Origin of the sequence: Sphingomonas turrisvirgatae, assembly GCF_001721295.1 — a bacterium.
GTDB classification, from domain to species: Bacteria; Pseudomonadota; Alphaproteobacteria; order Sphingomonadales; family Sphingomonadaceae; genus Sphingomonas; species Sphingomonas turrisvirgatae.
The window spans coordinates 55236-168890 of record NZ_MDDS01000024.1 but is presented as its reverse complement, the minus strand read 5'-3'; the positions used below and the strand labels follow the sequence as shown (position 1 = coordinate 168890).

Genomic DNA, 113655 nt, shown 5'->3' with positions numbered 1-113655 from the left:
GCGTCGGTCGCGGCGAGCGTGCGCGCGCGTTCGCCTTCCGCCAGCACGACGATGCGCACCTTGTCGCCGCCGCTTTTGGCCATGGTCGCCGCGCCCATGCCGCCGACCGTGCCGAACGCCAGCATCATCAGCGGCGCCAGCAGGAACAGGAGAAAGGTTGGGGTGAACACCGTCGCCACGAAATCGCGGCGTGCAATGGTAAAGGTCTGGCGGGTCAGCCGCGCAAGGTTGCTCATGCCGCCGTCTCCGTCCGCTCGCCTTGTTCCAGCGCGTCGCGCCCCACGATCCTGACGAACACATCGTGCAGGCTCGGCCGCTCGATCGACAGGCCCGAAATGCCGTATCCTGCCTCGATCAGCTTGATCAGCAACGCCTCGATCCCCTCGTCCGGCAGCGTGAAGCGCCACCCGTCGCCCTCTCGCAGCGCATCGGCTGGCAGCAGGGCGGGAAGGCCGTCATTGGGGAAATGCGGCACATAATGCGCCTTGAACGGCAGCGTCGCGCGCGCGTCGGCAACCGTCCCCTCGAACCGCACCTTGCCGCCGGCGATGATCGTCAGCCGGTCGCACAGCCGCTCGGCATGCGCCATGACGTGCGTCGAGAACAGGATCGTCGCGCCGCGGTCGCGCTCGGCCAGGATCAGCTTCTCCAGCCGCTCCTGGTTGACGGGGTCCAGGCCCGAAAACGGCTCGTCCAGCACCAGCAGGTCGGGCTGATGCACCACCGATCCCAGCAGCTGAACCAGCTGCGCCATGCCCTTGGACAGCTTGCGGATCTTCTGGTCGGTCGCATGGCCCAGGCCGGCAGCTTCCATCAGCTCGACCGCGCGCTTGCGCCCGGTCTTCCAGTCGAGGCCGCGCAGCGCGCCCATGAAGGCGATCGCCTGCACCGTCTTCATGCCGGGATACAGGCCGCGTTCCTCGGGCAGATAGCCGACCTGATCGCTGACTTCCCGCGGGCGTGGATTGCCGAGCACGCTGCGCTCGCCGCCATCGGGTTCGATGATGCCGAGGACGATGCGCAGGCTGGTCGTCTTGCCTGCGCCATTGGGGCCCAGCACGCCATAGATCATGCCCTTGGGCACCGCGATGTCCACGCCGTCGACCACGCGCCGATCGCCGAAGCGCTTGACCAGGCCCTTGGCGGTGACCGCCATTTCACTCTGCAACAGACATTCCCCTTGGCTCGGTAGCCGTGGTAGCGGGCGGTGATGCACTCCGGCAAGCCACTCGAAGCGCAAATCCGTGAAAAGGCGGCCGAACTCGGCTTCGTCGCTTGCGGCATCGCGCGCGCCGACGCCGCGCCGCTGGCGGGCGAGCGGCTGCGGCAGTGGTTGGCGCAGGGGCGGCATGGCGACATGATCTGGATGGAGGAGCGCGCGCATCACCGCGAAGCGCCCGCAGGCCTGTGGCCCGACGTGCGCAGCGTCATCGCGCTCGGCATGAGCTATGCGCCGGCAAGCGATCCGCTGGCGCTGGCTGATGCAGGCGAGCATGGCCGCATCTCGGTCTATGCGCAGGGCGGCGACTATCACGACGTGGTGAAAAAGGCGCTGAAGGCGCTCGGCCGCTGGCTGGCGCAGGCGGCAGGCTGCGATCTAAAGGTATTCGTCGACACCGCGCCGGTCATGGAAAAGCCGCTGGCGGAAGCGGCGGGGCTGGGGTGGCAGGGCAAGCACACCAATCTGGTCAGCCGCGAACATGGCAGCTGGCTGTTCCTCGGCGCCATCTACACGACGCTGGACCTGGTCCCCGACCGGCCGGGCCGCGACCTGTGCGGATCGTGCGACGCCTGCCAGCGCGCCTGTCCGACCGACGCCTTTCCCGCGCCCTATCGGCTCGATGCGCGGCGTTGCATCTCGTATCTGACCATCGAGCATTCAGGCCCCATCCCGCACGAATTTCGCGAAGGGATCGGCAACCGCATCTATGGCTGCGACGATTGCCTCGCGGTCTGCCCGTGGAACAAGTTCGCACAGGCCGCCGCCGCGAACCTCGCCTTCGCCCCACGTGCCGAACTGACCGCGCCCGAACTCACCGATCTGCTCGCCCTCGACGATGCCGGGTTCCGGCAGGTCTTCTCCGGCTCGCCGATCAAGCGGATCGGGCGCAACCGGATTGTGCGCAACTGCCTGATCGCGGCGGGCAACAGCGGGTCCCCGGCGCTGCTCGGCCCGGTCCGCGCGCTGCTCGCCGACCCTGACCCTGTCGTCGCCGAGGCAGCAGCTTGGGCGCTGGCCAAGCTCAGCGCCGCGAACGCCCGGCCTTGAGCGCGGCGGCACAGCTCGCCTGGTCGATCGGCCTGCCGTCGCGCTGCCGCGTCTCGGCAAAGGTCACGACCGGGTCGCCGCGTCCCGACTTTGGCGGATAAAGATAGGCGTCGAGCACACAGATCGGCCCGCCGAACTGCAGCTTGCGCGCACTCCCTTCGCTGATGTCGAGCAGCGGCTTGCCGAATTGCGCGGTTAGCCCGGCGGCGCTCTGTCCCAGGACGCCGGTCAGCGCCGACATGCCGGGCTGCGGCACCGGCAGCGGCGCGGCGCGTTCGACCGGCGGTCCATTGCCGCCGACGCAGGCGGACAGGAACAAGATGGCCGTTACGCTGGCAATCACTCTCACTTGACGGTCCTCCGGTGGAACAGATGAGTCGCCATCGCCGCGCCGAGCACGGGGGCGAGGAAATTGGCAAGCGGTACGAAGAACAGCGCGGTTCCGGCCGCGCCCAGCGCCAAGCGGGAAAGCCGGGTCGCCATGCGCCAGTCCTTGAGATCCCCTGACGGCACGTGCCGCACCGCGATCATGTCGCCCAGATCCCGGCCGAGCAGCCAGCTGTTGACGAGGAAGAAGGCGACTGCCGTACCCACGCCGGTGACCAGCAGGATCAGATAGATCGGCGCGAAAGCGAGGTTCACCAGCAGCGCGCGACCCGCCGAGCGCAGCCCCATCGCGGCAGAGCGGGCGAACGACAGGTCGCGCGCGCCCGCCAGCCGATCGGGATAATGTTTCGCCTCCACTGCCTGAACCACCTCGTCAGCGAACAGGCCGACCACCGCGATGGCAATGGCGCGGAACAGCAGCCAGGCGGACAGGATGGCGAGCAGCAGCGCGGCAAGTCCGGCAAGGTCGGCAACCCCGTCACTCGCAGAAAACCAGCCAGCTGCAAGGCGCCGCGCGCCCCATACCAGTGCCGCGCCCAGCGCCGCGAAGATCGCGAGCGTGAGCGCCAGCGACTTGGCGAGCACCGCAAGGATGCGCCGGTCGCCGAGCTGGCCGATCGAAAGGGACAGCGCGTTCAGCATCGCCGGCAGGGATGGGGAGCGCCGCCCGCCAAGTCAACGCGGTTGCGTCGCGCTGGCGCGTCCCCTAGGCGCGCGGACGATCATATCACCGGAGACCCTAGTGACCGCACCCACCCATGACGTCGTCGCCATCGGCAACGCGATCGTCGACATCCTGGCGCAGGCCGAAGACAGCTTCATCGAGGAGATTGGCGTCGCCAAGGGCTCGATGCAGCTGATGTTCTCGCCCGAAGAGGCCGACGCGCTGTACGCCAAGATGGGGCCGGGGCGCGAGGTATCGGGCGGCTCGGCCGCGAATACCGTCGCTGGCATGGCCGCGCTCGGCAGCCGGACCGCGTTCATCGGCCAAGTTGCCGACGATCAGCTCGGCCAGGTGTTCGGCCACGATCTGCGCGCTGCTGGCGTCGAGTTCGGCACCGAAGTTCGCGAAGGGCAGCCGACGACGGCGCGCTGCCTCATCTTCGTGACGCCGGATGGTCAGCGCACGATGAACACCTTTCTCGGCGCATCGCAGTTCCTGCCCCAGGCGGCGCTCGACCGCGATCTGATCGCGGGCGGCGCGATCCTTTATCTCGAAGGCTATCTGTGGGACCCGGAAGAACCGCGCCAGGCGATGCGCGCTGCGATCGAGGTCGCTCGCGCCGCGGGTCGCAAGGTCGCCTTCACCCTGTCCGACGTGTTCTGCATCAGCCGCCACGGCGACGATTTCCGCAAGCTGATCGAGGGCGGGCTGGTCGACATCCTGTTCGCCAATGAAGGCGAGCTGCTGGCGCTCGCGCAAAACGACGAGTTCGACACGGCAGTCGCGCAGGTGGCGGCGCAGGTTCCGCTGCTGGTGGTGACGCGCAGCGAAAAGGGCGCCATCGCGGTGGCCAACGGCGAGCGCGTGTCGGTCGCTGCCGAGCCGATCGAGAAGGTGGTCGACACGACTGGTGCGGGCGACTTGTTCGCGGCGGGCTTCCTGCACGGCCAGGCACAGGGCTGGAGCGTCGAGAAGTCGCTGAAGCTCGGAGCGGCATGCGCGGCCGAGATCATCAGCCATTATGGCGCCCGGCCGGAAGCGGACCTCAAGGCCGTGGCGGCAAAGCTCGGCTGATCGGCCGCCGCACTGGCATCGTCCCGGCCGCGCGCTAGAATGGCGGCATCAACCACCGGGGAGATCCCATGAAGCGTGCCGTCTTGCTTGCCCTGTCGTCCTGTCTGCTGCTCGCCGCATCGCGCGGATCGACCCTGCCCCTGCCCAACGCGATCAGCTTTCCCGAAGGCATCGCGATCACGCGGGACGGCCGCGCGGCATTCGTCGCCGGATCGAGCGACGGCACGATCGCGCGGATCGACCTGGCGACCGGTCGTGGCACCGTGTTGCCCGAGGCGTTGCGCGGCCAGGTGAGCATCGGCGGCGCGTTCGGCATGAAGGTGGACGATCAGGACCGGCTGTGGATCGCGGGCGGGCGAAGCCGCAATATCTACGTCGTCGATCCTCAGCATGACCGGCGCATCGCCACCATCGCGACCGATCCCGAAATCGGCCTCATCAACGATGCCGCGATCGCCGGCGGCCGCATCTGGTTCACCGATTCGCGCGCGCCGGTGCTGTGGTCGGTGGACTTGTCCAAGCCGCTGCCCGACACCGCGACACGCTGGATGCGCTATGACGGCACGCCGCTGCAATATGGCGAAGGTGGTAATCTAAACGGCATCGCCGCCGCCGGCCCGGACACGCTGATCGTGGTGCAAGCCAACAAGGGCTTGCTGTTCCGCATCGACACGCGCGCGCGCCGCGTCGAGCAGATCGACCTGGGTGGCGAGACCTTGCCGGGTTCGGACGGCCTCGTGCTGGATCGCGGCATGCTGTACGTCGTTCGCACCGAAGCGTCGGAAATCGTCTCGGTGCAGCTCGACCGGGCGTATCGGACGGGCAAGGTCGTCTCGCGCTTCAAGGCGCCGGAAGTCCGCTTGCCGGCAACTGCGGCCAAGGTCGGGGACGAGCTGATCGTGGTCAATGCCCAGCTCGCGCACCGCGCCGACAATGATCCGGTCCGGCCGTTCACGCTGGCCCGCGTCCCGCTGAAGCTGCTGAGCGGCAAGGCGGCTGGCCAACGGTGATGAAAGGGGAGGGCATTCCTCCCCTTTTCGCCATGGCTCAGCCGCCGACCGATTGACCCTCGAGCGAATGCTTGAGGTCGCGTACGCGGTCATGGCCCTGCCGCACTGACGCATAGGCGCGCTCGATCGGGGCGCGGGTCGCTGGATCGAGCGAGTCGGCGTTCAACGCGGTCTCGAACTTGTCCTTCAGATAATCCTCGCCGCGCTCGACCTCGTCGATGATCGCCTTGTCGTCGCGGCCGGTGACGCTGGCCTTGAAGTCGAGCCAGCGCTGGTGAAGGTAGCCAAGCGTCGAGCCGTCGCTGTCGACGCTGCCGCCAAGCCGCGCGACTTCGGCCTTGAGGTCGCTCAGCGCCTGATTGCGGTCGTCGCCAAGCTGCGTGAAGAGCTGGCGGAACTCGGCCGCCTCGACATGCTGCGCTGCATCGCGATAGCCGTTCACGCTGTCGGCCAGCGTGTCGGTCAGCGTCTTGAGCACGGTCAGGCTGCCATTTTCGTTCTCGAACATGCGATCGGTTCTCCAAAACGGGGGGATGGCGCCTCAACGCCGACCGCCGGAAAACGATGCAGCCGCCGCACAACGAAAAAGGGGAGGCCGAAGCCTCCCCTTTCCATTTACGGGTCCGTCGGATCAGTGCGTGCCCGGCGTATGCGGCTCGATCTCGGTCACCGCCTCGACCTCATGGCTTTCCACGATGCCGCGGCCCAGATGGCTTCGGCTGCGGCTGTACGCATAATAAACCGCCAGGCCGATCGCACCCCACAGCGGCAGGACGAGCATCGCATCGATCGGCAGGTTGATGTAGAGGAAGATCGTGCCCGCGATGGTCAGCGGCCCGATCAGCCACAGCGCCGGCGTACGGAACTTGCGTGGCTGGTTCGGGGCGGTCTTGCGAAGCATCATGACCGCTATGGCGACCATCATGAACGCATAGAGCGTACCGGCATTGGCGATATCCGCCAGCTTGCCGACCGGCAGGAACGCTGCGCCGAATGCGACGACCGAACCCGTGATCGCGGTGATGACGTGCGGGGTCTTCCATTTGGGATGCACCTTGCTCCACGATTCGGGGAGCAGGCCGTCGCGGCTCATCACGAACGCGACGCGGGTCTGGCCGAACAGCAGGATCAGGATGACCGAAGGCAGCGCGACGAACGCCGCGATGCCCAGCGCGTTGCCGACGCCCGACCAGCCGATCTGACGCAGCACATGCGCCAGCGCTTCGTTGGAGCAGACCAGCGGCAGGTCGTTCGCGGCGTAAGTGGCGCACTGGCGCGCCAGCTCTTCCGACCCGGCGGGGAAGGGGACGCCGTTCGGGCCCATGATCGGCTGGCCGCCGATCGTGCCGATCGCCCCGGCAGCGACCAGGATGTAGAAGACGGTGCAGAACAGCAGCGAGCCGATCAGGCCGATCGGTACGTTGCGCTGCGGGTTCTTGGTTTCCTCGGCCGCAGTCGAAACCGCGTCGAAGCCGACATAGGCGAAGAAGATCGTCGCCGCTGCGCCGACCGCGCCGACGCCGGTGCCAAGGCCGCCGAACACGCCGGCCGGCAGGAACGGGTTGAACTTGTCGGTCGAGAAATAGTCGCTCGGCAGGGTCAGTGCAACGAACGCGGTCAGCGCCGCCACCTTGATCGCGACGAGGATCGCGTTGACGCGGGCGCTTTCGGTGGTGCCGATCATCAGCAGCCCGGTGATCAGCAGCGCGATGAACACTGCCGGCAAGTTGATGAAGCCACCCTCGACCCCGCCCAGCGCCAGCGGCGCGCCGGAGAGGAAGGCAGGCAATTGTATCCCGAGGAACTCATTGAGGATCGTGCCCGTGAAATAGCCTGACCAGCCGACCGACACCGCCGACGCGGCGACGGCATATTCAAGGACTAGTGCCCAGCCGACCGTCCAGGCGAGGACTTCGCCCATCGTGGCATAGGTATAGGTGTAGGCGGACCCGGCCACCGGGACCATGGCAGCGATTTCGGCATAGCACAGCGCGGCGACGATGCAGATCGCGCCGGCGATGGCAAAGGCGAGCATGAGGCCCGGGCCGGCCTTTTGCGCGCCGGCGGAGGTCAGCACGAAGATGCCGGTACCGATGACGCAGCCGATGCCGAAGAGCGTCAGCTGGAACCAGCCCAGCGAGCGATGAAGCGATTTCTTTTCTGCTGTCGCCAAAATGGCGTCGAGCGGTTTGACTCGGCCGAATTGCATGCAAGCTTCCCCTAAGCCGGCGCGGCTGTTGCCCTGTCGCCGGAAAATGATGGCGGGGAGCCTAACCGCAAATCGGGGCCGCGCAATCCCTTACATGTTCAGGTCAACGCGCGAGCATCGGCCCGAGCGGCTGGCCTGCAAAGACATGAACGTGAAGGTGCGGGACCTCCTGTCCGCCATGGCGCCCGACATTGGCGAGCAGGCGATAGCCCGGCTCGACCGCCCCAGCCTCGCGCGCGACGATGCCGACGGCGCGGACGAAGCCGGCGATCTCGGCATCCGACGCCTTGGCCGAGAAATCGTCCCACGAGACATAGGGGCCAGTCGGAATGACCAGGATGTGGGTCGGCGCGGCCGGCGCGATATCGTGGAATGCGATGGCGTATTCGTCTTCATAGACACGGCTGGACGGGATCTCGCCGCGCAGGATCTTTGCGAAGACGTTGTTCGGGTCATAGGGCTGGGTGGCGTCGATCGGCATGGTGAGACTCCAGGGATCAAGTCGGCCGGCTGGCCTTTTCGTCGATGCCCGACACGCCTTCGCGGCGGGCGAGTTCGGCGCGGACGTCGTCCAGCGTCAGCCCCATGTCGGCGAGCAGGACGAGCAGGTGGAAGATCAGGTCGGCGGCCTCGCCGGTCAGGCCCGCGCGATCGTCCTGCACTGCGGCGATCGCGGCCTCGACCGCTTCCTCGCCCAGCTTCTGCGCGATCTTGGCGCGGCCCTTGTGCGTCAGCTTGGCGACATAGGAGGTGGACGGGTCGGCGCTGCGGCGCGCGCGGATCGTCGCTTCGAGCGTGTCGAGGATGTCGGTCGCCATGGTTCGGGCAGTCGATCAGCGCGGCGCGGCTGTCAATCCTGCTCTTGGCGATCGCGCGCGCGACGCCGCATCGCGCGCTGCGCCAGCCACACGCCCAGCGCCGCCATGGCGGCCAGTGCCAGGTCGGACAGTTCCGGCATCGTGCGGCGCGTCACCTCGCCATTGTGCGCGGCAAGGGTCGGCACCGCGCAGAAGACCAGGAAGAAGATGAGCGCGCGCAGCATGGCAGCGGTGTAGCCGCCGCGCGGTTGCCAAAATGTTAGTGGCTGCGCACCGGGATGCCCGCGGCGGCGAGTGCCGCATGGGCGTCCGCAATCGTCGCTTCGCCAAAGTGGAAGATCGAGGCGGCGAGGACGGCGCTGGCGTGCCCGTCGCGAATGCCGGCGACGAGATGGTCGAGATTGCCGACCCCGCCGCTCGCCACCACCGGCACCGTCACCGCATCGGCGACGGTGCGGATGAAATCCAGGTCATAGCCGTCCCGCGTGCCGTCGCGGTCCATCGACGTCAGCAGCAATTCGCCCGCGCCCAGCTTTGCCAGCTTCAGCGCGTGTTCGACCGCGTCGATCCCGGTTGGCTTGCGGCCGCCATGGGTGAACACCTCCCACCGGCCGGGTTCGACCTGCCGCGCATCGACCGAGGCCACCACGCACTGGCTGCCGAACCGGTCGGCGATCTCGCTGACCACTTCGGGTCGGCTCACCGCCGCTGAATTGACCGCGACCTTGTCCGCGCCGGCGAGCAGCAGCGCGCGCGCATCCTCGGCACTGCGCACGCCGCCGCCGACCGTCAGCGGCATGAAGCAGACCTCAGCGCTGCGGCGTACGACATCGATGATCGTTCCGCGCGCTTCATGGCTCGCGGTGATGTCGAGGAAGCACAATTCGTCCGCGCCGGCCGCGTCATAGGCGCGCGCCTGCTCGACCGGATCGCCCGCATCGCGCAGATTGACGAAGTTCACGCCCTTGACCACGCGCCCGTTGGCGACGTCGAGACATGGGATGACGCGCGCGCGAACGGTCATGCGGCGACCCGGATCGCCTCGGCCAGGTCCAGGCGGCCGTCATACAGCGCGCGGCCGGTGATCACGCCCTCGATCCCGGGCTGGCCGGTCAGCGCGTGTATGTCCTCGATCCCTGCAACACCGCCGCTGGCAATGACGGGGATCGCCACCTCACGCGCAAGCGCGGTCGTCGCCGCGACGTTGCACCCCTTGAGCAGGCCGTCACGCCCGACATCGGTGAAGAGGAGGGCGGCGACGCCGGCATCCTCGAACCGCTTGCCCAGGTCGGCGACCGGCACCGTCGAGACATCGGCCCAGCCCTTGATCGCGACGAAGCCATCGCGCGCGTCCACCGCCACGACGATCCGCTCCGGATGCGCGGCAGCGGCGTCGCGCACGAAATCAGGGTCCTCCAGCGCGGCGGTGCCGATGACGACGCGCTCGACGCCGAGTCCCAGCCAGCGCTCGACTGCGGCGCGATTGCGGATGCCGCCGCCCAGCTGAACCTTGCCCGGAAAGGCCGCGACGATCCCGGCGACCGCATCGCCATTGACCGATGCGCCTGCGAAGGCGCCGTCCAGATCGACGACATGCAGATGCGTCGCCCCGGCATCGGCGAACAGCTTCGCCTGCGCCGCAGGATTGTCGCCATAAACGGTGGCGCGATCCATGTCGCCTTCCGCAAGGCGGACGACCTGGCCGGCCTTCAAGTCGATGGCTGGGAAAACGATCATGCCGGAAAAACCTTCAAGGGCGCCAGTTGAGGAAGCGTTGCAGGAGCGCGAGGCCATAGGCCTGGCTCTTTTCGGGGTGGAACTGCACGCCGGCGATGTTGTCGCGGCCGATCGCGGCGGTGACCGGGCCGCCATGAAGGGTCGTGGCGAGGATGCCGTCACCTGCATAGGCGAAGCTGTGCAGGAAATAGGCCTCGCCCGGTTCGATCAACGGGTGATCGGCAGCGGGAACGACGTCGTTCCAGCCCATGTGCGGCACCCGGACTTCACTGGCATCCAACTGGCGCACGGTCCCGTCGAGCCAGCCGAGGCCCTGATGGACGCCGAGTTCCTCGCCGGTCCTCGCCAGCAATTGCATGCCGACGCACACGCCCAGGAACGGCGCGCCTTCGTCCAGCACGCGCTGCTCCATCGCCTCGACCATCCCGGCAATGGCGCGCAGACCGGCCGCGCACGCGCCGAACGCGCCCACGCCGGGCAGGACGATCCGGTCAGACCTGGCGACGACATCGGGATCGGCCGTGACCGCAATGTCGCTCGCCCCGGCGGCCTTCAGCGCATTGTGGACGGAGTGGAGATTGCCCGCGCCATAGTCGATCAGCGCGATACTCACTGGCCGAGCGCCTCCAGCCCGGGGGCCAGGATGGTCGGCGTGATCTCGACGAACTGATAATCGGCAAGTCCCTCACGCGCGAACGGATCGTGGGCCGCCCACGCCTCGACCTGCGCAAGCGTGCCGCGCGCGATGAACATGCCGCCATCCGCGCTCGGCTTCCGCCCGGCCAGCAGGACGCGGCCATCCGCGACGCCGTGGTTCAGCCACTCGACATGCGCCGCGCGGTGCGCCGCGACCGCATCGGGCGCGACCTTGTAGGTCAGCAGCACGACGATCACTTACAGCGTCCCCTTGGTCGAGGGGATCGCGTCGGCCTTGCGAAGATCGATCTCGACCGCCTCGCGCAATGCGCGGGCAAGGCCCTTGAACGCCGCTTCGGCGATATGGTGGTTGTTGGTGCCGTAAAGCGTCTCGACATGCAGCGTGACGCCGGCGGTCTGTGCAAAGCTGTGGAACCAGTGTTCGAACATCTCGGTGTCCATCTCGCCCAGCCGCTTCTGGCTGAACTGCGTCTTCCACACCAGGAACGGCCGGCCCGAAATGTCGATCGCGACCCGCGTCAGCGTCTCGTCCATCGGCGAGAGCGCGTCGGCATAGCGGCGGATGCCGCGCTTGTCGCCCAGCGCCTTGGCCACCGCCTCACCGATCGCAAGGCCGGTGTCCTCGACCGTGTGATGCTGATCGATGTGCAGGTCGCCGACCGTCTTGACGGTCAGGTCGATCAGCGAATGGCGCGAGAGCTGTTCCAGCATATGGTCGAAAAAGCCGATGCCGGTCGAAACGGCATAGGCGCCGGTGCCGTCCAGGTTGACCGTGACGTCGACCGACGTCTCGCTGGTCTTGCGGCTGATCGTCGCGGTTCGCATGGCGGCTCCATAGCGGCTGCGCGGGCTGGTGCAATCAATCGCGACTATCGCTTGCCCGACTTCATCTTGACCGCAGGGATCGGCGCGTTAGGTCAGGGGCATGAATGGTAGCGTGCCCGACAGCCTGATTCCCTATGACGAGATCGTGCAGGAGGCACTGCGCGCGGTCGTCGGCCGCGTGCTGGACCAGGTGGCGGCCACCGGCGCGCTACCCGGAACCCATCACTTCTACATCACCTTCAAGACGCGCGCGCCGGGCGTCGACATCCCCGACCGGCTGATCGAACGGTTTCCGGACGAAATGACGATCGTCCTTCAGCATCGTTTCTGGGACCTGAAGGTCGATGCCGAGCGGTTTTCGGTCGGTCTTTCCTTCAACCAGATCCCGTCGATCCTGACGATACCGTTCGCCGCGATCACCGGCTTCCACGACCCCGCCGTCAATTTCGAGCTGCGCTTCCAGGCGGCCGAAGAGCCCGATGGGCCCGAGCCGCATGACGAGGCTGAGAATGACGGCCCGACGATCGCGCCGGTCGAGGATGGCTCGAACGTCGTCGCCGTGGACTTCAAGCGCAAGAAATAGGGGTTGCGCGCAGCGTCCCGCTTCCCAGCTTGGGAGCGTCAGGAGGCTGTATGACCAACACCCGCACCGAAACCGATTCGATCGGCGCGATCGAAGTACCCGCCGACGCCTATTGGGGCGCGCAAACTCAGCGCAGCATCGAGAACTTTCCGTTCGGCCCGACCGAACGCATGCCGATCGGCATTGTCCGCGCGCAGGCGATCGTGAAGCAGGCCGCGGCGCGGGTGAATGCCAGGCATGGCCTGTCGCAGGACATCGTCGCGGCGATCGAGGAAGCGGCGCAGGCCATCGTTTCGGGCAAGCTGGACGATCAGTTTCCGCTGGTGATCTGGCAGACGGGCAGCGGCACGCAGACCAACATGAACGTGAACGAGGTCATCGCGGGCTATGCCAATGAGCGGCTGGCCGGCACGCGGGGCGGCAAGTCACCGGTCCACCCCAACGATCATGTCAACATGAGCCAGTCGTCCAACGACAGCTTCCCCACGGCGCTGCACGTCGCGACGGTGCTGGCGACGCACGATGCGCTGTTGCCCGCACTCGACGCGCTGACTCAGGCCCTGGCCGAAAAGGCGCGCCGATGGGACGGCATCGTCAAGATCGGCCGTACCCATACTCAGGATGCCACCCCGCTGACGCTGGGGCAGGAGTTTTCCGGCTATGCCGCCCAGCTTGTCAGTTGCCGTGCGCGGATCGAAGGCGCGCTCGACGGCGATTTGCGCAAGCTCGCGATCGGCGGCACGGCGGTCGGTACCGTCCTCAACGCGCCTGAGGGTTGGGCCACGGACATGGTCGCCGCGATCGGCGCGATCACCGGCGAGCGGTTCGAGGAAGCGCCCAACAAGTTCGAGGCGCTGGCCGCCAAGGACGGGCTCGTCTTCTTCTCCGGCGCGCTCAGCACGCTGGCGGTCGCGCTCAACAAGATTGCAAACGATATCCGCCTGCTGGGCTCCGGGCCGCGATCGGGACTTGGCGAGCTGTCGCTCCCCGCCAACGAACCGGGCAGCTCGATCATGCCGGGTAAGGTCAATCCGACGCAGGTCGAGTCGCTGACGATGGTCGCGGCGCAAGTGATCGGCAACCATCAGGCGGTCACGGTCGGCGGGATGCAGGGCCAGTTCGAGCTCAACGTGTTCATGCCATTGATCGGCGCGAACGTGCTTCGTTCGATCCATTTGCTCAGCGTCGGCATGACCAGCTTTGCCGAACGCTGTGTCGAAGGGATTGAGGCGAATGAGGGCCGCATCGCCGAACTGGTGGATCGCTCGCTGATGCTCGTCACCGCGCTCGCGCCCGAAATCGGTTACGACCATGCGGCAAAGATCGCCAAGACCGCGCTGGCCGAAGGGACGACGCTGCGCGAGGCGGGGTTGAAGCTGGGACTGGTCGACGAAGCGACCTTCGACCGGCTGGTTCGCCCCGAGGCGATGGTGTGAAACTGGAACAAGCGGGGGCTTCGCGCTTTATCTGGATCAAGCGAGGAGACTGACGTGATCGGTGAAGCGATTGCCGGCTATATCGGGCATCGGATCGATGCGAGCGACGGTGAAGGCGGCGCACTTGGCGCTGCCGTCGGCGTGGTGACGTGGAAGGTGGCGACAACCGTCGTGCCGGCGGCAATCGTGCTGGGCGCGGCGGCGTTCGGCTATTCCTATCTCAAGCGCCGACTGCAGGAGACGAAGGCATGATCGGCAGAATTATCGGCGCGCTTGTCGGGCGTGAGATGGACCGGCGCGACGGCAGCGGCGGCGCGAAGGGCGCGGCGCTCGGCTGGATCGCCGGCAGCGCGATGCGGCGCATGGGGCCGCTCGGCCTGGCACTGGGCGGTGCCTATGTCGCAAAGAAGGCGCTCGATCGGCGCCGCGGGCGCACGCGCGGCTGACGAATCCTTGACGTGAACGCCATCGCCGCGCCAAAGGCGCGCATGGCGCAGCGCGATTCCAAATTCGAATTCGACCGCAGGGGCGTGCTGTTCGTCCTGTCCTCGCCCTCTGGCGCAGGCAAGTCCACCATCGCGCGCAAGCTGCTGGCGGCAGAACCGGGCATGAGCGTGTCGGTGTCCGCCACCACGCGCCCGATGCGTGAGGGCGAGCAGGACGGGCGCGAATATCATTTCCTGTCGACCGAGGAATTCAAGGCGCGCGTGGCGCGGCACGAATTCCTCGAATGGGCACATGTCTTCAACTATCGCTACGGCACCCCGCGCGGCCCGGTTAAGCAGATGCTGACCGAGGGGAAGGACGTGCTGTTCGACGTCGACTGGCAGGGTGCGCAACAGCTGTTTCAGCTGGAAGGCGGCGACGTCGTTCGCGTCTTCATCGTGCCACCATCGCTGCGCGAGCTCGAAAAGCGGCTGCGCGATCGCGCGACCGACAGCGAGGACGTGATCCAGTACCGCATGAAGCGGGCCGAGCGGGAACTGTCGCACTGGGACGGCTATGACTATGTCGTGGTCAACGACGACCTGGACCGGTGCTTCGAAAAGGTCCGCAACATCCTGCGCGCGGAACGTGAAAAGCGCTCGCGCAAACCGGGCCTGATCGGCTTCATCCGCGAACGGCAGGAAGAGGCGATCGAAATGGGGCTCGCCACGCGTTAGCGGCTCGCCCGTGGCGGCGTTCCCGCCTCAACGTCCCTCCCGCCCCACTTCGCGCCAGCCGATGTCGCGGCGGCAGAAGCCGGCCGGAAAATCGATGCGATCCACTGCGCGATAGGCGGTGGCTTGCGCCTCCGTCACGGTCGCACCCGTCGCGGTAACCGTCAGCACGCGCCCGCCCGCCGCGACCAGGCGGTCGCCATCGAGCCGCGTTCCCGCCTGGAACACCTGTGCCCCGGTTCCCTCCGCCGCCTCGATCCCGCCGATCGCACCGCCCGTCTGCGGCGTGTCGGGATAGCCGTTCGCGGCCATGACCACGGTCAGCGCGGTCTGCGTGCCGAAGCGCGGGGCAGGCCGTCCCGTCAGCTCACCGGCTTCCGTCGCCAGCATCAACTCGAGCAGATCCTCGTCCAGCCGCAGCATCAGCACCTGGCATTCGGGATCGCCAAAGCGGGCATTGTATTCGATCAGCTTCGGACCCGTGCGAGTCAGCATCAGCCCGGCATAGAGCACGCCGGAATAAGGCATCCCCTCCCGCGCCATCCCCTCGATCGTCGGGCGGATGATCGTCTCGATCGCTTCGGCCTCCAGCGCCGGGGTCAACACTCGCGCAGGGCTATAGGCGCCCATGCCTCCAGTATTGGGTCCGGTGTCGCCATCGCCGACACGCTTGTGATCCTGCGCCGATCCCAGCGTCACGAACGCCTTGCCGTCAGTCAGGACGAACAGGCTGGCTTCCTCGCCCTCCAGAAATTCCTCGATCACCGCCTCGCCGCCCGGCTTCTCGAAGATTGCGGCGATGGCGGCCTGCGCCTCGTCCTCGGTCATCGCCACCGTCACGCCTTTGCCGGCGGCGAGGCCATCGGCCTTGATCACCACCGGGCGGCCGAAATCGCGCGCCAGCGCGGCTCGGGCGCTTTCAAGATCGCGCACGCGGACATAGCCCGCCGTCGGGATATTCTCGCGCGCGCACAGGTCCTTGGTGAAGCCCTTCGATCCCTCGAGCTGCGCGGCGGCCTGCGAAGGACCGAATACCGGCACGCTCGCGGCACGCAGCGCGTCCGACAGGCCGTCGACCAGCGGCGCTTCGGGACCTACGACGACAAAACCGATGTCCTGCGCGCGGCAGAAGTCGATGATCGCCGCATGATCGGTCAGCGGCACGTCGTGCAACGTTGCATGCTGGCCGATTCCGGGGTTGCCGGGGATGGCATGAAGGCTAGTGAGGCGCGGCGATTGCGCCAGCTTCCACGCCAGCGCATGTTCGCGGCCACCCGAACCCAGCAGCAGGACGTTCATGTCTGATCCCTTCGACGATATCCATTCGGGCCGGCTGGTAGCCGAGGCGCGGGAAGGGGACAACGCCGCAGCCCTGTCGGTCGGCGAATTGTCGCAAAAGCTGAAGCGGATGGTCGAGGGCGAGTTCGGCCATGTTCGCCTGCGCGGCGAGATTTCGGGGTACAAGCGCGCCGCCTCCGGCCATGCCTATCTGTGCCTCAAGGATGCCGACGCTGTGATCGATGCGGTGATGTGGCGCGGGGCGGCTGGCCTCGTGCCATTCGTGCCGCAGGACGGGATCGAGGTGATCGCGACGGGCAAGCTCACCACCTATCCCGGTCGGTCGAAATATCAGATCGTCATCGAACGGATGGAACTGGCCGGCGAAGGCGCACTGATGGCGCTGTTCGAACGGCTGAAGGCGCAGTTGAAGGGCGAGGGGCTGTTCGACCGGCCCGAGCCGGCCTGGCCATTCGCCCCCCGGACGATCGGCGTCGTGACGTCGCCAACCGGCGCGGTGATCCGCGACATTCTCCACCGCCTCGCCGACCGCTTCCCCAGCCACGTCCTCGTCTGGCCGGTAAAGGTCCAGGGCCAGGGTGCAGCACAGGAAGTTGCGGCGGCTGTGCGCGGCTTCGATGCCATGCCGGCCGACGGGCCCGTGCGCCGCCCCGATCTCGTCATCGTGGCACGCGGTGGCGGGTCGATCGAGGATTTGTGGGCGTTCAACGAGGAAGCGGTGGTGCGCGCCGTCGCCGATTGCTCGATCCCCATCATCTCGGCGGTGGGCCACGAGACCGATACGACGTTGTGCGACTTCGCGGCCGATCGCCGCGCGCCCACGCCGACCGCGGCGGCCGAGATGGCGGTGCCGGTCCGTGCGGACCTCGCGCACCACGTCGCGACCCTCTCGCTGCGCACCGAGCGTTGCGCACGGCGCTATCACGAGCGCGGCGGTGAGCGGCTGACCGCATTGGTGCGCGTGCTGCCCAAGCGCGATCAGCTGCTCGGACCACAGCGCCAGCGCGCCGACGATGCCGCCGCACGGCTCGATCGCGCGATGGAGCGACGGGTGGCGACTGCGCGCGGCGTGCTCGATCGCGCAGGCGGCGCGTTACGGCCGGCGGTGCTTGAACAGCGGCTCGCGCGGGCGAGCGATCGGCTGGCCGGGCTCGACCGACTGCTCCAGTCCGTCCATCCCGAAAAGCCGCTTGCCCGCGGCTATGCCTGGATCGAGGGGCGGGTGAGCGGCAAGGTCGTGGGCAGCGCAGCCGGCGCGCGGGCGGCCGGCTCGCTCAAGCTGCACTTCGCCGACGGGACCGTGGATGCGCGGGTTGAGCGCGCGGGCGGCAAATCCTATGCTGGCGACCCGCCCGAACAGCCCGATCTATTTTGAGTGAGCGTGCCATGCTGATGTCCTCCAACACCGCCCGTCCGGCCAAGCTGCACTATATGGCGAACGGCTTTCGCATGCTCGCGACCGGCGACCATGTCGTCTGCGCGGTGAGCGGCGAGAAAATCCCGCTCGATGCGCTGCGCTATTGGAGCGTCGTGAAGCAGGAACCCTATGCCAGCGCCGAACTGGCGACCAAGGCGGCGCTGACCGCTTGACCATGCGAATGGCGGCGGCCGTGCTGGCGATCGGCTTGACGGGCACGGCACAGGCACAGCCCGCGCACCCGGCAGTTCAGGCGCGAGCGGATTTTTCCTTCGACGGGCCGATGATCCAGGGCGGAACGGTGCTCGGCACCGCGCCATCCCGGGCTGTCCGCCTCACCTTCAACGGCTCGGACGTGCCGATGGCGCCGGACGGCCGCTTCCTGATCGCCTTCGACCGCGACGCGGGGCCAACCGCGGAAATCGTCGCCACGCGCCCCGATGGCAGCATCGTGCGCCGCACGCTTCAGGTCCAGCCGCGCGCCTGGCGGATCGAACGGCTCAACACCCTGCCGCGCGTGTCGCAGCCCAGCGCCGAGTTCGCGCGCCGCCGCCCCGCCGAATTGGCGCAGATCGCCGCTGCGCGCGCCGTCAATGCCGCGTCGCAAGGCTGGCGGCAGCGCTTCATTTGGCCGGCCACGGGGCGAATCTCCGGCCTGTTCGGTGCTCAGCGCATCTACAAGGGGGAGCCTGGCGCCTATCATGGCGGCGTCGATGTCGCGCGGCCCACCGGCACACCCGTTCTCGCCCCGGCGGACGGCGTGGTCATCCTCGCCGCCGCATCGCCCTTCACGTTGGAGGGGCGGCTGCTGATGATCGATCATGGCATGGGGCTGAACAGCGCGTTCCTGCATCTCTCGCGCATCGACGTGCAGGCGGGCGACATCGTGCGCCAGGGGCAGCCGATCGGCGCGATCGGCATGACCGGCCGCGCGACTGGGCCTCATCTCCATTGGGGCATGCGATGGCGCGATGCAAAGATCGACCCGTTGCTGCTCGCCGGGCCGATGACGCCTGCCGCAAGCTGAACGCGGGGGGCGGTACGCAGTGTTGCTAAAGTGTGGCGAAATTGCCACGCAGCCGTAACAAATGAAAGCGAAGCTAACGCCCGCTTGTGCGAAGAAACTCCTGCAATCTATGTTTGCCCGATTACGCGCCCGTAAACCGTGCGCGTGACGAAAACGGGATGGCGCCGGCCACCTGATAAAAAAGGGGTGCAGCAATATGGTATCGAATGTGCGGAAGCGGTTGCTGACGTCGACGCTGCTGATCAGCGGAACGATGTTTGCCTTGCCAGCTGTTGCGCAGGACGCGGTGGCGGACGATCAGGAATCGATCGTCGTCACGGGTTCGCGCATCGCTCGTCCCAATCTTGAATCGAACAGCCCGATCGCGGTCGTCACCGGCGACCAGGCGACGGAAAATGCCGACATCACGCTCGACACGTTCCTGAACACGCTGCCGCAGGTCAATCCGGCCGGCACCTCGACCTCGAACAATCCGGGCAATGGCGGTCAGTCGAACGTCAACCTGCGCGGCCTGGGTTCGAACCGTAACCTCGTCCTGCTCGACGGCCGTCGCCCGATGGTGTCGGCTGCCGACCAGACGGTCGATTTGAACACCATTCCCCAGGGCTTGATCGAGCGGATCGAAGTCGTCACCGGCGGCGCCGGCGCGACCTATGGTGCCGACGCGATCGCGGGCGTGGTCAACATCCGCCTCAAGGAGAATTTCGAGGGCGTCGATCTTCGCGCGACCTACGCCAACTCGATCCCCGAAACCGACGCGCGCGAATATCAGATCTCGGGCGTGATCGGCGGCAACTTCGCCGACAACAAGGGCAACATCGCCGTCGCGTTCGAATATGCCGAGCGTGAAGGCCTGATCAAGGCGCAGCGTCCGTTCGCGGCGCAGGCGACCTCGACCACCGGCACGCCGCCGACCGGCCGCTTCGTGGAAGTCGCGGGGAACGCCGTCTCGCAAGCGGCGATCAACGCCATCTTCGCGGGTTATGGCGTCGCGGCTGCACAGGCGCCCGTGGCCAACTCGAGCCAGATTCATTTCAATCAGGACGGCTCGCTGTTTGGCGCCGGCATCTTCAACTCGCCGCTCAACGTCTCCAACTATCGCTACGCGGCTGACGGGTCGGACGCGGCTGGTGCGAACCAGAACTTCTTCCCGGATTTCTATTCGTACAACTTCGACGCGATCAACCTGCTGGTGCTCCCGTTCGAGCGCAAGTCGGCGTTCGCCAAGGGTAATTACGAACTGAACGAGTCGTTCGACGTCTTCTTCCAAGGGTCGTATACCGAAACCAAGTCGGCAACCGCGCTGGCGCCGACCCCGATCGGCACGCGCATCTATCGCACCGGCACCTCGCCGAGCACGTCCTTCGCGACGTCGAACCTGGTCCAGACCGGGTTCATCACGAACAGCATCGTGCCGGTTACCAACCCGTTCATCCCGGCCGATCTGCGTGCGCTGCTTGCAACGCGTACGGGCGACGACCCTGCGCTGGTCGGCTCGGGGGCGACCGAACCGATCCGTATGTCGATCCGCTCGCTCAACACCGGCCTGCGTGAGAGCGAGAACACCAACACGGTCATCCAGCTGATGGGCGGCCTGCGCGGCGAAATCGCGCCGGGCTGGCGTTACGAGGCCTATTATTCGTGGGGTCGCACCACGATCGACGTCGCGGCGTCGGGCAACGTCAACGTGCAGAACCTCCAGGCGCTGCTCGAGGCACCCGATGGCGGCAACAGCATCTGCGCAGGCGGTTACAATCCGTTCGGCATTCAGCCGCTCTCGGCAGCTTGCGTCGAATATCTGAACGAGACCGGCTTCACCCGTACCGAGTTCACGCAGCGCATCGCCCAGGGCTATGTGCAGGGTGACCTCGCCACGCTGCCGGCCGGCACGCTCGCGGCGGTCCTCGGCGTCGAAAGCCGCCAGTTCCGTTACGAGTTCGATCCGGGCGCGCTGTCCGGCCCGATCGCCGGCTTCAACACGGCGACGCCCGACCTTGGCACCAACAGCTTCCTCGATATCTTCGGCGAACTCTACGTGCCGATCGCCAAGGGTTCGTCCTGGGCTGACACGCTCGACCTGACGCTCGGCTATCGTGCGTCGCGCAGCGACTTCAACGATATTCAGAACGGCATCGACGGCGATCCGGTCTGGTCCAGCGCCTACAAGGCCGAACTGTCGTGGGCGCCGATCCCGGAAGTCCGCTTCCGCGGCACCTACCAGCGCTCGGTCCGCGCGCCGAACTTTGGTGAGCTGTTCTCGGGCGGCGCATCGTTCGTGCAGGCGTTCGATCCCTGCTCGATCGGCACCAATTTCCGTACGAGCGGCGGTGCCGCCGCCACGGCCCTCTGCCAGGCGACCGGCGTTGGCGCACCGGCATCGTTCGTCGCGACACCGGGTCTGCAGGTCAATCTCGGCATTGCCGGCAACCCGAACCTGAAGCCGGAAAAGGCGGACACGTTCACCGGCGGTATCGCGTTCGACGTCGCCGGGTTCACGGGGTCGATCGACTATTACAACATCAACATCAGCGACCCGGTGTTCGGTCCCGACACCAACCTGTTCATCGCAGCTTGCTACGGTTATCAGGGCGGTCTCAACAGCGGTCTGAGCGCGACGAACCCCTATTGCTCGAGCGTGGTTCGTTCGGGAAGCAACTTCAGCTTCATCGCGGTGGACTCGGCGCTGGGCGGTGACGCCAACTCCAACTTCACCGCGATCAACCAGGGCAAGATCAAGACCTCGGGTATCGACTTCCAGCTCGGCTACAAGCTGCCGACCGCGTTTGTCGGCGAAAGCTCGGCGCTCAACTTCGGTCTGTGGGTCAACTATCTGATCGACTACAAGGTCAACGAACTGCCGGGCGTGACGCTGGACTATGCCGGCTCGGCGTCGGTGTTCGGCGCCGGCCTCGGCACCAGCTTCCCGCGTTGGCGCGGTACCGGCAACGTGGCCTGGAACTTCGATCCGATCACGCTGTCGACCCGCGTCCGCTACATCGACAAGATGGTGAACCGCGCGTCGATCCAGTTCCCGGGCGAAGAGTTCACGGGGCCGGGTTCGGTCTGGTACTTCGACTTCGCGGTCGAAGCCAAGGTCGAAGCGCTGACGCTGCGTCTGGGCGTGAACAACGCGTTCGATCGCCAGCCGCCGCAGTACACGCCGAACGTTCAGTCGGGCACCGATCCGTCGCTGTACGACGTCATCGGTCGCCGTGCCTACGTGCAGGCGCGTCTGAAGTTCTGATCTTCGGACGAGGGGAATATGGGGCGGGAGCGCGGCTGCGTTTCCGCCCCTTTTCTTTTGCCTGGCGCAGCGAACATGATAGCGTCGCCAGCCTGACGAGTTCGATTGGAACAAGCGATGATCCTGTTGACGATCACGGCGTTCGCCGCGGCCGCGCAGCCCGCCCCCGAAGCGAAGAAGGCGGAGGACGCGGTCGTCTGCAAGAACCGCATCCCCAGCGGCACGCGGTTTGCCAAGCGCGTCTGCCGCAAACAGTCCGAAATCGATGCGCAGGCCGAGCGCGACCGCCGGCTGATGGACGAGCTGCAAGGCGGCCCGAAGATGAACCCGGACGAAGGCCCGCCCAGGCCGCAATGATCGGGCGGAACCGTCAATGACTCGCATGGCCGATGTCGTCGCGCTGGCGCAACGCGGCGATCTGATCGCCGCGCGCAAGCTGGGGGAGAGCCTGCTTGCCGCGCGTCCCAAGGACCCCGGTCTGCTGCACCTGGTCGGTGTCGTCACCTGCCAGGCCGGGGACGCAGCACGCGGCACGCCGCTGCTGCGGCGCGCCTTCGCCCTCACACCCCGGGACATGGCGCTGCGCGTCAATTTCGCTCGCGCGCTGCTCGACGTCGGCGCTTATCGCGAGGCGGCGAGCGTGGCGGATGTGCCCGACGCCCCGCCGGAACTGGTCCGGTTACGCGGCGACATCCTGAAGCTGGCCGGCGATCCCGCGCAGGCAATGGCGGCCTATCGCGCCGCCGTGGCTGCACAGCCGGGCGACCATGCGGCGTGGAACAATCTCGGCAATGCGGCGCTCGACGCGGGCGATGGCGACGCGGCGGTGATGGCGTTCGAGCGCGCGTTGGCGCTCTCACCCGGCTCCGCGCTGATCCAGCGCAATCTGGGCAAGGCGCTGGGCGCGGCGGGCCGCTATGCGCAAAGCGTGGAGCGGCTCGAACAGGCGGCGGCGGCCGATCCTTCCGATGCGCTGACGCTGCTCGAACTGGGTCGAGCGCTGAACCGCGTCGGCGCGCATGGCGATGCGCTCGCGCGACTGGGCGACGCTGCGCGGATCGACCGTACCAGCGCCGAGATCTTCGTGGCGATCGGCCTGACCTTCGCCGAGCTCGGCGAGTTCGATCGCGCCGAGCAGGGCTATCGCTTCGCGCTTCAGGCCGAGCCCGGCGACGCGCAAGCCTATCTCAACCTCGGCATCCTGCTCGAACAGGCCAACCGCCTCGACGATCTGGCTGCCTTGCTCGCCGAGGCGACCGCGCGGCTCCCCGAAGGCGATGTGCTGGCGTTCCTCAAGGCGGTCGCGGCGCGGCGCCGGGGGGACGAACGCGGCGCGCTCGCCTTGGCGCAGCAAGTTCAGGGCGACGCCGTCGATACGGTCATCCTCAACCAGCTGATCGGCCAGCTTGCCGACCGGCTGGGCAACACCGACACCGCCTTTGCTGCCTTCCGGCGCATGAACGAGGCGATGGCGCGCGAGCCGATCGCGGCGCGCTTCGACGGAACCGAGCATCGCCGCTACGTCGAGTCACTGGCGCAGCTTACGACGCCCGAATGGGTGGCAAGCTGGCGGCCCGTCACGGTTGCCGCCACGCCGCCCGCGCCGGTCTTCCTCGTCGGCTTCCCGCGTTCGGGCACGACGTTGCTCGACACCGTGCTGATGGGCCATCCGGCCACGCATGTGCTTGAAGAAGAACCCCTGATGGCACGGGTTCGCCAGGGCTTTGACGACATGGCGCAAATCGCCGATCTCGATGAGGCGGCGGTAAACGAACTGCGGGCACGCTATTTCCGCGCGCTGGCCGAAGTCGCGCCGGCCAACCCGGGCAAGCTGGTGATCGACAAGCTGCCGCTCAACCTGCTGCGCGGGCCGCTGATCCACCGCATCTTCCCTGACGCGCGGTTCATCTTCGCGCTGCGTCACCCGTGCGACGCGGTGCTGAGCTGCTTCATGCAGAACTTCAAGGTGAACCAGGCGATGGCGAGCTTACTCGACCTCACCAACGCCGCGCGCTTCTATGATGCCGCAATGGGCTATTGGCAGCAGAGCCGCGCCGTCATGCCGCTCGATGTGCACGAATTGCGCTATGAAGGGCTTGTCGCCGATCTCGCGGGCGAGTTGCGCCCGCTGATCGACTTTCTCGGCCTCGAATGGGACGATCGCCTGCTCGATCACCAGCGCACGGCAAGCGATCGCGGCATCATCCGCACGCCAAGCTACAACCAGGTGACCGAGAAGATCTATGCCCGCGCCAAGGGGCGGTGGACGCGCTATCGCGCTCACATGGCGCCGGTCCTGCCGATCCTCGCGCCCTGGGCCGAGCGCTTCGGCTATGGCCCGCTGGATGCGAACGGTCCGCTGGACGGGGCGAGCGGCGCGGTCGAGTGATCGTCGATCCACGCAACGGCGCGGCTGCGGTCGATCTGGGGCTCGCGGCCCTCGACAATGGCACGGAAGCGTCCGCCATCCCCATGCTGCAAGCGGCAGTCGCGGCCACGCCGCGTCATGCGCCGCTGTGGCAAGTGCTGGGCCTGCTCCACCGCGCCGCTGAAGACCTGGCGCCGGCCGTCGCGGCCTTCGAGCGCGCCGCCGCACTCGCCCCCAGCGACGCTCGGATCGCGCAGGGCCTCGCCCATGCGCGACTTGAAGCAGGGCTGCCCGCGGTTCCAGATTTCGAGCGAGCCAAGCGGCTGGCCCCCGGCGATCTTGGCGTCGAACAGGGGCTGGCCGCCGCCCGGCTGGCCGAACTCGGCGCGGCGGCGGCGGCGGAAGGATTGGCGCCGATCTTGGGGCAGCGACCCGACTGGCTGCAGGGGCACGGCCTGGCCGCACGGCTGCGCTGGCTCGCCGGGCAGCGCGATCGGCTCACCGAGACGATCGACCAGGCAATTGCCGCTGCACCGCGTGACCCGCTGCGCTGGCGGCAGCGGGTGTTCATCCTCAAACAGGGCGAATTGCTGGACCAGGCGCTCGCCACGGTGGGGCGTGCCCGCACGATCGTCGGCAACGATCTGGGCCTGGCGTTCGACGAAGCAACGTTGCTGACCGAAAGCGGGCAGCTGGATGCGGCGGATCGCGCCTTCGCTGCCCTGCCGGCGATCGAAGACCCCTCGGTCGCGGTGCATCGCGCCCGCCATGCGCTGCGGCGTGGACAGGCCGACCGGATTGAGGCGATCGTGCGAACCACGCTGAACGGACCGGGTGCGCCACTGGTCACGCCGTACCTTTCGATCGCCTGGCGGCTGCTGGGCGATCCGCGGTGGAACGCGCTGGAAGGCGACGCCGCGCTGATCCGCGTGGTCGATCTTCCCGGCGACTTCGCGCCGCTGGCCGCGCGGCTGCGCCAGCTTCACGCGCGCAGCGGACAGCCGCTCGAACAATCGGTGCGCGGCGGCACGCAGACCGACGGGCCGCTGCTCTCGCACATCGACCCGGCGATCGCCGCACTGCGTGCGCAACTCGTCGCGGCGGTGCAGCAGCATATCGCGCAACTGCCTGCGCCGCGCGCGGGCCATCCGCAGCTTGGCGCGCGCCGCGATCGACCGGTGCGCTTTGCCGGTTCATGGTCGATCCGGCTGATCGGCCAGGGCTTCCACACCGCGCATGTCCATCCCGATGGCTGGTTCAGTTCGGCCTTCTATGTCGACGTGCCGCCGGTTGCGGCGATGGGCGAGCCGCCAAATGGCTGGCTTCAGCTCGGCCAGCCGCCCGCTGACCTGGCCGGCGGGCTGGAGCCGTTCAGGCTGGTGGAGCCGCGGCCGGGCCGCCTCGTGCTGTTCCCCTCGACCATGTGGCATGGCACGCGGCCGATCGACGGCGGCGAGCGGCTGACCGTGGCGTTCGACGTCGCCCGCCGCTGAGGCGCCGGAACCCGCAGGAGCGCCGCGCCGTTGAAGCGCTAAAGCAGCGCAGGAGGCGGACGTGCCGAAAGGTGACAAGAGCGCTTACACCGACAAGCAGAAGCGCAAGGCCGAGCATATCGAGCAGGGCTATGAGGATCGCGGCGTTCCCGAAAAGGAAGCCGAGCGCCGGGCCTGGGCCACCGTGAACAAGGAATCGGGCGGCGGCAACAAATCGGGTTCGGGCCGCGGCAAGCCCGATACGCATGCCAGCAGCCGCAAGGGCGGGCGCAAGTCGCAGGCCGGCCGGTCCGCCGCGGATCGTTCCGCCGCCGCCAAAAAGGGGTGGGAGACCCGGCGCAAGCGCGGAACGGCCTGAGCCGATCGAGCGCTTGCGGGATGTTCACGCAACCGCATCGCCGCCGCGCTGCGGGCCATGCCCTTGCAGCCTCTCTGACTGGAGATGAAATCGATGACTGACATTGCCGACGCCCATACCGCGCAACCAAGCCTCGCCGGCCGGCGCGCGATCGTGACTGGCGGAACGACCGGCATCGGCCGCGCGATCGCCGTGCTGCTCGCCGCCGAAGGCGCAAAGGTCTTCGTCTGCGGGCGCACGCCCGAGCATCTCGACGACGCGCTCGCGCGCATCAACGAGGTGGGCGAGGGTGGCGGCATCAACGTCGATCTGGGCAAGCGGGATGATGTCCGCCGCTTCTTCGAGGCGGCCGACGACTATCTCGGCGGGCTGGACATCGCGGTCATCAACGCGGCGGTGCCGGCCGAAGGGCTGGTCGACACGTCGGAAGCGGATCTGGACTATCAGATCGCGGTGGACTTCACGGCTTACCTGACCTCGACCAAGGCGGCGCTGGAGCGAATGGCGGCGGGCAGTGATGTCGTGCTGATCGGATCGATGTCCGCGGTCAGCCAGTCGCCGGGTTCATCCATCTATGTCGCGGCCAAGACCGGCATTCAGGGCTTTGCCCATGCGCTGCGGCAGGAAGTCGCCGAACGCGACATCAAGGTCGGACTGATCGAACCAGGCTTCACCGGCGCCGACTTCCAATATCCCGATTTTCCGCCCGAAAAGCAGCGGGAACTGATCAACCAGGCGCATATGCTTCGCGCCGAGGATCTGGCGGCGGCGACTCACTTCATGCTGACTCAGCCGCGCCGCACGGCGGTGTCGCTGATGCGGGTGGAAACGCGGCGCGACCATCCCTGACCCCGATCGCTCAATGGTTTAGCTGACTTTGCCCGCCGCCCCGACGGCGAGCTAGGTCAGCCTAAAGATTCCCTTTGTCGAATATTCCTACTATCCCGATGGATATAAGGGGAATAGATCAAGGGGATGACAATGCGATATTCGTTCATGGCCGTGCTGCTCGGGACCGCTGCGATCTCGCCGGTCGCGCACGCCATGCCCGCCGACGAGCCGGCCGCGCCGGTTGCCGATCCTGCGGTCGAGGCAGAGGACGCTCAGTCGGGCGGCATCGTCGTGACCGCGCGCCGCCGCGCCGAAAATGTTCAGGATGTGCCGGTCGCCATCTCGGTCGTCGATTCCGCGACGCTCGACGCCCAAGGCACCTACAATATCAGCAACCTGACCAAGCTTCAGCCGACGCTGCAATTCTATTCGCAAAATCCGCGCAACACCTTCATCAACATCCGCGGTATCGGCGCGCCGTTCGGCCTGACCAATGACGGGTTCGAACAAGGCGTCGGCATCTACATCGACGATGTCTATTACAACCGCATCGCATCGGCGACGCTGGACTTCGTCGATGTCGATCAGATCGTCACGCTGCGCGGCCCGCAGGGTACGCTCTATGGCAAGAACACGACCGCCGGCGCGATCAACATCACGACGCGCGCGCCCTCGTTCGAACTCGAGGGCAAGGCCGAGGTGTCGCTCGGCAACTTGAACTTCAAACAGGGCAAGGCGTCGATCTCCGGTCCGCTCACCGACAACCTCGCCGCCCGGGTCAGCGTCACCTCGACCGACCGCCGCGGCACGATCTACAACACGCAGACCGGCCAATACATCCAGTCGCAGGACAGCATCGGCCTGCGGTCCTCGCTGCTCTACAAGCCGAGCGACAGCTTCGCGCTCACGCTTTCGGGCGACTGGAACCTTCAGGACCCGATCTGCTGCGCCTTCCAGTTCGGCGGCTATGGGCCGACCCAGCGTGCGGCAAACCGGCAATATCCCGCGCTGGTCGCGGCTCAGCAGGCGCAGTTCCCGGGCCTCCTGCCGGCCAATGCCGATCCCTATGACCGCACCACCGATGTCGACGCGCAGCTTCGCGCCCGCAACGAGCATGGCGGCCTGTCGGCCCGCGCCGTGTGGAACCTGGACGATCGCAACACGGTGACCTCGATCACCGCCTGGCGCTATTGGGATTGGAAGCCGGCGAACGACCGCGATTACACCATCTATCCGGTGTATACGAAGGTCGAAAACCCGACGCGGCAGAACCAGTATACGCAGGAGTTCCGCTTCAACCATGAAGGGGAGGGGTTCAATCTGGCCGTCGGCCTGTTCGGTTTCCACCAGAAGATCCGCACCAGCGGCAATCAGTCGACGGGTCTTGCCGCCAGCAAGTGGCTGCTCAATCCGACCAATGCCTTGTCGAACAATCCGGCAGTGCTGAACAATGTCGTCGCGATCAACGACATCCGGCTCGACAACACCAGCGTCGCCGCCTTCGCCAAGCTCAACTGGAACCTGACTGACCGTTTCGTCGTGTCGCCCGGCATCCGCCTGAACTACGACAAGAAGGACGGCCTCTATGACTCGGTGGTGACCGGCACGGCGTCGAACGGCACGCGGCAGGTCGTTTCGGCCGACCCGACGTCCGCCTCGTATAACGATCCGTGGACTGCGGCGCAGCGCGGCGTGCAGGCGTCGCAGAACTATGCGCCCCAGGTCAGCGCCTGGAACCTCTCCTACGACCTCAATCTGCGCTATGAAGTAACGAACGACATCAACGCCTATGCGACCTATGCGCGCTCGTTCAAGACGGCCGGCCTGAACCTCAACGGCGTGCCGGCGGACAGCAGCGGCGCGGCGATCCCGCTCTATTTCCAGATCAAGCCGGAAAAGGTCGATCACTTCGAGATCGGCATCAAGACGCAGTTCTGGGACCGTCGCGCGACGTTCAACCTCACCGGCTTCTATACCAGGATCAAGGACTTCCAGGCCAGCGTCAGCAACGGCCAGGGCACCACGGTGCGCGGCTATCTCGCCAATGCCGATCGGGTGAGCAGCAAGGGGATCGAGGCCGATTTCTCGATCCGCCCGAGCGACCGCTTCAGCGCCTATGTCAGCGGCGCCTATACCGATGCGAAGTTCGACCGCTTCTGCGACGCGCCGCCGCCACCGGAACTGGCGGGCGGCACGGCGCTGCCGGGGGTCGCGGGTGACAAATGCGCCTATGTCGGCACGCCGAGCGCGCCGGGCACGCCGGGCGGCGCCAGCCCGCCGGTTTACGACGCCTCGGGCGCGCCCCTGCCGGGCGTGTCTAAATGGGCATTCAGCTGGGGTGGCGAGGTCAATCAGCCGAGCACCCTGTTCGGCGAGGATGGCCAGTTCTACCTCGGCTATGACGCCAGCTATCGCTCGCGCTGGTCGTCCAACCCCTCGCCGTCCATCTACACCTGGGTCGACGGCTATTCGCTGCACAACTTCCGCGCGGGATTCCGCACGGGCAAGTTCGACGTGTTCGGCTGGGTCCGCAACGCGTTCGATCAGAACTATATCGACCTGTATCTCGCCGGGACCGGCGGCAACACCGGGCTGATTGCCGCGCAGGTCGGCGACCCGCGCACTTATGGCGGCACGATCAAGTTCAACTTCTAGTCGGAACGCCTCTGCCCCCGCGCAGAAGCCAGGGGGAGATCGCAATCAGGCTCCTGCGATCTCCCCCGTCCTCACCGGTTCAGCGCTGGCGCACGCCGGAGCAGCGTCTGCAGGCCTGACGGGCTCGACCGCCGGCGCCGCTGCGCTGGCGACACCCCCCACATCGCTGACGCAGGCCAGCCCCATCTCGCCCTCGATCGCCACGGACGCAGCGTAAATTCACGCACGCGCCCCGTCCTTATCCCCCGTCAGGGGGATGAGCGCACGCGCCATCGCCGATAGGCAAGGCACTTAACAGATCGATTCGGCGCTGTCTGATCCTGTTCGGCGATCCACGCTGAGCCGATGGCGGAGGAAGGCGGCCGAAGGATCGTGCGGCTTCTGGAGGCCGCGCCTCAGGCGCAGGCCGCGCGAAGCCATGACGTGGAGGGACTACAAGTGCTGGACCGTTTACGCCGCCGACCCGATTCCATGAGCACCGACCCCGACATGGCGGCCCGCGTCTATCCGATGGCGGGCGGCGAGGATCGGCGGATTCACGCGCTGATGTCGCGCAACGGCGACTACGTATCGATGCCCGCGGCCGGCCAGACGCCGGTCGCCCGCGCTGCCGCGCCGCGCGGCGGCAAACCCACGATGCAGGACAATGATTGGACTTGCGCGCCGCTCGAAATCGATGCCGCCACCCGGGAGGTCCGCTGCAACGGGCGGCTGCTCGACCTTACCGGTCGCGAAGCGCACATCGTCGTCGAACTTTACAAGGCACGCGGCACCCCGCTCAGCCAGGCGCTGCTGTGGGAACGCTGCTGGATGGGCAGGGGGTGGAGCCATTTTCCCGAGGAGTTCGCCAACACGGTGGACCAGGCGATCAAGCGGCTACGCAAGTCGCTGAAGCGGCAATGCCAGGACATTCCGGACGAATATCATCCGTTGGTCGTCAACATCTGGGCACAGGGCTTTGCGCTGCGCAATCTTGCCGCGCTCTCAGCCACGCGCTGAACCGGGCCGACTTTCGCTGCGCACCATGCGACGCGCAGGCGCACGTGGGTGTGATCGCTCAGGCGGCGGCGAATTCCTCCGTGTCGATTTCAGCCTGGGTCGCCGATGCGTAACGCGCGCCGGCAACGTTCCCGGGCGCGAAAATGGCGTCCAGCCTGGCCGCGTCCGCTGGATCGAGTGGGATCGTCGGTGCCGCGAGATTCTCCGTCAGGTGATCCAGCGCCGTCGTCCCGGGGATCGCAACCACATGCGTCCCGCGCGAATACAGCCATTGCAGGCACAGTTGTGCCGGGGTGACGCCCAGCCGGTCGGCCTCTGCGCGAAGCTGGCCGAACAGTGCCAGATTATGCGCCAGATTGTCCGGCTGAAAGCGCGGCATGCTGCGGCGGATGTCGCCTTGCACGAGCGTTTCGAACGACGCCACACCGCCGGCCAGAAGGCCGCGGGCCACCGGTGAAAAGGCGACCAGGGCGACTCCAAGCTCTGCCGTTGCGTCCAGCACGCCCAGTTCGACATTGCGCGACCACAGCGAATATTCGTTCTGCACCGCCGCGATCGGGTGAACGGCATGGGCCTTGCGCAGCGTCGCTGCCGATACTTCGCTAAGGCCGATGCCCAGTACCTTGCCCGCTTCGACCATCCGGCCAAGCTCGCCGACCGATTCCTCGATCGGCACCGATTTGTCCCACCGGTGCAGGTAATAGAGATCAATACGATCGGTCTTCAGTCGCGTCAGGCTCGCATCGACCTGCGCGCGCAGCGTTTCGGGCCGCCCGTCGATCACGCGCTTGCCCTCGACCATGCCCATGCCGCATTTCGAAGCCAGGAGATATTCGTCGCGGCGATGCCCGATCGCCTCGCCGATCAGCGTCTCGTTCCGCCCCCCGCCATACAGCGTGGCGGTGTCGAAATGGTCATAGCCCAGGTCCAGCGCCGCGTTCAGCACCCGCGCGCCCTGTTCGGCCGAGGGCGGTACCCCATAGGCGTGGCTCAGCACCATGCAGCCCAGGCCCGTGGGCTGAACCTCGCAATGTCCCAGGCGACGTGTCATGCGGCAACTTCCTCCGGCCAATACAGCCGCATCGGATTGGCGACGAGCAGCTTGTGCTGCAAGCTTTCCGTGACCGCGATCTGCGGGATCACATCGACCAGCCCGCCGTCGTCGGGGATACGCGTCTCCATGTTGGGATGCGGCCAGTCGGTGCCCCACAGCACCCGGTCGGGATAGGCTTCGACCAGCGGGCGCACGGCGCGCACGAAATCGGCATAGGGTTCGCCCGCCGGATCCAGCCGGTCGGGGCAGGTGACCTTGGTCCAGATGTCGTCCCGGCCGTCGAGCAGCGCGCGAAACGCGCTCATGTCCGCGCCGTCCGGCCCCTGCGTCACGTCCGGCCGCCCCATATGATCGATCACGATCGGCACCGGGATGGCGGCAAGGAACGGCTTCATTTCCTCCAGGATATCGGCTTCGAAATAGACGACGACGTGCCAGCCGAGCCGCGCGATGCGATGCGCAACGTCGAGGAACTTGTCCTTGGGCGCGTCGTCCACCAGCCGCTTCAGGAAGTTGAAGCGCACCCCCCGGATGCCGCCATCGTGAAGGGTGTCGAGTTCCGCGTCGGTTATCGCCGGATCGACCACCGCCACGCCGCGACACGTGCCGTTCGATCGGGCGATGCCGTTCAACGTCGCGCGATTGTCCGTGCCGTGGCAGCTTGCCTGGACAATCACGTTGCGTGCGAAGCCGAGCTTTTCGCGCAGCGCGAACAGCGCCTCGGGACCCGCGTCCTGCGGCAGATATTTGGCCCTGGGGCTGAACGGGAAGTCCGCCATCGGACCGAACACATGGCAATGGGCATCCACCGCGCCGGGCGGCGGGGTGTAACGTGGCGTCGAGGGCGCGAGCGTCCAGCTGCGTATGCGCCCGTTTTCGTCAGTGCTCATATCGTCTCGCTTCCATCGATCTCCCTCTCCCACCGGGAGAGGGAAGGGGCCCGCTCGCGCAGCGAGTGGGAAGGGTGAGGGTGACCAGCTTTCCGTTCAGGCAAAAACCTTGCCGTCCATCAATTTGCGCGCGGTGCGCAGCATCCCGGCCTCGACCGGTGCGCCCTTGTCGTCCAGCGTCACCACGCATTCGGTGACACCGGTGGGGTGTTCGACACCCAGCGTCAGTTGCCTGCCGTCCTGTACCACGCCGACCGCTGCTGCCGGCGATCCCTCGATCAGGCAAGCGGTCGCCACGCTGACCGCGCCCAGCACACCGATCGATGCATGGACGCGGTGCGGGATCAGCGATCGTACTGCGATCGCGCCGCCTTCCCTGGGCGCGGCGACCAGCATCATCTTGGGCACGGATTTGTCGGTCACGTCGCCCAGGTTCATCAGCGGCCCGGCCTTCAGCCGGACGGCCTCGACCTTGGCCTTCATCGCGTCGTTCGCGTCGAGCGTGTCGCGGTCCTCATAGCCCGTGATCCCGACATCGCCCGCCGCGATCACCACGCACGGCATGCCGTTGTCGATCATCGTCACGGCAATGCCGTCGATCTCGTCCACGCCATTGCCGGTCGGCAACAGCGCGCCGCACGATGATCCGGCGGTATCGCGGAAGGCGAGCGGGATGGGTGCGGCGGTGCCGGGCACGCCGCTGATCGCCGCGTCGCCGGCATAGCTAACCTTGCCGCCCGGCGTCTGCACCGTGGCCACGGCGACTTGTCCGGTATTCTCCATGAAGATCGCGACGCGGGTCTCGTCGCCGGTGGCCGCGACCAGCCCGCGCTCGATCGCGAACGGTCCGATGCCGGCAAGGATGTTGCCGCAATTCTGCGCGTCGGTGACGATCGCCTGATCGACGAACACCTGCAGGAACAGGTAATCGACATCGACGCCATCGCGCGTCGATTTGCTCACCACGGCGACCTTGCTGGTCAGCGGATCGGCGCCGCCTATGCCGTCGATCTGGCGGGGGTCGGGCGAACCCATCACGCGCAGCAGGAAGGCGTCACGCGCGGCGGTGTCGGCGGGCAGCTCGTCCTTGAGGAAATAGCCGCCTTTCGACGATCCGCCCCGCATCCACATGCACCGGACGCCGTCAGACATATTTCAGCCCCATCGCCTCGAGCCGGGGCCGCATGTCATAGATGTCCAGCCCCAGCTCGCCCGCCGCGAGCCGCTTGCGCTTGGCTTCCTCGGCTGCTTCACGGGCCTGCGCCTTCTCCAGCACCGATGCGGCATCGGCGCGTTTCACCACGCACACCCCGTCGTCGTCGGCGAGGATCACGTCGCCGGCCTCGATGGCTGCACCGGCGCAGACGATTGGCACGTTGACCGACCCCAGCGTATTCTTGACCGTTCCTTGCGCGGACACGGCCTTCGACCACACCGGAAAGCCCATCTGCGTCAGGTCGCGCACGTCGCGTACGCCGGCGTCGATCACCAGGCCACGGCACCCTCGCGCCATCGCGCTGGTTGCCAGCAGATCGCCGAAATAGCCGTCAAAGCAGGGCGAGGTCGGCGCAAGGACGAGGATGTCGCCTTCCTGCAGTTGCTCGATCGCGACATGCACCATCCAGTTGTCGCCGGGCGGCGATGAGATGGTGACCGCGCTGCCGGCAATGCGCGCGCCGGGATAGATCGGGCGCATATAGTGGCCCAGCAGGCCGATCCGCCCCTGTGCCTCATGCACGGTGGCGACGCCGGCGGCGGCAAGGCCGTCGATCACCGAAAGGGGTGCGCGTTCGATCTCGCGTACGACGATGCCTGTCATTCCATGTTCCCTCGGTGAAAGTCGAATGCTGGATATGATGCGTGGATCGATGTTGGTCGGCTTGGTCCACTTTGATTTTTGAACCGGCCATAAGATTTTGCTATTTGTAGGCGCTGATGCAACCCTTCGATCTCAACCTGCGGCACTTGCGCGCGCTCTCGGCGATCATAGCGCGTGGCAGCATCAGCATGGCGGCCGAGACCGCCGGCCTTTCGCAGCCTGCCTTGACGCAGGGGATTGCCAAGCTGGAACGGCAGCTCGATGTGCGGCTGTTCGACCGGCAGGTCGATGGGATGGCCGCGACGGCGGCCGGCATCACGCTCGCCGCACGGGCGGAGGCGGCGCTCGAGCATCTCTCGACCGCGGTGCGCAGCGGCATCCGGGGGTTTTCGCGGCCCGAGCGGTTGATGACCGGCACGCAGCTACGCGCCTTTCTCGCGCTCGCCGATGCCGGCGGCTTCGCGCGCGCCGCGACAATGACGGGCTTGTCCCAGCCCGCCCTGCACCGCGCCGTGCGTGAGATCGAACAGATTTGCGGCGTGCCGCTGGTCGAGCGGCGCGGGCGCGGCGTGGCGCTGACGCCGCGCGGTCACCGCCTCGCGCGTGGTGTTCGCCTGGCGCGCGCGGAGCTTGCCGCCGGCATCGTCGAATTGCGCGATCAGCCTGGGCAGGGCGGCAGCTTGACGGTGGGCGCCATGCCGCTGTCGCGCGCCGTGGTGCTGCCGCGCGCGGTGGCGCGCTTTGTCGCGCGCTATCCGCAGGCGCGCATCGACGTGGTGGAGGGATCGTGGCGCGAGCTGATCGATCCGCTGCTCGACGGCGTGCTCGACCTGACCGTCGGCGCGCTGCGCGACCAGCCGATCGCCGGCGCAGTGCAAGTGCCGCTGTTGGTCGATCGGCTGGCGGTCATCGCGCGCGCCGGGCACCCGCTTGCCGGCGCCGGCCTGCCCCCGCACGCGGCGCTGGCGGCCTACCCGTGGATCGTCGGCCAGACCGGCACGCCGCTGCGCGCGCAATGGGAGGCGCTGTTCGAAGGCGCCCCGCTACCGCATGCGCCGATCGAATGCGGATCGGTGATGGTGGTTCGAGAGATCCTGCGCGACAGCGACTTCCTGACGCTGCTCTCGCCCGATCAGGTGGCGCTCGAGATCGATGCCGGCGTGCTGGTCTCGCTCGGCTCGCTGCCGCTGAGCACGCGGACCATCGGCATCACCACGCGGGAAAGTTGGCGTCCCACGACGGCGCAGCGCCACTTCCTTGATCTGCTCCGCGATGTCGCAACACTTCAGGAAAACGAATAGCCCGATGGCAATTCGGATTGGTGAAGTCTGCCCCCCAGCAGCTACGCCCCAACCATGCCCCCGCAATGCGAACAACGCTCTTCCCGTAACACGCCCATAAAGCGCGCTGCGGTTGCGCATGGTGACCGTCACGACCGAACTGGCCGGAAACTGGCATGAGCACTGCCGTCGCCTTTATCGGGTTCGGTGAGGCAGGGCAGGCATTCGCGCGGCCAGATGCGCGCGCGTTCGATTGCAAGACGGACGATCCAGCGGAGCGCCAGGCGAAGCTGGGCGATTACGAGGCGGCACAAGTTCTTGGGTACGAATCTGCTGGCGAGGCGCTGGCGGACGCGGATGCGGTCTTTTCGTTGGTCACGGCGGATCAGGCTGTGCCGGCGGCGCAAGCCTGTGCGACGCTACTCCATGCGCGAGCGCTGTGGCTGGACATGAACAGCGTCGCGCCTGGCACGAAGCGCGCGGCGGCGGCAGCGATCGAGGCAGCCGGCGGCCGCTATGTCGATGTGGCGGTGATGGCTCCGGTGCGTCCGGCCAAGCTGAACGTGCCGCTGCTGGTTGCCGGTCCGCATGCCGATGAAGCGGCGGCGATGTTGCGTGATTATGGGTTTGCCGGGGTGGAAGTGGCCGGTCCGAACGTCGGCGACGCGTCGGCGATCAAGATGATCCGGTCGGTGATGGTCAAGGGGATCGAGGCGCTGACCGCCGAATGCGTCATTGCCGCAGAGCGGGCCGGGGTGCGTGAAGCGGTGCTCGCCTCGCTCGACGCGAGCTGGAAGGAACAGCGCTGGGCCGAGCGCGCCGACTATAATCTCGACCGAATGCTGGCGCATGGCGTGCGGCGCGCGGCGGAGATGGAGGAAGTGGCGCGGACGCTCGACGAGCTGGGCGTCGAGCCGGCGATGACGCGCGGGACGATCGCGCGGCAGCGGGCGATCGGAGCGTTAGGCGTGGCACCGCCTGACGGATTGGACGCAAAGCTATCGGCAATCGAAGGGTCGTCGCTTGCGGCGCCGCCCCACCGCAATCCCTCCCCTAAACGGGAGAGGCTTGTGAATGGACGAGAGGACAAGGCCGCGTGATCATCGACTGTCATGGCCATTACACCGTGCTGCCCAAGGGGCATGACGCATGGCGCGAGGAACAGAAGGCGGCGTTCAAGGCCGGGACCACGCCGCCGCCCTATCCCGACATTTCCGACGACGAAATTCGCGAGACGATCGAGGCGAACCAGCTGCGCCTCATCAAGGAGCGCGGCGCCGACCTGACGATCTTTTCCCCGCGCGCTTCCGCTATGGCGCCGCATGTCGGCGACGAAGCTGTCGCGAAGGAATGGGCATTCCGCTGCAACAATCTCATCGCGCGAGTGGTCGACCTCTTCCCCGAGACCTTCGTCGGCGTGTGTATGCTGCCGCAATCGCCCAAGGCGGACATGACGAACAGCATCGCCGAGCTGGAGCGCTGCGTGAACGAGCTTGGCTTCATCGGCTGCAACCTGAACCCCGATCCGGGCGGCGGACACTTCACGCATCCGCCGCTGACCGACCGCTATTGGTATCCGTTCTACGAGAAGATGGTCGAGCTGGATGTGCCGGCGATGATCCACGTCTCGGGCAGCTGCAATCCGGCGATGCATGCGACCGGCGGCTATTACATTGCGGCGGACACGGTGGCGTTCATGCAGTTGCTGGAGGGCGATCTGTTCGCCGATTTCCCGACGCTGCGCTTCATCATCCCGCATGGCGGCGGCGCGGTGCCCTATCATTGGGGACGCTATCGTGGGCTGGCCGACATGCTCAAAAAGCCCGCCCTCGACAAGCATCTGATGAACAACATCTTTTTCGACACCTGCGTCTATCATCAGCCGGGCATCGATTTGCTGGCCGATGTGATCGAGAACAAGAATATCCTGTTCGGGTCGGAGATGGTCGGCGCGGTGCGCGGAATCGACCCGACCACGGGCCATTATTTCGACGACACCAAGCGCTATGTCGACGCGCTGGATATTTCCGATGTTGAGCGGGCGGCGATTTTCGAGGGTAACGCGCGGCGGGTGTTTCCGCGACTGGACGCCAGGCTGAAGGCTAGTGGGCTATGAGGGGGTTGGCTGTTCAGTTCCCCTGCGAAAGCAGGGGCCCAGAGCCAAGAGTGGTGGCCTTTATGGCCCTGGGTCCCTGCTTTCGCAGGGAAACAGCGGGGGAGTGCGAACGATGAGCGGGCCGAAGGACATTCATTCCTACCTCGCGGAATTCGAGGATATTCCCGGTACGCGCGTGTTTACGGCGGCGCGGGCGCGGCAGGGCTATCACCTCAACCAGTTCGCGATGAGCCTGATGAAGGCGGAAAATCGCGCGCGGTGGAAAGCCGATGAAGCGGCGTATCTGGAAGGCTGGCAGCTGACGCCGGAGCAGAAGGCTGCGGTGCTGGCGCGCGACTATAACGCACTGCTCGACCTGGGCGGGAACATCTATTTCCTCGCCAAGGTGTTCTCGACTGACGGGCAGAGCTTTCTGCAGGCGGTGAGCACGATGAGCGGCCTGTCGACCGAGGAATATTCGGCGATGATGAACGCTGGCGGCCGGTCGCCTGACGGGGTTCGCTCGAGAAAGGAGGGCAAGTAGATGGCCCGGATTACCGCCGGTGTAGCGTCCAGCCATGTGCCGCTGCTCGGCGTCGCGCACGACCAAGGCAAGGACAAGGACGATTATTTCGGGCCGATCTTTGCCGGCTATGATTGGACGCGTGAATGGGAGAAGGCGGAGAAGCCCGATGTCGTGATCCTGGTCTATAACGACCATGCCAGCGCCTTCGACATGAAGATCATCCCGACCTTCGCGATTGGCTGTGGCGAGCGCTACAAGCCCGCCGACGAAGGCTGGGGGCCGCGCGCGGTGCCCGACGTGATCGGCCACCCAGACCTTGCCTGGCACATCGCGCAAAGCCTGATCCTGGACGAATTCGACATGACGATCATCAACGAGATGGACGTCGACCACGGCCTGACCGTGCCGCTCAGCATGATGTTCGGCGACGTGCCGGAATGGCCGTGCAAGGTCATCCCGCTTGCCGTCAATGTCGTCACCTATCCGCCGCCCTCGGGCAATCGCTGCTGGGCGCTGGGCGAGGCGATCGCCCGCGCCGTTGCCAGCTTCCCCGAGGACCTCAATGTCCAGGTGTGGGGCACCGGGGGCATGAGCCACCAGTTGCAGGGACCGCGTGCGGGGCTGATCAACCGCGAATGGGACAATGATTTCCTGGACGGCATGATCGGCGATAGCGACCGGCTGCGGCACATCCCGCACATCGAATATCTGCGCGAGACGGGCAGCGAAGGCATCGAGATGGTCATGTGGCTGATCATGCGCGGCGCGCTGGGCAAGCGCGCCGCCGCGCTGCACCGCCATTATCACGTGCCGTGCAGTAATACCGCGATCGGGCATCTGGTGCTGCGACCGGACGATGGCGGTGGGGTGGATTGATCGTCATCCCGGCGAAAGCCGGGCTCTCAGGCGGCAGGCGCGGAACTCACGAGATCCCGGCTTTCGCCGGGATGACGGATTTAGTTTTGGACTGGAGCACACATGAAGATCGCACTCGCGGGCGCCGGCGCATTCGGCGAAAAGCATCTCGATGGCCTCAAGAATATCGACGGGGTCGAAGTGGTGTCGCTCGTCGGCCGCAGGATCGAGCCGACGCGGGCGGTTGCCGACAAATACGGCATCGGCCACGCCACCACCGACCTTGCCGAGGCGCTGGAACAGCCCGGCCTTGATGCCGTGATCCTGTGCACCCCGACCCAGATGCACGCCGCGCAGGCGATCCAGTGCATGGACGCTGGCAAGCATGTGCAGGTCGAGATCCCGCTCGCCGATAGCCTGGCCGATGCCGAGGCGGTGCTGGCCAAGCAGCAGGAGACCGGCCTGGTCGCGATGGTCGGCCACACGCGCCGCTTCAATCCATCGCACCAGTTCGTTCACGACAAGATCGTGCGCGGCGAGTTGAACCTCCAGCAGATGGACGTGCAGACCTATTTCTTCCGCCGCCAGAACATGAATGCCAAGGGCGAGCCGCGCTCGTGGACTGACCATTTGCTGTGGCACCATGCCGCGCACACCGTCGATCTGTTCGCCTATCAGGCCGGCCCGATCGTTCAGGCCAATGCGATCGAGGGGCCGCATCACCCCGAACTCGGCATCGCGATGGACATGTCGATCCAGCTGAAGGCGCAAAGCGGCGCGATCTGCACCCTGTCTTTGAGCTTCAACAATGACGGGCCGCTCGGCACCTTCTTCCGCTATATCGGCGACACGGGCACCTACATCGCGCGCTACGACGATCTGGTGACCGGCAAGGAAGCGCCGATCGACCTGTCGGGCGTGGCGGTGTCGAGCAACGGGATTGAGCTGCAAGACTGCGAGTTCATCGCCGCGATCCGCGAGGGGCGCGAGCCGAACTCGAGCGTCGCGCAGGTGCTGCCCTGCTATCGCGTGCTCGACGCGCTGGAGAAGCAGCTGGAAGCGACGCGGTGAAGACAAAGGTCGCGATCATCGGCGCGGGGCCGTCGGGGCTGCTGCTTGGGCATCTGTTCAAGGCAGCCGGGGTCGATTGCGTCGTGGTCGAGCGGCAGTCGCGCGACTATGTGCTGGGCCGCATCCGCGCCGGGGTGCTGGAAACGGTGACGACCGGGCTGATGGAGAAGCTCGGCCTCGACGCGCGGCTGAAGGCCGAGGGGTTGATCGAGGAGGGGTTCAACCTCGCTACCGACGACCGGCTGATCCGCATCGATATCAAGGCGCTGACCGGCAAGCATGTTACCGTCTATGGCCAGACCGAGGTAACACGCGATCTGATGGACGCGGCGCCGGAGCGCGGGCTGAGAATCATGTTCGAGGCCAAGGAGGTTGCGATCCATGGCGTGGGGGGCGACGCGCCCTATCTGACCTTCGCCAAGGACGGAGTCGAGCATCGGCTGGATTGCGCGTTCGTCGCGGGGTGCGACGGGTTTCACGGACCGTCGCGCAAGGCGATCCCGGCAAGCGCGGCGCGCGAATATGAACGCGAATATCCGTTCGGCTGGCTCGGCATCCTCGCCGACGTCCCGCCGTGCCATGACGAACTGATCTATGCCAATACCGCACGCGGCTTCGCGCTGGCCTCGATGCGGTCGAAGACGCGCAGCCGCTATTACATCCAGGTGCCGCTGACCGACCGGGTCGAGGATTGGAGCGAGGATCGGCTGTGGGATGAGCTGGCCGCGCGGTTCGATCCCATCAGCACGCATGGCGTGACGCGGGGCAAGGCGCTGGAGATGTCGATCGCGCCCCTGCGCAGCTACGTGTTCGAGACGATGCGCCACGGTCGCCTCTTCCTGGCCGGCGACGCCGCGCACATCGTGCCGCCGACGGGGGCCAAGGGGCTGAACCTCGCCGCCTCCGACGTTCATTATCTGGCGGAAGCGCTGATCGCCTTCTTCAACGGCGGGGACGAGGCAGGGCTGACTGGATACGAGGCAAAGGCGCTGGCGCGGATATGGAAGGCCGAACGGTTCAGCTGGCAGCTGACCAAGCTGATGCACCGCTTTCCCGAGGATGGTGCGTTCGAGCATCGCATGCAGACCGCCGAACTGGATTACGTCGCGACATCCACCGCGATGCAGACCGCGATTGCGGAGAACTATGTGGGATTGCCGCTTTAGGGGCGGCGCTGGCGATACTCGCTGACCGGCCCTTCCAGAAACGCGACGATCTGCGCGTCGATCGCGGCGTCGTCGACGCCTTCCTGGTTGTAGTTGTCGAGGTCGAGGCTGAGGACCGGCACGCCTGCGCGGCGCAGCGCGCGCAGCACGAAGGGGTCGGCGTCGGTCAGCGCGACTGCGCCATCGACGGCGTGGCTCGCCGCTTCCTTGACGTGCCATTCGCCCGCCCAGGTCGGCATGCGCAGTTCATCGCCCATCGTCACGAAACGGGCGGCAAGCGCGCGCAGCGGGTCCTGCCCCGGCGCGGTGCGGCGGATATAGCCGTCGGCGGCGAGCGCGAGGTACATCGACCACACGAACACCGCGCCATGGCTTCCTTCCCAGCGCTGCGTAAAGCCCATGTCGCTCCACAGCCCGCGACCGACCCACATCAGGCGCAGCCGCTCGTTCGGGCAGGCGGCGTCGCCGGCCTCGTGCCGCGCCTTTACTTCCTCATAGAAGTCACGCGCGGCGTCGCGCGCCCATGTCGTGCCGCGATGCCATTGCGGCACCATGGTGGCGGGCATGGTATCGGTGATCGAAACCGGCGCGGGATGCGCGGCGGCGATCAGGTCGCGCGTCTTGCGGTAATAATCCTCCTGCTCGTTCACCAAGTCCATGATCCGCGCGAACTTGTCGGCGTCGAAACGGCGGTCGGTCGTGGCCTCGATGCGGTCGATCACGGCGCGCAGTTCCGCCTGCATCAGGTCGAGTCGCTCCGGCTGCAGCAGTTCGTCCCAACGATCCAGCATCGAATCCCACCAGTCGATCGGCAGGTCGAGCCGGGTGTCGGCGGTGCGTTCGAACAGGAACAGGTCGGCACCGCTCTCGCGCGCCCAATGTTCGAAGATGCGCGGTGTGGCGTCGGTGCCGAGCGGCGCCTGGAGCAGGGCGGGGCGCGGGAGGCCGCCCCAGGGTGCGTGGTCGGCATCGGTGTCGAACGCGGCCGCCAACCCTTGCGAGCTGTATGCCTCGGCATCGGCGGGATAGCCATGGTCGCGCAGCAGCTGGAAATAGCGCGGGCTTTGCTGCTTGGCGGCGACGATCGACGCCCACCATTGGTTGACGACGAACGGCACGTCCATCGCGCGCAGCATTTCCTGCGGCGAGTTGGCGTTGACGACCGCGAGCGGTGCGCCCGCTGCAACCGCATCGCGCAGCGCCTTGAACCAGTCGCGTTGATAGGCGCCGAAGCTGGCGATGGACGTGAGCGACTTGCGACTGCGCGGGGGCGGGGCGCGGCGCGATCGGGCGGAGGCGGCGGGCGGCGCAGGCGGCGCGGCGGCGATCCGCTCGACCATGAAGCCGCGCGCCGACAGCTGCGTCTCGAACCAGCCCGCGTCCCATTCGGCCGCCTCGTCGCCCTGCGACACGACGAAGATCGCTTTGCGAGCGCCCAATTGGTCCATGCGGCTTGCCGCTCGCTCGATCCGCTCCGCAGTCGGAACGAGCATGCGCGGGGCAAGGCGGGCGGGGTCGGCAAGGCCTTCGCCTGTCGTCGGGCTGGTTGCCCAGCCTTTGACCAGCGGATCGCCCCAGTCCTGATCGTCGCCGACCAGGGTGAGAACGCGTGCTTCCAGCTCGGCCGACCGCGCGGATGAGAAATGCGGCGACCCGAGGAGGAATACGGCTTCCCCAGTGGCGACGGGATCCAGCGCGGCCACCGCCTCACGCCATTCGTCCGGCGGGAGCGCATGCGCGGCGGCGATCGCGGCGATCCGCAAGCGGCCGGTCAAGGGCGCGACGAGGGCGGGGCGCTCGCGTTCTTCACCGGCGGCGGCGGCCAGCGCAGCGTCATTGACCCCGCCCAGCCAGTCGATCAAGTCAGCCAGCTGATGTGCATTGTACGTCCGGCTCGATGCGCGCGGCAGGTGCATGAGGTCGAACATGTGAACCGGCCGCGGCGCGATGTCCCCGGTGCGCAGCAGTTCACGTACGGTCGCGAACAGCTGCGGCAACTCGCTGTTCGCGTGCGTGAACAGGATCGGCGTGCCGCTCGTATCAGCGACGATTTGCTGCAGCAGAGAGCGGCCGCGCTGCGAGAGCGTCCCGTCGCCGGCGAGCGTGTCGGCGTCCGGCGTTGGGCCGGGACGCGGCACCATGCGCACCGGCGCGCGCCCGGCTGCACGCAGCAAGGCATAGGGCGCGTCCTGGCCCAGTATGCGCACGACGCGGGCACCCTCGCCGCGCAGTCGATCGGCGACGGCCCCTGCGTCATCACAAGCCGCGATCAGCCGTTCCGCCGGGCTCATCAGATCACGCCCTTGGCACGAAGCGCTGCGATGCGTTCGGGCGAGTAGCCAAGGGTGCTGGTCAGCACGCGATCATTATGCTCGCCGACCGCGATCGGCATGACGTCGTCAAAGCCGGTCTCGGCACCGGAGAAGACGATCGGGATGCCGGCGGTGCGCAGGTCGATCTCCGACGTATAGTTCGGATGCGCCACGGGCACGGCCTCGTGCCGCGCGACCACGCGGCTGTCGAGCAGGGCGTCCTCGGGATGGCGCACCGGGGCGACCGGCACGCCTTGCGCTTCGAGCTCGGCAACGGCGGCGGCGACCGACTGCGTGCGCGACCAGCCATTGATCGTTTCCTCCAGCACGGCAGCGTTCGCAACGCGACTGTCGCGATTGGCGAACCGGGGGTCGTTGCTGAGTTCCGGCTGGCCCATCGCGCGGAACAGACCCTGCGCCAGCTTTTCATGCACGGCGACCAGCGCGATATAACCGTCGGCGCATTCGAACACGCCGAACGGGGACAGCCGCTGGACGGTAAGACCGGTGCGCGCCTGCATCCCTGCCGCCGCCATGGCCGACCAGTTCTCGATCGCGACGAAGCTGGTCAGCGCGCCCAGCATCGACACGTCGATATGCTGGCCGATTCCGGTGCGATGGCGCTGTTCGAGCGCGGAGAGGATGCCGATGACCGAGAAGACCGGCGCCAGCATGTCGGCGATCGGGATGCCGATGCGCACCGGCGGTTCGCCGGGACCGCCGCTGGCGTACATTGCCCCCGACAGCGCCTGGATGACGATGTCCATCGCCTTGCCGCCTTCGGGCGCGGTGGCGCCGAACCCGGAGAGTGAGCAATAGATGACGCGTGGGTTGGCAGCCTTTGCGGCTTCATAGCCGACCCCTAGGCGGTCGGCCGTGCCGGCGGTGAAATTCTCGACCACGATATCGGCGGTACGGACGAGGTCGAGGAACACTTCTCGCGCTTCCGGCTGCTTCAGGTCGAGCGACACGCCCAATTTCCCCCGGGCGCGCGTGAGATGGCTGATCGAGACATCGTCGTCATGCTTGCGCTCGACTGTCACCCCGTCCCGGCCGACATAGGGGCTGTTCTCGCGCGCCAGGTCGCCGCCGCGCGGATCCTCGATCTTGATGACTTCGGCGCCGAGGCCGGCGAGCAGCAGGGTTGCATAGGGGCCGGCCAGCGCGCGGGTGAGATCGATGACCCGCAGGCCTTCAAGCGGACGTTCACGGTCGGTCATAGCGTTCCTTCGAGCGCATCGATCTGCGCAGGTGAGTAGCCGAGCCCCTCCAGCACGCGTCGCGTGTCAGCCCCGGCGGGGCGGGCGACTTGCGGCGTGGCGGCGGGGGTGGCGGAAAGGTGGATGGGCGTGCCGGTATGGCGAACGGTGCCGCCGCCCGGCGCGGGAAGATCGAGCACCATCTTGCGAGCGCGGTTGTGCGGGTCGTCCAACGCCTGCGCGATGGTCAGCACCGGCGCGAACTGGGTGCCGGCGGCCTCGAGGATCGCAAGCCATTCGTCGAGGGTCTTCGTCGCCATCACGGCGGCGATGCGGTCCTTCATCGCCGGCCAGCTGTCGCGGTCCATCTGCCGGTCGGCGAGGTCGGGCAGGCCGATCGTTTCGACGAAGATCCGCCAATAGCGCGGTTCCATGTCGGTGGTGACGAGCCATTCGCCATCGGCGCAGCGCCAGATGCCGCTGTCGGCGCGATGCATCCCCTTGGGCGGCGCCTTGGCGAGGTCGGGATTGCGCGACAGCACGTTGCCGATCAGCGCGAGCGAACTGTCGGACATGGCGACGTCGACCTGTTGTCCGGCGCCAGTAGTGGAGCGCGCAATCACCGCGGCGAGGATGCCGATGACCGCGTTCGATCCGCTGAGCAGATCCGCGACGGGCACGCCGGGGAATGCGGGACGGTCGGGGTCTTCGCCGATCCGCCCGAGCGCGCCGGCGATCGCAAGCGCGATCGGATCATGGCCGGGCTTTCGCGCATAGGGGCCAGTCTGCCCGCACAAGGTGACCGAGCAATAGATGAGCCGCGGGTTGAGCGCGGCCATCTCGGGCCAACCATAGCCCATGCCGGCCATCACGCCCGGGCGGTAATCCTCGACCAGAATGTCGGCCTGCGCGATCAGTTGGTGGATCGCCTCGCGCCCCGCCTCGCTGCCGGGGTCGATCAGCACGCTCTGCTTGTTGCGGGCAAGGATGTCGTGCGCGCGCAGCCGGGCATTTTTCTCATCGCTCAGCTTGTCCCAGCCGAAGACCTTGCGTTGCTTGGCGAGTTCGCGCGGGTTTTCGATGCGGATCACCTCCGCGCCCAGATCGGCGAGCAGCCAGGTGCAATAGGGACCGGGCAGGAATTTGCTGAAGTCCACGACTTTCAGGCCGGTGAGCGCGGTCATGCCTGCTCCTCCAGCGACGATACCCACAGCTTGCCGGGCAATTGAATGCCATCCACCTCGGTCCACAGCCCCCTTGCGCGAAGGTGGTCGCTGGCGAGCGCGTCGGCAGGACTGTCGATCCAAGACAGGCCAAGTCCGCCGCGCGTGGACAAGGTGCCGAGTTCGGCGCGCGTATGTCGGGCGAAGAACGCCTCGACCGCATGTTCCCATTCAAGCAGCTGCTCGCGCGGCGTGTCGGCGACCAGGATCGAGTCCCAGTCGACTCCAGCCAGCGGCCCGGCGGCGTCGCCCATCGCCTTGACCATCGCGCGCATCATCGGCGGGTTGTCGACCAGCGCCCAGGTGACGAAGCCGTCGGCACACGGCCATATCTGCCGCACGCCGGACTTGCCGCGGATCAGGAGATTGCCGGTGCGGTTGCCGATGCGGCCGGTCCAGCCCCAGGTCAGCGGCTCGCGATAATTGGCGAGGACAGCGGATTGATAGGCGGAAACCTCGACCAGCTGACCCTTGCCGGTGGCGGCGCGGGCGTGGAGCGCGGTGAGCGCGGCCGTAACGCCCTGGATCCCGGCGAGCGCATAGGCCTGCTCGCCCGGCATGGTCATCGGCGCGCGGTCGGGATCGCCCAAAATGGTCATCAGGCCGGAGCGTGCCATCAGCGTGAGGTCGGTTTCCGGTCGTCCGTCATTGGGGCCGTCGGGCAGGAACGGGGCAATGACGACGTCGATCAGCTTTGGGTTCACAGCGATCAACGCGGCATGGCCGCGGCCGGGGTTGCGGAAGACGATATCGGCGGTGGCGAGCAGGGCTTCGGTATCGCCGGTCGCCTTGCCGTGGTTCCAGGCCGGGTGGCTACCGGCATCGGGGCGGGTGACATTCGCGCCGAGTTGCGCCAGCATGCGGCCGGCGATTTCGCCGAGGCCATCGGTCAGGTCAACGATGGTGAGGTGGGCGAGCATCAGGCGAGTGCTCCGGCCTGGGTGAGGGCATCGACCTCGGCTTCGCTCAGCCCAAGCAGATCGACGAAGATGTCGTGATTGTGCTGACCGAGATTGGGCGGCGGGCCGACGCGGATCGCGCTGTCGGAAAAGCGTAGCGGCGGGGCGGGCATGTCGCAGGTGCCGAGCTTGTCGTGCGTGATCTCGCGGAAATGGCCACGCTCGGTGAGCTCAGGGTCGCGCCAGACGTCGCGGCCGTCATTGACCGGTTCGGCCGGAATGCCGAGCGCAGCGAGCTTGTCCGCCAGCGTGCGCTTGTCGTGGCGACGGGTGAAGGTGGCGAGCGTGGCTTCCAGGTCGTCCTCGTGCCGCTTGCGGCCTGCGACGGTCGTGAAACGCGTGCCGGCGATGCCGGCGACGTCGGCGAGCTTCGCCCATTCCGCATCATCTCGCACCGCAATCGCGATCCACTGATCGACGCCGCGCGCCGGGAACGCGCCGTGCGGGACGTAATGGGGCGAGCGGTTGCCGGGCTTTTCCTGCGCATGCAGTTGATCGGCGATGACATGGACGAGCGGCTCGACCTGGCTGATATCGATATGCTGCCCCTCGCCCGTCACGCGGCGATAATCGAGCGCGGCGAGCATGGCGACGGTGGCGAACATCGGCGCCACGACATCGCCATAAGCGAAGGGCGGCATGTGCGGGTCGCGGTCGGGCCAGCCGGACAGATGTGCCAGGCCCGAGAGCGCCGCCGCGCTGTTGCCATAGCCGCGCATGGGTCCGAGCGGCCCCTTGCGCCCCGCGACGCTGACGCTGACGAAGATGATGTCGGGCTTGATCGCCTTGAGCACGTCATAGCCAAGGCCGATCCGGTCCATATAGCCGAAGCTGAAATTCTCGACCACGATATCGGCCCAGGCGACGAGCTTCTTCGCCACCTCGACCCCGCGCGGGTCGGTGAGGTTGATCGTCACCCCGCGCTTGCTGGTGTTGGTGATGGCGAAGAAGGTCGAGGCGTCGGGATCGCGCGTGCCGCCGGCAAAGGGCGGCGACAGGCGGCCGAGGTCGAGCCGCTTGCGCGATTCGATCTTGATCACGTCCGCGCCCAGGTCGGCCATGTCCTTGGTCGCGCGCGGGCCGGCGCCGACCCACGAGAAATCGGCGATCTTCACGCCGGCGAGGGGGAGGGTCGTCATTTGGCCTCGCATCGAATGTCGCCCGCAGCGATCAGCCGCTGGGCTTCGCGATAGATGGGGACGGCGTCGATGCCGACATTCGCCAGCCGCCTCGCCTGGATCAGCGCGTCCTTGTTGTAGAGCGCGTCGAACGCCTGTTGTTCGGCCGGGGAGATCGGGCTGAAGCTGATGCCGTTGGACTTGCCATAGGCGATGCCGGCTTCCTCGGCCTTCAGCAGCTGGCGGTTGAGCGCGGCTTCCCAGACGCGCCGACCTTCGTCCATGATCGCTTGCAGCTCGGGCGGCAGACGGCGCCATGCGCGGTCCGACATGGCACGCGCGGGATAGGCGCCGCGGCTGACGCGGATTGTCGTGAAATGCCTGGCCACCTCGGCGAAGTGCAGGCTGCGGATCGTGTCGGCCGGCGCGACGACGCCGTCGATCACGCCCTTGGCCAGCGCCGAATAGACTTCGCCCATCGGCATGTTGACCGGGTCTGCGCCCAGTTGTTTCAGAATGTCGACCGCATCGGTCTGTGCGCGCAGGCGCAGCCCCTTGAAGTCGGCAAGCGTCCGGATCGGTCGGTCGCGCGTCAGCACGCCCGGAAAGTTGCCGCCCTGCACCGCCAGGACATGCAGCCCGTGCAGCTCCTTGCCGAACTGGGGGAAACGCGCGGCCAGGCAATCATAGACTTCCACCTGATCGGTGATGTCGCGAATCCCGCCATAGAAGGCGGATTGCGAGCGCAACAGATGCGCGCCGCCCTTGGAATAGATTGGAGTGATGAGGCCGATATCGGCGACCCCATGGCGGATTTCCTCCATGCTCATCTCGGACGACAGCAACGCGCCCGACCAATAGGGTTTGAACGCGATGCGCCCGCCGCTCTTCGTTGCGATCCACTTCATCCACTCCTGATCGGCAAGCCCGAACGGATGGCTGGGCGGGTAAGGGCTGGCATAGGTCAGCACATGCTCGGCGCGCGGCTGAGGCGCGGCGGAACAGCCGGCGAGTGCGCCAAGGAACAGCATAGGGGCGAGGATGAGGGGCAGGATACGCATCAGCCGGCCGTCACGCTGGGTAGCCACAGCGTCACCATCGGGAAGGCGATGATCATGGCGAGGTGGAGGAAGTCGGCGATCAGGAACGGCACGATGCCCCTGAAAATCTTGCCGAGCGGAATGTCCTTGCCGATCGACTGAATGACATAGACGTTGAGGCCGAGCGGCGGGTGGACGAAGCCGATCTCCATCGTGCGCACCAGGAAGATGCCGAACCAAATCGGGCTGTAGCCAAGCTCGATCGCGATCGGCAGGAAGATCGGCGTGGTCAGCAGCATCAGCGCGAGGCCATCGAGGAACGAGCCGAGGACGAGCAGCAACAGCGTCATCACCATGATCGCCACCACTGGCCCACCGTCGATCGCCATCACCGCGCGGCTCATCAGGTCGGCCAGGCCGGTCACGCTGATAAAGGTCGCGAACAGGATCGCGCCCATGATGATGAGGTAGAGCATACCCGTGGTCGTGAGCGTCTTGGCAAAGCTGTCGGCGATGTTGGCGCGGTTGAAGCCGCCGCGCAGGCCAAGCAGGATGAAGGCGCAGATCACGCCGACCGAAGCCGCTTCGGTCGGGGTGAACCAGCCGATCATCAGCCCGCCGATCACGAACACGACCAGGACGATGATGTCGATGATGCCGAGCAAGCCGCGCATCCGCTCGCGCCAGCCAACCCGCGCAGAGGGCGGGCCGAGTTCAGGCCTGAACCAGCACAGCACGCCGATCGCGATCATGTAGAACAGCGCCTGGCTGAAGCCCGGAATGATCGCGGCGGTGAACAGCTTGCCGATCGACACCTCGGCGATGATGCCGAACACGATCAGCGCACCCGATGGCGGGATCAGCGCGCCCAAAGTACCGCCCGCCGCCAATGCGCCGGCGGCAAAGCCTGGATTATAGCCTGCGCGCCGCATCTCGGGCAGCGCGGCCGATCCGACCGTGGCGACGGTGGCGAGGCTGGACCCGCTGATCGATCCGAAGCCCGCACAACCGGCGATGGCCGCTAGGCCAAGGCCGCCGCGGCGATGCCCGATGAACCGTGCGGCAACGTCGAAGAAGTCGCGGCTTGCGCCCGCCGCGAAACACAGGTGCGCCATCAGCAGGAACAGCGGCAGTACGCCCAGCTCGTATTTCTGCGCCACTTCGAACACCACCACGCCGGCCTTCGCTAGCGCAGCTTCGGGCGAGAGCATGACCATGAGGCCGAGCACACCGGTCAGCGCCAGGCTCACGCCGATCGGCACGCCCACGGTCAGCAGGAACAACAGGACCAGGATGCCGGCAAAGCCGATCAGTTCAGGCGTCATCGCGGCGCCCCCTGGCAAGGGCGTCACGCAGGAACAGCAGCGCGACGAACAGCAGCGCCACGATCATCAGCAGGCGGAACCAGCGCAGCGGGATATGCAACAGCTCGGACCGTTCGAACCCGTTCCACAGATCGACCAACAGGATCAGCGATCCCCCGGCCAGCAGCAGCACCGCGATCGCGCCGAGCAGGTTGGCGATGCGAGCGAGCGTGGCGCGCCGCGCAGGCGTAAGACGGTCGGTCAGGATGTGGACGGCGGCATGACCGCGCACCAGCGTCACGCTAACCATCGACGATGCGGCGATCAGCACGATCGCGGCCTGCACGATCTCGATCGCGCCGTGCAGCGCGAAGCCGCTATGACGCCCCAGCACTGCGATCGAGTCCGCTGCAGTGGCCAGCAGCAGGCCGGCCGAACCGATCAGGAACGTCGCGCGCCCGGCGAGGCCGGTCGGCGCAGCGGCAGTCGGCGTTTCGTCATGCAGCGCCGGATCGGAAACGGGGTCGGACAGCCTGCCTCTCCTGATTGACAGCCTCTCGGGCCGCGCGTCTAATGGGGTCAATAACAAAACCGTATATAAATTCAACTATCCCATCTCAAACTTATTCAAGATGGGCGAAGGGAAACAGCGTGGCGAAGGGTGCGGCGAAATCGGTCGAGGCGGTGGGCGAGCGGCGGATGCAGCTTGGCCGGCTGGGCGACTATGTCGGGTTTCGGATGCGGCGCGTTCAGAACCAGCTGTCGGCGGACTTTGCAGCGGCGACCGCGCATCTTGGCATCCGATCCGGCCTGTTCTCGTCGCTTGCACTGATTGAGGCCAATCCCGGCCTGTCGCAGCAGGAGCTGTCCGGCACGGTCGGGCTGGACAAGTCGATCACGGTGCAGATTGTCGACGAGCTCGAAAAGCGCGGCTGGGCGCAACGTGAACGGTCGAAGGTGGATCGTCGTCGTCATGCGCTGACCATCCTGCCCGCCGGCAGCAAGATGCTGGACGAGCTGTTCGCGATCATGAAGGGGATCGAGGCGGAGGTGCTGGCGACGCTCAGCGCCGAGGACCGGCCGATCTTCGATGCTGCGCTCGATCGCATGTACGACGTCTTCCATCGGTAAATCCCTCTCCCGTGGGGAGAGGAGGGAGCCGCGAAGCGGCGGAAGGGTGAGGGCGATGCCGTCACATTCCCTGGCGCATCGCTTGCCCCCTCACGCTTTCGCGCCCAGCTGGAGCGCAGCTTACAGCTTCACCCTGAGTGATGCCGCCATCAGTCGGCCGATCGGATTGGCTGCCGATGGATCATAGCCGCCGCCGCCGTTCAGGCTGGGCGCGACGTTTACATAAGGCGGCGCGACATCGAACAGGTTGCGCACCTCCAGCCCCAGGGTCACGCCGCCAAGGAACGATGGCGCGCCCATTTCGCCCAGGTCCCAGGTCACGGCCAGGTCGATCGGGGTGTAGCTGTCGACCGTCTGATTGGGCGTGATCGCGGTGTTGCGATAGCTGCCGACATGCGTTGCGGTGGCCTGGACGCGGATCGCGTCATAGTCCCAGGTGACGCTACCGCGCGCCTTGAACTTGAGCGGATTGTAGATGGTGTTCAGTCGATCGATCGGCGTTCCCGCGGGCGAGGCCGCGGTCTGGTATTTGAAGAGATAGGTGCCCGAAGCGTTGAACGCGAACGAGCCGGCATTGTCGGTCGTCAGCGAATAATTGGCGACGAAATCGATGCCGCGTGTCTTGGACTGGCCAAGGTTGTTGTTGCGACCGTCGATGAACAGGTCGACATTGTTGGGGTTGCCGCCGGGGAATGTGCCGCGTGCCAGCGTGACGCCCTGGCTCAGCAGCTGGAGCACGCGGTCGCGTGCGGCCGTGCCGCGCAGGATGATGCCAGTGCCGGCGAACTGCGCCTCGCGTGTCAGGATGGCGAGGTCGGACAGATAGCTGTCGACCTGGTTGATGTAGCTGACGTCCCAGTAGGTGAGGCTGAGGCGGAAGTTGCGAGCTACGTCCCAATCCGCGCCGACCGACCAGGTGGTAGCTTCTTCGGGGTCGAGGTTGGTGTTCGGCCCGGAATAGGCAAAGCCGGTGAGCGGCGCGCCGCCGGCCGGGTTCTGATAGGTCTGGCCGAACAGATTGTTTGAATTGCCATAGATTTGCGAGATCAGCGGCGCGCGGAACGACGTGCCATAGCTGCCGCGAAGGACGAGGCCCGGAAGCGGCGACCAATTGACGCCGAACTTGGGATTGGTGGTTTCCCCGACATCGGAATATTTGTCGTAGCGAACGGCCGCATTGACCTCGAGCCGCTCGAAGCCCGGGGTCGCATTGCCCGGGCCGAATAGCGGGATCAGCAACTCGGCATAGGCTGAATCGACGCGTCGCAGGAAGTTGCGGAACACGATCGGCGTACCCGCGGCGCCACGCGCCGAGCCGAGGAAGGTCTCGATCTCCTGTCCCTCATAGCCCGCGGCAAGCTTCACCTGGCCGCCCGGCAGCGTGAACAACGGCCCGTTCAATCGCGCTTCATAGCCATTGAAATGATTGAGCGTGGGCGAGAGCGTCACGAAGTTGCTGATCGCCAGCAGCGTCGCCGCGCTGGTGCGGCCCAGGCCATAGGGATCGAAGGCGGTCGCCGGGTTGCTGCTCGCCAACGCGGCATTCAACGCCGTCGCATTGAGCCCGCGCACCTGGTCTGACTGGTCATCACCGCGCCCATAAGTAAACAGTGCCTCGAACTGCCAGTCGCTCGGCAACTTGACGCGCACGCCCGGCGTGATCTGCCAGTTGGTTGCCGACCCCTTCGACACGTCGCGCGGCAGGTCGTTGATGAAATTATAGTCGATCGTATAGCTGGTGCCGGCAAAGCCCGCCGGGCGGACGAAGAAGGCGTTGGTCTGCGGCACGGTCAGCGTCGAGCTGAAATAGGCGGGCAGGCGCTCATATTCGCGCTTGCTGTAGAAGCCGTCGGCAAAGACCGTCAGCCAGTCGGTCACGTCGAACGATGCGGTGCCGTTGACCGAATTATACTTTTGCTGCGGAAACAGATCCTGGCCGATCAGGTCGTTGCAACTGTTGGTCGTGCCGGCGGTCAGCGGCTGGCCGGTATATTGCGCGGGCAGCGCATAGGCGACGCCGCCTGCGCGCAGCGTTCCCGGCGCGCAGCGGGTTACGCGGTAGTCATTGCCGCCAAACGGTCGCTGGTCTGAGCGGAAGAAGTCGCGATCGTCGCCGCTGAGGTTCGATCGGTAGCTGCGCTCATAGGCGAGCATGATCTGCCCGCGATCGAACACCTTCCCGACCGCGATACCCAGCGTGGATTCGCGGAAGTCTGCGCCCCAACCGCCGCGCGCTACGGCCTCGATCCCGTCCAGCGTGCGGCGCGGGATCAGGTTGACCACGCCCGCGATCGCGTCGGAGCCATAGATGGCCGACGCGCCGTCGGCGACGACTTCGACCCGCTCAAGGCCCAGCGTCGGGATCACCGACGGTTCGAACGCGCGGCTGTTGTTCACCGCGCGATGGCCGTCAACCAGGATCAGCGTGGCATAGGGCCCGATGCCGCGCAGGTTGATCGTGTTGCCATAGGCGATGTTGCCGCTGCCGCCGCCTTGCCCGCGGGAGTTTTCGCTGACGCCGAGGTCGAGGACTTGCGGGATCTGCTGGATCAGGCGATCGGTGCTCACCGCGCCGCTATCGACAATCGCCTCGCGATCAACGGCGATGACGGTTGAGCCGACCGGGGCGGCGCCGCGCAGGCGGCTGCCGGTGACCACGATGCCGTCCTGTTGCGCTTGATCTGTGGTAACGGTTTCGGGACCGGCGTTGGGCACAGGCTCCTGCGCCAGCGCGGCGTTGCCGCCGAGCGCGATCGCCAGCGCGCTGCACGCGCCGATGAGCCGAGGATAAGCCTGTCGCATCCGTCCCTCCCAATTTCGAGCGGCCGCTTGGCGCGGCTCACGAATCGATATGAACACAAACAGTTTGGATCGTCAACATTATCTGATCGGTCGGAAGCGACAATTGACGCCGCCCGGCAAACATGTCTTTTCAATCGTCATGTCGCGAGAACAGAACGAAATCGGCGCCCTCGGCCCTGTCGTGGGCTATCATCTGCGCCGCGCCTCGGGCGCATTTGCTGCCGATTTCGCCACGGCGATGGAAGGCACCGGCATGCGCCAGGTGCTGGTCGGCATCCTGTCGGTCGTCGCCGGCAGCCCCGGGATCAATCAGGGCGCGGTCGGACGCGTGCTGGGCATCAAGCGCGCGAACATGGTTTCGCTGATCAACGAGCTGGTTGATGCCGGGCTGATTGCGCGGGAAGTCGATCGGGCCGACCGCCGCGCTTTTTCGCTGGGCATCACCGATGCGGGGCGCTCGATGCTGAACGAGTGCCTGGAACGCATCACGACGCATGAGGCGCGAATGCTGGCGGAGTTCAGCGCCGCCGAGAAGGCGACATTGCTCGAATTGCTGGGCCGGATCGAGCGGCGCGACCCGGCCGCGGATTGAGGTTCAGTCGGCCAGGATCAGCGCGTCGAGCGCGACCACACCTTCGCCCTCGGGATAGACGACGACCGGATTGAGGTCGATTTCGCGGATGTTCGGCGTTCCGGCAAGGACGCGGCCGAGACCGGCGATCAGCCTGGCCACTGCATCGATGTCGAGCGCGGGCGAACCGCGATAACCGCCGAGCAGCGCGGCCTGCTTGAGCTGGCGCAATTCGGTGACGATCGCCTCGTGCGTAAGGTCGATGGGCAGCAGGCGGACATCGTGCAGCAGTTCCGCCGTCACCCCGCCAAAGCCGACGAGGATGACCGGACCCCACTCTGCATCGTTGCGCGCGCCGACGATCAGCTCGACGCCGCGCTTGCCCATCGCCTCGACCTGCGCACCGTCCAGTGCGATGGCCGGATCGTAAGCCGCGACATTGCCGTAGAGTTCTGCCCACGCCGCATAGAGTGCCGCGTCGTCGGCAATACCCAGCAGCACGCCGCCGGCGTCGCTCTTGTGGCTCAAGTCGGCAGACTGCGCCTTGATGGCGACGGGGTAGCCGACCTGGGCGGCAATCGCCTTGGCTTCGTCGGCGCTCGCCGCGAAGCCACCGGCGGGGAAGGGGATGCCGACGGCGCTGAGCAGATGTTTCGCGCGATGTTCGGGAATTACGCCCGACGGCAGTTCGAGCGGGACCGGTGACGCATCGGCGCGAGCGAAGTCGCGCATCGCGAACCTGCCTAGATGGCGCAGCGCGCGGAATGCGCGTTCGGGCGAAGGGAAATAGGGAACTCCGATCTCGCGCAGGCCCGCGATATACTGGGCCGGAACCTCGCCGCCCTCGTCGATGCCCGCGAAGATCACCGGCTTTTCGGGTGCAAGGGCCTTCACCGCATCAATGATGGCGGGAAATTTGCGTGCGCATGTGGCCGGGTCGGTCTGGATGATGCCGAACACCAGCGCCGCATACTTGTCGTCCGCGAGCAGCGGGCTGAGTGTGCGGCGATAGAGATCGGGATCGACCAGCGCCTGGGCCGTCAGGTCCATCGGGTTCGACACGGGGATGAAGTCGGGGATCGCTGCGCGCATCGCGTCCGCGGTCACGCCGTCGACTGCCGGCAGCTCAAGCCCGATATTTTCCGCCAGATCCAGCACCAGCGCCTTGAACGCGCCACTCTCCGTCAGCACCGCGGTGCCGCCGGGACGCACGGGCTTGGCGCGCACGGCGATCTCGACGACATCGCCCAGCGCTTCCAGGCTATCGACCAGGATTACGCCAGCGCGCTCGACCTTGGCCTTCATCAGCTGCCAATCGCCGGCCATCGCGCCGGTGTGCGTCGCCGCGGATTCGCGCGCGGCGGCCGAGGTGCCCGGGTGCAGCAGCACGATCGGCTTGCCCGCAGCACGCGCCTTCTCTGCGAGCGCAAGGAAGCGTGCCGGCTGGCGGAACTGCTCGACGATCATCGCGATCGCCGGGGTCGCCGGATCGCCGATCAGGTACTCGACATAATCTTCGACCCCCGATGCGGCTTCATTGCCCGTCGACACCGAAAGGGTGATACCAAGGCCCTTGGCGATCAGATTGGGGGCGAGTACCACTGCCATCGCGCCCGACTGGCTGACGATGCCCACCGCGGGCTTGTTGGTGAGATCAAGCGGCGGCGTTTCGACGAAAGTCAGCGGCACGCCGGCGGCATAGTTGACCAGGCCCAGGCAATTGGGTCCCTCGACCACCATGCCACATTCGTCGGCAATACGCGCGACTTCGGCTTGTGCCGCCAGCCCTTCCTCGCCGCCCTCGGCAAAGCCGGCCGAAAAGATGATTGCCGCGCCGACGCCGCGCGCAGCGAGTGCCTGCACCGCGCCCAGCACGGCAGGACCGGGAATCGCCAGCACCGCCGCGTCCACGCCGTCCGGCAGTTCGTCGATCGATTTCAGGCATTTACGCCCGTCGATCTCGTCCCGCTTTGGGTTGATGAGGTGGATGTCGCCCGAAAATCCGTGCCGCTCGAGGTTGCGAAGAACGCTGTTGCCCAGTGCGCCCGGGGTCGGTGAGGCGCCGACGATGACGACCGAACGGGGGGTGAGCAGGCGGGAAAGGTCGGGGGCGGACATGGCGGTCCCTTGGTCAAAATAATCGAGGACGGTTCACCCTCACCCCTCCGGCGCTTCGCGCCTCCTTGCCTCTTCCACAGGGAAAGGGAAGGGGCCCGCTCGCGCAGAGGGTGGGAAGGGTGATGGCGACTTGCCCTTCAGATCACGCCTTAACGCGATCCTTGTCGTACGCACCGAGTCCCGGCTTGTAGCTCTTTTCATCGATGAACTGACGGATACCTTCCTTGCGACCTTCACTGTCGTAGCTGTTGGCCGCTTCCTGCGCGCGGACCAGATAGTCCTCGGCATCGTCATAGCTCATGATGCCGACACGCTTCATCGCGTCCTTGGTCGCCTTCAGCGCCACCGGGTTCTTCTTGAGCAGCTCGTTGGCGACTTGCGTGACGCGGTCCTTGAGCTGCGCCAGCGGGAGCGCCTCGTTGACGAGGCCCCATTCGACTGCGGTCTTGCCGTCGATAGTCTCGCCCATCATCGCATGATACATCGCCTTGCGGAACGGCATCAGTTCCTGCGCGACCTTGGTCGCGCCGCCGCCGGGCAGGATGCCCCAGTTGATCTCGGACAGGCCGAATTTGGCCTCTTCCGCGGCAAAGGCGAGGTCGCAGGCGAACAGCGGGCCATAGCCGCCGCCGAAGCACCAGCCATTGACCATCGCGATCGTCGGCTTCTGGTACCAGCGCAGGCGGCGCCACCAGCCATAGCTTTCGCGCTGCGCCTTGCGCGTGCCGGCCAGACCCTTCGCCTCGGTTTCGCGGAAATATTCCTTGAGGTCCATGCCGGCGGTCCAGGCCGGCCCCTCGCCCGACAGGACGAGCACGCCGACGTCGTCGCGAAATTCGAGGAGATCGAGCACTTCCATCATGTCGCGGTTGAGCGTCGGGCTCATTGCGTTGCGCTTGTCCGGACGGTTGAAACGCACCCATGCGATACCGTTCTCGACGTCATATGCGACGACGCCGTTGCTCGAAGTTTCGGTCATTGGTCTTCCTCGTTCGCGCTGGACGGCCCGGCGCTGCGCCGGACCGTGCGGCTATTCATCAAATCGGATAGTGGCCCGGCTGCGTCTCGATCGTGATCCAGCGCAGTTCGGTGAAGCTGTCGATGCCGGCGCGCCCGCCGAAGCGGCCATAGCCCGATGCCTTGACGCCGCCGAACGGCATCTGTGCCTCGTCATGCACGGTCGGGCCGTTGACGTGGCAGATGCCCGACTTGATCTGCCGGGCAACGCGCAGGCCGCGTGCGGTGTCGCGCGTGAACACCGCGGCGGACAGGCCGTACTCGGTGTCGTTCGCGAAGTCGATCGCATGCGCCTCGTCGCGCGCGCGGATCACGCCCACCACCGGGCCGAAGCTTTCGTCGCGGAACAGCTTCATCTCCGGCGTCACACGATCGATGACATGCGCGGGCATCAGCACGCCGTTCGCCTCGCCGCCATTGACCTGCACCGCGCCGGCACCGATCGCATCGTCGATCAGGCTGCGGACATGATCGACGGTCTTCTGATCGACCACCGCTCCTAGCGGGGTCTTGCCTTCACGCGGATCCCCGACCGGCATCGTGCCGACCTTCGCCTTGAACTTCTCGACAAAGGCATCTGCGACCGCCTCGACCACAATGATCCGCTCGGTCGACATGCAGATCTGGCCCTGGTTCATGAACGCGCCGAACGCGGCGGCCTTGACCGCTTCGTCGAGATCGGCGTCGTCGAGCACGATCAGCGGCGCCTTGCCGCCAAGTTCCAGCAGCACCGGCTTCAGATGCTCGGCAGCGCGCTTGGCGATGATGCGCCCCACGGCGGTCGAGCCGGTGAAGTTGATGCGGCGCACGTGTGGATTATCGATCAGCGCGCCGACGATCTCCGGCGCATCCGCCGGGGCGTTCGTCACGATGCTGACCGCGCCCTCGGGCAGCGCTTCGTTGAATGCCTCGGCGATCAGGCTGTGCGTACGCGGGCACTGCTCGCTCGCCTTCAGCACCACGGTGTTGCCGCAGGCAAGCGGCGTCGCGACGGCGCGCACGCCAAGGATGATGGGCGCATTCCACGGCGCGATGCCCAGCATCACGCCGACCGGCTCGCGGACCGCCATGGCGATGCAGCCCGGCTTGTCGGACGGAATGACCTCGCCGCCGATCTGCGTGGTCAACGCAGCCGCTTCGCGCACCATCGACACGGCAAGCATGTGGTTGAAACGCGCCCAGCCTTCGGTCGCGCCGATCTCTCCCTTCATCGCATCGACGAAATCCTCGACCTTCCCCGCCAGCACGTCGGCCGCCTTGTTCAGCGCGGCGCGGCGAGCGTTGGGGCCCAGCGCCGACCATGCCGGGAAGGCAGCTGCAGCGGCGTCGACGGCCACATTCGCGTCGGCCACCGTAAATGCCTTCGCTTCGGTCGCAACCTCGCCGGTGACCGGGTTCAAGCGGGTGAAGCTGGTGCCGGGTGCCGGCGGTGCCATCGTTGCCATGAGCGCCTCTCTCCTTATTGTTATACTCTATAACGTAAATTTGGCGGATGCAAGTCTCGGGAAGCGCACGCGTGTCAGCGGCTTTCGAGGGCGGCGTCCTGCGGCGCCGACCATCCGCGCATGGCGAACAGCGCGATGGCGCCGATGATAGATCCAAGGCCCATCAGGATCGCGACCGTTTGCAGCCCGTAGCCGGCAGCGAACAGCAAGCCCGCCAACGCCGGCGCGAGGGCCGATCCGCCGCGGCCTACGCCGATGACGAAGCCGGTTGCGGTGGCACGCACGCCGGTCGGGAACGACTGGGCGATCAAGGCATACAGGCCGACGACCCCGGCGTTGGTTGCGAAACCGGCAATGGCTGCAACCATCGAGAGCGACGTGAGATCGGTCTGCGCACGTCCGAACACCGCCACCAGCACGGTCGAGGCAAGCATGGCGAAGATGGTAAGGCCGAGCAGGCGCAGCTTGCCGGTGAGCAGGCCCAGGATCAGCGATCCGGCCGCGCCGCCGATACTGGCCCAGACCAGCACGCCGGCCGCCTGCGGCGCCGGGAAGCCCATGTCCACAACGATCTTCGGGATCCATTTCAGGATGAAATAGAAGGTCATGATGTGCATGAGATAAGCGAGCGTCAACAGCACCGTGCCGCGCAGCAGGGTTGGGGAGAACAGGTCGATCAGCGGCGTCTTGCGCGGCGCGCCCGCCACCATATCGGGCAACGAATCGACCGGCGGGTGCCCCATGCGCGTCAGCGTCGCGTTGATGCGGTGAAGTGCGTCCGGCGGACGCTTGTGCATCAGGAACGCCACGGACTCCGGTGCGCGCCACAGCACCAGCGGAATGAACAGCACGGAACAGAACGCCCCGAAAACGAACACCGCCCGCCAGTCGTAATGCGCCAGCAGCACGGCCGAGATCGAGCCGCCGATAATGGTACCGACGGGGTAGCCTGCCGCCATCAGCACGACCGCCAGCGAGCGCTGTCGCGCGTTCGCAGCCTCTGCCATCGCCGCGTTGGTCGCTGCGAGCATTCCCCCGATGCCGAGGCCGGTGAGCACGCGCCAGGCCGACAGGATCTCGATCGAGTGCGCGGTCGCGGCACCAAGCATGCCGATGGTCATCAACGCCAGGCAGGACAGGATGGTCGCGCGCCGTCCGATCCGATCGGCGATGCCGCCCAGGAACAGCGAGCCGACCGCCATGCCGATCAACTCCATCGACAGCACCAGGCCGAGCGCGGCGCGATCGATGCCCCAGTCCTTGGCGATGCCGGGCGATGCAAAGCTGATCGACAGGACATCGAACCCATCGAGCGCATTGAGCCCGACCATCGTCGCGACGATACCCCATTGGAATCGCGACATCGGTTCGCGGTCGATCACCGCGCGTGGATCGGTGGCCATCATCCCCTCCAGGCGTTCATGCTGTCATTGTTATACCGGCAAACTAGTTCAGCGGTAGATGCGCGCAAGCAGTTCTTCGAGTGTTTTCAGCTCGCCGGCGGTAAAACGATCTTTCAGCCACGCTTCATGCTCGACGATCGCTGCCTTTGCGTCCGCGAGCACGGCGGTCCCGGCGTCGGTCAGGCGAAAGGCGATGCGCCGCCGATCGGTCGCGGACGGGCGGCGGACGAGCAGGCCGCGCTTCTCCAGGCCGTGCACCAGCGCCATGGTGGTTGCACGATCCATGTCGAGCGCGGCAGCGAGATCGGTTTGCGCCAGGTCCGGATGATCGCCGGTCAGCCACAGCACCGACACTTGTTTCTGCGTGAGGCCGAGTTCGCTGAAATGGTCGAGGAAATGCCGCTGGACCGCCCCGTGCGCACGACGCAACCGCAGGCCGAGATTGCGATCGAGATCGCCGCGCGTGATGCGAGGGCGGGTCATGCGCGCGCCGATTGCGTCCAGCCGGCCATCGTCACCGCGGCGTGGTGCAGCGATCCACAGTGCGGTCCAGCAATATATGGGAGCCTCATTCGCATTGCTTGCCGCGCGGTGGACCCCGACACAAGACCGGGTGACAGGCTCGTGGCAATCGGCAGTGACTATCCGATCGCCCGTTCCGCCTCGACCAGCCGCTTGATGATCTGCCGTGCCCGCACGCTTCCCTGGTCGATCGAATAGCCGCGCAGCTTCATGTCGGGATTGGCATCGATGCTGCGCTGCTGCGCCTCCAGCACTTCGACATCCTCGTCGAACACCTGGCCCTGCTGCGCCTTGAAGCGAGCGGTAAAGCCGGCATCGTCGATGTCGAAGTTGCGTGCCATGCCCCAGAAATAGTGCGTGGTCGTCGCGGATTCGGGCGTCATCGCGTCCACGACAAAGCCGCGCACCCCTGAATCATGGTCGTCGATTGTATCGCCTGCCTCGACCGGCGAGACGCCAACGTCGATCAGCACTGAGGACGGCTCGATGAAATGGCACACCTGCCAACGGTCGACCGGTCCCGCCGAACGCAGCGCGTCGCGCCAGAATGGCGGCGGCTCGATGCCGGGCATCCAGCGGCGCACGCGCACTTCATCACCATCGACCACCGTCTCGATCGGCGCTTCCAGGATTTCGTGCTGACCGATCGATCCCTGATGCACCCAGGTTTCGTGGGAAAGGTCCATCAGATTGTCGATGACCAGCCGATAATCGCAGGCGATGTGGTTATAGCCGCCATCGAAGGTCCAGCCCGGCGCACTGCATGGCCAGAAGTCGGGGATCAGCGCCGGATCGGCCTTTGCCGCCTCGCCGATCCAGATCCACACGAAACGGTGCTTCTCAATCACTGGATACAGCGTGGCGCACAGGCCCTTGGGCACTTGCTCGTGCTTGATCGGCATCTGCGTGGCGCAGCCATCGGACCCGATGAGCAGGCCGTGATAGCGGCAGCGCACCGAGTCCCCCTCCTTGAACCCCATCGAGAGCGGCAACAGCCGGTGGGGGCAGGCGTCGCGCATCGCCACGACACTGCGATCCAGCTTGCGGAACAGCATCACAGGCTCGCCGCAAATGGTGCGGGCGATCGGCGTGCGATCGACTTCCGAATCCCACGCCGCGACGTACCACCGATTGGTTATCCAGGTCATTGCCTCGATCCTCTCTTGCCCTTATCGATTATCGGCAAAATTTGTATGTAATACGTACAAACGCCGCAAGGAGAAATTGAGGATGCCGATGCCCCCCTTCCGTGCCGACCATGTCGGCAGCTTCCTGCGGCCCAAGGCGCTGATCGACGCGCGGGAGGCGTTCAAGGCCGGATCGATCGATGCCGCCGGGCTGCGCGCCGCCGAGGACGAGGCGATTCGCGGCGTGGTGAAGTTTCAGGAGGATCTGGGGCTGCAGAGCATCACGGACGGCGAGTTCCGCCGCACATATTTCCACACCGACTTCCTGCTGCAACTCGATGGCGTCGAAGAATCGGGGGGCACCGCAGTTCACTTCCACCAGCATGGCGGAAAGGAGCTGTCCTACGCGCCGCCGGTCATGAAGATCACTGGGAAGGTCGAACATGCCCGCGACATCCAGCGCCCCGATTACGAGTTCCTGGCGAGCTGCACGACGCGCACGCCCAAGGTGACGATTCCTTCGCCGACGATGCTGCACTTTCGCGGCGGGCGCGAGGCGATCGACGCGACAGCCTATCCGCAGCTGGACGATTTCTACAGCGATCTGGCGGCCGCCTACCGCGCCGAGATCGCCAGCCTCGCCGATGCCGGCTGTCGCTATCTCCAGCTCGACGATACCAACCTTGCCTATCTATGTGACGACACACAGCGCGAGAATGCGAGGCGGCGGGGCATGGATCCGGACGAGCTGCCGCGGCTGTACGCGCGCATCATCAACGATTCTATCCGCGACAAGCCGGACGACATGATCGTTTGCGTGCATCTGTGCCGCGGCAATTTCCGATCGAGTTGGGCGGCAGAGGGTGGGTACGAGCCCGTCGCCGAAGTGCTGTTCAACGAACTGAAGGTCGACGGCTACTTCCTCGAATATGACGACCCACGTTCGGGCGACTTCGCGCCGCTGCGTCACGTGCCAAAGGGCAAGACGGTGGTACTGGGTCTGGTGACCACCAAGCTCGGCGAACTGGAATCCAAGGACGATGTGAAGCGCCGGATCGACGAGGCCGCCCGGCAAATGCCGCTCGACCAGATCGCATTGTCGCCGCAATGCGGCTTTTCGTCCACGGTGCACGGCAACGACATCGAGGTCGCGCAACAGGCGGCCAAGATGCAGCTCGTCATCGATGTAGCGACTGAGGTTTGGGGCGGCATCGGCGGCTAGGCCGGCCGTCGCCGTAAGATCAAGGCGCCCGCGATCAGCGCGCCGATCAGGGCGAGGCTGACCGTGGGCGTCGGCGATAGCCGCACCACGGCAGTCGAGATCGCCGCCGCACTCGCCATCTGAATCGTGCCCAGCAGGCTGGTGGCGGTGCTGGTGCGTTGGCCCCGGCCGGCGATCGCTTCGGCTTGAAGCGTCGGGCCGGTCAGACCGGCGCCGAACGAGATCAGGCTCATCGCGATCAGCAGCCCCCATGGCCCGGACCCGGTGGCCGCCACCGCCACCACGGCAGCGGCGCCAAAGCCCAGCGCCGCCGAACCAACCGGCAGCAACGCCGCCGGGTGCCGGCGCGCGATCACCGGCACCGCCAGGCTGCCGAGGATGATCGCGCAGGCGACCAGTGAATAGAACAGGCCCGACAGCATCGGACCGGCGCCCGCGGCCGTGAGCGTGAAGGGCGACACCGCAAGGAACAGGTAAAAGCCGCCATTGATCATGCCGTTGGCAAGGGCGATGCGCAGATATCGGGGATGGCGGGCCACCTCGCCATAGCTGCGCAGGATCGGACCGGGACGCAGCGCTTCAGGGTCGCCGGTGCGGGTTTCCCCGATCAGGCGCAATGCGGCGATCAGGCTCAGCAGGGTAACGCCGGCCAGCAGCCAGAACAGCGCCGGCCAGCTCGCGATGCCGACCACGGCGCCGCCGACCGCCGGTGCGACCGCCGGCGAGATCAGCGTCACGCTGGTCAGGATCGCAAGCCGCGCGGCAGCGGCGGACTGGCCCGCGCCATCGGTCGCCATGGTGCGCGCCGCGACCAATGCGGCGGCTGCGCCCGACGCTTGCAGGCAGCGGCCGATCAGCATGACCGCAAGGTTTTCCGCCAGCGCGCATGCCACGCATCCGCCAAGGAACGCCACCAGCCCGCCGATCAGCAGCGGCCGTCGTCCGAACCGGTCGGCCAGCGGCGCGGCGATCAGCTGGCAGGCGGCCAGTGCGGCGAGGTAGCTGCTGATGACGAGTTGGCCGTCACGCGGCGAAGCGCCGATCCCTGTCGTCAACAACGGCAACGCCGGCACGATGATCTGGATCGCCAGCGAGCCCAGCGCCGCGATGCCGCCCAGCAGGACAAGCTGGCCCGTGTCCGGCGCGCTGGCGCATGTGCTTCGATCGGCCATTGCCCTCCCCAATTAGGAATGAGGGATAGCGATCTTTGCACCCCGAACAAGCACCGCGCGGTCCAATCATGGCGCAACCGGCAGAGGTGCTTTGCGTTGGCGGCCTCATGGCGAAGCTCGATCCTCAAGCCGTCGTCACGCCGGAAGAGCGCGCGCGCGGCCTCGACCTGCTGGTGCGTGAGGCTGCATTGTCGGGCGGCGCGGCGGCGCTGACCAGCGGCGTCATCCTCACTGCCTTCGCGCTGCATCTGGGCGCATCGAACGTCATGATCGGCCTGCTCGCAAGCGCGCCGTTCCTGGCGCAGCTGCTGCAATTGCCCGCGATTGCATGGATTGAGCGCTGGCGTACCCGCAAAAGGGTTTCCGTGGTGTGCAGCCTCATCGGCCGCGCGATGCTGGCGGTCATGGCGGTGGCGGCATTCTTTACCGGCACGCTCCCGCTGATCGCGTTCGTCGTCGCGCAGTTCGTGCTGTGCGGCATGGGCGCGATCGGGGCGTGCGCGTGGAACGCGTGGATGCGCGATCTGGCGCCCGAGGAACAACTCGGGCGGGTGTTCGCCAAGCGCACGCTATGGCTGACGGCCATCAGCCTGGTGCTCGGACTTGCCGCCGCGGGCGCGCTCGACTGGACGCATCCGGGGTCGGACGAGCGCAACCTGGTGTTCGCCGGCATGTTCGCGGTCGGCTGCATCACCGGGCTGCTTAGCGCGCGCATGGTCGCGGCGATGCCCGAACCGATGATGCCGCCGCGCACGGATCAGATCGGACTCGTCGCGCTGCTGCGCGAACCGCTGCAAGACCGCAATTTCGTCCGCCTGCTGCGTTTCCTGTGCAGCTGGCAATTCGCGGTCAATTTCGCGACGCCGTTCTTCACCGTCTATATCGTGCGCCAGCTGGGCTTCCACGTCAGCTTCGTCATGGTGCTGAGCGTCGTAAGCCAGATCGCCAATATCGCCATGCTGCGCCTGTGGGGCACGCTCAGCGATCGCTTTGCCAACAAGTCGGTGCTGAGCGTCTGCGCGCCGGTCTATATCCTCGCGATCGTTGCGATGATCGGCGCCTCGCAGCTGGGGTCGCGCGAAGCGGTGAAGCTGTGGCTGATCGCGCTGCACCTCGTTATGGGCGCGTCCATCGCCGGCGTGACGCTGGCGAGCACCAACATCGCGCTCAAATTGTCGCCCAAGGGGTCGGCCACGGCTTATCTGGCGGCCAGCGCGATGGCGACGGCGGTGGCGGCGGGCGTCGCCCCGATCCTAGGCGGGTTGCTCGCCGAGTTCTTCGGCGCGCGCCAGCTGGAGCTGGTGGCACGCTGGTCGAGCCCGGCCGGCGTCTTCGCCCTCCCGCTGGTCCTGCACCATTGGGATTTCTATTTCCTGATCGCCGGTGCGATCGGCCTCTATGCCCTGCATCGCCTGTCGACGATCGAAGAGCGCGGCGAGATCGAGGCTCGCGAGATGGCGAGGCAGGTGCTCAGCGAAACGCGGCGCTCAATCCGGAATATTTCGACGGTAGCGGGGTTGCGGGCGGCGACCGACCTGCCGGGATCGCTGCTGCGCGACGCCCGATTGCGGGTTCGCTTCCGGCGCGCGCAAGCCGGTCGAAACTAGGTTGGTAACTTATGTTGCGGTGCCGGAATTATTCACGTTCGCCTGGGAACTGCACCGGTTCAGCCCCGTTCGATTGAGCATCGTTGCGCGGGAAGCAGGGATGACGACGAAGACAACCACCCGGATCCAGGCACCGATCAGCCCCTATGCGCTGGCGCTGCGTGACGAACTGGCCGGCGGCACCATGCGCGAGCGTGCGCAAGTGGAACTCGGCGATCTCAAGGTCAGCGTGAATGAGGGGCGCGACGCGCTGTGGGTCATCGTGCGACGCGAAGCAAAGGGGGGCGTCGCGATACGCGCGGCCCATCTGCCCGCCGGCGCGTTCGAATGCCGCACGGTTTCGGGCGCCAGGGGCGAGCCGCTGCGCTTCGAGATCGAGAGCCTGGCGGGCAAATACGAGGTGACCGTATCGACGAGCGACGCGGATTTGCACCGCCTTCGGGTCTGCACGACATTGACGCCGTCCGCGCCGCTCAACCTGCCGTTCGTGCCGCGTGACCTCTATCCCCTCGATAACAATGACGATCCGATCGGCGCATCGGGTAATGTCGAGGCGGCACAGCGTGGCGTGAACAGCGGCCTCGTCTATTTCCGGCTGGACGAGCCGGCATTCGGCAGCGTGCTGTACTTCCAGAACCTGACCGCGCTGAACCTCTATTTCCGTTCGACCGGAACGGTGCCCAAGGGGGTCGTTGGCGGGGAGTGGCCTGAGCTTGGCTATCTGCCTCCGGTGATGAAGCAGATCGACTCCCCGGCCGACCCGCTGCCTGTTGGCGAAGCGGTCGTGCTTTCAGACGCCATCCTGGTCTTCCGCGACTGGGCAGCCGACAACGAGCAGGAGATGGCGCGCCAGTTCATCCAGATGCTGGGTGCGGCCTATAAGGCGCTGGACCTGCCGCGGGCCGAGTATCGCGACTGGCTGGCGCGGGCCGAGCGGACGCTGAACGATCTCGAGACCTCGCCGATTGCGACCGTGCGCAACTACGGCCACCGCTATGTCATGCCCTATGTCGAGGGAGAGATGCCCGACGCGATGGTCCAGATGACGATCGTCTCGGCGCTGCACGATTTCGGCAAGTGGCGCGGCGAGCCGCTGGAGCTTGAGGCCGAACTGCTGGCCGGCATGGGCAGATTCTATGATCCCGAGGCGGGCACCCTCCGCCGCTATCTGCCCAATATCAAGAAGACCGGGCCGGACAAGGATGCCGACGCGGTCGACAGCTGGTACCTCTATCACCCGATGATCAACCTCGCGCGGCTGGCGCTGGACGGGGACGAGCAGGCGCGCACGCTGCTGCTCCAATCGGTCGATTACGGCATCCGCTCGGCCCGGCATTTCAAGTATAAATGGCCGATCCTCTATAACATCCACGACTTCTCGATCATCACCAAGGCGCGCGGCGACGAACGGTTCGGCGAAACCGACGTCAACGGCATCTACGCCTATCTGATGCTCCAGCTGTATCAGCTGACCGCCGACAAGATCTATCTGGAGGAAGCGACCGCAGCGCTGCAAGTGGTTAAGGGGCTGCGCTTCGACCTCATGTACCAGGCCAATCTGACCGTGTGGGGCGCGGTCGCGTGCATGCGGCTGTGGCGGATCACCGACGACAAGGACTGGCTCGCCCAGAGTTACGTTTTTCTCGCCGGATTCCTGCACAATTGCGAAATCTGGGAATCGCAGGTCGGCCACGCGCCGCATTACTCGAACTTCCTGGGCGCGACCTGCCTGCACGATGCGCCGTACATGGCGATGTACGAGTGTTTCGAGTGCTTCAAGGGCTTCGAGGAATATCTCGCCAATGCAGGACCGGAGCTGGACCCGGCCGCGCGGATGATGATCAGCGAATATTGCCGCTACACGCTGCACCGCGCCGAGTTCTACTTTCCAGACATGCTGCCGCGCGAGATCCTGCATCAGGGCGAGCATCAGAGCGGAAAGCTCGATCCCACGCTCTCTTTCCCGCTGGAAGACCTGTATGGCGACGGGCAATCGCCGGGCCAGATTGGGCAGGAAATCTATGGCGCGGGCTCGGCTTTCGTCTTTGCTTCGCGCTCGTTCCACCGGATCGAGGACGCGCCGTTCCAGCTGTTCTGCAATCACTTCGTCCAGTCGATGGAGCGAACGGGCGAACGGGCCGTCTCGATCCAGCTTCACGGCGGCGAGACCTGCGTCGCGCTGGTCAGCCTGGTGCGCCTCAAGCGGCGCAAGCTCAGCAAGGCGACGATGACGACTGCGGACGGCGACTCGCTGCGCGCGCACCGCGTCTCGGACGATCGGATCGACTTCCACGCCCCAGCCGACGGGCGCGTGATCCTAATGTGGGAGTAGTGGCATGACGGACCAGATGGCGCGGCTTGCGGGCAAGCGCGTGCTCGTGACCGGCGGCACCACCGGCATCGGGCGCGCCACGGTGCATCAACTCGTTGCGGCCGGTGCCAGGGTGCTGACCTTCGGCCGGCATCGCGACACGCTCGACACTGCGCTGGCCGACGCGCCGGCAGGGCCAGGCAGCGTCATCGGGCTGATCGCCGACGCCGCGACGCGCGAGGGGATTGATGCGGTGTTTGCCGCGGTGGACGAGCGGTTTGGCGGGATCGATATCCTCGTCGCGAATGCTGCGCTGGGCGCCGACCCGCTGCACGAGATGCCGGAGCGCGACTGGCGCTACGTCATCGACACTAACCTCACAGGCTACCTTGCCAGCGCCCAGCATGCGATCGAGCGGATGCAGGCGAGCGGGGGCGGGCACCTGCTGTTCGTCAGCTCGATCAGCGTGCACATCAAAGCAGTGGGCGAAAGCGTCTATGCCGCGACCAAGGGGGGCATCAACGCCTTCGCCGAGACGCTGCGCAAGGAGATCGCCGATCGCAACATCAAGGTCAGCGTGATCGAACCGGGATCGGTCGGGACCGACATGCAGGAATGTTCGACCGACGAGCAGCGCGACGCGATCGCCAGGCACGAGATGCTGCATGCCGACGAAATCGCCGAGGCGATCCTGTTCACGCTGACCCGGTCCGAACGCGCCGATGTGGTGACCCTGCGCATCGAGCCGCGCGTCCAGAAGACAGCATGAGCGCGGAGTCATGAAGGCAGCGCTGAAGAACCGGGACGGCACGTTCCAGATCGCCAATGTCGAGCGACCGATCCTACGTGATTCGAACTTCGTTCTCGCCAGGGTCCGTGTCGCCGGCATCTGCGGCACCGACCTGCGTCACTGGAAGGTCGAGGATCCCTCGCTCGAATGCCATATCGTCGGGCATGAACTGGCGGGCGAGGTCGTCGAAGTCGGGCCCGACGTATTCAATGTCGCGCCGGGCGATCGCGTGGTCATCGAAACGGTGATGGGCGACGGGGTTTGCCCCTATTGCAACGTGCAGCGCTATAATATCTGCGAGCACCTCTACGACGTGCGGACGCAGTTCGTCTCGCGCGCCTATGCCGAATATGTCGCGGGTCCGTCGCACAAATTCCACAAACTGCCCGATCAGGTCAGCTTCGAGGAGGCGGCGCTGGCCGATACGCTGTCGGTGTGCCTGCACGGCCAGCATCTTTCAGGGCTGGGCATCAACGACAAGGTTGTGGTGATCGGCGCCGGATGCATCGGCCTGGGGCAGTTGATGCTCGCCAGGGCCTCCGGCGCGGACGTGATGATCACGGACATCGTGGACAGCGCGCTCGACCTCGCCAGGTCGTTGGGCGCGGACCGCACGATCAACACGCATCGCGACGACTGGCAGGCGGCAGTGCTGGAATGGACCGGCGGGCGCGGCGCGGACATCGTGTTCGAATGCGCGGGCGGCACCGCGATGCCGATGACGTTGCCGCAAGCGACGAAGATGGTTCGGCGCGGCGGCAAGGTGGTCATCATCGGCGGGTTCGACGCGGGCGAGACGACGATCCCCCTCGAGTGGCAGCGCATCCAGATGTCCGAGATTCAGCTGATCCCCTCCGCCAGCTTCGCCTATCACGACATCTATGCCGAACAGGGCCAGGTGATCGAGCTGATCGCCAGCGGCAAGCTGCCGGTCGGCAAGCTGATTACCCACCGCTTTGCGATCGACGACATCAACCAGGCGTTCGAAACGGCACGCGCCAAGGAGAAGACCGGGGCGGTGTTCGTGGCGATCGAGATCTGATGGCTTCGCTCGACCTGTGGGTCGGCAGCTATGCCGCAGCCGGCGGGCGTGGCTTGTACCGCCTGCGCTGTGACGCCAACGGGCTGACGCTGGGCAATGTAGATGACGTCGCATCCAACGCTTCCTATGGCGTGTGGTCGCCGCGCCATCGGCTGCACTATCTGGTGGACGAGGCAGCGCTGGGCGCCGTCGGCGCCTATCGCGTGGATGAAGCCGGTCTCACCCGGCAGGCGCGCCTCGCGTCCGAGGGGCGTGAGCCGTGCTATGTCGCCATCGATCCTGCGGAGCGGCGGATCGCGGTCGCGAATTATGCAAGCGGAAGCATCGCATTGTTCGCATTGGGCAAGGATGGGCTGCCGCAGCAAGGTCCGGCGCTGTTTGCGAACGCCGGCGGCGGGCCGAATGCCGAGCGGCAGGAGGGGCCGCACATGCATTGCGTACGCTTCAGCCCCGATGGCGCGTACCTTTATGCGACGGACCTCGGCACGGACCAGCTGCTGCGCTTTGCCCTTAAGGACGATCCGGCGATCGAACGGCCCCAACTTGTATGGACTGCGCCGCCGGGTTCGGGGCCGCGTCATTTGCTGTTCCACCCCCATGCCCCACTCGCGCTGCTGGTGTGCGAGATGGCGAGCACGCTGACGGTGTTCGAGGTGACCGCCGAAGGTCTTGCGACCTGCTCGACCTGCTCGACGTTGCCTGATGACTTCAGCGGCGAGAGCCTGGGCGGCGATCTGGCGATCAATGCTGCGGGCACTCGCGTCTATGTCACCAATCGCGGGCATGACAGCATCGCGGTGTTCGCGCTGGATGCAGGAACCGGCGCCCTTGAGTTTATCCAGCATGTCGCAAGTGGCGGCGCGTCTCCGCGCAACCTGCTGATGCTCGAAGACCACGGCCAGCTGCTGGTGGTCAACGAGGAAGCCGGCAACGTCGTGCGGTTCGCGTTTAAGGACGACGGCGAACTGATGCCGACGGGCGACAGCGTGGACGTGCCCGGCGCAGCGTTCGTGTTCCCCGCCTGAGGTGGATCAGGCGTCTACGGGTTCGAGCGGTTGCCGGGCATAATGGCGCGCCAGCACGGCGCAGATCAGCAGCTGGATCTGGTGGAACAGCATCAGCGGCAGGATCATCATGCCGACTTGCGCGACCGGGAACAGCACGCCGGCCATCGGCACGCCCGATGCCAGGCTCTTCTTCGATCCACAGAATTGCAGCACCACCATGTCCTCACGCGACAGGCCGGCCCAGCGCGCGAGCAACAGCGTGCTGCACCAGACCAACAGGAACAGCGTGCAGCAACACACGATCAGCACGATCAGCGTCGTGCCCGAAACCTTGCTCCACAGATCCTCGACCACGGCGGCGCTGAACGCGGTGTAGACGACGAGCAGGATCGACCCGCGATCGACCAGCGTCACCAGCCGCTTCTGTCGCGCAACGAACCCGCCCACCAACGGCCGCAGCGCATGGCCGAGCAGGAAAGGGACCAGCAACTGCATGACGATCAGCTTGATCGAGGCAGTGTTGATCGTCACGCCGCCATTGCCGTCGCCGATCAGTAAAGCGACGAGCAGCGGCGTGGCGAAGATGCCGGCAAGGTTGGAAAAGGCGGCGGTGCAAACCGCTGCAGGGACGTTGCCGCGCGCCATGGCGGTGAATGCGATCGAGGACTGGACCGTCGAAGGGAGCAGCGTCAGGAACAGCATGCCCGTCGCGAGCGATGCCGGCAGCAGCGGCAGGTGTGAAAAGGCGATGCCGAACAGCGGGAACAGGCCGAAGGTTACTCCAAGGACGAGCAGGTGCAGCCGCCACTGGGCAAAGCCCGCGACGATCGCCTCGCGCGGCAGCTTCGCGCCATGCAGGAAGAACAGCAGCACGATGCCCGCATCGGTCAGGCCGCCGAACATCGGCACGGCAGCGCCGCGCACCGGAAGGAGGCTGGCCAGCAGGACCGTGCCCAGCAGCGCCAGCACGAATGGCTCGAAAAATCCGATCACGCGACGCAGCATGGCCGTCCCAGTCCCTCGAACAGTAAAGAGCGGCCGGCCCGATCCCCCAGGCCGACCGCTCAATCAACCGGCTAGCCGGTATCAGATGCCGCTGCGCAAACGCAGCCCGAAAGTGCGCGGACGCGCGGTGAAGATGCGCGTGCCGTCGATCGACGGGACCACGCCCATATACGGCGCCTCGTTGCCGAGATTCTCGCCATAGATGCTGACTTCCCAGCCCGATCCGCCCCGAATGCCGACCTGTGCGCCGATCAGCGTATAGCTGGGCAGATAGGTATCGAAGGTCGTCGCGCGGTTGAAGCTGCTGTAGCTGTCGCCCTTGTAGGTGATGCGCGCCTGCGCGAAGCCGGTGACGTCGCCCCACACCGGCGTCTCATAGTCCGCCGATGCCGATGCCGACCAGCGGGGGGTCAGCGGCACTCGATCGCCCTTGCGGCCAATCGTTCCTGCCGCCGCGACCGCAGCCGGCAGATCCTGTGCGAGCTTGGAGTCGACATAGGTCACGTTGCCGCTGAAGCTGAAGCCCGAGGGGAGGCGGACGGTGGTGGTGAACTCGACGCCGTTCGACACCGTCTTGCCGGCGTTCAGGGTATAGGCGAACGCGCCGGCGGATTGCGCCGACAGCTGCTGGTTGCTCCAGTCGACACGATAGCCCGCAAGGTCGAAGAAGATCGCGCGGCCGGCCAGATAGCCCTTCACCCCGACCTCATAGCTCCACAGGCTGTCGGGATCGTAGGTGCCGGGGAAGGTGACCCCGGCCTGCTGGGCGAGCGACGTCGCGGTATTGACCCCGCCGACCCGAAAGCCCGATGCCGCGCGGGCATAGAGGCTGATATCGGGCGTCGCCTTCCACAACAATGCCGCGTTGTAGCTCGGCTTCTCGTTCGTGCCCCGCTCGTCGCCGGTCACCGAAGGCACGGTGACGACGCCGAACACGAAGTCGGGGAACACCGTCTGCAGGTTCGTCACGACGTCGCGAATGTCCGCCTTGAAATAGCGGATGCCGCCGGTCAGCGTTACCGTCGGCAGTATGTCCCAATCGACCTGAGCATAGGCTGCATATTGGTCGATCGTGCGGTGCGTATTGGTGCCGAACTCATAGATGCTGCGCCCGCGTCCCGGCGCGACGAACGGGCGGCACGAGACATAGTCGTAGCAGGCGGGCCGGAAATTGGGCGCCTGCACCGCCGCCGTCTCATATTCGCTGTCGGTCTTCTCGTAATAGACGCCGGCGACCAACTGCACCGGACCATCGAACTTGGACGAGAAGCGAAGTTCGGCGTTATAGTCCTCGAAGTCCACATTCGCCACGAAGTTCAATGCGGCGTTGACGCCGAAGCTGATGTTGGTCGGCGTTGAATCCTTCGAATTGCGCACGTCCTGCTTGCTGTAGCTGCCGGTCGCGATGATCGAGCCGAAGCCCAGATCATATTCGCCGACGAGCGAGACGAGGCTGTACTTGTCCTTGTAGAACTCCACCGTGGGCGAGATGTTGAGATAGGGTCCGCGGGCCATTTCGAACGCCTGGGTGCCGCCCACGTTGATCGTCTGGTGCAGCGCAGTGAGGTTGAGCGAGAAGTTCGGGCCAAGCCGCCACAGCGCTTCGCCGCGCACGCCGCGCACATCGGAATCATTGCCGTTCTCGAACGTCGTGCCGCGGATCGTCTGGTCGATGAAGCCGCCGCCGGTCTCGGCCCAGCCGGTCACGCGGATGCCCAAGGCATCGGTGACGATCGGGATATTCAGAGTCGCGCTCGCCTCGGCATAGGGGTTGCCGTTATCGATCGCCGCGATGCTCAACTCGCCCTTCACTCCCCAGCTGTCGAGCTCGGGCTTGCGTGTGATGACGCGCAGCGTCCCGCTCATCGAACTGGTGCCGAACAGCGTGCCCTGCGGCCCCTTGAGCACTTCGACGCGATCGATGTCATGCAGGCGGATGCCCGGTTTGCCGTCGCCCAGCACGTTGCCGCCGATACCCCCCAGCACGGCCGCTTCGTTGAGATAGAGCGCCGACACCGCGCCGACGTTGGAATCGATGCCGCGCAGCACGATCTTGGTCTGGGCCGCGCCATAGCTCTGGATGTTGACCGAAGGGTCGATGCTGCCGATTTCGGCGAGGCTGGTGACATTCGCCCGCTCGAGCGTTTCGCCCGAAAAGGCGCTGACCGCCAGCGCGGTATCCTTGACCGACGCATCGCCGCGGCGCGTACCGCTGACGATGATCTCGTTGGGATCCGCGGACACGGCCTCCGCCTCCTGGGCGGCGGCAGGCGATGCGATCACCAGCGCGGGCGCGGCAATCGAGGCGAGCAGTGTGGCGATCCGCGCACGGCGGTCGCCGGGACGATAGTTATGGAACATTGCTGAAAACCCCTTGCTCTTCTAGTCTCCCGTCGCTCCTGCTTGACCTCGCGCGGCAACCCCGGCTGCAGCGCCTAGACACGGTCGGCGTTCGTCTAATCGCGAGCCGTTACCGTCCTACAGTGTTATCGTCATACAAAGCTGCCACGTTGGCAAGGGGCAGGCGACAAAATTTCACGTTTCATGTCGAGGGTGCAACAAAGCAATTGAAAACGCCTGCCGCATATGTTTGTATGACAATATTACTAACATACGAGCGGAGGGTCGTGAATGAGGGATGCTGCGCCCGTTGGTGATAGCTGGCCGCCACGGCGGCAGGCGCGCTGGGCGCTTTTGCTCCTGCTGCTTGCCTATATCCTCTCCTTTATTGACCGCATCATCCTGTCGATCCTGATCCGCCCGGTCTCGGCGGACCTGGCGTTGAGCGACATGCAATTCGCACTCGTCGGCGGCGTCGCCTTTTCGCTGTTCTACGTCACGGTCGGCCTGCCGATCGGCTGGCTGGTCGATCGCGTGTCGCGCCGGGTCATCGTGGCGATCGGCATTGCGCTGTGGAGCCTCTGCACGATCGCATCGGGCTTGGCGCCGAGTTTCGGATGGCTGTTTCTCGCACGCGTGGGGGTCGGCATCGGCGAGGCGGCGCTCTCCCCGGCAGCCTATTCGCTGATCGCCGACTATTTCCCGCCGGAACGGCGCGGTCGAGCGGTGGCGATCTACACGCTTGGTGTCTCACTGGGGTCAAGCATCGCTTATCTGGTCGGCGGCGCGTTGATGAGCTTCGCGGCGGAAACGGGCGGGATCGAACTACCGGTGCTGGGCGAATTGTCGCCCTGGCGGTTCGTGTTCGCCGCGGTGGGGCTGCCCGGGCTGTTGCTCGCGGCCTTCACGCTGACGATGCGTGAGCCGCCGCGGCGCAGCCTGGGCACCGCGCCCGATGCGCCCGTGCGGCTGCTCGATTTCCTGCGCGCCAACAAGCAGGTCTCGATCGCGTATATTCTGGGCTACAGCTTCATCAACCTGCCCTTTGCCGGCTTCCTGTTGTGGGGGCCGGCGTTGTTCGGGCGGCTGCACGACATGGGTCCGGGTCAGCTGGCCTTGCCGCTTGCGCTGATCTTCCTCGTGCCCACCACGCTGGGCCAATGGTTCGGCGCGGCCATGACCGATCGCGCGCAGGCGGCGGGCCGGGGCGACGCGGCCTTTCGCACCGGCATGTGGTGCGCGCTGGCGCTGGTGCCGGTGTCGATCGCCATGCCGTTGCTCGGCAATGCCTGGGCAGCGCTGGCGGCACTGGCGATCCTCGTCTTCCTGGTCTGCGCCTCGGTCGGCCATCATGCCGTGGTCGCGGCCGCCGTCGCGCCCAATCGGTTGCGCGGCGTCTATGTCGCGATCTTCTTCTTCGTCCAGAACGTGCTCGGCCAGGCGGTGATCGCGCTTGTCACCGCGTTCCTGACCGATCGCGTGTTCGGCGCGCCTTCCAGCATCGGCCTGTCGATGGCGATCGTCGGCGGTGTCGGCGCGATGGCCGGGTTCGTGACGCTCGCCCTCGGCCGCGGTGCCCTGCGCCGCACCGTCAGTGCCCTGCCATCCTGATCACCCACCAACGCCCATCATCGGGGAGCCCAGATGAAATTCGGTTTCTTCAACTTGATGCCATGGCCGCACTATCCCGAGCCGCCACGCACCTATCCCACGCCCAATCGCGACTATGACCCGCAGGTCGGTCGGCAGCTGTATCACGACTATATCGACTTGCTGGTCCATGCAGAGGCGTGCGGCTTCGACATGGCGCTGTGCAACGAACATCATTTCAGCCCCTATGGCACGATGGCGAACTGCAATCTGATCGGCTCGATCCTTGCGCGTGAGACCAGGACGATCACACTCGGCATGGTCGGCAACTTGCTGCCGCTGTCCAACCCGGTCCGCGTGGCCGAGGAATATGCGATGATCGACGTCATGAGCGGCGGGCGGCTGATCGCCGGCTTCATGCGCGGCGTGCCGCACGAATATGTCGCCTACAATTCGCCGCCCGGCGAATCCCGCTCGCGCCAGAAGGAGGCGGCCGAGCTGATCCTGAAATGCTGGCAGGAACCCGAGCCGTTCGGCTGGGAGGGCGAGCATTACCAGTTCCGCTCGATCTCGATCTGGCCGCGCCCGATCCAGTCGCCGCCGCGCGTGCTGATGTCGGCAAGCAACGAGGAATCGGCCGTCTTCGCCGCCCAGAGCCGCGCGATCATGGCGATGGGCCTGATTTCGGACATGAAGCTCGCCCGCGCGAACGTCGATACCTATCGCCGCACCGCCAACGACCATGGCTGGGACCCGCTCGACGAAGAGATCATGATGGGCGCCAGCACCTGCATCTGTGAGACCGACGAGGAAGCGCATGAGGTGTTCGCGAGCGCGCTCGACTATTTCCACGGCACGTTGATGAAGCCGACCTACGATGCGCTGAAGCTCGTCCTGCAGGCGGGCTACTTCAACAAGCAGCAGGCCGGTGCCAGCTATGACAGCCGGCTCGACAAGGTCGCGGCCAAGAAGACGATCCAGCAGATGATCGACGCCGGATCGATCTTCTGCGGCAGCCCGGAGAGCGTCGTGCAGCAGATCAAGCGCTTCAAGCACGAGCTGGGCTGCGGCGGCATCAACATGAGCATGCAGATCGGCAACCTGCCGATCGCGACCGTCCGCAAGGGCATGGACCTGTTCCGCGACCGCGTGCTGCCGCACGTGCGCGATCTGTGAGCGGAGAACGTCGAATGTACCAGACCAAGATTGCGACCCTTGCCGCTGGCGAGGTCAGCTATTTCGAGGCGGGGAAAGGTTCGCCGCTGCTGGTCCTGCACACTTCGGGCGGGCCATTGTGGACGCCGCTGCTCGAAAAGCTGGCCGGCGAGCGACGCGTCATCATGCCGGTACTGCCGGGCTTTGGCGGAACGGCAATGCTGGGCGGGGTGGCCAGCGTCGTCGATCTTGCGGACCTCGCCGCCGACTTCATCCGCACCGTAGTCGGTGCGCCGCAGGTGGACGTGTTCGGCGCATCGTTCGGCGGCCGCGTCGCACTCTATCTCGCCGCGCGGCATCCCGATCTTGTAACCGACCTGGTGCTTGAGGCGCCGGCCGGCGTGGCGGTCGGCGCGCACCCGGCGGCACAGGATCCGCAGGCCGCGCGCACCGGCCTGTTCGCCTACCCGGAAAAGGCCGCGCATCTCTCGCCGACGCCTGACATCGCCGACGGCAATCGTGCGGCTTTCCGTGCCTATGGCGGGCCAGTGCTGGTCGATGACGAACTGGTCGCGCTGCTGCCGACAATCCGCACCCAGGTGCTGACCATCATGGGTACGCTCGACCGCGTCACGCTGGTGGAAGCCGGGCAGCATATTGCCGCGGCCATGCCCAACGGCCGGGTCACCTATGTCTATGACGCCGCCCATGGCGTGCAGGTCGATCAGGCCGACGCGATGTTCCGCGTGGTGCGGCACTTCCTCGACAAGGGATCGGCGTTCATCGTGGCGAGCCGCGAATACGCCTGAACGAACAGGGATCGCCCTGCGGCGACCTTGGGGGAAGCGGGCGATCCGCTTCCCCCCTTTTTAAGTCAGCGCTTCGGTCCCCAGATCCAGTCGATACGATCGTCCGGCATCGCTTTGGGCATCGCAAGCCGCCAGCTCGCCGACACGTTCACGTCGCCTTTGCCATCATATTTCGCCGTTGCCGGATAGGCGTAAAGCGGCCGCGTGCGGATCACGCGTTCGCCTTCGCGCTGCGTCGCCACGATGCCGTCGGGCGCTGTGCCCTGTTCGACCCAGGCGGCGATCGCCGGCATGAAGTCGAAGCTGTTCGGCGCGTTGCCGCCGCGGCAGTGGAACATGCCGGGCACCATGAACAGGCGGAACCACTCGCGGATCTTTGCCATGCCGCCCTGGCGCGCTGCGACTTGCGAATAATAGTCGAGTGAGCCGAGCGGGGTAACACCCTGGTCCGACCAGCCGTGATACAGGATCAGCCGCCCGCCGCGCGCGTGGAACGCGGTCAAGTCCGGCGCGGCATCCGGCGCGACAGGATCGTAGAGCGCGACCTGAGCCTTCACCGCGTCAAGATCGCGGTCCCAGTCGAAATCATGATAGGCGAAATTCGGCCGCTGATCGGCGAACATCAGGTAGCGCAAGGATCCTTCTGGCAACGACCAGGTGTCGGCGCCGCCCCAGGCGCCCTCGCTGCCCGGCATCATCCCGCCGGGATAGAGGCGCATGCCGGCGCTGTTGCGCGGGCCGTCATAAACCGCCCTGGCGGCGGCGACCTGTTCGGCAGTGAGGCAGGCTGCGCCACCCGATGCGGGGCATTGCAGCACGGCAGGATCGAACCGGCACCTGCGGGGGTCGTCGATGATGCCGTCCTTGACGCCATCGATCGCATCGCACGCCGCGATCGTGCGAGCGTGAAGCAGGTCGAGCGCCGCCTTGTCGAACACCGGCACATTGCCCCGCCGGAACAGCTTCTGCGCCGCCCACACATTGGCAATCGCGCCCAAACGTCCTGCGAATGCCGGGTCGCCCGCGACGATGCCGTCGAAATCCTCCGGGAAATGCTGCGCCAGCATCAGCCCCTCGCGCCCGCCGGTCGAGCAGCCACGAAAATAGCTGAATGCCGGCTTTGTGCCATAAAATGCCGCGATCAGCCGCTTGGCTATCAGCGCGGTGACATGCGTGCCGCGCGCGCCATAATCACGCCGCGCATCCAAGCTTGAACCCCAGAGCGGCTCCTTCAGGACATCGCCGACATGGCCAAGGTTGTTGGCGGCGACGACATAATCCTTCGCCAGCATGTCGCCGCAGCCATTGATGTTCACAAAGCCGCAAAAGCCGCCACAACCGATCTGGAAATAGCGGCCGTTCCAGCGCTTCGTCGGCAGCCGCACTTCGAACTGCACCTGCGGCTGGACATAGCCGGTTACCGCGCAAACTTCGTCGGTGGTTGCGGTCGCGGGCAGCAGCTTTGCGCTGGTGATCGAAGCTGGCGCCTCGCTATCGTGCGAGAAGTCGATGCCGCTCAGCGCCGTGCACTCGATCCTTGCCGCGGTCATCGCATCGATTGCGGCCCGCGGCTGAGCAGTTGCCGGCCAGGCAGCCGTCAAAAGCGTGAGCGCTGTCAGCCATAAAGCGTGCGGCTTCATGCGTATCCCCCTTCATTACAGTTGATCGATTTCGTATGATCGTCATACAGAACTGCGCCAAAGGCAAGAGAGGGGCCGCCATGTTCACGACTCGACCCGAAATCAGCGGCACGTTCGGCGTCGCCGCCTCGACCCACTGGATCGTCAGTCAGGTCGCGATGGGCATGCTCGAGCGCGGCGGCAATGCGTTCGACGCAGCGGTCGCGGGCGGCTTCATGCTGTCGGTGGTCGAACCGCATCTGTGCGGCCCGGCGGGCGAGGTGCCGATCCTGTTCCACACTGCGGAAGCGAGCGGCCCGCATGTGCTATGCGGGCAGGGCGTCGCCCCCGCCGCCGCGACGCTCGACCGTTTCGCGACGATGGAGCTCGACGCCGTGCCGGGGTCGGGGCTGGTCGCGGCGGTGGTGCCCGGCGCGTTCGACGCGTGGCTGACCCTGCTGCGCGATCACGGCACGATGAACCTGGCGGACGTCATGGCCCCCGCGATCCACTATCTGGAGGACGGGCACCCGCTGCTGCCCGGCGCGTCGTGCGCGATCGCCGATGTCGCCGATGCGCTGCGCACCGAATGGTCGACCGGCGCGGATATCTGGCTGCCCGGTGGCGAGCCGCCGGTCGCGGGCAAGCTGTTCCGCAATCCGGTGCTCGCCGGCACATGGCGCCGCATCCTGGCGGAAGCGGGCACGCACGGTACGCGCACGGCGCAGATCGACCGCGCACGCGAAGCGTGGCGCAGCGGCTTCGTGGCCGAGGCGATCGACCGGTTCGGCCGAAACGAGATGATGGATTCGAGCGGATCGCGTCATCCCGCGCTGCTCACCGGGCATGACATGGCGAACTGGTCGGCCAGTTACGAGGCACCGGTCACCGCCGACTTCCATGGCTGGACGATCTGCAAGACGCAAAGCTGGGGGCAGGGGCCGGTGCTGTTGCAGGCGCTGGCGCTGCTCGATGCTGCCGGCATCGCCGATTTAGAGCCGGAGAGCCAGGCCTGGGTGCATCTGGTGATCGAGGCGGTGAAGCTCGCTTATGCGGACCGCGAGGCCTATTATGGCGACCCGGCCTTTGTCGACGTGCCGATCGATACGCTGCTGTCCGCCGATTACGCCCGATCGCGAGCCGCGCTGATCGGCGATCGTGCCGACGCCGGCCAGCGGCCGGGAGTGGTGCCCGGTTTCGAAGCGCAAGTCGCCGCCGTGCTTGCCGACACCCGCGTCGCTGGGAGCGAGGCAGCGGGGATCGGCATCGGCGAGCCGACGATGATCCACCTCAAGGCGACACTGAAGCCGGGCGACACCGTTCATATCGACGTGATCGACCGGCACGGCAACATGGTCAGCGCCACGCCCTCGGGCGGCTGGCCGCAATCCTCGCCGACGATTCCCGACCTTGGCTTCGCGCTCAATACCCGCGCGCAGATGTTCAGCCTCGCGCCCGGGCTGCCCACCACACTCGCGCCCGGCAAGCGCCCGCGCACCACGCTGACGCCGACGCTTGCCCTGCGCGAGGGGCGGCCCGCGCTGGTCTGCGGCACGCCGGGCGGCGATCAGCAGGACCAGTGGCAGTTGGTCCTGCTGCTGCGCCGCATCCTGGGCGGGATGAAGCTTCAGGCCGCGCTCGACCTGCCGCTGTTCCACAGCGTCCACTTCCCATCGTCCTTCTACCCGCGTGAGGCGATGCCGAACGTCGCGGTGATCGAGGAAGCCTATGGCGAAGCAATGATCGAGGGCTTGAAGGCGCGCGGCCACGACGTGCGCGTCGCGCCGGCATGGTCGGCCGGGCGGCTCACCATGGCCGAGCGCGATGCCGATGGCGTGCTGCATGCCGCCGCGACGCCGCGGCTGATGCAGGCCTATGCGGTGGGCAGATAACGCCGGTCAGGCGAGGTAAACGACCCCGTCATCGACCGCGACGGTAAAGGTGCGCAGCGGATGCTTGCACGGCAGGCTCTTCGCTTTGCCGGTCACGATGTCGAAACTGCCGCCGTGCAGCGGGCAGAAGATCGTCTGCCCTTCAAGCCGCCCCTCGGCAAGCGAAGCAATGGCGTGGGTGCAATCATCCTCGATCAGCCGGAACGTGCCGCCGTCATTGATCAGCAGCAGCGGATCCATGCCGGCCGGCTCGAAACGCGTCATCTGCCCGGGTTCGAGCGAATCGGCTTGGCAAAGGGCGATCTTTCCCGGCATCAGCGTCGACATTGAACCTATCTGTATTGTATGACTGTCATACAAAGAATGGCGTGAAGGGCTGCGCATGTCCAGTGTTGTTTTGATCGATGCCGGCGGAACCATCGCCTCGCTCCCCGATGCGCGCGGCGTGCTGGTGGCGCGTGAAGGCGCGGCCGGGCTGCGCGACATTTTGGCGCCTGAGCTGCGGGTGGGCGTGGTGGAGCGCCATGCCTATAGCGGCCTCAGCGAAGATATGCGCTTTGCCGACGCGATCGGCATTGTACGTGAGATCGCCGATGCCGTGGCAGGCGGGGCGCAGGGGGTGGTGGTGACCCACGGCACCGACACGATGGAGGACGTCTGCTTCCTCGCCGACCTGTTTCATGGCGGTGACGCGCCGGTGCTGTTCACCGGGGCGCAGCGGGCGGCGTCGGTGCCCGGCTGCGATGGCCCGGCCAATCTGCACGATGCCGTGGCGGTCGCGCGCCATCCGAGCGCACGTGGGATCGGCGCCGCGATCGTGTTCGGCGGCCGCATCCTGCCGGCACGCAGCGCGCGCAAGCTCGACAGCAGCGGCCCCGAGGCGTTCGGCCCGCACGGCAGCACGATCGGCCGCGCCGACGATCATGGCGTGCGCTTCACCGCCACGCCGCGGCGCGCGCCCGCCTTCGCACTGGTCGACCCCGAACCGGCGGTGGAGATTGCGGCGCTCGGCATGGGTAGCAGGCCAGCGCTGATCGAGGCGCTGATGGCGAGTGGCGTGCGCGGCCTGGTGGTCGAGGGGTTCGGGCGCGGCAATGTCCCCGGTCAGCTGCTCCCGGCGATTGCCAAAGCTCGCGCGGGCGGGGTGCTGGTCGGCATCGCGACCAGCTGCCTGGGCGGCGGCACCGCGCCCAGCTATGCCTCCGGCGCGGCGCTTGCCGATGTCGGCGCAATCGGTGCCGAGGATCTGAGCGCGCGCAAGCTGCGCCTGTTGTTTGCCGTGGCCCTCGCCGGTGGCGCCGACGCCGCCACTGCCGAAGCACGCGTGCGCGGCTGGCTTGCGGCCTAGATCCCCACCGCGAACCGTTCCGCCCGGATGAGCGCCGACGGCACGCCGCGTGCGCGCAGCACCTCGCGCGCGGCCTCGACCATCGCTGGCGGGCCGCACAGGTGATAGCTGGTGTCGGCGACGGGATCGTCGGCGAGCAGCGCGACCGCAGTGCCGGCACGCACATTGCCCGACGCGCCTTCCATCAGGGCGATCCACACCTCCAGATCCGGCATGTCGGCGGCGATCTGCTCCAGTTCGTCATGCAGGAACAATTCCTCGGGCCGGGTGCAGCCAAAGCATAGCAGCATCGGCAAGCGGCCGGCATGGGCGCGGATGATCGACAGCATTGGCGCAAGCCCCGTGCCGCCGGCCACGAACACTGCCCGCGACGCACGATCATCCAGCGCGAAGCCGCCGAGCGGACCCTGCAACGTCAGCGGTGCCCCGGCCGCGGCCGCCTCGCTCTCTAGCCAGCCGCTGACCTGGCCGCCTGGTAAATGCCGGATCAGCAGTTCCAGCTCCGGCAGGTCGCCCGGCGCCGACGCGATCGAAAAGGGCCGCGCAACGCGCAGGCCCGGCGGCCGCAGGCGCAGATACTGGCCGGGCTGGAAACGAAAGCCCTCCGGATCGTCGAGCCGCATCACGAGGCGCGACACGTTCTTCGCCAGCCGGTCGATTCGCACCAGCGCGGCGCGGTGCCGTCCCGGGGCATCCGGCGCGCTGGCGAGTGGATAAGGCAGTTCGAACCGCGCGTCCGAGGTCAGCCGTGTCAGGCAGGTGGGATAGATGCCTTCGTCGCGCTCGTCCTCGCTCACGATCGGCGTCGTCATCGGGTCAAGCGCAAGCGTGCCGGCGCTGCACCGCGCAATGCACGACCCGCAATCGCCGCTCATGCAATCCGACCGCAGCGGCGCATCGGCCTCCAGCGCCGCCTCGACCACGGTCTGCCCCGGCGCGACATCGATCGTCACGGTTCCCCCATCCTGAAAATGCAGGCTGGCACGAAACATCTGCAAACTCCCCCTCGACAAACCCGCTAAAACTTTGTCATACAATCATATCAGATTCAGGGGAAGCCATGGCGTGAAATCAAGCAGCTGACGCTGTTTGCCATGGCCAGAAAAGGGAATGACGATGAACGAAGAGCCGCTGGTCAACCCTGAGGTCGTGGGCATGGTCGGGGACTGGAAAGGCTATGTCGAAGCCAAGCTGGGCTTCCGCAACCATTGGTATCCAGTGCGATTTTCCAAGGAGCTGGGGGAGGGGCAGCTCGAGGTCGTGCAGCTGCTCGGCGAAAAGCTGCTGATCAAGCGGATCGAGGGCAAGGTTTATGCGATGCGCGACCGCTGCCTGCATCGCGGGGTGCCGCTGTCGCGCAAGCCCGATTGCTATACCAAGGACACGATCACCTGCTGGTATCACGGCTATACCTATCGCTTCCAGACCGGCGAGCTCGTCAACATCCTTGCCGTCCCCGACAGCCGCCTGATCGGCCGGCGCAAGATCGTCACCTATCCGGTCGAGGAAGCGCAGGGCCTCATCTTCGTGTTCCTGGGCGATGAGGATCAGGTCCATCCGCTCAAGAACGACGTGCCGCCGGGCTTCCTCGACGAAAATCGCATGGTACTGGGCAAGCATCGGGTCGTGAATTCGAACTGGCGGCTGGGCGCGGAGAACGGCTTCGACGCACTGCACATCTTCATCCACAAGGATACGACGCTGCGGCATTACCGCACGTTCAACTTCCCGATCGGCCACACGCCCAAGCCCGGCGCGGTGCAGCTGGTCGAGGACGCGGACGGCCCCAAGGGTGTGATGGACGATTTCGCGCAGCATGACGCGGTGTGGGACGGTGTCATCGACGGCGAAGTTGTGGTGAGCGGCCCGCGTTCGGAAAAGGTCTCGGGCACCTCGGCCTCGGTCGGCACTTCGGTCTGGCTGCCCGGCGTATTGATGGTCGAAAGCTTCCCGACCGTCGGCCTCACGCAATATGAATGGTATGTGCCGCTGGACGAGAGCACGCACCTTTATGTCCAGACGATCGGCAAGCCGGTCGAGAGCGAAGCCGACCGCATCACCTTCGCCAACGATTTCGAGGCGATCTGGAAGCCGCACGGCCTCGATGGGTTCAACGGCGACGACATCTGGGCGCGCGAAGTGACCGAACCTTTCTATGCCGACGATTTCGGCTGGGTCGACGAAATGCTGTGCGAACCGGACGAGACGATCCTGCAATGGCGTCGCCTGGCCAGCCGCCACGGCCGTGGCATCCAGCAAAAGAGTGATCTACGATGAGCGCGGACCAGATGACCGGGGGCAAGATGAGCATCACGTCGAACTTCATCGACGCCGGCGGCGTCCGCACCCATTATTGGGAGGCCGCGCTTCACAAGGTTGGCGCCCCGGTCCTGATCCTGCTCCACGGCGGCGGTGCGGGGGCGGACAGCTGGGGCAACTGGCAGGACTGTTTCGCGCATTTCGCGCCGCATTTCCGCGTGATCGCGCCTGACATGATCGGCTTCGGCAAGACCGACAAGCCGTCACCGGACAGCTATGTCTACGACCAGCCCGGTCGCAATCGGCACCTCATCGACTTCCTCGATGCGATGGGGCTGTCCGGCGTGCACATCGTCGGCAATTCGATGGGGGGCGCCACCGCGATCGGCGTGGCGATCGAGCGGCCCGAACTGTTCGACCGCATCGTCCTGATGGGCAGCGCCGGATTGCCGATCCCGGAAAAGCCCTCGCCGCAGCTCATGCACAATCTCCAGTACGACTTCACCATGGACGGCATGCGCCGCGTCATCGGCGGGCTGACCGCACCGGGCTTCGTGCCCAGCGACGAGATGGTGAAATATCGCTTCGATCTGGTCGACGATCCCGCCTCGCAGGCCGCACTCGCCGCGATCAATGGCGAGACGCGCAAGGGCACGCTCAACTACCCCGAGGATGCCGTGCGCACGATCACCCATCCAGTGCTCGTGGTGAACGGCAAGGAGGACGGCGTATCGATCCTCCCGCGCGCCTATCGGTTCCTCGAACTGCTGCCGAACAGCTGGGGCTATATCGTCCCGCATTGCGGCCACTGGGCAATGATCGAGGCGACCGATGATTTCTGCGGCGCGGTCAATCGTTTCTTGAAGGCGGCGTGAGCGTGAGCGCGCCAGCGGGCGTGACGGCCATGATCGAGCATCTCGTGCGCCATCCCGACGAGCGCGCACTGGTGAAAAGCGACCCCGACGCGCTGTTCGACCGCTTCGGTATAGCGCCGGACGCGCGGGAGGTGCTGCGTTCGGGCAGCCGCGACGAGCTCTCGCACCTCGGTATCCATGGCAATTACGTGATTAAGTGGTTGATCTGGTCGGGCCGGCCGACCTTGCCCTTCTTCGCAATGAGCCACTTTTTCGACCGGAGATAGCATGGGCAGAATCGTCGGCGCATTCGCCATGTCGCATCAACTCGGCGCCCCCGATGGCGTCGAGGATCAGGCCGAGCGCGTGTTCCAGGGAATGCGCGAAATCGGCCGCCGCATCCGAGCGCTCGATCCGACTCTGATCCTGATCGTCACCAGCGATCACTTGAACAACTTCACCCTGACCGCGCCGGCGCCGTTCGCGGTCGGCACGGCGGAGGAATTCGTGCCGCTCGGCGACATGGGCCTGCCGCGTGATCCGATCCCCGGCGCAGGCGATTTCGCCAGTGGCTTGCGCCGCTTCGCGGCGGAGCAGGGGATCGACATTGCCGAGGCTGCGCCGCTTGCGCCTGACCATGGCGTGATGATCCCGCTCGGCATCGTCGACCCCGACCGCCGCATTCCTGCGGCGCCGCTTTACGTGAACACCGTCTTCTATCCCGATCCGTCGCCGGCCGACTGCCGGCGGATGGGCGAGACGATCGCTGCCTATGTTGCAGCGCTGGCCGATGACGTGCGCGTCGTGCTGCTTGCCGGCGGAGGATTGTCTCACTGGGTCGGCATGCCGCAGGAGGGGACCGTGGTCGAGCCGTGGGACCAGGCGTTCCTCGCCGACATGGCCGCTGGCGATATCGATGCGCTGGCCGCGCGCGACAATGCGAACATCCTCGACATTGCCGGTAATGGCGGGCTGGAAGTCAACGCCTGGATCGTCGTCGCCGCCGCAGTGCCCGGCGCGCGGGGCGAAACTATCTTCTACGAAGCCATGCCCAGCTGGGCGACGGGCATGGCTGGCATGGAATTGCGGCTGCCGGACGCAGCCATCAGCTGAGATCGCGCCGGGGTTGGGGGTGTCGCCAGGGTTCAGCCCCGGAACACCACCGTCCGCGCGCCATTGAGGAACACCCGGTCGAGAAGGTGAAGCCGCACGGCCTCGGCCAGGACGCGACGCTCGATGTCGCGGCCCTTGCGGACCAGATCGTCGGGCGTGTCCGAATGGCTCACGGCTTCCACGTCCTGATGGATGATCGGCCCCTCGTCGAGATCGGCGGTGACGTAATGGGCCGTCGCGCCGATCATCTTCACGCCGCGCTCATGCGCTTGGTGATAGGGTTTGGAACCCTTGAAGCCGGGGAGGAAGCTGTGATGGATGTTGATGCAGCGCCCGGCCAGAAAGCTTGCAAGATCGTCCGACAGGATCTGCATGTAGCGGGCCAGCACGACCAGGTCGGCGCCTGTGTCGCTGACCACCTGCTTGACCTGCGCTTCCTGCGCGGCCTTGCTATCCCGGGTGATCGGGAAATGGTGGTAGGGAATGTTGCCGATCCACGACGTATGCAGCGCAGAGCGGGGGTGGTTCGACACGATCGCCACCACCTCCATCGGCAGTTCGCCAAGGACGTTGCGATACAGCAGGTCGCCCAGGCAGTGGTCCCATTTGGACACCATCAGCACGACCTTGCTGCGCGTGGCCTGGTCCTTGAGCGACCAGGTCATGTCCGTACTGTCACCAATCGGCGCGAACCCTTCGCGAAGTTCGTCTAGCGTGCTGCCCTCGCGCGCGCTGAAGGCGACGCGCATGAAGAAGCGCTCGTTCGAAGCGTCGTTGAACTGTTGTGCGTCGTCGATGTTGCAGCCGCGCTCGGCCAGAAAGCCGGCGACCCTGGCCACCAGGCCGGGCCGATCGTTGCATTGCAGGCGCAGCACGAAATCCGTCATCCATTCCCCCTTTTGCGGCACCACCCGGCGAGAACGACCGCTGGGCAATCGGCGCCACGCCGAAATATGGTCAGGTGTCCCACCTGGCTCTGAAAGGCTGGAAAACCGCCGCATCCGCCGTTTTCGGCGAGTTTGGTGACCCCTACGGGAATCGAACCCGTGTTTCAGCCGTGAAAGGGCCGCGTCCTAACCGCTAGACGAAGGGGCCATGAAGGCGAGGGCGCGCACTAGGCAACGTGACGCAATTGGTCAAGCGTCAATCGGCCCAGGCGGCATCTTCGATGTGAATCTCCGCTGCCGGCCGCGCGCCCCAATCATCGATCTTGGCGCGCCCCGCCACCCACAGCTTGCGGTTGCGCGGCGCGCCGAGCAACGCCTGGCCGAGCGGCGTGTCGGCGGCGCGGAAGGCGACGCATTTGATGCTGCGCCCGTCCTCGCCCGCGACGATCGCACGGACATGGCCGTTGCCGACGACGTCGCACTTGATCATCCGCACCGGCCCTGCCGCGACGCGCGGCGCTGGCCAGCCCATGCCATAGGGGCCGCCGGCCTCCATCGCGTCGACCAGTTCGGGGTTGATCCCGCGCGGCGCCAGCACCGCATCGAGCAGCAGCGCGCGCGTCCCCGCCGACCGCTCGACGCCATCGGCGAGCTTGGCGTTCAGGAACGCGGCAAAGTCGCCGATCGACGCCTCGTCCACAGTGACGCCCGCCGCCATCGCATGGCCGCCGCCGGCGATCAGCAGTCCGGCTTCCTTGGCCGCGATGATTGCCGCGCCCAGGTCCACCCCGGCGATCGAGCGGCCCGATCCCTTGCCGATCCCGTCCTCGCCGATCGCGATGACGATTGCCGGTCGGCCAAGCTTTTCCTTGAGGCGCCCCGCGACGATGCCGATCACGCCGGGGTGCCAGCCGCGCGCCGCGACCACTGCAACGGCGCCTTCGCTCGGCATGATTTCCGCTGCCGCCTGCACCTCGGCTTCGATCTCGCGGCGTTCTTCGTTCAGCCGATCGAGCTCTTCGGCAATCGCCCGCGCCTCGTCGGCATCCTCGGTGGTCAGCAGCCGCACCCCCAAATCCGATTTGCCCACGCGACCGCCGGCATTGATGCGCGGCCCCAGCGCAAAGCCAAGATCGGTGCAGGTCGGCGCCCGAGTCAGGCGCGAGGCTTCGATCAGCGCGTTCATGCCGATGTTGCGCCGCTGCGCCATGACCTTCAGCCCCTGCGCCACGAACGCGCGGTTGAGCCCTTTCAGCTGCGCCACGTCCGCCACCGTGCCCAATGCGACGATGTCGAGCAGGTCGAGCAATCGCGGCTCGGCCCGCCCGGTGAAGAACCCCCGCCCGCGCAGGACTCGCACCAGCGCCGCACCAAGCAGCCAGGCGACGCCGACCGCGGCCAGATGCCCATGCTCGCGCGCGCCCTCGTCTTCGTCCAGCCGGTTGGGGTTCACCAGCGCCAGCGCTTGCGGAAGCTGCGAGGCGCATTTGTGATGATCGACCACGATCACCTCGGCCCCCGCCGCCTTGGCTTCCGCCAGCGCGTCGAAGGCCATTGCCCCGCAATCGACCGTGACGATCAGGTCCGCGCCCTCGCGCTTCAGCCGCACCAGCGCCTCGCCCGAGGGGCCATAGCCCTCCATCAGCCGATCGGGGATATACGCACGCGGCGTCAGGCCCAGATCGCGCAGCAGCCGGATCAGCAACGCTGCCGACGTCGCGCCATCCACGTCATAATCGCCAAATATCGTCACCGCCTCACCGCGCTGGACCGCATCGGCCAGCCGCTCGGCCGCGCGGTCCATGTCGCGGAAGATCGACGGGTCGGGCATGAATGCGCGGATGCTGGGGCTGCGATGCGCCTCGAGCGCCTCGCGCTCGCAGCCGCGCGTCAGCAGCAGCTGAGTCACCAGGTCGTCCGGCGCAAACCCCGGATCGCGCGCGTCCGCCGCCAGCCCGCGCCACCGCCAGGGTTGGCCAAGGATCGAGGAATGCACGTTGAGGACGGGGTTCATCAGGTGCCTTTAGCGCGGATCACCACGGAGTGAAATCGCAGCCCTCAATCCTCTGCGATCAGCGAATGATCCCGCGTGTCGCGCATCCTCAGATACACCACCAGCGATACCCCGATCATCGCCGTCACATACCAGTAGAAGCCTTGCTCCCATCCGGCATTTTTGAACCACAACGCCACATATTCCGCCGTCCCGCCGAACAGCGCATTGGCCAGCGCATAGGGCAGGGCGACACCCAGTGTGCGGATATGCGCGGGGAACAGCTCGGCCTTCACCACCGCGTTGATCGAGGTATAGCCGGTGACGATCACCAGCGCCCCCAGCATCAGCGCGAACGCTGCCCATGCGCTTTCCACCACCGCCAGCGCCGAGAAGATCGGATAGGTGCAGAGCACGCCCAGCACCCCGAACCCGACCATCAGCGGCTTGCGCCCGACGCGGTCGGACAGCGCGCCGGCGACGGGCTGGATGCACATGAACACGAACAGCGCCGCAGCATTGATCTGCGATGCGGTTTGGCGGTCGAAGCCCGAGGTGTTGACCAGGAATTTCTGGAGGTAAATCGAATAGGCATAGAAGGCGAGCGTGCCCCCGGCGGTCAGCGCCATCACCAGCAGGAACGCCCGGGGATGTTCGCGCAGCAGCGCCAGCGCGCCGGTCTTGCGCCCTTCGGCCTTGGCATTGTGAAAGCTCTGCGTTTCCGCAAGGCCCCGCCGCAGCCAGAACACGATCACCGCCAACGCCCCGCCGATGAAGAACGGGATGCGCCAGCCCCACGCCTCCAGCGCGGCCTCGCTCAGCACCGCCTGCAGCACCAGCAGCACGGCGAGCGCGATCAGTTGCCCGGAAATCAGCGTCACATATTGAAAGCTGGAAAAGAAACCGCGCCGCTTCTTCCCGGCCATTTCCGACAGGTACGTCGCGCTCGCGCCATATTCGCCGCCGATCGACAACCCCTGCAGCAACCGCGCGAATACGAGGAGCGCGGGCGCCACCCAGCCGATCGTCTCGTATCCAGGCGTTATCGCGATCAGCAGCGACCCCGCGCACATCAGCGATACCGACAGCGTCAACCCCGCCTTGCGCCCGTGGCGATCGGCATAGACGCCCATCAGCCACCCGCCGATCGGGCGCATCAGGAACCCGACCGCGAATACCGCGGCAGTGTTCAGCAGCTGCGTGGTGCGATCGCCCTCGGGAAAGAAATGCGGCGCGAAATAGAGGGTGAAGGCGGCATAGGCATACCAGTCATACCATTCGACCAGATTGCCTGCCGACCCGCCTAGGATGGATTTGAGGCGATCGCGGGTGGCCAGCGTCTCGGTCGTCCCCGTCATCCAAATCCCTCGTCATCCAGCGTTGGCGGCGCGGTACGTCGTTCCACAGGCGATGTCCGCGATCCGCCGTGCGACATCTCTGCCGCGCCGCACCCGCGGGCACAAGGCTATGCCAGATCGTCTTGTCACATGCGGCCGGCGCTGGTGAGCATCCAGAGCGCCATCGCAATCATGCCGAGATTTTCGGTCAGCGACACAAAGCCGAGTGGCACGTTCGACGAGCCACCGACGCACGCGCATTTCAGCTCGCGCTTCTCGACATAGACGGCGTTGAATACCGACACCGCGCCGACCGTGCCGATGAACAGCGCGATGGGGACCGAAAGCCAGTTCAGCGCGCCAGCGACCATCAGGATGCCGGCCACCCCTTCGGCAAAGGGATAAATATAGCCATAGCGCACCCATCGCTTGGCAAGCAGGTCGTAATTCAGGAACATGGTCGAGAACTTCTCGACATCCTGCAGCTTGAGCAGCGCGAGCACCGCCATGCTGAACCCGCCGAACCACTGCAGCGCATGCGCCGTGAAGGGGGAGCCGAACGCCGCATGGCTGGCCGCCAGCGCGAGAAGCGCGGTCATCGCGAACAGCGCGATGACGGGCCGATAGCTGGTGCTGCCCGGCTCGGCGACGCGCATGCGGAAATGGCGGCGCAGATCGTCATAGCCGCCGATGCGCTGGCCGCCGATGAACACTTGCGGCGTCGTTTTGACGCCATGCTCGTCCTTGAACGCGTCGGTCTCGGCGCGGGTGCGAAGATGATAATCCTCGACCTGGAAGCCCTTGCGCTTGAGCAGGTCGAGCGCCTTTACCCCGTAAGGGCAGACATGCTCCGGCATGACCATGCGGTAAAGGATAGCGATCGGACGGTCGGACACGGTGATGCTCCTATTTGGCAACGCCTGCATCCGCCCCATATAGCGTCCGTACCATGGTCCGGAGTCAAGCGCCGATGTCGAGGATGACGATCGCCAGGCTGGCCGAGGCTGCGGGCGTCGGCGTGGAAACGGTGCGCTATTATCAGCGGCGCGGCTTGCTCACGCGGCCCGACCGGCCGAGCGGCGGCTTTCGTACCTATGGCGAGAGCGATGTGCGACGCCTGCGCTTCATCCGCCATGCGCAGGCGGCAGGGTTCACCCTTGCGGAGGTCGGCGAATTGCTTGGCCTTGATGCCATTGACGATCGCACGCGGGCACGTGCCATGGCTCGTTCGAGGATCGCGGCGCTCGACGCTCGCATTGCCGAATTGCAAGCTTCCCGCGCTTCGCTGATCCGGCTTGCCGACGCATGCGCGAAGGACGTGACGGGCGCATGTCCGATCCTCACCGCGTTCGAGGAGCGCGACTGATCGGACGAACTTTCCGCTGCCGGGCACCTGCGGGGCAGCCATCCGCCTGAACGCCCCGACGTCCGATCCGGCAGGACTGCGCCGATCAGAACAGCCCCGGCACCTCGCGCTGCGGCGTCGTCGGCCGCATCGGCGTCAGCAACTCCAGCTCGCGCTGCAGCTTGATCTCGCTCGATTGCGCCGATGGTCCCGTGCCGCCTTCCGCAATCGTCGCGCCACAGCTTCGCCCCGCCAGGAAGTCGAGCGCCGCCCGGGTCGACGCTTCCGCCGGATCGCCCAGCGGCCGGGTCACATCGTCTGCCGCCTGGCACGTCGCGCCCATGAACGGGGCCAGTCCATCATAATAGGCGCCCTGGCGGTTCGCATTCTCCAGCGCAAAGGCGATCACGCGCAGCCGGTCGTCGCACGCCGCATTGTCGCGAGCGATCTGCCCGACCGGCTTGCCATAGGTGTTGGTGCCGACCAGCGCGGCGCGATTGCCCAGATAGGGGATGAAGGTGTTCATCACCAACTCGCTCGCCGATGCCGATCCGCTTGTGCCGATGAACGCGACTCGCGTCGGCGCGATCGATTGCGGCTGCGGCGCGAAATAGACCGTCTCGTTGTTCGATGCCTTGGACGGGCGGAAGCTGACATAGTTGGCGACCGTCGAGCTTGTCTTGTCCGCGCCCATCAGGTTGTTCATCAGGTCCGCGATCGAGACCAGCCCGCCGCCATTATAGCGCAGGTCGACGATCACCTGACTGACGCCCTGCGACTTAAAACTGGCAAAGGCGTTGCGCAGCGGCGTCTCGGCCGTGTTGATGAAGGTGCGCAGGTTGATGTACCCGACCTTGCGTCCGCCATCGTCGATCACCTTCGCACCATAGCGTGACGATACCGGCGTCAGCTCGAACTCGGCCTTGGTTATCGTGACGTTTCGCGTGCCCGTCGCATCGCCGATACGCAGCGTGCGCGTGACGCCGACGTTCGACGGACCCAACGCATTGGTGATCCCGGCGCTGCCTTCGCTCGCCAGGATGTCGCCGACGTTGCGCAGGGTCGAGGCACTGGTGCCGATCGCCAGGATCTCGGTCCCGCGGTCGATCCCGGCGGCCAAGGCGGGCGCGCCTTCGAACGCTTCGCTCACGAACAGACGCCGCGCCGCGCCGTCGATCGCGAACCGCACGCCATAACCGGCGCTCGATCCCGAATTATAATAGGCATTCTCCTCGGCGATCGAGGTGATGTAAGTGAAATAGCGGTCCTTGCGCTGCGAGCGCGCGGTCGCGGTCAGCGCGTCGATGAACGATGGCACGTCGCTATAGCTTGCCGGGTTGATGTTTGCCGGCAGCGTCTCGGGGAACAGATACCACTCGTTCATTTGCGCCTGCACCCAGTTCTGCCGCGCGGCAAGCGAACAGGTGCCGGTCGCGGTGGGGGAGGGCGCCGGTGTCGGCGCGGCGGCGGTGCCGCCACCACCGGTGGTTACGGTTCCCGAACCGCCGCCGCCGCCACAGGCGGACAGCAGGCCTAGTGTTGCGACCGCGGCGATGAGGCGAGTTGAGCGCGAACGGAATCGGGACATGGTGGGGCGATCCTAACGCAGAAAGGCGGAGTAGCCAGCCGCAAAACTCTCTTATGATTTCATCAGCTTAACCGTTGCTGTCTGGCGTCGGTTTCGGGCCGGGGCGACGCGCACGATCACCCTCGGACTTTTTCGCTGCATCCCCCTGACGGGGTATGACGCACGCGCATCCCTGTTCGAAAGGCTTCCTTTCGCTTCGAGAAGGGGAGGGCGCAATGGTTCGTAAAATCACGTTGCTGGCGGGTGTCAGCATGCTTGCGGCAAGTTGTTCGGGCGGCAGCGACGCACCGGGGATGGTCAGCACGGCCGACACGACCCCGCCGGCGGTGACGGTCACGCCGTCGTCGGCCAGCATCGAAGGCGGCGAGACCGTGGCGATCACCGCTACCGCCACCGACACCGTGGACGGCTCGGTCACGCCGACGCTGAGCTGCACGGCCGGCACGCTGACCGGCAACCTGCTGGTCACGACGGCCGTGGCCGCCGACACCACCATCACCTGCACCGGCACTGCGACCGACAAGGCGGGTAACAAGGGCACGGCGACGACCACGATCACGGTCAAGGCGACCGTGGCGTCGGTGACATCGCTCAGCGGCTCGACGCTGGCACAGGGGCAGTTGGGCGCGTTTACCGTCACCAATCTCCCGCTTGCGGCGACCAGCTACACCGGCAAGCTGGGTACGCGCGACATCACGCTGCGTCGTGGTTCGGCGAGCGCGCTCACGTTCCTCGTCCCTGCCGACATGCCGGCTGGTACGCATCTGCTCGACTTCCAAGTTGGGGCAAGGCGCTACAGCTATTCGGTGAACATCGCTGCTGCGCCAGCGGTGGCCGACCCGAAGGCCGTCGTCGTCGCGCGCCTGAACGAAGCAATTGCCGTCGTCGATTCCCTGATATCACGGGAAGGCGCAGCCATGTCGGCGGGGCAGCGCAACATCTTCGCGGGCTATCGCACGGACCTGAGCAATACCGTCGCGAGGGTCGACACGATGAGCGCCGCTGAACTCGGCCAACTGGCCGCGATGCTCCAAGTCAATTTGGGCACCGGGAGTCCTTCGGCGGCAATCCAGGCACAGTTCAACGGTCCGGCCTGTACGCAGGCGGTGACGAGGTATCTGCTCAACAAGGGTGCCGTGATCGTTCTCGGCGGGGCCGGGCTAGCGCTCATCCTCTCCCCGGAGCCGACGATCACCAAGATTGGCGGGCTGGCCATCTATCTCGTCGCGCTGAACAGGTTTGCCGCGCTCAGGGATTCCGTGGGCAATGTCGTCACGGAGTGCCTTCGCGATCCAGATCCGCAGGACAGTACCCTGCAACAGCTTCTCGACAATGCTGCCGCGCGCAACAGCTTCGTTGAAGCGCTGGCCGTCGCCCCCGTCTATGGGTTCAACAACAAGAAATCGAAAAGCTTCAATCTGATTGAAAAGCGCCGCATGGACCCGTCCACTACGGCTTCCTTCGGTGGCGGCATGAAGGAGTTGGCTGATCTCGCGGCCAGCCTGCCCTTCGTGCCCGACGCGCTCGCACGCGCACTGCAAACCGGTGTCACCGAGACGACGCGAAAGGTGCCTTCGTCGGAAGTTTCGCTCGGCGCCGTTTCCAACGGCAATGTCGTAGGCGTCAAGAGCGGTTCGGGCGATACGATCACGCTCACCTTCTCCTATGTCGGCGATCCCCCCTCCGACAACGTCCCGTTCAACTTCACGCTCACGGCCGGCACGATGTCGATCCCCTTGTCCGGTCAACTCGTCGTCGCGCTGCCGGGCGCCGAGGACGCCGCCGTCACGCTGATTCAGGGCAAGGCGATCACCTCCCAGCTCCAGGTACGCGGTGCCGACAGCATCGAGATCGTCAAGGCGCCAACCAAGGGGGCCGCGACCATCAGTCCGAGCGGTTTGCTCAGCTACACGCCGAACGGCCAGGCATTCGGCAAGGACGAGATTCAGTATCGCGCACGCAACGCAGATGGCGTTTCGCGCACGGCGACGGTTCTGCTGACCATCAATCGCCAGTTCGAAGGGACCTGGTCGGTGCGGATCGTCTCGGAAACGCTCAGCCAGTCGCAAGCCGGCCTGTGTCCGAACGAGGACAAGACGGTTTCCGTGCTGGTTTCGAAGGTTAGCGATACCCAGTACAACGCAACCTATGACGGGGTTCCGCTGAGCTTCACCATGGCCAGCAAGGACGATCCAAACGGCCTGCGTGCGCAGGCCAGCGGTACTTTTGACGACGGTCCTGGCCAGACCACCGAATCGCTGACGGTCAACATTCCCAACAGCACGCAGCTGAACGGCGGATCGACCTGGAGCTATGTCGGGCCCGGCAACACCCGCTGTTCGGGCAGGACAACGGTCACCGGGAGCAAGTAACCGGCAACGGCCCGGCCTGTGGCGGGGAAGCCACGGGTCGGGCCTTCCAACGGGCGGATCGCTCCGATCGCCTTGTCTTTTCGGACTCGCCCTGTTAGGGGCGCGTCCCAACGCCCGGGGCAGATGCTTCGGCGACCCAATCGCTATTGATCTGATTCGGAGTTGAGACGGACTTATGCAAATCATCGTTCGCGACAATAACGTCGACCAAGCCCTTCGCGCGCTCAAGAAGAAGCTGCAGCGTGAGGGCGTGTATCGCGAGATGAAGTTGCGCCGTCACTATGAGAAGCCGAGCGAAAAGCGCGCTCGCGAGCGTGCCGCCGCCGTGCGCCGCGCCCGCAAGCTCGAGCGCAAGCGCATGGAGCGCGACGGCGCTCGTTAAGGCTTGTTGGATTTGCCGCTCGCGCCGGTGCGCGAGTGGGCAACCTTTGTGATGTTCTGCCGCGCCTGGCTCGCGGACTTTCGGGATAGCTGATCGATGTCGTCCGTGACCGCCGTGCCGATTGCACCGACCAAGCGCAGCTATCTCGTCTGGCTCTGGGTGGGCGTTATCGTGGCGGTCGCCGCCGCGATCGCCCTCGCCTGGTTCGGCACCGCCCGCGTCGTCGCGGAAAAGGGCACCAACGAGTCGTACCTGGCCTGGAACAAGGGCCAGTCCGGCGTGGTCGAAACCGCGTCCGGCCTGCAGTATGAAGTGCTGCAGGAAGGGCAGGGCGCCAGCCCGACCGACAGCGACGTCGCGCTGGTGATGTACAAGGGCACGCTGCGCGACGGCACGCAGTTCGACGCGAGCCAGCAGCCGACGCCGCTGCCCGTCGCGGGCATGATCCCCGGCTTCACCGAAGCGCTCAAGCTGATGAAGAAGGGCGGCAAGTACCGCATCTGGATCAAGCCCGAGCTCGGCTATGGTGCCGAAGCCAAGCGCGACCCGCAGGGCCGTGAGGTGATCCCGGCCAATTCGCTGCTGGTCTTCGAGGTCAGCCTGCTCGAATTCGTGCCGATGAGCGTCTATCAGCAGATGATGCAGCAGCAGCAGATGGGCGGCGCCCCGGGCGGTCCGCCGCCGGGTGCTCAGCCCGGGCAGCCGAAGGGCGACTGATCTGCGTAAGGTGCTGGCCACGGCGGTGATAGCCGCCGGCCAGCTTTCCGGGAACTGACCGCAAGCCGGATTGCGCCAAGTGCACTTGCCCGCCGATTGCAAAAAGCGCACTAGGCACGTCCGAGGGGCCATCGCCCCACGGAGCCAAAAGTGTTCGACGCGTTCGATCCCATTGTCCTGGCGCGAATCCAGTTCGCGTTCACGGTCAGCTTCCATTTCATCTTCCCGGCCTTCTCGATCGGGCTGGCCAGCTACCTGATGGTGCTCGAGGGGCTGTGGCTGAAGACCGGCCGCGAGCTGTATCTCGACCTGTTTCGCTACTGGGTGAAGATCTTCGCCGTCGCCTTCGCGATGGGCGTCGTGTCGGGCATCGTCATGTCCTATCAATTCGGCACCAACTGGTCGGTCTTCTCCGACAAGACCGGACCGATCCTCGGCCCCCTGATGGCCTATGAAGTGCTGACCGCCTTCTTCCTTGAGGCCGGCTTCCTCGGCGTCATGCTGTTCGGGATGAAGAAGGTGGGCAAGGGCCTGCACTTCGCCGCGACCTGCATGGTGGCGATCGGCACCTTCATCTCGGCCTTCTGGATCTTGAGCGTCAACAGCTGGATGCAGACGCCGGTCGGCTATGCGCTCAACGCCGCCGGCCAGTTCGTGCCCGCCGCGCCATGGATCGACATCGTCTTCAACCCCAGCTTCCCTTATCGGCTGGTCCACACCGTCATTGCGGCATATCTCACCACCTCGCTGGTCGTGGGTGCGGTCGGTGCCTGGCATCTGCTCAAGGACCGAACCGACGCGCATGCGCGCAAGATGTTCAGCATGGCGATGTGGATGGCCGCGATCGTTGCGCCGATCCAGATCTTCGTCGGCGACCTCCACGGACTCAACACGCTCGAGCATCAGCCGCAAAAAGTCATGGCGATGGAAGGGCATTTCGACAGCCACCCGAACGGCGCGCCGTTGATCCTGTTCGGCATCCCCAACTCGGCGGAAAAGCGGGTCGATTATGCCATCGAGGTGCCGAAAGCTTCGTCGCTGATCTTGAAGCACGACCTCAACGCGCCGCTTGCCGGGCTCGACACCATCCCCGATCGCGACGAGCCGCCGGTGGGCATCGTCTTCTGGTCGTTCCGCATCATGGTCGGCCTCGGCATGCTGATGCTCGCCCTGGGCCTGTTCAGCCTGTTCGCTCGCGCGCGTGGCAAGCTTTACGACTGGCGCTGGCTGCACTGTGCCGCGATCGTGATGGGACCTTCAGGATTCGTCGCGGTGATCGCCGGCTGGGTCACGACCGAGGTCGGTCGTCAGCCGTTCACTGTGTACAACCTCCTGCGCACCGTCGACAGTGCCTCGCCGCTTGCCGCGCCGGCGGTAGGCGCGTCTTTGACCGCCTTCGTCATCGTCTATTTTGCCGTGTTCGGCTTTGGCACCTGGTATATCCTCAAGCTCATGCAGAAGGGTGCTCAGCCGCACGAGCCGGAGATGACCGACGCAGCCCCGATCCGCACCGCGGGCATCACGCCTGGTCCGGCGCAAAAGGGGCCGGAGGATGACAAGGTGCCGGATGACGACCGTAATGACGATCCGGAGCTGCGCCGATGACCCCGGACCTGACGCTCGCTACGATCTGGGCGTTTTTGATCGCGTTTGCCGTCTTTGCCTATGTCGTCATGGATGGGTTCGACCTGGGGATCGGCATCCTGTTCCCGGCGTTCGAGGTCGGCGAGGAGCGCGACAAGGCGATGAACTCGATCGCGCCGGTGTGGGACGGGAACGAGACTTGGCTTGTGCTAGGCGGCGGCGGCCTGTTCGCGGCGTTCCCGCTCGCCTATGCGATCGTCCTGCCTGCGCTCTATCCGCCGATCATCGCCATGTTGCTGGCGCTGGTCTTCCGCGGCGTCGCATTCGAGTTTCGCTGGCGCGATCCCGGCCACCGTCGCTGGTGGGATTTCGCCTTCACCGCCGGCTCGTTCATGGCTGCGCTATCGCAGGGAATCATCCTGGGCGCGCTATTGCAGGGGATCAAGGTCGCCGATCGCGCCTATGCTGGCGGTTGGCTCGACTGGCTCACCCCCTTCACGCTGCTGACGGGGATCAGTGTCGTTGCGGGCTATGCACTGCTCGGCGCGACCTGGCTGATCTGGAAAACCGACAGGCGGGGGCAGGACCATGCCTATCGGCTGGCCGGCTGGTTTGGCCTCGGCACGCTTGCCGCCATTGCCGCTGTCAGCGCTGCGACGCCGTTCCTGTCACACGGCTATTGGGAGCGGTGGCTGGATTATCCGCAGGTGCTGTTGACCGCGCAAGTGCCGTTGCTCACCGCGATCATTGCCTTCGCCTTTTATCGTTCGCTCAAGAAGCGGCGCGAGGCGCGGCCGTTCTTCCTGGCGCTGGGCCTTTTCCTGATGGGTTTCATCGGGCTCGGCATCAGCATCTGGCCCTATGTCATCCCGCCCAGCGTCACCATCCTCGACGCTGCGGCCCCGTCGGCAAGCCAGGGCTTCATGCTGATCGGCGCCGGCATCCTGATCCCGGTGATCCTCGCCTATACCGCCTGGTCCTATTGGGTCTTCCGCGGCAAGGTGGGAACTGAAGGATATCATTGAGGTGGCCGAGCCGCCCACGCCTTGGTGGCAGCGCTTTGCCTGGCTGATCGCGATCTGGTGCGCGAGCGTGGCGATGCTGGGCATGGTCGCTTATGGCATTCGATGGTGGTTGCGGCCTTAGCCGTTTCCGTCGCCCCTTGAAGCAAGTCGTCGGAAGTAACTCGCCGCGCGACTTGCTGAGCGCTGCCTATCAGGCGGCCTCCGCGGCATACCCTGCCGCCCGGCACAGGGCATCAATAACTGAAGGCAAAGAAAAAGGCGGCGATCCGAAGATCACCGCCTCTAACTCTTCAGCTTACAGCAAATTTAGTTGCTGTCGGCCTCGTTGTCGCCGTCAACGGCAACCACGATACCCAGCGCAATCGCAGCAACGGCGAGCAGCGGGATGATGAAGCCACCAGCCTGCTCGTTCGACTCACCCACCTGGGTTGCCGCACGCGGGGCGTTCGAAAGCGAGAGCTTCGACGCCGAAGAGGCCAGAGCCGGGGACACTGCCAGCGAGCATGCTGCCACTGCCGTCGCAATCTTTGCCAAACGCATCAATTCACTCCCTTTTTTCAGTCACCTGATCGATCAGGCGGTTCAATTGCACAATCGGCAATCCGTTGCAACGGCGAATCAAATCCTGCCTTTCGAACTGCATCCGCCTGTTGCCGGTCCGCCACACCCGACTAGCGCGCCGTCCCGACACCGTTGCCACCTGCCACCCGAAAGGTGCCAGTCAGGCGGCGTCTAATCGCTCGGCGCCGCCGGAAGTTCCGGCGGTCTGCAGAATCCATCGCTCATCGCGTTCAAACCCCATGGCGGTAAGCCGACCGGTTTCATACGCCCCGGTGTCGAGCCCGATCCGGCCCGGACCGTGGGCGACTTCCTGGAAGATCGTATGTCCATGAACGATGACCTTCTCGAACGGGCCCTGATGGTTGAGAAACTCGTCCCGGATCCAGCGCAGCGAGGCTGGCTTTTGCCCGTCGAGCGGCAGGTCGGGCTGAATGCCGGCGTGCACGAACGCATAGTCGCCCAGGACAATCAGGTCCTCGAACCCGTGCAGAAACTTGGTGTGGCTGGCCGGTACGCGTGCCTGGATCATTGCGAGCAGCTCGGCATAGTCGCACGCGTCATATTCGGCTTGAGAGATGTCATAGCTCAACACCGTCTCGCGCCCGCCGATCCGCAAAAAGAAGCGCAGCGCTTTCTCGTCTCCCTCGAGCACCTTGAGGAACACCTCCTCATGATTGCCCAGCAGGAAGCTGATTCGATCCTTGCGCTCGGCAAGCTTCATGAGCCGATCGACCACCTGTGCCGATTGCGGCCCGCGATCGACCAGATCGCCGAGGAAGATGAGCTGAGTCTGCGCGGCGCCACGCTCGGCATCGTCGCGCTGGATCTGATCGAGCAGGTCATCGAGCAGGTCGAGCCGGCCGTGTATGTCGCCGACCGCATAGATGCGCTGACCAGCAGGAATGGCGCCGCGTAGCGCGGCTTCGCGGACCGGTGAGCGTGAAAGCGCTGATACTAAACGTTTAAACATGCTGTCGGATTGTCCTTGGCCCCGCCGATACAGCGTCCACCGCTTGCGAGGCAACCATCATCGTGGTTAGTCGCTCAAGGCGGGGACGGGTCTAGATGAGTGCCGATGATGCGATTGCAATGCCTTGCCGCGCTGATTTGCTGGTGGTCGATGGGCATCGCGCCCGTGGCAGCGCAGGTAATGGATGGGCGGGCGCTCGACCTCTTGCGGCAGGCGGATATGAAGCTTGCCGGCGTCGGTTACCGCATGAGCGTGGCCGCCGCGCCGCTGTGCGACCGACTGGAGCCGGGCACCGGGCTCCAGCTGCACACGCTGGGACAATATGACGCGGCTGGTCGGCCGGCGGTGCGGGACTATTTCAAGATGGCGGGCACAGTCGGGGTCGAAGGCGTGGTGCCTGGAAGTCCGGCCCATCGCGCCGGCGTGCAGCAGGACGATACCATTGTGTCGATCGCCGGGATCGTGCCGTCAGTCGAGTTTCCCCCCGGCGCCAGCACAGCCATGCTCGCCAAACTCCACCTCGACCTGGCTGAGCGGCCCTGGCAGCAGCCGCTCAAGCTGGTGATCCGCCGCGATGGCACCGAGCGGACGATCGAGATCCAACCGATCGCGGCCTGCTTCACGCGCTATGAAGTGAAGATCTCCGACCGGTTCGAGGCGCGGGCCGATGGCGAGCTCGTCCAGATCAGCTCTAGGCATATCGAGGATCTACCGCCCGATCTGCTGCCGGCGACCGTTGCCCACGAACTCGCCCACAATATCCTGCGCCATCGAGAGCGGCTATCGGCCGCCGGTGCGGAGTTCGGCCTGGCGTCAGGCTTCGGTCGCAACGTCGGCCTGTTCCGCCGCGCCGAGTTAGAGGCGGACATCCTCTCGGTCCATCTGCTGGCGCGTGCGGGCTACCCACCGGAACTGGGGGCGCGCTTCTGGCAGGAGGCCGGCTCGACAATCATGGGAGGCCTGATCCGCAGCCGTTCGCATCCACCGGCCAAGGATCGCGCGGCGGCGATGGCGGCGGAAGCGGCGCGGATCAGGCGGGCAGGCGGCAAGGCGACGGCACCCCCGTTCTATGCAGAGCGGGGCGCCAATATTTCCAGCAACTGGCGCGCGCTATTAGCGAGGGAACTTTGAAGCGCTGCCCGGCAGTGTTAGCTGCTCGCGAAATTATGCCGATCCGACGACCGCGCCAAGTTACCCACCATCGGGGTCAGAGTCCCTGCATTGCAAACGATCGGAGAGCGTTGGTAACGTCAGGTCAGCACCCATGATCTCACGGTGCCGTGTTCGTATGCGTGATGCTCCAAGCGCTCCAATCTAATCGGATCTGCGACCCACGTAACCGGTCAAGCGGAGTGATGATGTCGCAAGCGTGCGTGCCGGTTGGTCGGGCCAGATGCCGCGCGCGTCATATACGATTTTGTCGGCGCGCTCGACGAGGGGGACGGATTTAAACACGTCATGATCGACCAGGACGATCATGACGGGGCAGGTTTCCAAGGCAGTATCGATGTCGGTAAGTTGCGCGCCGGTGGTTCCGAGTTCTGGCGGCAGGGTCGTCGCGTAGGGTTCGACGATCTTGACGCGTGAGCCGTGGCGGGTGGCTAGTTGCTGGGCGACATGCAGCGCGGGACTTTCGCGGAAGTCATCGATGTTCGCCTTGAATGCTAGGCCGAGGCACGCGACCGGGGCGTTGGGCAACTGCGCGATCAACGCTTCGGCCCGGCGGACAGTGTAGCTGACCTTGCCGTCGTTCACTTCACGTGCGGTACGGATCAGCGGCGTGTTCTCGCGGTCGGCGGCAACCAGGAACCACGGGTCGACCGCGATGCAATGGCCGCCGACGCCGGGGCCGGGGGAGAGGATGTTGACGCGCGGATGGCGGTTGGCGAGGCGGATGACTTCCCACACGTCGATGCCCATGCCGTCGGCGACGATCGAAAGCTCGTTGGCGAAAGCGATGTTGACGTCGCGGAAAGCGTTTTCCGTAAGCTTGGTCATTTCGGCCGCCCGCGCGCTGGTGGTCACGCAGGTACCCCGAACGAAGCGGCGGTAAAATTGCAGCGCCTTGCGCGCACAGCGGGGGGTCACGCCGCCGACGACGCGGTCGTTCTCGATCAGTTCGATCAGGATGCGGCCGGGCAGCACACGCTCGGGGCAATAGGCGATCGCAACATCGGCGGTGCCGATGCAATGTCCAGGGACCTTGAGGTCGGGGCGAAGTTGGGCGAGCAGCTCGGCGACCTTGTCCGTCGTTCCCACCGGCGATGTCGATTCGAGGATGACGGTGTCGCCCCCCTTCAGCACTGTGGCGACGCTGGTCGCGGCCTGCAGCACATAGCCGATATTAGGCGAGTGATCCTTTCCGAATGGCGTGGGCACGGCGATGAGGAAGACGTCGCTCGCCTCGATCTGGGTCGAGGCGCGAAGCGTGCCGCGCGCGATGACGCCGGAGACGAGGCCGTCGAGATCGACCTCCTCAATATGCACCCGGCCGGCATTGATCGTATCGACCACGCTCTGATGAACGTCGATGCCCAGCACCATCGCGCCGGTGCGTGCGATCACCGCCGCGGTGGGCAGACCGATATAGCCGAGACCGAGTACGGCAACCTTGAGTTCAGAGCCCGAATCCATGCGCAACGACCTTTGCAATCCGTGCCGAGGCATGGCCGTCGCCGAACGGATTGTGGGCGCGCGCCATGGCTTGGTAGGCGCTCTTGTCGTCCAACAGGGTTGAGATTTCGGAAACGATGCGGTCGGTGTCGGTGCCGACCAGCCTGGCGGTGCCGGCGGTGACGCCTTCGGGCCGCTCGGTCGTCTCCCGCATGACCAGCACCGGCTTGCCTAGCGCAGGCGCTTCCTCCTGCACCCCGCCTGAATCGCTCAGCACCACCTCGCACAGCGAGAGCGCGCGGATGAAGTTGGGGTAGTCGAGCGGGTCGATGCGCGCGACGTTGGAACGCTCGCCCAGGATCGCTTCCATCACCGACACGACGTTCGGGTTGGGGTGCATCGGGAAGAGCACGGCGGTATCGGAGCGGTCGGCAATGCGCGCGATGGCGCGGGCGATCGACTCCATGCCGCCGCCGAAGTTCTCGCGCCGGTGTGTGGTGACGAGGACCAGCCGCTTGCCGGAGAGGCGCCCGACAATTGGGTCGAGCGCGGCGGCGAGTTCGGGTTCGGCCGCGATCCGATCGCGCGTGGCGAGCAAGGCGTCGATCACGGTGTTGCCGGTGACGTGGACGGTTCCGGGGTCGATATTCTCGCGCAGCAGCGCGTCGGCGGCGGTCTGGGTCGGCGCGAAATGCTGGTCGGCGATCGGGGCAACGATGCGGCGGTTCACTTCCTCGGGCCAAGGTTGCCAGATGTCGCCCGAGCGCAGGCCGGCTTCGACATGGCTGACGGGCACCTTGCGGTAATAGGCTGCGAGTGCGCCGACCATTGCGGTCGCGGTGTCGCCCTGGACGATCACGCGATCGGGGCGCTCGGCGTCCATCACTTCGCCGAGACCGGTCAGCAGTCGAGCGGTGAGCCGGTCAAGCGACTGGCCCGGTTCCATGAGGTCAAGATCGATGTCCGGCGTGAGGCCGGCGATGCTGAGCACTTGATCGAGCAGGCCGCGATGCTGCGCGGTGACGCAGGTGCGGACGGTGAGGCCGGGCACGTCCGCCAGGGCGCGGACGACGGGGAACAGCTTGATCGCTTCGGGCCGCGTGCCGAAGATCACCAGGACTTTCGCGTTGCTCATGCGAGTGCCCTAACAGAGCCGCGTTAAGGAGGCGCTACGCCACCGAACGTTGCAAAGGTTGCCCATCTCGGCCCCGGCAAGAGCCAAATGTGGCAAAGGTCGCACGGCTGGCGACACGCCTTGATTGTCAAGCAGCCGCGCCAGCCAAGCAGCCGAAATCCTACATTGCAAGCCCAAGCGAAACGGGCGGGAATCGCTTCCCGGCCCGTTTGAATTGGCTGACCGACGATCAGGCGTTCAGCGCAGCCTTCAGATCCTCGACGAGATCGGTGCGTTCCCATGGGAAGAAGTCGCCTTCCGCCTTGCGGCCGAAGTGACCATAGGCCGCAGTCCTGGCGTAGATCGGCTTGTTGAGGCCGAGATGCGTGCGGATGCCGCGCGGAGTCAGGCCGCCGAGCTTCTCGATCTTGCCGATCGCCGCCTCGATCTGGTCGTCGCCGACCGTGCCGGTGCCGTGCGTGTCGACATAGAGCGAGAGCGGCTTCGACACGCCGATCGCATAGGCAAGCTGGATCGTGCAGCGTTGCGCCAAGCCAGCCGCCACGATGTTCTTGGCAAGATAGCGGGTGATGTAGGCCGCCGAGCGATCGACCTTGGTCGGATCCTTGCCCGAAAACGCGCCGCCGCCGTGCGGCGAGGCGCCGCCATAGGTGTCGACGATGATCTTGCGGCCCGTCAGGCCCGCATCGCCGTCCGGACCGCCGATCTCGAAGCTGCCGGTCGGGTTGATGTGATAGACGGTCTCGTCCGACAGCAGTTCGGCGGGGATCACGTCGGCGACGACCGACTTCACATAGGCGTGAAGCTCAGCTTCCTTGTCGCCCTGGTCGTAGCCCGGCGCATGCTGGGTCGAGACGACGATCGCGGTGCAGGCGACCGGCTTGCTGCCTTCATAGCGCAGCGTGACCTGGCTCTTGGCGTCCGGCTCGAGGAACGGCGCCTTCCTGGAATGGCGGTCGGCCGCCATCTGCTCGAGGATCTTTTGGCTGTAATAGAGCGTCGCCGGCATCAGGTCGGGCGTGTCGTTCGCGGCATAGCCGAACATGATGCCCTGATCGCCCGCGCCCTCGTCCTTGTTGCCGGACGCGTCGACACCCTGCGCGATGTGCGCCGACTGGCCGTGCAGGTTGTTCTCGAAGCGGAAGCTTTCCCAATGGAAGCCGTCCTGCTCGTAGCCGATGCGCTTCACCGTATCGCGGACGGTCTTTTCGATCTCGTCCTGCGCGCCCGGCGCCCATTCGCCATTTTCATACACGCCCTTGCAGCGGATCTCGCCCGCCAGGACTACAAGCTGAGTGGTCGTCAGCGTCTCGCACGCGATGCGTGCCTCGGGGTCCTTGCTCAGGAACAGATCGACGATCGCATCTGAAATCTGATCCGCGACCTTGTCGGGATGGCCTTCGGACACCGATTCGGACGTGAAGAGGTAATTGGAACGCATGGTCTTCCTCGAATTGGCCCGGCCGTTGCCATGCCGGGCAGGATTTTGAGCGAAATATAAAGCTTTCGTTATATCCGCCTAGCGAGTGGCGCGACGGATGGCAATTGCGGCAACCAGCAGCAGCCCGGCAGCAATGAAGGCCAGCCAATTGCCAACGCGGGCGAACCAGGTCGGCGGGAGCGCAGCGGGCATCGGCGCCTCGATCGCCTTCGCTTCGCCCATGCCAGCGGCAGCGACGATGCCGCCATGCGCGTCGATGATCGCCGAGATGCCCGTGGGGGTGGAGCGCAGGATCGGCAGCCCCTCCTCAATCGCGCGCATCCGCGCCTGCGCCAGATGCTGGGGCGGCCCCCAGGTACCGAACCAAGCATCGTTCGACGGGTTGAAGAGGACCGCCGGCCGGTCGGCGCGATCAACGGTCTGACCTGAAAAGATGATCTCGTAGCAGATTTGCATGCCGACCTTGCCGAAGCCGGGTATGTCGAGCGTGCGCGGGCCAGGACCCGGGGCGAAGTCGATGTCGCCCGCGACGAGACGCGACAGGCCGAGCGGTTCGAGAATGGTGCGCATCGGCAGATATTCGCCATAAGGCACCAGATGCGCCTTGTCGTAACGCGCGCGGATCCGGGCTGCCGGATCGATGGCGAAGACCGAATTGCCGGCCGAGGCGAGTTGCCGATCCTTCCCGAAATTGAGGGCGTTGCCGCCGATCAGCGCCATGTCGCGCGGGCCAAGCGTCAATGCGATGGCCTGTCGCACGGTCCGGGGATCGGCCTTGCGGTACCAGATGTCGGGATAGCCGTCCTCGATCCAGTAATCGACCGATCCTTCGGGCCAGACGATCAGGCGGGGGATGGGGCCGCCGGGCATGATCGTCTGCTTGTCGTTGGACAGGCGGACGAGCGCGGCCATCGACTTTTGCGCGCGGGTGCCATCGAGCGAGGTATCCTGGCCGATATTCGGTTGAACGACGCGGACCAGCGGCGCGGTCGGGCGCGTCGGCGCGGGGGCGGGGTGCAGCAGCCAGGTGCCAAGGCCAAGCGCGACGAGCGCGGCGGCAAGCGGTCGCCATTCGCGCAGCGTCGCCAGGTAAAGCGTGCCCGCGGCGAGCATGAACAGGCCGCCCAGCGCATAGGTCCCGGCCCAGGCGGCGAATTGCGCGACGCCCATAAGCGGTAGCCACGCCACGCCGAGCGGGTTCCAGGGATAACCGGTGAAGATGACGCCGCGCAGATATTCGCTGACGATCCAGGCTGCGGCCGCGACGAGGATGAAGGCAAGATCGGGCACCCTGCCGCGGAAGCGCCAAGCAAGGCCCATCGCCAGAGCGGGATAGATGGCGAGATAAAGCGCGAGCAGCACGACCGCGAGATAGCCGAGCGCGGGCGGCATCTTGTCCTGGAAGTCGAAGGCGTGCTGGATCCAGTTATTGCCGACGGTGAAATGGGCGACGCCGAACAGCCAGCCGCGCAGCAGCGCCTGTCTTAGCGTCGCTGCCTCGTGCGTCAGGCGCAGGAGAATGGCGAAGCAGACGAGGCCCACGACCCACCAGTCGAGCGGGGCGAAAGCCGTCGCCGACGCGGCGCCCGCGGCGAGCGCGATCAGCTTTGATCGTGGAAGGGGGCGGGGGAGGGAACGCGGCTGCATCGCAACCGCTATCGCCCCGCAGCGTGACAGACACAAGCGCGCGGCGTATCATGCCGGCAATACAGTTGAGGATTTCTCCATGCCCGATCCCGTCATCGTCGATATTCCGCACAAGCTGGGCAAGGAAGGCGCGCGCGCGCGGCTGGCCAGCGGCGTGGGGAAGATCGGCAGCATGATCCCGGGCGGGGGCGCGGTGCAGGAGCGATGGGACGGCGATTCGCTGCATTTCACCGTCACCGCCATGGGGCAGACGGTGGCGAGCCGGCTGGACCTGCATGACGATCGCGTCCATGCCGAAGTCGACCTGCCGCCGTTCCTGGCGCTGTTTGCGGGCAAGATCCGCGAGAAGCTGTTGAAGGAAGCGCCCAAGCTGCTGGAGTGACGGAACCGCGCAGGTACAACTCAGGTTATGCGCTTGAGGAGATTGACCATGCGCCACCTGTTGCTCGTCGCGCCGATCGTGCTTGCCGCCTGTTCGCAGGAGGCGCCCCAAGCACCGGCCGGGACGGAGATTGCTGCCAACGGTGCCGTGTCGGTGCCGACTGCGGCCCCGCCGACCCTGCCGGGCGCAACCGGGGCCGGGACGGCGTTCGGCCTGACGACACGTCAAATCGAGGACGCCGATCTGGTCGACGCCAGTGGCGCGAAGCTGGGCGAAGTCGAGCGCGTGGTCGCCAACCCTTCAGGCGCGATCACCGCACTGGTGGTCGAACTCGACGATACGAACCCGGACCGCTTCGTGCAGTTGCCGATCACCGGACTGACCGCTGTTGCAGACGGTGAGGACTGGAACCTGCGCACGGCGGCGAGCCGCGAGCAGCTGGTCGCCATGCCGGCGGTTGCGAAGTGAGATGCGCGCGCGCTGGCACCTGCTGGGGATCGTAGTCGCCGGATCGCTGGCTGTCGGCAGCTGTGCCGGCGCGCTGGCCGGTAATTTCACGGTCACCGGCGGGCTGTACCCCAAAGCGGGCTGGGGCGTGCCCAGTTTCGGCAGTGAGGCCGAGATCGCACACCTGCCGGCCGCCGCCGCAGTCGAGCGGATCGAGCCCAAGCCCGCCTTTGCCGGCTATTACTATCCGCCTGAGGTGCCGGTTGCGTCCTCGCCGCAGGATGCCGCGCTGGCGGCGAGCCAGATCGACGCCATCTATGACGAGCCGCAGCGGGCCACCCTTGACGATCCCGATGCGCGCGAGGCGGAGCCGCAGCAGGCGATGGTAACGTCGGCGATGGCACCGGACACCGGCGATGCGGGGGACTGGCCCGCGCCGCCGGCGCCCTCCGCCGACGTTCAAAGCTATTCCAGCTATTCGGACGTGGCTGCGGCCGAGGATTGACCCGGCGCGCTGACGCGCCAGATCACGTTCCCGACATCATCCGCAACCAGCAGCGCACCGGTGCGGTCCGCCGTCACGCCGACCGGGCGGCCCCGCGCATTGCCTTCGCTATCGAGGAAGCCGGTCAGCACATCGCGCGGTTTTGCGCCCCTGGCCGGCAGACCGCGCGAATCGAACGGGACATAGACGACCTTGTAACCGGCCGCCGGCACGCGGTTCCACGAGCCATGCAGGCCGATGAACGCGCCGTTGACGTAGCCGGCGCCGAGCCGGATTTCCTGTGCGAAGGTGAGGCCGAGCGGCGCGGTATGCGCGCCCAGCGCGAAGTCGGGGCGGGCGGTATATTCGCGCAGATCGGGGCGCTGGGGCTGGACACGCTTGTCGACATAGCCGCCCCAATAATGCCACGGCCAGCCATAGAAGGAGCCGATATCCACTTGCGTCAGATAGTCGGGCGGCATGTCGGAGCCGAGCATGTCGCGCTCGTTCACCACCGCCCAGAGCCGTTCGGACCCGGGATAGATGGCCATGCCGATCGGGTTGCGCAGGCCGCTGGCGAAGATGCGCTTCCAGCCCGTGCGCGGATCGATCTCGAGGATTGCGGCGCGGTTCTTTTCGACCTCAAGCCCCTTTTCCGCGATGTTGGAGGCGGAGCCGACGCTGACAAAGAAAGTATTGCCGCCCGGGGCCAGGATCAGGTCGCGCGTCCAGTGATTGCCGCCGCCGGGCAGGTCGACGATCTTGCGCGCCTTGGCCGTGATCCGGGTCTGACCGACCTTGAAGGGGAAGGCGACCACGGCATTGTGATTGGCGACGTAGAGCGTGTCGCCGACCAGCAGCATGCCGAAGGGGGAATCCAGGCCGTTTTCGGCGGTGAGCAGGGCCGAACGGCTTTCCGCGACGCCATCGCCATTGCCATCGCGCAGCAGCGTGATGCGGTTGGCGGACGGAACGCCGGCGCCGGCGCGGCCCATCAGCAGCTTCATCGCCCAGGCGGTGACGCCGCCGCCCTCGCGCGGGGGGGAATTGCTTTCGGCGACCAGCACGTCGCCATTGGGCAGGCGATAGAGCCAGCGCGGGTGGTCGAGCCCCTTGGCAAAGGCGGTGACGGTGAGCCCGGCAGCGGCTGTCGGCTTCGCATCGCCCGACCATCCTACAGCCTTGGCGACCTTGACCGTGGGGATGGTCTGCGAACGGGTTTCGGACAATTTCGGAATCTGGCCGGACACGTCCTCGGAGGTCAGCCGCGCCACGTCAGGCCGGCTGAACCACCAGATGATGCCGCCGGCCACCACCACCAGGACGAGCAGGGCGATCAGGATCTTGCGCAATCGCGTCATTCTTCAACCTCGACCAGTTCCTTGGGCGGGTGCAGCCGCAGGCGTCGCACGCGCGTGGCGTCCGCTTCGAGCACTTCGAGCGTCCAGCCGCTGGGGTGGGGCAGGCATTCGCCGGCCGCCGGGACATGGCCAGCGAGGATGAAGGCAAGGCCGCCCAGCGTCTCGATATCTTCCTCGACCTCACCCAGCCGCGGGTCGATCGCGGCGGCGACATCCTCAAGCTCGGCGCGAGCGTCGGCGTCCCACCCGCCCTCGTCGAGCGGCACGAACAGCGCCTCGGACGCGTCGTCATGCTCGTCGTCGATCTCGCCGACGATCTCCTCGACCAGATCCTCGATCGTGATCAGGCCTTCGGTGCCCGAATATTCGTCGAGCACGACCGCGAGGTGCGTGCGGCTGGCCTGCATCTGCGCGAGCAGGTCCAGCGTGCCCATCGATTGCGGCACGTAGAGCGGCGTGCGCATGAGGTCGGTGATGCGCGTGGGGGGACCGGCGCCTGCGGCGAGGACGGCGAACACGTCCTTGATGTGGATCATGCCGATCACGCGATCGAGCTTTTCGCGATAAACCGGCAAGCGGCTGTGCCCCGCTTCGGCGAACAGCTGCACCAGCTCGGCGAAGCTGGTCTTTTCCTCGACCGCGATGATGTCGGCCCGCGGTACGCCGACGTCACCGGCATCGCGTTCGCCGAAATGCAGCAGGTTGCGCATCATCTTGCGCTCGAGCGGCGAAAGATCGCCCTTGGACGTGAGGCCGCTCTGCGCGCCGTCCTCACCCTCGGCTTCGTCGATCGCGTCCTCGATCCGCTCTCTCAGCGTTTCGTTCTGCTCGTCGCCGAATAGGAGGGAGCGCAGTCCGCGCCATATCCCGCCCTCGCTGCTACTGTCTCCGCTCCCGTTGCCAGTGGAACCGTCCGCCATCGTCGACTTCAATCCTCGCGTACCAGATAGGGGTCGGGGATCCCCAATGTGTCGAGCGCGGCGCGCTCCATCGATTCCATCGCCTCGGCTTCGGAATCCCCCTGATGGTCATAGCCTAGCAAATGCAGCACGCCATGGACAATGAGGTGCGTGGCATGCTGTTCGACGGTGATGCCCTTTTCTGCCGCCTCGGCTGCGCAAACGCCGTGCGCCAGGACGATATCGCCGAGCAGCACCTCACCATCGTCGCTGTTCTGGGTCAGCGCGTCGATGAGGTCCGGTTCGATCATCGGGAAGGAGAGGACGTTGGTCGGCTTGTCCTTCTGCCGGTATTGCGCGTTGAGCTGATGCACTTCCTCATCCGATGTCAGGCGGACGGCGATTTCGATCATCGCGTCGGTGGTCGCAAGCTCGCCATAGGGGGTCTGCGTGACGGCGGCAGCGGCGGCACGCGCGCCGATCGCATCCCAGTCGAGGTCGGGCCAGCCGGGTTCGGCCTGGACGGCGATATCAAGCATGTTCGTTCTCGTAAGCGTCGACGATCCGGCCGACGATCGGGTGACGGACCACGTCGCCGATGCCGAAGCGGACGAAGGCCATACCCTCGATCCCCTCAAGCTTGTTCACCGCGTCGTTGAGCCCGCTGGCCGACGGGCCGCCGGGCAGGTCGGTCTGCTTGGGATCGCCGCACACCACCATGCGGCTGTTCGCGCCGAATCGCGTTAGGAACATCTTCATCTGCATCGGCGTCGTATTCTGCGC

109 protein-coding genes and 1 tRNA gene (2 of these 110 running past the window's edge) are annotated in these 113655 nt (G+C 66.1%); 54 read left to right on the top strand and 56 right to left on the bottom strand.

What is annotated here, in order from left to right; all coding sequences use genetic code 11:
• Together BFL28_RS10650 and BFL28_RS10645 are read right to left on the bottom strand one after the other, a co-directional pair.
• Positions 1-236, bottom strand: the start of a protein-coding gene (locus BFL28_RS10650; protein WP_069320529.1) for an ABC transporter permease. It extends 1009 nt beyond the left edge of the window; only the first 236 of its 1245 coding nucleotides appear in the window; its start codon is at positions 234-236; the stop codon falls past the left edge of the window.
• On the bottom strand, positions 233-1156 hold the full coding sequence (locus tag BFL28_RS10645) for an ABC transporter ATP-binding protein (RefSeq protein WP_069320528.1): 924 nt from the start codon (positions 1154-1156) through the stop codon (positions 233-235). The genes BFL28_RS10650 and BFL28_RS10645 overlap by 4 nt, the downstream gene beginning before the upstream one ends.
• Before the next feature lie 54 nt (positions 1157-1210).
• On the opposite strand from BFL28_RS10645, the gene queG reads away from it, so the two are divergent.
• Entirely contained in the window at positions 1211-2269 is a 1059-nt protein-coding gene (gene queG / locus BFL28_RS10640) for a tRNA epoxyqueuosine(34) reductase QueG (protein WP_069320527.1), read from the top strand.
• Here queG and BFL28_RS10635 read toward each other — a convergent pair.
• Positions 2244-2618, bottom strand: a complete 375-nt coding sequence (locus tag BFL28_RS10635) for a hypothetical protein (protein WP_069320526.1) — start codon at positions 2616-2618, stop codon at positions 2244-2246. The two genes, queG and BFL28_RS10635, sit on opposite strands and share 26 nt — an antisense overlap.
• On the bottom strand, positions 2615-3298 hold the full coding sequence (locus tag BFL28_RS10630; protein WP_069320525.1) for an EI24 domain-containing protein: 684 nt from the start codon (positions 3296-3298) through the stop codon (positions 2615-2617). Before BFL28_RS10630 ends, BFL28_RS10635 begins: the two co-directional genes overlap by 4 nt.
• A 100-nt stretch (positions 3299-3398) precedes the next feature.
• Here BFL28_RS10630 and BFL28_RS10625 point away from each other — a divergent pair, with 100 nt between their 5' ends.
• The gene (locus BFL28_RS10625; RefSeq protein WP_069320524.1) at positions 3399-4394 is read left to right on the top strand and encodes an adenosine kinase; all 996 of its coding nucleotides are present in this window, start codon (positions 3399-3401) and stop codon (positions 4392-4394) included.
• A gap of 68 nt (positions 4395-4462) precedes the next feature.
• A complete protein-coding gene (locus BFL28_RS10620) occupies positions 4463-5404 on the top strand; it encodes a Vgb family protein (protein ID WP_069320523.1) in 942 nt (313 codons plus the stop codon).
• A 37-nt stretch (positions 5405-5441) separates the two neighbouring features.
• Here BFL28_RS10620 and BFL28_RS10615 read toward each other — a convergent pair whose 3' ends face one another.
• From BFL28_RS10615 to hisB, 10 genes are all read right to left on the bottom strand, one after another.
• Positions 5442-5912 carry a ferritin-like domain-containing protein gene (locus BFL28_RS10615; RefSeq protein WP_069320522.1) on the bottom strand — a complete coding sequence of 157 codons (471 nt, stop codon included), beginning with the start codon at positions 5910-5912 and terminating at the stop codon, positions 5442-5444.
• Between the two features lie 123 nt (positions 5913-6035).
• Positions 6036-7613, bottom strand: coding sequence for an amino acid permease (locus BFL28_RS10610; RefSeq protein WP_069320521.1), 1578 nt, complete (start codon positions 7611-7613; stop codon positions 6036-6038).
• A gap of 103 nt (positions 7614-7716) precedes the next feature.
• The gene (locus BFL28_RS10605) at positions 7717-8094 is read right to left on the bottom strand and encodes a histidine triad nucleotide-binding protein (protein WP_069320520.1); all 378 of its coding nucleotides are present in this window, start codon (positions 8092-8094) and stop codon (positions 7717-7719) included.
• Between the two features lie 16 nt (positions 8095-8110).
• On the bottom strand, positions 8111-8431 hold the full coding sequence (locus tag BFL28_RS10600; protein ID WP_069320519.1) for a phosphoribosyl-ATP diphosphatase: 321 nt from the start codon (positions 8429-8431) through the stop codon (positions 8111-8113).
• Positions 8432-8463: 32 nt separating this feature from the next.
• Positions 8464-8655: a hypothetical protein gene (locus BFL28_RS10595; protein ID WP_069320518.1), complete on the bottom strand. Its 192-nt coding sequence runs from the start codon at positions 8653-8655 to the stop codon at positions 8464-8466.
• Positions 8656-8690: 35 nt separating this feature from the next.
• Complete coding sequence (gene hisF, locus BFL28_RS10590) at positions 8691-9455, bottom strand: imidazole glycerol phosphate synthase subunit HisF (protein ID WP_069320517.1); 765 nt, start codon at positions 9453-9455, stop codon at positions 8691-8693.
• Entirely contained in the window at positions 9452-10168 is a 717-nt protein-coding gene (hisA, locus tag BFL28_RS10585) for a 1-(5-phosphoribosyl)-5-[(5-phosphoribosylamino)methylideneamino]imidazole-4-carboxamide isomerase (RefSeq protein WP_069320516.1), read from the bottom strand. Before hisA ends, hisF begins: the two co-directional genes overlap by 4 nt.
• A gap of 13 nt (positions 10169-10181) precedes the next feature.
• On the bottom strand, positions 10182-10781 hold the full coding sequence (hisH, locus tag BFL28_RS10580; RefSeq protein WP_069320515.1) for an imidazole glycerol phosphate synthase subunit HisH: 600 nt from the start codon (positions 10779-10781) through the stop codon (positions 10182-10184).
• Positions 10778-11062 (bottom strand): YciI family protein, encoded by a 285-nt coding sequence (locus BFL28_RS10575; protein ID WP_069320514.1) that lies wholly within the window; start codon positions 11060-11062, stop codon positions 10778-10780. Before BFL28_RS10575 ends, hisH begins: the two co-directional genes overlap by 4 nt.
• Complete coding sequence (gene hisB, locus BFL28_RS10570) at positions 11063-11650, bottom strand: imidazoleglycerol-phosphate dehydratase HisB (RefSeq protein WP_069320513.1); 588 nt, start codon at positions 11648-11650, stop codon at positions 11063-11065.
• Positions 11651-11750: 100 nt separating this feature from the next.
• Between hisB and BFL28_RS10565 the strand changes: the two genes are divergently transcribed.
• The 5 genes from BFL28_RS10565 to gmk are packed head-to-tail and all read left to right on the top strand — an operon-like array spanning position 11751 to position 14832.
• Entirely contained in the window at positions 11751-12233 is a 483-nt protein-coding gene (locus BFL28_RS10565) for an SspB family protein (RefSeq protein WP_069320512.1), read from the top strand.
• A 50-nt stretch (positions 12234-12283) separates the two neighbouring features.
• Complete coding sequence (gene fumC / locus BFL28_RS10560) at positions 12284-13669, top strand: class II fumarate hydratase (RefSeq protein WP_069320511.1); 1386 nt, start codon at positions 12284-12286, stop codon at positions 13667-13669.
• 54 nt (positions 13670-13723) lie between these two features.
• Complete coding sequence (locus tag BFL28_RS10555) at positions 13724-13921, top strand: hypothetical protein (protein ID WP_069320510.1); 198 nt, start codon at positions 13724-13726, stop codon at positions 13919-13921.
• Positions 13918-14115 carry a hypothetical protein gene (locus tag BFL28_RS10550; RefSeq protein WP_069320509.1) on the top strand — a complete coding sequence of 66 codons (198 nt, stop codon included), beginning with the start codon at positions 13918-13920 and terminating at the stop codon, positions 14113-14115. Before BFL28_RS10555 ends, BFL28_RS10550 begins: the two co-directional genes overlap by 4 nt.
• A 42-nt stretch (positions 14116-14157) precedes the next feature.
• Positions 14158-14832 (top strand): guanylate kinase, encoded by a 675-nt coding sequence (gmk, locus tag BFL28_RS10545; RefSeq protein WP_069320592.1) that lies wholly within the window; start codon positions 14158-14160, stop codon positions 14830-14832.
• A gap of 27 nt (positions 14833-14859) precedes the next feature.
• On the opposite strand, the gene purD is transcribed toward gmk, so the two are convergent.
• Complete coding sequence (gene purD / locus BFL28_RS10540) at positions 14860-16128, bottom strand: phosphoribosylamine--glycine ligase (protein ID WP_069320508.1); 1269 nt, start codon at positions 16126-16128, stop codon at positions 14860-14862.
• On the opposite strand from purD, the gene xseA reads away from it, so the two are divergent.
• From xseA to BFL28_RS10485, 11 genes are all read left to right on the top strand, one after another.
• Positions 16127-17503 carry an exodeoxyribonuclease VII large subunit gene (xseA, locus tag BFL28_RS10535; protein WP_069320507.1) on the top strand — a complete coding sequence of 459 codons (1377 nt, stop codon included), beginning with the start codon at positions 16127-16129 and terminating at the stop codon, positions 17501-17503. The genes purD and xseA overlap by 2 nt on opposite strands.
• A gap of 14 nt (positions 17504-17517) precedes the next feature.
• Positions 17518-17718 (top strand): DUF2093 domain-containing protein, encoded by a 201-nt coding sequence (locus BFL28_RS10530; RefSeq protein WP_069320591.1) that lies wholly within the window; start codon positions 17518-17520, stop codon positions 17716-17718.
• A 2-nt stretch (positions 17719-17720) separates the two neighbouring features.
• Complete coding sequence (locus BFL28_RS10525) at positions 17721-18572, top strand: M23 family metallopeptidase (RefSeq protein ID WP_069320506.1); 852 nt, start codon at positions 17721-17723, stop codon at positions 18570-18572.
• A gap of 208 nt (positions 18573-18780) precedes the next feature.
• The gene (locus BFL28_RS10520) at positions 18781-21816 is read left to right on the top strand and encodes a TonB-dependent receptor domain-containing protein (protein ID WP_173655724.1); all 3036 of its coding nucleotides are present in this window, start codon (positions 18781-18783) and stop codon (positions 21814-21816) included.
• 117 nt (positions 21817-21933) lie between these two features.
• The gene (locus BFL28_RS10515) at positions 21934-22173 is read left to right on the top strand and encodes a hypothetical protein (protein ID WP_069320504.1); all 240 of its coding nucleotides are present in this window, start codon (positions 21934-21936) and stop codon (positions 22171-22173) included.
• A gap of 16 nt (positions 22174-22189) precedes the next feature.
• Entirely contained in the window at positions 22190-24205 is a 2016-nt protein-coding gene (locus tag BFL28_RS10510; RefSeq protein WP_079247067.1) for a tetratricopeptide repeat-containing sulfotransferase family protein, read from the top strand.
• Entirely contained in the window at positions 24202-25677 is a 1476-nt protein-coding gene (locus tag BFL28_RS10505; protein ID WP_069320502.1) for a putative 2OG-Fe(II) oxygenase, read from the top strand. The genes BFL28_RS10510 and BFL28_RS10505 overlap by 4 nt, the downstream gene beginning before the upstream one ends.
• A gap of 61 nt (positions 25678-25738) precedes the next feature.
• Positions 25739-26035 (top strand): plasmid stabilization protein, encoded by a 297-nt coding sequence (locus tag BFL28_RS10500; RefSeq protein ID WP_069320501.1) that lies wholly within the window; start codon positions 25739-25741, stop codon positions 26033-26035.
• Positions 26036-26128: 93 nt separating this feature from the next.
• Positions 26129-26884 carry an SDR family oxidoreductase gene (locus BFL28_RS10495; RefSeq protein WP_069320590.1) on the top strand — a complete coding sequence of 252 codons (756 nt, stop codon included), beginning with the start codon at positions 26129-26131 and terminating at the stop codon, positions 26882-26884.
• A gap of 132 nt (positions 26885-27016) precedes the next feature.
• Positions 27017-29521, top strand: a complete 2505-nt coding sequence (locus tag BFL28_RS10490; RefSeq protein WP_338152250.1) for a TonB-dependent receptor — start codon at positions 27017-27019, stop codon at positions 29519-29521.
• 471 nt (positions 29522-29992) lie between these two features.
• Positions 29993-30520 carry a winged helix-turn-helix domain-containing protein gene (locus BFL28_RS10485; RefSeq protein WP_069320499.1) on the top strand — a complete coding sequence of 176 codons (528 nt, stop codon included), beginning with the start codon at positions 29993-29995 and terminating at the stop codon, positions 30518-30520.
• A 58-nt stretch (positions 30521-30578) separates the two neighbouring features.
• Here the strand turns inward: BFL28_RS10485 and BFL28_RS10480 are convergent, their stop codons facing one another.
• The 4 genes from BFL28_RS10480 to ligK all read right to left on the bottom strand — a co-directional run bounded on the left by BFL28_RS10480 (position 30579) and on the right by ligK (position 34283).
• Entirely contained in the window at positions 30579-31571 is a 993-nt protein-coding gene (locus BFL28_RS10480) for an aldo/keto reductase (RefSeq protein WP_079247064.1), read from the bottom strand.
• Positions 31568-32464, bottom strand: coding sequence for an amidohydrolase family protein (locus BFL28_RS10475; protein WP_069320497.1), 897 nt, complete (start codon positions 32462-32464; stop codon positions 31568-31570). The genes BFL28_RS10480 and BFL28_RS10475 overlap by 4 nt, the downstream gene beginning before the upstream one ends.
• 96 nt (positions 32465-32560) lie before the next feature.
• Positions 32561-33616, bottom strand: coding sequence for a 4-oxalomesaconate tautomerase (locus BFL28_RS10470; RefSeq protein WP_069320496.1), 1056 nt, complete (start codon positions 33614-33616; stop codon positions 32561-32563).
• Positions 33609-34283, bottom strand: a complete 675-nt coding sequence (gene ligK / locus BFL28_RS10465) for a 4-carboxy-4-hydroxy-2-oxoadipate aldolase/oxaloacetate decarboxylase (protein ID WP_069320495.1) — start codon at positions 34281-34283, stop codon at positions 33609-33611. The genes BFL28_RS10470 and ligK overlap by 8 nt, the downstream gene beginning before the upstream one ends.
• A 116-nt stretch (positions 34284-34399) precedes the next feature.
• Here ligK and BFL28_RS10460 point away from each other — a divergent pair, with 116 nt between their 5' ends.
• From BFL28_RS10460 to pobA, 7 genes are all read left to right on the top strand, one after another.
• Entirely contained in the window at positions 34400-35584 is a 1185-nt protein-coding gene (locus BFL28_RS10460; RefSeq protein ID WP_069320494.1) for a LysR family transcriptional regulator, read from the top strand.
• A gap of 155 nt (positions 35585-35739) precedes the next feature.
• The gene (locus BFL28_RS10455; protein WP_069320493.1) at positions 35740-36663 is read left to right on the top strand and encodes an NAD(P)-dependent oxidoreductase; all 924 of its coding nucleotides are present in this window, start codon (positions 35740-35742) and stop codon (positions 36661-36663) included.
• A complete protein-coding gene (locus BFL28_RS10450) occupies positions 36660-37679 on the top strand; it encodes an amidohydrolase family protein (protein ID WP_069320492.1) in 1020 nt (339 codons plus the stop codon). Before BFL28_RS10455 ends, BFL28_RS10450 begins: the two co-directional genes overlap by 4 nt.
• 112 nt (positions 37680-37791) lie before the next feature.
• Positions 37792-38202 (top strand): protocatechuate 4,5-dioxygenase subunit alpha, encoded by a 411-nt coding sequence (gene ligA / locus BFL28_RS10445; protein ID WP_069320491.1) that lies wholly within the window; start codon positions 37792-37794, stop codon positions 38200-38202.
• Entirely contained in the window at positions 38203-39060 is an 858-nt protein-coding gene (locus tag BFL28_RS10440) for a class III extradiol dioxygenase subunit beta (RefSeq protein WP_069320490.1), read from the top strand.
• 102 nt (positions 39061-39162) lie between these two features.
• Positions 39163-40110: a Gfo/Idh/MocA family oxidoreductase gene (locus BFL28_RS10435; RefSeq protein WP_069320489.1), complete on the top strand. Its 948-nt coding sequence runs from the start codon at positions 39163-39165 to the stop codon at positions 40108-40110.
• The gene (gene pobA, locus BFL28_RS10430) at positions 40107-41276 is read left to right on the top strand and encodes a 4-hydroxybenzoate 3-monooxygenase (RefSeq protein WP_069320488.1); all 1170 of its coding nucleotides are present in this window, start codon (positions 40107-40109) and stop codon (positions 41274-41276) included. Before BFL28_RS10435 ends, pobA begins: the two co-directional genes overlap by 4 nt.
• On the opposite strand, the gene BFL28_RS20165 is transcribed toward pobA, so the two are convergent.
• From BFL28_RS20165 to BFL28_RS10390, 8 genes are read right to left on the bottom strand one after another with little or no spacing between them, the layout of a single operon-like run.
• Entirely contained in the window at positions 41273-43567 is a 2295-nt protein-coding gene (locus BFL28_RS20165) for a 2-hydroxyacyl-CoA dehydratase family protein (RefSeq protein ID WP_206599102.1), read from the bottom strand. The genes pobA and BFL28_RS20165 overlap by 4 nt on opposite strands.
• Positions 43567-44808 carry a CaiB/BaiF CoA transferase family protein gene (locus tag BFL28_RS10420; RefSeq protein ID WP_069320487.1) on the bottom strand — a complete coding sequence of 414 codons (1242 nt, stop codon included), beginning with the start codon at positions 44806-44808 and terminating at the stop codon, positions 43567-43569. Before BFL28_RS10420 ends, BFL28_RS20165 begins: the two co-directional genes overlap by 1 nt.
• Positions 44805-45971 (bottom strand): CaiB/BaiF CoA transferase family protein, encoded by a 1167-nt coding sequence (locus tag BFL28_RS10415; protein ID WP_069320486.1) that lies wholly within the window; start codon positions 45969-45971, stop codon positions 44805-44807. Before BFL28_RS10415 ends, BFL28_RS10420 begins: the two co-directional genes overlap by 4 nt.
• Positions 45968-46930 carry a CoA transferase gene (locus BFL28_RS10410; protein ID WP_069320485.1) on the bottom strand — a complete coding sequence of 321 codons (963 nt, stop codon included), beginning with the start codon at positions 46928-46930 and terminating at the stop codon, positions 45968-45970. The genes BFL28_RS10415 and BFL28_RS10410 overlap by 4 nt, the downstream gene beginning before the upstream one ends.
• A complete protein-coding gene (locus tag BFL28_RS10405; RefSeq protein WP_069320484.1) occupies positions 46930-48108 on the bottom strand; it encodes a CaiB/BaiF CoA transferase family protein in 1179 nt (392 codons plus the stop codon). Before BFL28_RS10405 ends, BFL28_RS10410 begins: the two co-directional genes overlap by 1 nt.
• On the bottom strand, positions 48105-49148 hold the full coding sequence (gene dctP, locus BFL28_RS10400) for a TRAP transporter substrate-binding protein DctP (RefSeq protein ID WP_069320483.1): 1044 nt from the start codon (positions 49146-49148) through the stop codon (positions 48105-48107). Before dctP ends, BFL28_RS10405 begins: the two co-directional genes overlap by 4 nt.
• Positions 49148-50452, bottom strand: coding sequence for a TRAP transporter large permease (locus tag BFL28_RS10395; protein ID WP_069320588.1), 1305 nt, complete (start codon positions 50450-50452; stop codon positions 49148-49150). The genes dctP and BFL28_RS10395 overlap by 1 nt, the downstream gene beginning before the upstream one ends.
• Positions 50442-51014: a TRAP transporter small permease gene (locus BFL28_RS10390; RefSeq protein ID WP_069320482.1), complete on the bottom strand. Its 573-nt coding sequence runs from the start codon at positions 51012-51014 to the stop codon at positions 50442-50444. The genes BFL28_RS10395 and BFL28_RS10390 overlap by 11 nt, the downstream gene beginning before the upstream one ends.
• A 68-nt stretch (positions 51015-51082) precedes the next feature.
• Between BFL28_RS10390 and BFL28_RS10385 the strand changes: the two genes are divergently transcribed.
• Complete coding sequence (locus tag BFL28_RS10385; RefSeq protein WP_158011646.1) at positions 51083-51562, top strand: MarR family winged helix-turn-helix transcriptional regulator; 480 nt, start codon at positions 51083-51085, stop codon at positions 51560-51562.
• Positions 51563-51682: 120 nt separating this feature from the next.
• Here the strand turns inward: BFL28_RS10385 and BFL28_RS10380 are convergent, their stop codons facing one another.
• Complete coding sequence (locus BFL28_RS10380) at positions 51683-54364, bottom strand: TonB-dependent receptor domain-containing protein (RefSeq protein ID WP_069320481.1); 2682 nt, start codon at positions 54362-54364, stop codon at positions 51683-51685.
• A 139-nt stretch (positions 54365-54503) separates the two neighbouring features.
• On the opposite strand from BFL28_RS10380, the gene BFL28_RS10375 reads away from it, so the two are divergent.
• On the top strand, positions 54504-54956 hold the full coding sequence (locus BFL28_RS10375; protein WP_069320586.1) for a MarR family winged helix-turn-helix transcriptional regulator: 453 nt from the start codon (positions 54504-54506) through the stop codon (positions 54954-54956).
• A gap of 3 nt (positions 54957-54959) precedes the next feature.
• On the opposite strand, the gene BFL28_RS10370 is transcribed toward BFL28_RS10375, so the two are convergent.
• The 6 genes from BFL28_RS10370 to BFL28_RS10345 form a co-directional block, all read right to left on the bottom strand.
• On the bottom strand, positions 54960-57053 hold the full coding sequence (locus tag BFL28_RS10370; RefSeq protein ID WP_069320480.1) for an acetate--CoA ligase family protein: 2094 nt from the start codon (positions 57051-57053) through the stop codon (positions 54960-54962).
• 142 nt (positions 57054-57195) lie between these two features.
• Entirely contained in the window at positions 57196-58032 is an 837-nt protein-coding gene (locus BFL28_RS10365) for a p-hydroxycinnamoyl CoA hydratase/lyase (protein WP_069320479.1), read from the bottom strand.
• Between the two features lie 58 nt (positions 58033-58090).
• Positions 58091-59515, bottom strand: coding sequence for an aldehyde dehydrogenase (locus tag BFL28_RS10360; RefSeq protein ID WP_241527290.1), 1425 nt, complete (start codon positions 59513-59515; stop codon positions 58091-58093).
• A gap of 74 nt (positions 59516-59589) precedes the next feature.
• Complete coding sequence (locus BFL28_RS10355) at positions 59590-60918, bottom strand: MFS transporter (RefSeq protein ID WP_069320584.1); 1329 nt, start codon at positions 60916-60918, stop codon at positions 59590-59592.
• Between the two features lie 48 nt (positions 60919-60966).
• Entirely contained in the window at positions 60967-61401 is a 435-nt protein-coding gene (locus BFL28_RS10350; RefSeq protein WP_069320478.1) for a Saro_0803 family transcriptional regulator, read from the bottom strand.
• Positions 61402-61559: 158 nt separating this feature from the next.
• Positions 61560-62588, bottom strand: a complete 1029-nt coding sequence (locus BFL28_RS10345) for an aromatic ring-hydroxylating oxygenase subunit alpha (RefSeq protein ID WP_069320477.1) — start codon at positions 62586-62588, stop codon at positions 61560-61562.
• A gap of 82 nt (positions 62589-62670) precedes the next feature.
• Between BFL28_RS10345 and BFL28_RS10340 the strand changes: the two genes are divergently transcribed.
• Positions 62671-63789, top strand: a complete 1119-nt coding sequence (locus BFL28_RS10340; protein ID WP_069320476.1) for a 5-methyltetrahydropteroyltriglutamate--homocysteine S-methyltransferase — start codon at positions 62671-62673, stop codon at positions 63787-63789.
• Here BFL28_RS10340 and BFL28_RS10335 read toward each other — a convergent pair.
• Entirely contained in the window at positions 63786-64961 is a 1176-nt protein-coding gene (locus BFL28_RS10335; protein ID WP_069320475.1) for an MFS transporter, read from the bottom strand. The genes BFL28_RS10340 and BFL28_RS10335 overlap by 4 nt on opposite strands.
• Before the next feature lie 107 nt (positions 64962-65068).
• Between BFL28_RS10335 and BFL28_RS10330 the strand changes: the two genes are divergently transcribed.
• The 5 genes from BFL28_RS10330 to BFL28_RS10310 all read left to right on the top strand — a co-directional run bounded on the left by BFL28_RS10330 (position 65069) and on the right by BFL28_RS10310 (position 71736).
• Entirely contained in the window at positions 65069-66568 is a 1500-nt protein-coding gene (locus tag BFL28_RS10330; protein ID WP_158011645.1) for an MFS transporter, read from the top strand.
• Between the two features lie 100 nt (positions 66569-66668).
• The gene (locus tag BFL28_RS10325; RefSeq protein ID WP_069320473.1) at positions 66669-68900 is read left to right on the top strand and encodes a hypothetical protein; all 2232 of its coding nucleotides are present in this window, start codon (positions 66669-66671) and stop codon (positions 68898-68900) included.
• 4 nt (positions 68901-68904) lie between these two features.
• Positions 68905-69648, top strand: coding sequence for an SDR family oxidoreductase (locus BFL28_RS10320; protein WP_069320472.1), 744 nt, complete (start codon positions 68905-68907; stop codon positions 69646-69648).
• Between the two features lie 10 nt (positions 69649-69658).
• Positions 69659-70711 (top strand): zinc-dependent alcohol dehydrogenase, encoded by a 1053-nt coding sequence (locus BFL28_RS10315; RefSeq protein ID WP_069320471.1) that lies wholly within the window; start codon positions 69659-69661, stop codon positions 70709-70711.
• Entirely contained in the window at positions 70711-71736 is a 1026-nt protein-coding gene (locus BFL28_RS10310; protein ID WP_069320470.1) for a lactonase family protein, read from the top strand. Before BFL28_RS10315 ends, BFL28_RS10310 begins: the two co-directional genes overlap by 1 nt.
• A gap of 6 nt (positions 71737-71742) precedes the next feature.
• Here the strand turns inward: BFL28_RS10310 and BFL28_RS10305 are convergent, their stop codons facing one another.
• Complete coding sequence (locus BFL28_RS10305; protein WP_069320469.1) at positions 71743-72723, bottom strand: bile acid:sodium symporter family protein; 981 nt, start codon at positions 72721-72723, stop codon at positions 71743-71745.
• An 81-nt stretch (positions 72724-72804) separates the two neighbouring features.
• On the bottom strand, positions 72805-75084 hold the full coding sequence (locus BFL28_RS10300) for a TonB-dependent receptor (protein WP_069320468.1): 2280 nt from the start codon (positions 75082-75084) through the stop codon (positions 72805-72807).
• A 270-nt stretch (positions 75085-75354) separates the two neighbouring features.
• On the opposite strand from BFL28_RS10300, the gene BFL28_RS10295 reads away from it, so the two are divergent.
• From BFL28_RS10295 to BFL28_RS10285, 3 genes are read left to right on the top strand one after another with little or no spacing between them, the layout of a single operon-like run.
• On the top strand, positions 75355-76674 hold the full coding sequence (locus BFL28_RS10295; RefSeq protein WP_069320467.1) for an MFS transporter: 1320 nt from the start codon (positions 75355-75357) through the stop codon (positions 76672-76674).
• 33 nt (positions 76675-76707) lie between these two features.
• A complete protein-coding gene (locus BFL28_RS10290) occupies positions 76708-77829 on the top strand; it encodes an LLM class flavin-dependent oxidoreductase (RefSeq protein ID WP_069320466.1) in 1122 nt (373 codons plus the stop codon).
• Positions 77830-77843: 14 nt separating this feature from the next.
• Positions 77844-78617 carry an alpha/beta fold hydrolase gene (locus tag BFL28_RS10285; protein ID WP_069320465.1) on the top strand — a complete coding sequence of 258 codons (774 nt, stop codon included), beginning with the start codon at positions 77844-77846 and terminating at the stop codon, positions 78615-78617.
• Positions 78618-78682: 65 nt separating this feature from the next.
• Here the strand turns inward: BFL28_RS10285 and BFL28_RS10280 are convergent, their stop codons facing one another.
• Positions 78683-80167, bottom strand: a complete 1485-nt coding sequence (locus BFL28_RS10280; RefSeq protein WP_069320583.1) for a tannase/feruloyl esterase family alpha/beta hydrolase — start codon at positions 80165-80167, stop codon at positions 78683-78685.
• 170 nt (positions 80168-80337) lie between these two features.
• On the opposite strand from BFL28_RS10280, the gene BFL28_RS10275 reads away from it, so the two are divergent.
• Positions 80338-82128, top strand: a complete 1791-nt coding sequence (locus tag BFL28_RS10275) for a gamma-glutamyltransferase family protein (protein WP_069320582.1) — start codon at positions 80338-80340, stop codon at positions 82126-82128.
• A 6-nt stretch (positions 82129-82134) separates the two neighbouring features.
• On the opposite strand, the gene BFL28_RS10270 is transcribed toward BFL28_RS10275, so the two are convergent.
• A complete protein-coding gene (locus BFL28_RS10270) occupies positions 82135-82548 on the bottom strand; it encodes a non-heme iron oxygenase ferredoxin subunit (RefSeq protein ID WP_241527289.1) in 414 nt (137 codons plus the stop codon).
• On the opposite strand from BFL28_RS10270, the gene BFL28_RS10265 reads away from it, so the two are divergent.
• Positions 82511-83476 (top strand): asparaginase, encoded by a 966-nt coding sequence (locus BFL28_RS10265; RefSeq protein WP_069320463.1) that lies wholly within the window; start codon positions 82511-82513, stop codon positions 83474-83476. The genes BFL28_RS10270 and BFL28_RS10265 overlap by 38 nt on opposite strands.
• On the opposite strand, the gene BFL28_RS10260 is transcribed toward BFL28_RS10265, so the two are convergent.
• Complete coding sequence (locus BFL28_RS10260; protein ID WP_069320462.1) at positions 83473-84468, bottom strand: 2Fe-2S iron-sulfur cluster-binding protein; 996 nt, start codon at positions 84466-84468, stop codon at positions 83473-83475. The genes BFL28_RS10265 and BFL28_RS10260 overlap by 4 nt on opposite strands.
• 124 nt (positions 84469-84592) lie before the next feature.
• On the opposite strand from BFL28_RS10260, the gene BFL28_RS10255 reads away from it, so the two are divergent.
• Genes BFL28_RS10255 through BFL28_RS10240 form a run of 4 tightly spaced genes read left to right on the top strand, consistent with a single transcriptional unit; the run spans position 84593 to position 87702 of the window.
• Entirely contained in the window at positions 84593-85753 is a 1161-nt protein-coding gene (locus BFL28_RS10255; protein WP_069320581.1) for a Rieske 2Fe-2S domain-containing protein, read from the top strand.
• Positions 85750-86610: an alpha/beta fold hydrolase gene (locus tag BFL28_RS10250; RefSeq protein WP_069320461.1), complete on the top strand. Its 861-nt coding sequence runs from the start codon at positions 85750-85752 to the stop codon at positions 86608-86610. Before BFL28_RS10255 ends, BFL28_RS10250 begins: the two co-directional genes overlap by 4 nt.
• Before the next feature lie 2 nt (positions 86611-86612).
• Positions 86613-86876, top strand: coding sequence for a hypothetical protein (locus tag BFL28_RS10245; RefSeq protein ID WP_241527288.1), 264 nt, complete (start codon positions 86613-86615; stop codon positions 86874-86876).
• A 1-nt stretch (position 86877) separates the two neighbouring features.
• Entirely contained in the window at positions 86878-87702 is an 825-nt protein-coding gene (locus BFL28_RS10240; protein WP_069320460.1) for a DODA-type extradiol aromatic ring-opening family dioxygenase, read from the top strand.
• 32 nt (positions 87703-87734) lie between these two features.
• On the opposite strand, the gene purU is transcribed toward BFL28_RS10240, so the two are convergent.
• The 5 genes from purU to BFL28_RS10215 form a co-directional block, all read right to left on the bottom strand.
• A complete protein-coding gene (purU, locus tag BFL28_RS10235; RefSeq protein WP_069320579.1) occupies positions 87735-88589 on the bottom strand; it encodes a formyltetrahydrofolate deformylase in 855 nt (284 codons plus the stop codon).
• A 133-nt stretch (positions 88590-88722) separates the two neighbouring features.
• Positions 88723-88797: transfer RNA gene (locus tag BFL28_RS10230), tRNA-Glu, on the bottom strand.
• A gap of 48 nt (positions 88798-88845) precedes the next feature.
• The gene (gene recJ / locus BFL28_RS10225) at positions 88846-90603 is read right to left on the bottom strand and encodes a single-stranded-DNA-specific exonuclease RecJ (protein WP_069320459.1); all 1758 of its coding nucleotides are present in this window, start codon (positions 90601-90603) and stop codon (positions 88846-88848) included.
• Positions 90604-90647: 44 nt separating this feature from the next.
• The gene (locus BFL28_RS10220) at positions 90648-91940 is read right to left on the bottom strand and encodes an MFS transporter (protein WP_069320458.1); all 1293 of its coding nucleotides are present in this window, start codon (positions 91938-91940) and stop codon (positions 90648-90650) included.
• 125 nt (positions 91941-92065) lie between these two features.
• Positions 92066-92845 carry a glutaredoxin gene (locus tag BFL28_RS10215; RefSeq protein WP_277621002.1) on the bottom strand — a complete coding sequence of 260 codons (780 nt, stop codon included), beginning with the start codon at positions 92843-92845 and terminating at the stop codon, positions 92066-92068.
• Between the two features lie 44 nt (positions 92846-92889).
• Between BFL28_RS10215 and BFL28_RS10210 the strand changes: the two genes are divergently transcribed.
• Positions 92890-93285 carry a MerR family transcriptional regulator gene (locus BFL28_RS10210; protein WP_069320456.1) on the top strand — a complete coding sequence of 132 codons (396 nt, stop codon included), beginning with the start codon at positions 92890-92892 and terminating at the stop codon, positions 93283-93285.
• Positions 93286-93370: 85 nt separating this feature from the next.
• Here BFL28_RS10210 and BFL28_RS10205 read toward each other — a convergent pair whose 3' ends face one another.
• Positions 93371-94852 (bottom strand): S41 family peptidase, encoded by a 1482-nt coding sequence (locus tag BFL28_RS10205; protein ID WP_079247060.1) that lies wholly within the window; start codon positions 94850-94852, stop codon positions 93371-93373.
• A gap of 215 nt (positions 94853-95067) precedes the next feature.
• Between BFL28_RS10205 and BFL28_RS20935 the strand changes: the two genes are divergently transcribed.
• The 6 genes from BFL28_RS20935 to BFL28_RS20160 all read left to right on the top strand — a co-directional run bounded on the left by BFL28_RS20935 (position 95068) and on the right by BFL28_RS20160 (position 101053).
• Positions 95068-97224: an Ig-like domain-containing protein gene (locus tag BFL28_RS20935; RefSeq protein ID WP_069320454.1), complete on the top strand. Its 2157-nt coding sequence runs from the start codon at positions 95068-95070 to the stop codon at positions 97222-97224.
• A 175-nt stretch (positions 97225-97399) separates the two neighbouring features.
• Entirely contained in the window at positions 97400-97606 is a 207-nt protein-coding gene (gene rpsU / locus BFL28_RS10195; protein WP_010162663.1) for a 30S ribosomal protein S21, read from the top strand.
• A 96-nt stretch (positions 97607-97702) separates the two neighbouring features.
• Positions 97703-98323: an FKBP-type peptidyl-prolyl cis-trans isomerase gene (locus tag BFL28_RS10190; protein ID WP_069320453.1), complete on the top strand. Its 621-nt coding sequence runs from the start codon at positions 97703-97705 to the stop codon at positions 98321-98323.
• Between the two features lie 150 nt (positions 98324-98473).
• Positions 98474-99928, top strand: coding sequence for a cytochrome ubiquinol oxidase subunit I (locus tag BFL28_RS10185; protein WP_069320452.1), 1455 nt, complete (start codon positions 98474-98476; stop codon positions 99926-99928).
• Positions 99925-100932: a cytochrome d ubiquinol oxidase subunit II gene (gene cydB, locus BFL28_RS10180; protein WP_069320451.1), complete on the top strand. Its 1008-nt coding sequence runs from the start codon at positions 99925-99927 to the stop codon at positions 100930-100932. Before BFL28_RS10185 ends, cydB begins: the two co-directional genes overlap by 4 nt.
• Position 100933: 1 nt before the next feature.
• Entirely contained in the window at positions 100934-101053 is a 120-nt protein-coding gene (locus tag BFL28_RS20160; RefSeq protein ID WP_079247059.1) for a DUF2474 domain-containing protein, read from the top strand.
• Between the two features lie 185 nt (positions 101054-101238).
• Here BFL28_RS20160 and BFL28_RS10175 read toward each other — a convergent pair whose 3' ends face one another.
• Positions 101239-101472, bottom strand: a complete 234-nt coding sequence (locus BFL28_RS10175; protein ID WP_069320450.1) for a hypothetical protein — start codon at positions 101470-101472, stop codon at positions 101239-101241.
• Between the two features lie 181 nt (positions 101473-101653).
• Positions 101654-102463, bottom strand: coding sequence for a metallophosphoesterase family protein (locus tag BFL28_RS10170; RefSeq protein WP_069320449.1), 810 nt, complete (start codon positions 102461-102463; stop codon positions 101654-101656).
• Between the two features lie 150 nt (positions 102464-102613).
• Between BFL28_RS10170 and BFL28_RS10165 the strand changes: the two genes are divergently transcribed.
• Entirely contained in the window at positions 102614-103594 is a 981-nt protein-coding gene (locus BFL28_RS10165; protein WP_069320448.1) for a PDZ domain-containing protein, read from the top strand.
• A 183-nt stretch (positions 103595-103777) separates the two neighbouring features.
• Here the strand turns inward: BFL28_RS10165 and wecC are convergent, their stop codons facing one another.
• The 4 genes from wecC to lnt form a co-directional block, all read right to left on the bottom strand.
• Positions 103778-105097, bottom strand: a complete 1320-nt coding sequence (wecC, locus tag BFL28_RS10160; RefSeq protein WP_069320447.1) for a UDP-N-acetyl-D-mannosamine dehydrogenase — start codon at positions 105095-105097, stop codon at positions 103778-103780.
• A complete protein-coding gene (gene wecB / locus BFL28_RS10155) occupies positions 105081-106211 on the bottom strand; it encodes a non-hydrolyzing UDP-N-acetylglucosamine 2-epimerase (RefSeq protein ID WP_069320446.1) in 1131 nt (376 codons plus the stop codon). The genes wecC and wecB overlap by 17 nt, the downstream gene beginning before the upstream one ends.
• A gap of 229 nt (positions 106212-106440) precedes the next feature.
• On the bottom strand, positions 106441-107652 hold the full coding sequence (gene metK / locus BFL28_RS10150; protein WP_069320445.1) for a methionine adenosyltransferase: 1212 nt from the start codon (positions 107650-107652) through the stop codon (positions 106441-106443).
• 78 nt (positions 107653-107730) lie between these two features.
• Positions 107731-109299, bottom strand: coding sequence for an apolipoprotein N-acyltransferase (gene lnt / locus BFL28_RS10145; protein ID WP_079247058.1), 1569 nt, complete (start codon positions 109297-109299; stop codon positions 107731-107733).
• A 79-nt stretch (positions 109300-109378) separates the two neighbouring features.
• Between lnt and BFL28_RS10140 the strand changes: the two genes are divergently transcribed.
• Genes BFL28_RS10140 through BFL28_RS10130 form a run of 3 tightly spaced genes read left to right on the top strand, consistent with a single transcriptional unit; the run spans position 109379 to position 110633 of the window.
• Complete coding sequence (locus tag BFL28_RS10140) at positions 109379-109681, top strand: polyhydroxyalkanoic acid system family protein (RefSeq protein WP_069320444.1); 303 nt, start codon at positions 109379-109381, stop codon at positions 109679-109681.
• A gap of 48 nt (positions 109682-109729) precedes the next feature.
• Positions 109730-110149, top strand: a complete 420-nt coding sequence (locus BFL28_RS10135; protein ID WP_069320443.1) for a PRC-barrel domain-containing protein — start codon at positions 109730-109732, stop codon at positions 110147-110149.
• Between the two features lies 1 nt (position 110150).
• Positions 110151-110633: a hypothetical protein gene (locus BFL28_RS10130; protein WP_069320442.1), complete on the top strand. Its 483-nt coding sequence runs from the start codon at positions 110151-110153 to the stop codon at positions 110631-110633.
• Here BFL28_RS10130 and BFL28_RS10125 read toward each other — a convergent pair.
• The 4 genes in view from BFL28_RS10125 to BFL28_RS10110 are tightly spaced (at most 8 nt apart) and all read right to left on the bottom strand, a layout consistent with a single transcriptional unit that may run on beyond the window.
• Positions 110603-111964, bottom strand: coding sequence for a PQQ-dependent sugar dehydrogenase (locus BFL28_RS10125; protein WP_420911759.1), 1362 nt, complete (start codon positions 111962-111964; stop codon positions 110603-110605). The genes BFL28_RS10130 and BFL28_RS10125 overlap by 31 nt on opposite strands.
• A gap of 5 nt (positions 111965-111969) precedes the next feature.
• The gene (locus BFL28_RS10120) at positions 111970-112893 is read right to left on the bottom strand and encodes a hemolysin family protein (RefSeq protein ID WP_069320440.1); all 924 of its coding nucleotides are present in this window, start codon (positions 112891-112893) and stop codon (positions 111970-111972) included.
• A gap of 8 nt (positions 112894-112901) precedes the next feature.
• Entirely contained in the window at positions 112902-113411 is a 510-nt protein-coding gene (gene ybeY / locus BFL28_RS10115; RefSeq protein WP_069320439.1) for an rRNA maturation RNase YbeY, read from the bottom strand.
• On the bottom strand, positions 113404-113655 hold the 3' end of the coding sequence (locus tag BFL28_RS10110) for a PhoH family protein (RefSeq protein ID WP_069320438.1). The gene runs 765 nt beyond the window's last position; the window shows 252 of its 1017 coding nt (coding positions 766-1017); its start codon lies off the right edge, out of view; its stop codon occupies positions 113404-113406. Before BFL28_RS10110 ends, ybeY begins: the two co-directional genes overlap by 8 nt.

Coding starts and splice junctions, on each gene's coding strand:
- BFL28_RS10645 (WP_069320528.1), bottom strand. CDS start 1,156: ATGGCGGTCACCGCCAAGGGCCTGGTCAAGCGCTTCGGCGATCGGCGC.
- queG (WP_069320527.1), top strand. CDS start 1,211: ATGCACTCCGGCAAGCCACTCGAAGCGCAAATCCGTGAAAAGGCGGCC.
- BFL28_RS10630 (WP_069320525.1), bottom strand. CDS start 3,298: ATGCTGAACGCGCTGTCCCTTTCGATCGGCCAGCTCGGCGACCGGCGC.
- BFL28_RS10620 (WP_069320523.1), top strand. CDS start 4,463: ATGAAGCGTGCCGTCTTGCTTGCCCTGTCGTCCTGTCTGCTGCTCGCC.
- BFL28_RS10615 (WP_069320522.1), bottom strand. CDS start 5,912: ATGTTCGAGAACGAAAATGGCAGCCTGACCGTGCTCAAGACGCTGACC.
- BFL28_RS10610 (WP_069320521.1), bottom strand. CDS start 7,613: ATGCAATTCGGCCGAGTCAAACCGCTCGACGCCATTTTGGCGACAGCA.
- BFL28_RS10605 (WP_069320520.1), bottom strand. CDS start 8,094: ATGCCGATCGACGCCACCCAGCCCTATGACCCGAACAACGTCTTCGCA.
- BFL28_RS10600 (WP_069320519.1), bottom strand. CDS start 8,431: ATGGCGACCGACATCCTCGACACGCTCGAAGCGACGATCCGCGCGCGC.
- BFL28_RS10595 (WP_069320518.1), bottom strand. CDS start 8,655: ATGCTGCGCGCGCTCATCTTCTTCCTGGTCTTCTGCGCGGTGCCGACC.
- hisF (WP_069320517.1), bottom strand. CDS start 9,455: ATGACCGTTCGCGCGCGCGTCATCCCATGTCTCGACGTCGCCAACGGG.
- hisA (WP_069320516.1), bottom strand. CDS start 10,168: ATGATCGTTTTCCCAGCCATCGACTTGAAGGCCGGCCAGGTCGTCCGC.
- hisB (WP_069320513.1), bottom strand. CDS start 11,650: ATGCGAACCGCGACGATCAGCCGCAAGACCAGCGAGACGTCGGTCGAC.
- BFL28_RS10565 (WP_069320512.1), top strand. CDS start 11,751: ATGAATGGTAGCGTGCCCGACAGCCTGATTCCCTATGACGAGATCGTG.
- fumC (WP_069320511.1), top strand. CDS start 12,284: ATGACCAACACCCGCACCGAAACCGATTCGATCGGCGCGATCGAAGTA.
- BFL28_RS10550 (WP_069320509.1), top strand. CDS start 13,918: ATGATCGGCAGAATTATCGGCGCGCTTGTCGGGCGTGAGATGGACCGG.
- gmk (WP_069320592.1), top strand. CDS start 14,158: ATGGCGCAGCGCGATTCCAAATTCGAATTCGACCGCAGGGGCGTGCTG.
- xseA (WP_069320507.1), top strand. CDS start 16,127: ATGTCTGATCCCTTCGACGATATCCATTCGGGCCGGCTGGTAGCCGAG.
- purD (WP_069320508.1), bottom strand. CDS start 16,128: ATGAACGTCCTGCTGCTGGGTTCGGGTGGCCGCGAACATGCGCTGGCG.
- BFL28_RS10525 (WP_069320506.1), top strand. CDS start 17,721: ATGCGAATGGCGGCGGCCGTGCTGGCGATCGGCTTGACGGGCACGGCA.
- BFL28_RS10515 (WP_069320504.1), top strand. CDS start 21,934: ATGATCCTGTTGACGATCACGGCGTTCGCCGCGGCCGCGCAGCCCGCC.
- BFL28_RS10510 (WP_079247067.1), top strand. CDS start 22,190: ATGACTCGCATGGCCGATGTCGTCGCGCTGGCGCAACGCGGCGATCTG.
- BFL28_RS10495 (WP_069320590.1), top strand. CDS start 26,129: ATGACTGACATTGCCGACGCCCATACCGCGCAACCAAGCCTCGCCGGC.
- BFL28_RS10490 (WP_338152250.1), top strand. CDS start 27,017: ATGCGATATTCGTTCATGGCCGTGCTGCTCGGGACCGCTGCGATCTCG.
- BFL28_RS10485 (WP_069320499.1), top strand. CDS start 29,993: ATGAGCACCGACCCCGACATGGCGGCCCGCGTCTATCCGATGGCGGGC.
- BFL28_RS10480 (WP_079247064.1), bottom strand. CDS start 31,571: ATGACACGTCGCCTGGGACATTGCGAGGTTCAGCCCACGGGCCTGGGC.
- BFL28_RS10475 (WP_069320497.1), bottom strand. CDS start 32,464: ATGAGCACTGACGAAAACGGGCGCATACGCAGCTGGACGCTCGCGCCC.
- BFL28_RS10470 (WP_069320496.1), bottom strand. CDS start 33,616: ATGTCTGACGGCGTCCGGTGCATGTGGATGCGGGGCGGATCGTCGAAA.
- ligK (WP_069320495.1), bottom strand. CDS start 34,283: ATGACAGGCATCGTCGTACGCGAGATCGAACGCGCACCCCTTTCGGTG.
- BFL28_RS10460 (WP_069320494.1), top strand. CDS start 34,400: ATGCAACCCTTCGATCTCAACCTGCGGCACTTGCGCGCGCTCTCGGCG.
- BFL28_RS10455 (WP_069320493.1), top strand. CDS start 35,740: ATGAGCACTGCCGTCGCCTTTATCGGGTTCGGTGAGGCAGGGCAGGCA.
- ligA (WP_069320491.1), top strand. CDS start 37,792: ATGAGCGGGCCGAAGGACATTCATTCCTACCTCGCGGAATTCGAGGAT.
- BFL28_RS10440 (WP_069320490.1), top strand. CDS start 38,203: ATGGCCCGGATTACCGCCGGTGTAGCGTCCAGCCATGTGCCGCTGCTC.
- BFL28_RS10435 (WP_069320489.1), top strand. CDS start 39,163: ATGAAGATCGCACTCGCGGGCGCCGGCGCATTCGGCGAAAAGCATCTC.
- BFL28_RS20165 (WP_206599102.1), bottom strand. CDS start 43,567: ATGAGCCCGGCGGAACGGCTGATCGCGGCTTGTGATGACGCAGGGGCC.
- BFL28_RS10420 (WP_069320487.1), bottom strand. CDS start 44,808: ATGACCGACCGTGAACGTCCGCTTGAAGGCCTGCGGGTCATCGATCTC.
- BFL28_RS10415 (WP_069320486.1), bottom strand. CDS start 45,971: ATGACCGCGCTCACCGGCCTGAAAGTCGTGGACTTCAGCAAATTCCTG.
- BFL28_RS10410 (WP_069320485.1), bottom strand. CDS start 46,930: ATGCTCGCCCACCTCACCATCGTTGACCTGACCGATGGCCTCGGCGAA.
- BFL28_RS10405 (WP_069320484.1), bottom strand. CDS start 48,108: ATGACGACCCTCCCCCTCGCCGGCGTGAAGATCGCCGATTTCTCGTGG.
- dctP (WP_069320483.1), bottom strand. CDS start 49,148: ATGCGTATCCTGCCCCTCATCCTCGCCCCTATGCTGTTCCTTGGCGCA.
- BFL28_RS10395 (WP_069320588.1), bottom strand. CDS start 50,452: ATGACGCCTGAACTGATCGGCTTTGCCGGCATCCTGGTCCTGTTGTTC.
- BFL28_RS10380 (WP_069320481.1), bottom strand. CDS start 54,364: ATGCGACAGGCTTATCCTCGGCTCATCGGCGCGTGCAGCGCGCTGGCG.
- BFL28_RS10375 (WP_069320586.1), top strand. CDS start 54,504: ATGTCGCGAGAACAGAACGAAATCGGCGCCCTCGGCCCTGTCGTGGGC.
- BFL28_RS10370 (WP_069320480.1), bottom strand. CDS start 57,053: ATGTCCGCCCCCGACCTTTCCCGCCTGCTCACCCCCCGTTCGGTCGTC.
- BFL28_RS10365 (WP_069320479.1), bottom strand. CDS start 58,032: ATGACCGAAACTTCGAGCAACGGCGTCGTCGCATATGACGTCGAGAAC.
- BFL28_RS10360 (WP_241527290.1), bottom strand. CDS start 59,515: ATGGCAACGATGGCACCGCCGGCACCCGGCACCAGCTTCACCCGCTTG.
- BFL28_RS10355 (WP_069320584.1), bottom strand. CDS start 60,918: ATGGCCACCGATCCACGCGCGGTGATCGACCGCGAACCGATGTCGCGA.
- BFL28_RS10350 (WP_069320478.1), bottom strand. CDS start 61,401: ATGACCCGCCCTCGCATCACGCGCGGCGATCTCGATCGCAATCTCGGC.
- BFL28_RS10345 (WP_069320477.1), bottom strand. CDS start 62,588: ATGACCTGGATAACCAATCGGTGGTACGTCGCGGCGTGGGATTCGGAA.
- BFL28_RS10340 (WP_069320476.1), top strand. CDS start 62,671: ATGCCGATGCCCCCCTTCCGTGCCGACCATGTCGGCAGCTTCCTGCGG.
- BFL28_RS10335 (WP_069320475.1), bottom strand. CDS start 64,961: ATGGCCGATCGAAGCACATGCGCCAGCGCGCCGGACACGGGCCAGCTT.
- BFL28_RS10330 (WP_158011645.1), top strand. CDS start 65,069: ATGGCGAAGCTCGATCCTCAAGCCGTCGTCACGCCGGAAGAGCGCGCG.
- BFL28_RS10325 (WP_069320473.1), top strand. CDS start 66,669: ATGACGACGAAGACAACCACCCGGATCCAGGCACCGATCAGCCCCTAT.
- BFL28_RS10320 (WP_069320472.1), top strand. CDS start 68,905: ATGACGGACCAGATGGCGCGGCTTGCGGGCAAGCGCGTGCTCGTGACC.
- BFL28_RS10315 (WP_069320471.1), top strand. CDS start 69,659: ATGAAGGCAGCGCTGAAGAACCGGGACGGCACGTTCCAGATCGCCAAT.
- BFL28_RS10310 (WP_069320470.1), top strand. CDS start 70,711: ATGGCTTCGCTCGACCTGTGGGTCGGCAGCTATGCCGCAGCCGGCGGG.
- BFL28_RS10305 (WP_069320469.1), bottom strand. CDS start 72,723: ATGCTGCGTCGCGTGATCGGATTTTTCGAGCCATTCGTGCTGGCGCTG.
- BFL28_RS10300 (WP_069320468.1), bottom strand. CDS start 75,084: ATGTTCCATAACTATCGTCCCGGCGACCGCCGTGCGCGGATCGCCACA.
- BFL28_RS10295 (WP_069320467.1), top strand. CDS start 75,355: ATGAGGGATGCTGCGCCCGTTGGTGATAGCTGGCCGCCACGGCGGCAG.
- BFL28_RS10290 (WP_069320466.1), top strand. CDS start 76,708: ATGAAATTCGGTTTCTTCAACTTGATGCCATGGCCGCACTATCCCGAG.
- BFL28_RS10285 (WP_069320465.1), top strand. CDS start 77,844: ATGTACCAGACCAAGATTGCGACCCTTGCCGCTGGCGAGGTCAGCTAT.
- BFL28_RS10280 (WP_069320583.1), bottom strand. CDS start 80,167: ATGACCGCGGCAAGGATCGAGTGCACGGCGCTGAGCGGCATCGACTTC.
- BFL28_RS10275 (WP_069320582.1), top strand. CDS start 80,338: ATGTTCACGACTCGACCCGAAATCAGCGGCACGTTCGGCGTCGCCGCC.
- BFL28_RS10265 (WP_069320463.1), top strand. CDS start 82,511: ATGTCCAGTGTTGTTTTGATCGATGCCGGCGGAACCATCGCCTCGCTC.
- BFL28_RS10270 (WP_241527289.1), bottom strand. CDS start 82,548: ATGGTTCCGCCGGCATCGATCAAAACAACACTGGACATGCGCAGCCCT.
- BFL28_RS10260 (WP_069320462.1), bottom strand. CDS start 84,468: ATGTTTCGTGCCAGCCTGCATTTTCAGGATGGGGGAACCGTGACGATC.
- BFL28_RS10255 (WP_069320581.1), top strand. CDS start 84,593: ATGAACGAAGAGCCGCTGGTCAACCCTGAGGTCGTGGGCATGGTCGGG.
- BFL28_RS10250 (WP_069320461.1), top strand. CDS start 85,750: ATGAGCGCGGACCAGATGACCGGGGGCAAGATGAGCATCACGTCGAAC.
- BFL28_RS10240 (WP_069320460.1), top strand. CDS start 86,878: ATGGGCAGAATCGTCGGCGCATTCGCCATGTCGCATCAACTCGGCGCC.
- purU (WP_069320579.1), bottom strand. CDS start 88,589: ATGACGGATTTCGTGCTGCGCCTGCAATGCAACGATCGGCCCGGCCTG.
- recJ (WP_069320459.1), bottom strand. CDS start 90,603: ATGAACCCCGTCCTCAACGTGCATTCCTCGATCCTTGGCCAACCCTGG.
- BFL28_RS10220 (WP_069320458.1), bottom strand. CDS start 91,940: ATGACGGGGACGACCGAGACGCTGGCCACCCGCGATCGCCTCAAATCC.
- BFL28_RS10215 (WP_277621002.1), bottom strand. CDS start 92,845: ATGCAGGCGTTGCCAAATAGGAGCATCACCGTGTCCGACCGTCCGATC.
- BFL28_RS10210 (WP_069320456.1), top strand. CDS start 92,890: ATGTCGAGGATGACGATCGCCAGGCTGGCCGAGGCTGCGGGCGTCGGC.
- BFL28_RS10205 (WP_079247060.1), bottom strand. CDS start 94,852: ATGTCCCGATTCCGTTCGCGCTCAACTCGCCTCATCGCCGCGGTCGCA.
- BFL28_RS20935 (WP_069320454.1), top strand. CDS start 95,068: ATGGTTCGTAAAATCACGTTGCTGGCGGGTGTCAGCATGCTTGCGGCA.
- rpsU (WP_010162663.1), top strand. CDS start 97,400: ATGCAAATCATCGTTCGCGACAATAACGTCGACCAAGCCCTTCGCGCG.
- BFL28_RS10190 (WP_069320453.1), top strand. CDS start 97,703: ATGTCGTCCGTGACCGCCGTGCCGATTGCACCGACCAAGCGCAGCTAT.
- cydB (WP_069320451.1), top strand. CDS start 99,925: ATGACCCCGGACCTGACGCTCGCTACGATCTGGGCGTTTTTGATCGCG.
- BFL28_RS10175 (WP_069320450.1), bottom strand. CDS start 101,472: ATGCGTTTGGCAAAGATTGCGACGGCAGTGGCAGCATGCTCGCTGGCA.
- BFL28_RS10170 (WP_069320449.1), bottom strand. CDS start 102,463: ATGTTTAAACGTTTAGTATCAGCGCTTTCACGCTCACCGGTCCGCGAA.
- BFL28_RS10165 (WP_069320448.1), top strand. CDS start 102,614: ATGGGCATCGCGCCCGTGGCAGCGCAGGTAATGGATGGGCGGGCGCTC.
- wecC (WP_069320447.1), bottom strand. CDS start 105,097: ATGGATTCGGGCTCTGAACTCAAGGTTGCCGTACTCGGTCTCGGCTAT.
- wecB (WP_069320446.1), bottom strand. CDS start 106,211: ATGAGCAACGCGAAAGTCCTGGTGATCTTCGGCACGCGGCCCGAAGCG.
- metK (WP_069320445.1), bottom strand. CDS start 107,652: ATGCGTTCCAATTACCTCTTCACGTCCGAATCGGTGTCCGAAGGCCAT.
- lnt (WP_079247058.1), bottom strand. CDS start 109,299: ATGCAGCCGCGTTCCCTCCCCCGCCCCCTTCCACGATCAAAGCTGATC.
- BFL28_RS10140 (WP_069320444.1), top strand. CDS start 109,379: ATGCCCGATCCCGTCATCGTCGATATTCCGCACAAGCTGGGCAAGGAA.
- BFL28_RS10135 (WP_069320443.1), top strand. CDS start 109,730: ATGCGCCACCTGTTGCTCGTCGCGCCGATCGTGCTTGCCGCCTGTTCG.
- BFL28_RS10130 (WP_069320442.1), top strand. CDS start 110,151: ATGCGCGCGCGCTGGCACCTGCTGGGGATCGTAGTCGCCGGATCGCTG.
- BFL28_RS10120 (WP_069320440.1), bottom strand. CDS start 112,893: ATGGCGGACGGTTCCACTGGCAACGGGAGCGGAGACAGTAGCAGCGAG.
- ybeY (WP_069320439.1), bottom strand. CDS start 113,411: ATGCTTGATATCGCCGTCCAGGCCGAACCCGGCTGGCCCGACCTCGAC.